Origin of the sequence: Robbsia andropogonis (assembly GCF_034047095.1) — a bacterium.
Classification (GTDB): Bacteria; Pseudomonadota; Gammaproteobacteria; order Burkholderiales; family Burkholderiaceae; genus Robbsia; species Robbsia andropogonis.
In genome coordinates, this window is the sequence record NZ_CP139170.1 from 1383213 (window position 1) to 1498555 (window position 115343).

Here is a 115343-nt window from a genome sequence, read left to right on the forward strand (position 1 = left end):
GAAACCACGGACATGGAAATCGGCTTTGCCTTCGACGGTGACGGCGATCGGCTGGGCGTGGTGACCAAGGATGGCCAGATTATCTATCCGGATCGTCAGATGATGCTGTTTGCCGAGGAGATCCTGTCGCGCGTGCCGGGTGGCCAGATCATTTATGACGTCAAGTGCACGCGCAACCTGGCGAAGTGGGTACGCAAGAATGGCGGGGACCCGCTGATGTGGAAGACGGGCCATTCGCTGGTCAAGGCGAAGCTGAAGGAAACCGGTGCGCCGTTGGCAGGCGAAATGAGTGGTCACGTGTTCTTCAAGGACCGGTGGTATGGCTTCGACGATGGCCTTTACACCGGCGCGCGCATGCTGGAAATCCTGTCTCGCGTCAGTGATCCGAGCAAGCTGCTGAACGATTTGCCGAATTCGTTGAGCACACCGGAACTTCAGATCAAGCTGGAAGAAGGCGAGAATGTGGCGCTCATCGACAAGCTGCGGCAGAACGCCAAGTTCACCGGTGCGGACGACGTCATCACGATCGATGGCCTGCGTGTGGAATATCCCGACGGTTTTGGCTTGGCCCGGTCCTCGAACACGACGCCGGTCGTCGTGCTGCGTTTCGAAGCGGACAGCGAAGAAGCGCTGAAGCGGATTCAGGAGGATTTCCGCCGGGTGATCACGGCCGAACGCGCCGACATCAATCTGCCGTTCTGATGCCGCCGCGCCTGCGGTGCCGCGTCATCGGCGGGCTGCACGAAAAAATCCCGCTCCGGCGATGCCGCAGGCAGTAGAATCTACGTTTTCTCGGAAGTCCGCGCGCGTCTCGTAAAAACGAGGCGCTGCCTGGCTTCCCGCCGTCTTTTTTGTGTGTTCCGCTCGCATGACCAATCCGCATCGCCCTCGACCGAAGATTGCCATCGTCAGGGTGTCATCCCTGGGTGATGTCGTGCATAACATGCCGGTCGTCGCTGATATCCTGCGTTATCGTCCCGATGCCGACATCGATTGGATCGTCGAAGAATCGTTCACTGATCTGGTCCAGCTCGTTACCGGCGTGCGGCGCGTGATTCCCGTGGCCTTGCGCCGTTGGCGGCATGCACCGCTATCTTCCGTGACGCGACAGCAATACGGGATGTTCAAACGCGCCTTCCGCGAAGAACGTTACGACGTCATCATCGATTGCCAAGGTCTGATAAAGACCGCGTGGATCGCATCGCGCGGCAGAGGGCCGGTCGTGGGGTTAGGCAATCGGACGGATGGCGCCGGCTATGAATGGCCGGCGCGCTACTTCTACAAGCGATCGATAGCGATCGAACGTCGCACGCATGTGGTCGAGCGCTCGCGCCAGTTGGTGGCCGCGGCGCTGGACATGCCCGCCCCGACGGATGATGCCTCGGACGTCGATTTCGGCCTGGACCAGCACAAGGGTGCCTTGGCGCTGGCGCGGCTCGGATTGAATCTGCCCGTGCCCTATGTCGTTTTTGTTCATGCGAGCTCACGCAAAGACAAGCAGTGGCCGGAAACCGAATGGATCGCGCTGGGTGAAGCATTGGCCCGTCGAGGCGCGTCGCTGGTACTCCCGTGGGGCAACGAAGAAGAAAAGGCCTGCAGCGAGCGGATCGCCAGTCACTTCGGCGATGCCGCACTGGTACCCCCGAAACTGGCGCTGGACGCCGTGGTGGGCTTGCTCGACGGAGCGGCGGCGGTCGTCGGCGTGGACACTGGGCTTATTCATATCGCCGCGGCACTGCGTCGACCGACCGTTGAACTGTATAACTTCTCTACTGCCTGGCGCACGGGAGGGTATTGGTCGACCAACGTGGTCGAAATCGGTGCCGCCAATCGTCCGCCGCATCTCAGCGATGTGAAGCAGGCGCTCAGCCGATTTGGATTGCTGTAAGCACTCCCTCGGCTCCAGCGCGGGTAGGGCGAGTTCGTGGCCCGCGTTATCGTATTCCGCATCCGGGACAGTCATAAAATCTGGCACGAAGCCGGTGCATTGGTCGAGCGGTGCGTAATCGGCTATCCTGCTGCCTGATATCGGTACGGTTTATTCGACATTCCAGGCAGCAGCATGAGCGTTTCACAAATCATCACCCTTGAAGGCGATTGGCACGCCAACGGTCTCTCCGCACCACGCGCCGATGTGGTGGCCGCGTTGGAACGGGGGCGTGTCTTGTATTTTCCGCATTTGGCATTTGACCTGGATGCGGAAGAGCGGCGCTTGCTTGATCCGACGATTGCCGATCCCAAACGCAAAAATATCAGTCTGTCGCCCGATGGCGGGAAACTGGCGGGTGTCCTCGGTGACGAAGAGAGGCAGGCGCGGGTACGGGGGATGATCGCCCGGTATCAGCAATTGGCGCGTGGCTTGATCAGCGGTTTGTTGCCTGAATATGATGGCCAGCTGCGCGCGGCGCCGACGAGCTTGCGGCTGCATCGTGTCGAGACGCGGCAGACGTCATGGCGTGCCGATGACAGCCGCCTGCATGTGGATGCGTTTCCATCGCGGCCGAATCATGGCGAGCGCATCCTGCGCGTATTTGCCAATATCAACCCTGCTGGCGAGCCGCGCGTCTGGCGCGTGGGGGAGTCCTTCGACGATGTGGCGAAGGCCTTTGTCCCGCGTATTCCACGTCAAACGCCGGGGAGTGCCTGGCTTTTGCAGACGTTGGGTATTACGAAATCCCGTCGTACGCCGTACGATCATCTGATGCTCGGTTTGCATGACGCGATGAAGGCGGATCAGCAATATCAGCAGCATTGTCCGCAGGAAGAAATGCGTTTCCCGCCGGGCTGTATCTGGATTTGTTTTTCCGATCAAACGTCCCACGCGGTGATGTCGGGACAGTTCATGATGGAACAAACGTTTTTCTTGCCGGCCGCCTCGATGGTCGAACCGGCATGTGCCCCGCTGGGCGTGCTTGAACGTTTGACCGGCAAGGTCCTCGTATGACGGTTGACGCATCCGCGCAACCGTCCCGATCCATCCGCCTTCCGTCGAGGAGAAATGCCTGATGCCAACACCATCTGTTCGTTTGCTGAGAGAAATGTACCGCCTGCTTTGGTGGATCGCGGCGCCGGTTGCCGTTTGCCGCTTGGTGTGGCGTTCCCGGCGCGAGCCCGGATACATCCGGCATATCGGTGAGCGATTCGGGTTTGTGCCTCGACGGCAAAGCGCGGCACCGTTGATCTGGGTGCATGCGGTCTCGGTAGGTGAAACGCGTGCGAGTCAGCCCCTGGTCGACGCATTGCGTCAGGCACATCCGGATGCGGAATTGCTGGTGACGTGCATGACGCCCGCCGGTCGCGCGACCAGCGTGACGGTGTTTGGCGATCGTGTGGCGCGATGCTACCTGCCATACGACATGCGTGGCGCGGTGCGGCGTTTTCTGGCGCGTCAACGTCCGGCCTTGGGCGTCGTGATGGAGACCGAGGTGTGGCCGACGTTGATCGACGAGTGCGCGCACGCCGGTGTGCCGTTGGTAATGGTCAATGGCCGAATGTCGGAGAAGTCGTTCCGGCGCGCGCAGCGTTTTGGCGCGGCGGCGCGCAGCGTGTTCGCCGGCTTGAGTGCCGTGCTCGCGCAGACCGAAGCGGATGCGCATCGACTCGAGGAACTGGGCGCGCGGCGTACCGCGGTGTTAGGCAATCTCAAATTCGACGTACCATGCGATACCGCATTGATCGATGCGGGGGCGCGCTGGCGCCTTGCGATTGGCGACCGGCCGGTGTGGGTGGCCGCGAGCACGCGCGAAGGCGAGGAGGCCCTTGTGCTCGATGCCTTCGCGCGCCAGCGTGAAGCGGCGCGGGCGTGGCGCGAGGCGAGTGGCGTCGTGGGGGAGGCTTCCGCGCAATCGCAATCGGTACGAAGGGGGTTGCCGAAACAGTCGGTGCAGGCGGCCCGCCTTGCCACGCCCCCCCAAACGGCGCGTGTGGAGGACGTGATCGAGGCGGGTGTCGAACCGGTTGGTGTCACGTCGGCGGCGCCGGTAGCGGTGGCGCAGGCGGCCGTATTGGAAGGCGGGAATGCACAGGCCAGCGAGGAGGACATTCCCGCGGTGACCGCGAAGCCGTTCAAGGCTGTCGATGCGGGAGCGTTCGATGAGCGGACCGATGCGGAGCGAGCATTATTGATTCTGGTGCCGCGCCATCCGCAGCGCTTCAACGAGGTGTCTGCGCTCGTGGCCAGCCGCTATAAGACGGTGCGCCGCTCCGAGTGGGCCGAGGCGGCACCCTCGCGGGCGCCGCGCGACGTCTTGCCGGAGGATGTCGACGTGCTGATTGGCGACTCGATGGGAGAACTGCCAGCGTATTACGGGGCGTCGGATCTGGCGTTCATTGGCGGTAGTCTGGTGCCAACGGGTGGTCAGAACCTGATCGAGGCGGCGGCGGCTGGCACGCCTGTGCTGCTCGGGCCGCATACGTATAACTTTACGCAAGCCAGCGCGAATGCGATTGGCGTGGGTGCGGCCATGCGCGTGGCAACGCCCGATGCGCTTGGAGACGCCGTGGCATCATTGCTGCGCGATCACAGCCGTCGCCAGGCGATGGGACTTGCCGCAAAACAGTTCGCTGAAAAAGATCGCGGCGCGACGGCGCGAACGGTGGCGTTCCTGGCCGAATTCTTACGACCGGCTTAGGAGCCGGGCGCTTCAGCGCCATAAGCAAAGGCCCGGAAGGCGCTAGACAGAATAGGTACTGTCTAGCGCCTTCCGGGCCTTTTTCTTCATCTGGAGCGGGCGATGGGAATCGAACCCACGGCTCTAGCTTGGGAAGCTAGGGTATTACCATTATACGACGCCCGCGAAGCCTGACATCATAAACGCGACTGGCCGCGTAGGCAAGTCACAAAACCGTGCCCGTCTGTAGTCGCTGATGACGCGGCGTCCGGCGGCACACCACCCGCCAAGGGGACAGGGCCTCGCACTCCCATCACGCGGGAGAAACCTTATCCCTTTGACGGCTTCGACAGATAAAACCGTACCGTCGGCGCGCCTGCCAGTAGTGGCGGCGAGGCTTCGGCAAACACCTTGTAATGCGGCTGGGTTTTGTGTGTCTCAAACGCCGCGCGGTCGCGATACACCTCATGGAACGTCACGCGGTTTTGGTCGTCCTCGGATACAAGAACATCGAAAGCGAAACAGCCTTCCTCATTCGACACCGAACCTTCCGCGTCGCCGGCGCCAACTTTCAGAAATGCCTCGCGCGCACCCGGCTTGACCGTGAATTCGGCAATCACGACGAATACCGATGCGGCGTCGGCGGAGGAGGGATGGGACGGGGATGCAGTCATGCAGGCTCCTGATTAGGTGGGGCGCGCTGTTGCCGCGTGAGACAACCACATTGCCGTGGCGCACGTCTGATATCGTCAGCAACGCAACGATACGGTCAGTCTAGCGCTTTTAGCCTACGCGAGCGGCCTTCGCTGCCTTCAGCACCGTCCATTCGACCAGCACCGATGTATCGCTATCCATGCTGCTGACCCACAACTGGTCGTCCTGACGGTTCAACGCCAGGCGCATGCCGCGTGCGGCAAGGCCCGCCAATGCTGCCGGGACGTCATCGTGCAGTTTCCAGACTTCAAGCTTGTCCAATCGGGAGACCTTGTTTTCATTCTGCTGCCACCATACATCCGCTGCCCGCCCACCATGCGCGACCACCAGCGCCAAGTCCGCCCGTGCCGCGGCACGGCTCATCCGCCGCTCGTCCGGTTGACCGATATCCACCCATTTCTCGATATGTCCGGTCAAGTCCTTTTGCCACAGATCTGGTTCATCTGCATCGCTTAATCCTTTCGTGAAGCTCAACGATTCAGACGCCAGCAGGCCGAAGACGATCAATCGCACCATCATGCGTTCGTCATTCTCGGAAGGGTGTTTTGCAATCGTCAGCGCATGGTCGCCATAGTACGGGCGGTCCATGTCGGCGATCACCAGTTCCGCTTTATGGATGGTGGCTTTCAATGCCATGGCGGGAAGGACCGGGTGGGCCGCAAAAAGTCGTGGAGGCCGCATCATAGCGCACTAAGCGCCACGGCCCGATGGAACCCATGCCCGAAAGCGAACCAAGCACGCTTGCATCGCGCTTCCGGCGGAAATCAGGGCTTACCGATCGACGATCGGGAGATACACCGGGTTCAGTACGTCGGCAGGCTCGGATCGACGGTCCGGGCATACGCGTCCATGCCGCCTTGGAGGTTGTGCAAGCGTGTGAAACCGCGTGAGCCGAGGAACATGGCAACTTGCGCGCTCCGGCCCCCGTGGTGACAGATACAGACGATCTCCGCTTCCGGATCAAGTTCATCGATCCGTACCGGAATCTGGTTCATGGGTATGGCGACGATGTTCGGTAGCGCCACCGTCTGGATTTCCCACGGTTCGCGCACGTCGAGCAGAACCGGCGCGGGACGGGATGCGTCGGCCAGACGTTCGGCCAGGGCGGCCGGGGCGAGTTGTTCCATCGATTTTATCCGTATGGGCCAGCATGTATGCCAGCCGCGTGCATTCCAATGTGCTGCCGTCGAAAAAAGCATGCTATTTGAGCGCGAACGGCAGCAGGCGAGTCAGGCAAGGTCAGAACTTGAAGCGCGGCGGTTGCTGCGCGTTTTCCAACGGTGCGACGTAGGTCTCGAAGAGTTCGACGATGCGGAACTCGGTTTCACTGAGTCGCGTCACGATCTGTGCCTTCATCACCGGCGCTTCGCCGACAAAAGCCGACAAGCGACCGCCTACCTTCACCTGTTCGAGCAAACCTTGCGGCAAAATCGGCAAGCCGCCGGAGACCACAATCACGTCGTACGGTGCGGCGGCCGGCCAGCCGCGCGCCGCGTCGCCCACCACCACTTCGACATTCGACACGGCATTTGACACGAGATTCTGCTGCGCGAACGCCGCAATGTCCTCGTATAGCTCGACGGTAATGACCCGCTGCGCCCGCGCCGCCAACAATGCGGCCATGTAACCGGAACCGGCACCAATTTCAAGGACCTGCTCGTGCTTTCGCACCGCCAGTTCCTGCAGGATACGCGCTTCGATCTTGGGTGACAGCATATGCTGGCCGTGCGGCAGCGGCACTTCCAGATCGGCGAACGCCTGATTGCGATACATTTCAGGTACGAAATTCTCGCGTTTGATCACGGAAAGCAGGTCGAGTACGTCCAGATTCAGCACCTCCCACGGCCGGATCTGCTGCTCGATCATGTTGAAACGCGCTTTTTCGAAGTTCATCTCGTCGCCCACCCAAGTTGCCTACCATCTGGTGCCCCGATTGTAGCAAACCATGCATGTTGCGACGCAACGTCGCGGGTCCAAGTGATGGATAATGCGAATACTGACGAAATCCTTACGGTCATGGCCCGCGCACCTGACGCCAGCGGTGTGTCGGGCATCTGTTTTTTTAGGGGGAGAAACTGTGGATGTGATTTTGGTGTTGAAGGCGATCGTGATGGGCGTGGTGGAAGGCTTGACCGAATTCCTGCCGATTTCCAGCACCGGCCACCTGATCCTGGTCGGCAACCTGCTGAACTTCGACGATGCGCGCGCGAAATTATTCGATGTCGTGATTCAGTTCGGTGCGATTCTGGCCGTGTGCTGGGAGTTCCGGAAAAAGATCGGCACGACTGTCGGCGGCCTGACGCGTCGCGACGATGTCCATTCCCGTCGTTTTGCCTGGAATGTCGTCATCGCCTGTTTGCCGGCGGTCGTTCTCGGCCTGTTGTTTGGCGGGCTGATCAAGGAATACCTGTTTTCACCGGTGCCGGTGGCGCTGGCGGCGGTCATCGGTGGGTTTGTGATTTTGTGGGTCGAGCGACGTGCGCGCCGCAACGGCCCCCTGGCGATGACCGCGGAGAACGGCATCCGAGTTGACCACATCGTGGCCACGCCCGGTGGATCGGCGCATGAAGCGGCGCATCATGGCAGCGCCCGGGTGCATTCCCTGGAAGCGCTGCGGTGGACCGATGCGCTGAAAGTCGGTTTCGCGCAATGCCTCGCGTTGATTCCCGGTACGTCCCGTTCCGGTGCGACCATCATCGGCGGCATGCTATTCGGCCTCGAACGAAAAGTCGCGACCGAATTCTCGTTTTTCCTCGCGATTCCGATCATCTTCGGCGCGTCAGCGCATGATCTATACAAGGCGCGCCACTCGTTGCAAGCCGATGACCTTGGGTTGCTGTTGATTGGTCTGATTGCTGCGTTGGTATCGGCGCTGGTTTGCGTGCGCTGGCTATTGCGCTTTATCTCGAACCACGATTTCACGGTCTTCGCTTACTACCGGATCGTCTTCGGTCTCGTGATCCTTGTCGCCGCCTATGGCTTCGGCGAATGGCAAATCGCGTAACGGCGCGCGGTTACTTGCGCAGGAAAACAAGATCCCAGACGCCGTGGCCGAGATTCAGGCCGCGTTGCTCGAACTTGGTTGTCGGCCGATAGTCCGGGCGCGGCGCGTAGTCCGCGACGGTATTGCGAAGGTCGGCGTTGCCACGCAGCACATCGAGCATCTGCTCCGCGTACGGTGCCCAGTCGGTGGCCAGATGCAGATAACCGCCGGAACGGAGCTTACGTGCCAGCAATGCGACGAAGGGCGGTTGCACCAGGCGCCGCTTGTTATGACGGGCTTTATGCCAGGGATCGGGGAAGTAGATATGTACGCCGTCGAGCGTGCCGTCATCGATCTGCTGTTCGAGGACTTCCACGGCGTCATGCTGAATGATCCGCACGTTCGGTAAGGCACGTTCCTCAATCAGCTTCAGCAAGGCGCCGACACCGGGCTCATGCACTTCCACGCCGATGAAGTCGTCGCCTGGACGGCGTGCGGCAATCTCCGCGGTGGTTGCGCCCATGCCGAAACCGATCTCGAATATGCGGGGTGCGGTGCGACCGAAAACGGCCGGCCAGTCGATGAGACGTGCGTCGCGCGGTAAGACGAAGCGGGCACCTAATTCGTCGATGGCGCGTCGCTGGCCGGTGGAGAGCCGTCCGGCGCGTGTGACGAAGCTACGAATGCGCCGGCGATGAGGCGCGCCATCAACCGTGTCGGGGGCGAGGTCTTCGGAAGCGTCGGCGGGCTGAGTGCCGTCGGCGTTCTGGTCGGCGTCGAGAGGGGAGTGCGGGGTGGCGGTCATGCTGTCGTTCTGGCGCGCTTACCGTGCCGCCAATGCGCGGCGATGAGGGTAAGCCATCGAAAACCCAAGACTTTACCCGGTATCGGGGACGACGGGAAGCGTGCCGACGTCGACCGCTCGCGGTAAGATCGCGCGATGAGCCGTTCCGCGTCCGGGGCGGTAACGTACCGTTCGCAGGTAGGGGTCATATCGGATCGCGTGGACCCGCGGCGGTGCAGCAAGGGAGACATGCAGCGTGAGACTTTCGAATCGAGGTGAGTGGGAAATGACCGAGTCCAGCGCGCTGGACATCGTTGCTGAAAACGGCCAGGCGGAAGCAGTGCAACGATCAAGTGCCTGTTCGGACAGGGGGCGTGCCCGACGGCGCATGCTGCAGATCGGCGTGTTCGGTGCGTTATCAAGTGTGCTGCCGTTGGGAGCGTGCGCGACGTTTTCGTTCATCCCATCGCATTACACCTTTACACTGGCGCAGATTCAGCAAGCCGTGGCCCGGCGCTTTCCGATTCGGCGGCAAGTTTCAGGTTTGCTCGACCTCCTGGTGGACCAGCCGCTCGTGGGTACGCGCCCTGATCAGAACCGGATGGCGGTTGCCGCCCATGCGCACATCCAAAGCCCGTTGCTCCAGGCGCCCGCCGACGGCCGTTTCTCGGTGACCGCCGCCATTGCGTACGATGCGCAACGCATGGCGGTCGTGCTGCGTCAGCCGTCGATCGAGAGTCTCGATTTTCCGGATCTGAATCCGGGCTATCGTGGGGAGGTTCGGGCGGCCTTGGACCTCGCCGTCGCGCAGTTGCTGGAAGGCTATCCCATCCACACGTTCAAGCCGGAAGAGCTGTCGTTTGCCGGCGTCCGCTACGCGCCTGCGGATATTACCGTCGAACCCCTGGGCGTGCGCGTGAAGATCGCCGAACAGACCTGACGTCGCGGGCGCATGGCGTGCGCGAATCGGCGTCCCAAGGCCTGACCTGAGCGCTCAAAGACAGTCACAAAGGCAACGGCGCGGGTGTGATGGGCGCCTAGCGCTGCGGCGTGGCCCGCTCCAGCGCGTCGGGGAGCGTGCGTTCCATGGTGAACTGGAAGCGCTCGAAGATCGTGGCAACCGTTGTGAAATTGCTGGCGCCAACGGCAAGCGACACCGCCTGGCTGACGTGCGTTCGCACTGCTTGCGTAACAGGGTCGACCAGGCGCGACGGCGACAGGGTGGCCGGCAACGAAGCGACGGCACTGACGGTGTGTGCAAGCCACACGGGTGGCCTGGAAATAGCCGCCTTGCGCAGCGATGATACGGTGGCGGCGATCGGTGTGGCCGACGCGGCATCTGGCTTCGCTGCCGGGACCGCGCGCGGGAAACCGACCAATTGCGCCAGCGTCCCGGCGAGCAATAACGTCGTCGTGTCGTCCGAAACGGTCTCGACGACAACCATGTCCTCATTGCCCATCGCCGCGGCGCGTGTCGTCTGGTCTTGCCAGGCATGAAAGCCGATGACGGCCCCGATGGCGGCAATCGCCAGCGCACCGACGGTCAAGCGCAGCCCTCGGCGCATCATGCTGTGGGCACCGCGCAGGCCGTGATCGACGATCGATTCGCTACGCGTGTACATCGCCTTGTCGTAGGCGGAGTCGATTTCGGGATCAGTCGAGCGTCGGGCTTCCGTGACGATGTGAAAGTGCGGCCGCCGATTGGGCGCGGCGTTAAACGCTTGCTCGCTCTGACCGAGTGTGCTGCCGCAAGGCGGGGGCGAAAGTTGACGCGTCATTCGTGAACGATTCAGCATGGCACGCGGGTGTCGACAGGACGCATCGATACTACGAGCCGGTCAGGTAACAAGGTCATGCCGGATGTCCTGGAACATGAAGCATCAAGGACATGATGGCGGACTGCCTATCGGTCGCGAGCGCATGCTCGACGCACCGTCTTTCGCGATGTCCTTCTTCGCGGTACCCGGCGAGCCGCCGGATGACGCAACTTTGAGCAGTCATGCAATGGTCTGCCCGTATCGCCTGCCAAGTGTAGCGGCCTGTTAGATAAATCTGAAGAAATTTGTGATAAAACAGCAACTTGCCGTGGCAGTGCGACGCAAAAATGCGACGCCTCGACGTTGTCATTGCCTTGTCGTACCGGCGGTATCACCTGTGCTCCCTGGCTGCCGGGACCGCATTTTCCTGGGTCTTTCCCGCCGCGGTATCAATGTCCATCGCGGGCCATGTCTGGCGTGACGTTTTCACTGGCGTCGGGGTCCGGCGTCGTAACGGGGCGGGCATCATCGGCACCGTCGGAGGTCGATGCCGGCGTGTGATCACGCCTCTGGATATCGTCCTGTGCTGCCAAGGGCAATGGCCCGAGCCCTTGCGCATGAAAGCCCAGGCGGAAGATCTTGCCGCCAGCCTGGCCTTGCAGGGCCGGGTCCTCGGGGAAGGACGACAGTAACGGCATGATCGCCGATTGACCGACGATCGCGCGGCGACTTCGGTCCGCAGGCGCGAGCCCCCACATATCCTCGTACACCAGCGCGACCTGTTTGCCATCGACGATGCCGTTACCCAAATAAAGCATCACATGGCCTGTAATATGGATGATCGTGAAGAACGGCCTGCCGTGCTTCATCAGGAAGCGTAGCCGGGCATCCTCGGAGCGATTCGACAGGTCCACCATTCCCGGTCCTTCCACTTGAAACGAAGAGTGCCGGGGTAGTAACAGCCCGAACGGCATCATCATGTCGAGCAGTTCGAGCGAGCAATCGTTATAGAACCCGCTTCCGCCCCAACCATAGGGGCGTCCCTGCAGTGCCTTCATCAGCCTCGCCATGTTTTGCGGCGTTGGAGACAGGGGCATCGGCTGCCATTGCAGCTCCGGTGCGCGGGCCGTGACGATGACCGCGTGCCGATTGATATCCACGGCCGGTGCGAGTACGGTCCCCGGCGTTGGCCCTGCCGGTAGCACGGTGCCCACCGGGGCGTGGAAGCGGAAGACGCCATTGCCATCACGCAGCGTCACATCGCGTGCGGTAACGGCGAGAAGCCGTGCGTAAGCGGCTTGACGCCAACGGCTTACAAAACGATCGTCGACCATGCCGATGGCCGTGGTGTGGACCCACCCGCCGAGACCGGGCGACATGACATAGGCCCAGGCGCGGTCGCGCGTGAGCGCAACGACGTATAACGGTGTGCCGGGCGCGATCGCCGAGTCCTGCAGGTTGTCGAATGGATAGCCTTCACCGGGCAGGCGCGGGTCATAGAAGTACGGATCATCGGTGGGCAGCAAGCGTATCGCGGCCTGTACGACGGAGATCGCACGGCGAGCGGGGCGGTAGCCGCCGCTGGCGCGATCATCGCTGTCCGACGCGATACGGTCACCAGGGCGCTCGTCGCGATGCGCCTGACCGTTCCGTATCGTGATGCCGTCACCATCGGATGCTGCCGTCGCGTCGCCGTCCTTTCCGAGCAAAATCGACGGCAGGTCGATATTCGCGCGTATGGCACCGATCCAGCTAGCGGGATGCGGTCGCAGATTCGCGCCAAAGCCTTCGCGTGGGCCATCCGGTGAGAACGTCCGCAACCTTGCCTCGATCCGGGCGGCCAGTGCTATCCGACCCAGTGGGTTCACGGTATCAGCAACGAAGGCGGCGTCCCATGGCGATCGGGTCGATGTGGTAGCGCGCGCGTCTCCGGACGTTGAAACGGGACCATCCTGTGCCCCGAAATAGGTTGCAAGCAACGATTGCATGGCACGCTGCTGCTGATCAGCAGGTAGCAGCGCAACACGATAATCCGCCCGGGAGGGGGCGATCCAGCGATCGACATCCTGATCGTAACGGTCCATCGGGAAGACGGATGCTGTGGCGCTCAGTACCGTTTCCCGTGGCACCGTGCCGTCGATTGCCGCAGGCGGCGGAACGTAAGCAGATGACGGTGCGGAGACCGTCGCCTCGTCCGCGCGGGATGCCTTGCCCGGCTGCGATGTCGGACTGGCGCAGGCGGCCAGTAGCGCCATACCGAGCATGCAGCAGGTACGGCGTATGGTAAATGTGACAGTCCATTCTGGCTTGGCGCCGCGTGGAAGCGCTTCTGGCGATGCAGCAAATGTGGGCAAGAGGGGCGGAAGTCCCGCAGGCGCGGAAGCCGGTGAGGGCGAAGACGATATCGACTGGTCACGGTCTTTCCTTGCTCGTGTCACCCTTTTTTCAATTTGCAACATTTCCTTGCGCATCCTTTCTCGGCTTTTCGATACAGTAGCCCTGTGTTCAGTGCGTGCCGCGTTCCGAAGAGTAGGGAAGCTCGGGCGTGATCGGGCGGCTGGACATCGGGAGATATATCGTGATCAAGCGTTCCATCGTATCAGCCGCTGCCGTGTTGCTCGGCAGTGCGGCACTTTTTGCAGCAGCGCCGGCGCAGGCGCACGTTTCGGTCGGCATTGGCATTGGTTTGCCGGGTTACTATGCACCGCCGCCGGTGTATTACGCGCCACCACCGCCGGTCTACTATGCGCCACCGCCGCCGGTGTATTACGGTCCGCCGCCCCCGCCGGTCTATTATGGCGGGCCATACTGGCATCATCGGCCCGACTGGCGCCGTGGTCCGCCGCCGCCGGGCTGGTACCGCTGATAACGAGGAAAAACCACTGGCGGGGCAATCGATGCCCGCCAGTACAATGGATTTAAAAGCCCAGATTCTTACAGAGACTGTCCACACGCGCCTTCACCGTCTCGTCCATCACGATCGGCAATCCCCATTCGCGCTCTGTCTCACCAGGCCATTTATTGGTCGCGTCGATCCCCATCTTCGAGCCCAGGCCGGCGACCGGCGAGGCAAAGTCCAGATAGTCGATTGGCGTGTTGTCAACGAGCAGCGTGTCCCGTGACGGATCGACGCGGGTCGTAATGGCCCAGATGACTTCCTTCCAGTCCCGGATTTTCACGTCCTCGTCCACGACGATAATGAACTTCGTGTACATGAACTGCCTGAGAAAGCTCCATACACCGAACATGACCCGCTTTGCATGGCCGGGATAGCTCTTCTTCATCTGCACGACGGCCATCCGATAGCTGCATCCTTCCGGCGGCAGGTAGAAGTCCGTGATTTCCGGAAATTGCTTTTGCAGTAGCGGCACGAAAATCTCGTTGAACGCTACCCCCAGGACTGCCGGCTCGTCGGGTGGTTTTCCCGTGTGCGTCGAGTGATAGATCGGATCGCGTCGGGTTGTCATGCGTTCGACGGTGAACACGGGGAACCACTCCTGTTCGTTGTAGTACCCGGTATGGTCGCCGAATGGTCCTTCCAATGCATGTTCGTAGGCAGCGGTGGGTCCCTGTGACGGCCGCGGCGGTGCGCCGGGTGCGTCCGGCGTCGTCGCGGCGGTGCGCGCATCGTGCGCTTGAGGATAAATGAAGCCTTCCAGAATGATTTCGGCGCGTGCGGGCACCTGCAGCCCTTCGAGGCCGGGCGTCAGGCAACGCGCCAGCTCGGTGCGTGCCCCGCGCAGGAGGCCAGCGAACTGGTACTCGGACAACGTGTCGGGAACCGGGGTCACCGCACCGAGGATGGTGGCCGGATCAGCCCCCAACGCGACTGCAACGGGGTAGGGCTTGCCAGGGTTCGCCGCGGCAAATTCACGGAAGTCCAGGGCGCCGCCCCGGTGCGCGAGCCAACGCATGATCAACTTGTTGCGACCGATCTTCTGCTGCCGATAGATGCCCAAATTCTGCCGTGGCTTGTTCGGACCGCGTGTGATCGTCAAGCCCCAGCTCAACAGCGGCGCCACATCGCCGGGCCAGCAGTGTTGGATCGGCAGCGCGTCCAGGTCGACATCGGCACCTTCCATCACGACTTCCTGGCATGGCGGGCCCTTGACGATCTTCGGCGCCATGTCCCACACGGCCTTGGCCAATCCCGCAAGGCGTCCGATGTCTTTCAACGCCCGTGGCGGTTCCGGCTCCTTCAGCGCAGACAGCAAGCGACCAACGTCGCGTAGTGCTTCGAGCGTTGCCGTATCGCTGCCGATATTGACGCCTGCCGACAGCGCGCCCACGCCACCATGGGTCGCGTCCTGGCGCACGGGCGCATCGATTCCCATCCCCAGGGCGACCCGGCGCGTGGTGCCGAAAAGATTGCCGAGTACCGGCATTGTCGACTTGCCCGTGCTGGTGCTCGTCCCGACACTACTCGCGCCATGTACCTGTTCGAATAACAGCGCCGGGCCGCCGGCTTGCAATGCCCGTTCACACACCTGCGTGATTTCCAAGTGCGTCGACACGCCTGCTTGCACGCGTCGCAATTCGCCAAGGCGCTCGAGCTGCCCCGCGAAATCCCGCAGATCCTGGTATTTCATATCGCTCCGCAGACGTCCCCCCGAAGTTCCGGGGCAAAAGACCCTCATTTTACCTGTGTAACGAACAATGACACTGTCGTCGCGGGCAAGTCCGCGTTGCCACCGACGGATGCCCGGACGGCAAGGCGATTCCGGGGTTTTTCCGGATTTTGGGTTTGGTAGAAGTGTAACCTTTATTACTAAAAGTCATCAAAATGACACTTGTTAGTGTTGACCGTGCGGGATCGCCTGTTAGAATCCGCTGTCGACTACACGGGCGTTATCCACGCCAAGGTTATTCCCGGGGTTCCCGCGCCGCACTGAGTCAACGTGCACGTGGGCCAGGAATGCGGTCTTTCGCCCCCCGCCACCCCAATGCTGTGCGGGCGAACACACCGGCGCCAGACGAAAATTCCGCAACTGTTTTAAAGTGGTATGCGGTCTTATCGTTCTACAAAGGCGCCGGATTCCGATCCGCGGCTTTATTCGATGTGCCATATGGCACGCGTGGCCCGGGCATGCAATGCCCGGTTACGGAAGAAAGCGGCAGGCAGCCGCACCGTCCTTGGACGTTGCTGCCTGATCTGGAGGGTTGTCCGGCGGTGCCAACTGGGTTTGTATCGGCGCGGATCTCGTATCCGCACCGCGCACCCCGGACATCTTCCAAGCCGTGATTCGGCATGCGTGACAGGTCTTTCCACCTGGAGAGACGGGGCTTTTGTTGCCTGATTGTCGGCGTGTCCGGATCCCGGCGCCTTGAGAGGGAGACTCGATATATGGACATAGCAGTTTCTGGCCAGCCGGCCAGGCGTGTCCCCGATGCCGTGCGTGCGCTCGTGCGTCGGGGAACGCGGGTAGGACACCAGTGCGCCAGCGTCATCGGCCTGGTGGCGATCGTCAGTGCCATGGCATTGTGGATGCAACCGGCTTGGCGCACGGCGTTGGCCGCGAAGTTCCTGCATTCGGCCAATGCTGCTTCGCGTGACGATGCAAGCAATATCGCTGCTTTAAGTTTCTTGTCGGCGGCCAATGCCAGCGCCCGCCCGTCCGCCGATGCCGCTGCGTTGCATGCGGCGGCTTTACTTCCCACGGGCTCGAATGCGGCCGATGCCACGCAGACACCGTCGCTTGGTGTGTTTGGCGCGCCGCTCGATCCGAGCAATCTGCCGTCGGTAGTGCGATCGACGCGGACGATGCAAGTGGTTGCCGATGCGCGATATGACCGTTTCGGGGCAACATCGGGTCGTGATCAACAGCGCATCGCCGTGGCCATCGCCCAGCGATATCATGTCGCCCAGGAGCCGATCAATGTGCTGGTGCACGCCGCGTTCCAGACGGGGCGTGACGTCGGTCTCGATCCGCTGCTGTTGCTGGCGGTGATGGCGGTGGAATCCGGCTTCAATCCCTACGCCGAAAGCGGTGTGGGCGCGCGCGGTCTGATGCAGGTGATGCCGGTCGTGCATGCGGACAAGTTCGACTATTACGGCGGCCCGCAGGCGGCGCTCGAGCCGGTACCGAATCTCCGCGTCGGTGCATTGATCCTGAAGGATTACATAATCCAGACGGGTACGATCGCCGGTGGCTTGCGTCGTTATGTCGGTTCGACCGCCACGGGTGATAACGGCTATGGCACGCGCGTATTATCGGAGCGTGACAAGTTGCGCGACATCTTGCGCAGTGGTGGAACGGTGACAGTGAAGCGTGCCGCGCCGATACTGACCGCCTCCGCAAAACCGAAAGCCGCGCCGATGACCAATTCGCCGCATGACGGAACAGCGGCGAATGTGACCGGTGCCTTGCATGGCAACGATGCGATCAAGCCGGTGGCTGACAAACAGACACTAGCCGCGCCGGTGGCTTCCAGTAATACCTGAGCCCGCACCCTTGCTCGGCCGTTCGCGCCACCACAGGTCCCGACGCGCATGCTATTCGGATTGCCTGAATAGCGCGCCCATCCGGGCAATCGCTTCCTCGATGCGTGGGAGCGCCGTCGCATAGGAAAAGCGCAGGTAGCGGCGGGGTGCATCGGCGCCGAAATCCAATCCGGGCACGGCAGCCACGCCGGCTGCCTCGAGCAACGCGTGTGACAGCGCATCGGCATCATGGGCGTCGGGGTGACGCACCTTGCTGCAATCCGCGTAAACGTAGAACGCACCGTCGGGCACGACCGGCACGTCAAAACCGATTCCCTGTAACGCCGGCACCAGATAGTCCCGGCGCGCTTTCAAGGCGAGGCGCCGCGTTTCACAGATTTGCCGCGCCGCGGGCGTAAAGCAGGCCAGCGCGGCGTGCTGTGCCACGGTGGACGCGCAGATGAACAAATTCTGCGCGAGCTTTTCGAACGCCGGTACCCAGGCGGTAGGCGCGACGATCCAGCCGAGCCGCCATCCCGTCATCGCGAAATACTTCGAAAAACTGTTCACGGTAATGATGTCCTCGCCCAGTGCGAGTGCCGTCCGTGCCGGACCATCGTACGTCAATCCCTGATAAATCTCGTCGATGATGGTGACGCCTCGGTGCGCGCGCACGATGTCGACGATGCGGGCGAGCTCCGTGGCCTCGATTGTCGTGCCGGTAGGGTTTGACGGCGATGCCAGAAGGACGCCCCGCGTCCGTGCGCCCCATCGATCAGCTAGGTCGCCCGCGGACAGTTGGAAGCGCTGTGCCGGCCCGCTTGGCACCATCGTGGGTACGCCACCAAATGCCGCGACAAAATGCCGGTTGCACGGATAACAAGGGTCGGGCATCAGGATTTCATCGCCTGCGTCGACCAGCGCCGCGCAGGCGAGCAATAGCGCGCCCGATGCGCCTGCCGTGACAATGATCCGCTCGCTCGCCACGTGAACGCCGAACGCATCGAGGTAATACGATGCGATTGCCTCCCGTAGTGCCGGCAGACCTAGCGCGGGGGTGTATTGCGTAACGCCACGACGCAGTGCATCCGAGGCCGCCACGATGACGGGTTCCGGCGCCGTGAAATCCGGTTCGCCAATACTCATGTGGATGATGTCACGCCCGGCCTGCTCCAGCGCGGTAGCGCGCTTGACCAGTTCCATGACGTGGAACGGGGCGATCTCGTCGACCCGTCCGGCCAGGTGCGCCAGCGTGGCGGCGGATGATCCGACGCGGGCGTCGGACGGCAATGCAAAATCGGTCAACACGGCGCTCCAGGCACGCTACGAGGGTAAAACGGAATTCTCGCGATTTAGCCGCGGCGATTCGCCTGCGTTTCGTCCGGGCGTAATTGCGCCGCGACCTTGTCAAGTACGCCATTGACGTACTTATAGCCGTCGGTGCCGCCGAATGTCTTGGCCAGCTCCACGCCCTCGTTGATCACTACGCGATACGGGATGTCGATATGATGGCGCAACTCGTAAGCACCGACCAGCAGCACGGCGCGCTCGACTGGCGACAACTCTGATACCGGGCGGTCGAGGCAGGGTGTGATGGTCGCTTCCAGTTGGGCCTGTTCTTTCGCCACGCCGTAAAGCAGTGCGTCGAAATGTTCGCGGTCAGCCTTATCGAAGCTCTGCATGCCGCGGATATGCGCATCGATGTCCGAGACGGGGCTGCCCGCCACGAGCCATTGATACAGCGCTTGCGTCGCGAGTTCGCGCGCGCGGCGTCGGGCGTTCCTCATGCATTCGCTCCGCTTTCGTCGCCTTCGTCACCATATTCGGACAAGCCGGATAGGGCGTTCACCAGATTGGCCATTTCAACCGCGCAGCGAGCGGCATCACGACCTTTCTCATCGGCGCGGGCTTCGGCTTGCGCGTCGGTCTCGGTCGTCAGTACGGCATTGGCAATCGGCAGGTCGAAATCTAGGCCGATGCGTGTGATGCCTGCGCCAGATTCGTTCGACACCAGTTCGAAGTGGTAGGTTTCGCCGCGGATGACCGCGCCCAGGGCGATAAGGGCGTCGAATTGGTTGCTCTGCGCGAGCTTCGACAGCGCCAGCGGGATCTCCAGCGCGCCGGGTACGGTGACCAGCAATACATCCTCGCCTGCCACGCCGAGCTTTTCCAGTTCGTCGATGCAGGCGTCGCGCAATGCGTTGACAACCGGCTCGTTGAAGCGCGATTGCACGAGGCCGATCCGCAGACCGGTGCCGTCGATGTTCAGTTCGTATTTACCGGTTTCCATGAGGGTATCCGTATGCAAGAGGGGAGATAAGCGCGGTATGGTGCGTCTCCTGGCACATGCGACCGCCTTGTAGGCGGCCGCGGCCGGGTGATGGTTCCGCGCAGGCAAAAAAAGCGTTGGCGAGCATGCGATGCGGCACGTGCCGCCTGCCCGCAAGACCGACGATGTCTGCGGGATGCACCTCGCCGAATTACGCGTAGCGGCCGTCGGTCGCGCCCGGGGCCGCATTATCCAACGCGCAGGCCTGCTCGGGCAGCGTCAATGCCGCACCGGGCTTCGCGATGAAACCGGTCACTTCCAGGTGAAAGCCGGACATGCTGCCGAGCTTGCGCGGCTTCGACAGTACCTGCATCCGACCGATGCCAAGGTCACGCAAAATCTGCGCACCCACGCCATAGGTCTTGAAATCCATCGGGCGTCGGGCACGACGCGCGGCGGCTTCGGTGTCCTCCAAAGCGGTGAACGCTTCGAAGAAGCGCTCGCGTGTCCCATCGCAGTTCAGCATGACCACGGTGCCAGCACCACCGGTGGCTTCATGATGCCGTGCGATTTCGCGTAATGCAGCCTCGATCGTCCACGAATGCACCGACGCCTGTGTCTCAAGCAGATCCAGCGCCGATAACGGTTCATGCACGCGCACCAGCGTTTCCGTATCCGTGCTCGGTGTCCCGCGGGTCAGCGCGAGATGCGGCGCGCCGGTGGGCGTGTCACGGTACAGCGTCGCGTCGAAGGTGCCGTATGGCGTATGCATCTCGCGATGGGAGACGCGTTCAATGACGGACTCGTGCCGCAACCGGTGCTGGATCAGGTCGGCGATCGTGCCGATCTTCAGACCGTGGGTTTCGGCGAACAGCATCAGGTCGGGCAGCCGCGCCATCGTGCCATCTTCCTTGATGATCTCGCAGATGACGGAGGCGGGCGTGAGGCCTGCCATCGCGGTGAGATCGCATCCTGCTTCCGTATGACCCGCGCGAACGAGCACGCCGCCGTCTTGCGCCATTACCGGAAAAACGTGGCCGGGCTGCACGATGTCGCTCGCCCGTGCATGCGGGGCGACCGCGGCGCGGATCGTGCGGGCACGGTCCGGCGCCGAGATGCCCGTGGTAACCCCTTCCGCGGCCTCGATGCTCATCGTGAATGCCGTGCCGTACTGGGTGCCGTTCCGGGCGGTCATCAACGGCAATTCCAACTGGCGGCAACGGTGCGCGGTCAATGTCAGGCAGATCAGGCCGCGCGCATGCGTGGCCATGAAATTGATGGCCTCCGGCGTGACGAAGTCGGCGGCGAGGACGATGTCGCCCTCGTTTTCACGGTCTTCCTCGTCCACGAGGATGACCATGCGGCCGGCCGACAATTCGGCAACGATCTCGGAGGTGGTCGCAAGCTTCATGGCAAGGGGGCGGGGCGCGCGGGACGGCCGTCTGGAAAAACAGGTATTTTACGCGAACATCGCGCGGCCGCGGCCGATAATGCGCGTAGGGCGGAATTACTGTTGCGCCGGGGGCGCCGACATCATGCGCTCGACGTAGCGGGCGATCAGGTCGATCTCCAGATTGACCCGCGAACCGGGGCGCAACGCGTTCAACGTCGTGACCTCGATCGTATGCGGGATGAGATTGATGGCGAACAGGCAGGCCTGCCCGTTGCGAACCGTATCGTCCACGCGATTCACCGTCAAGCTGACGCCATTCACGGTAACCGAGCCCTTGTAAGCGAGATACCGCCCGATATCACGCGACGCTATGATTTCCAAAAGGTGCGATTCGCCTACGGGTTCGAAGCGGTGTACTTCGCCGAGCCCGTCGACATGGCCGCTTACCAGGTGACCGCCCAGCCGATCGTTCGCCCGCAAAGCCTTCTCCAGGTTCACCGGGCCTGGGCGATCCAGGCCGGCGGTCAGGCGCAGACTTTCGTGCGAGACATCCACATCGAACCAGTTCTCCAACGTGTCGATGGCGACGGCGGTCATGCAGGCACCCTGAATCGCGATGCTGTCACCCAGCAACACGTCGTCCAATGGCAGGCTACCGGCATCCACGCGTAGCCGTACACCCGCTTCGCCAACATCACCGGACTTGGCAAGGGGGGTGACCTTCCGGATGCTGCCGACTGCCGCGACTATCCCTGTAAACATCGTGTTATCCGTCCTTTTCTGGTGCCGGCGTGCCGGCCTTGATCATGTTGCGTCGCGTGTCTCGGCGTTCGTCTCGTTGCCACCGACGGCCCGCGCCAGGATGCGGATGTCATCGCCAATCCGCTCCACGCTATCGAAGACGAGTTGCCGCCGATCGATCAGACGCCCCGCCGCAGGCATATCGAACAGTCCGAAGCCGCGGCCGAGCAAGCTAGGGGCAAGGTAGATCAGCCATTCGTCGACGCAGCCCTCGCGGATCAGCGAACCGCTCAGCTTGGTGCCCGCCTCGACGTGCAGTTCATTGATGCCGCGATCGCCGAGCAGACGCATCAGCCCCGGCAGATCGACTTTTCCCGCTTCGTTCGGCAAGGCAACCAGCTCCGCGCCGCGCGCCTGCAATGCTTCCGCGCGGGCAAGGAACGCGTCCCGCGACGGGTCGATGGTTGCAAGGTGATGCGGATGCGGGTCGTGCACGTCACCGCTCTGCCGGTTGTCCATCAAGACGGCTTTTGCCGCCGCCAGCGCCACTTCGGCCGGGTCGTCCGGGTTTGCCGCGGCGGGAGGCCCCGCATGAACGATCAGCGGCGGGGCACCATCGAGCAAACGCGCCGTGGGCGGCACGGTCAGGCGGCTGTCCACCAATACACGCAACGGTTGACGCGGCGTTTCCACGCCGCGCACGGTCAACTGCGGATCGTCCTGGCGCGCGGTACCGGCACCGGTGAGGATCGCGCACGCGCGGGCGCGCCAGCGATGCCCATCCTGACGGGCCGCTTCGCCGGTGATCCATTGGCTTTCGCCCGAAGGCAAGGCCGTGAAACCGTCCAGCGATGCCGCCGCTTTCAGCCGCACCCAGGGACGGCGCCGCGTCATCCGCGAGATGAAACCGATGTTCATTTCCGCTGCTGCCTTTTCCAGCAGTCCGCAGCGCACGTCGATGCCTGCTTGACGCAGAATGGCCAGCCCCCGTCCCGAGACCGCCGGGTTCGGATCCTCCATCGCCGCGATGACCCGCGCGACGCCGGCCTCTACCAAGGTGCGCGCGCACGGCGGGGTACGGCCGAAATGGCTGCATGGTTCCAGCGTGACATAAGCCGTCGCGCCCTCCGGCGAGATGCCACGGCTGCGCGCATCCTTCAGTGCCTGCACTTCCGCGTGATCCTGTCCCGCAGGCTGGGTGAATCCCTCGCCGATGATGTTGCCGTCCTTGATCAGCACACAACCCACGCGCGGATTCGGCGTGGTCGTGTACATGCCGCGCTCCGCCAGGGCCAGCGCACGCTGCATATAGGCGAAATCGGCATTCGAGAACATCAGGCACCCAGGTCGAGTTGTGCAACATGCGCAAAGGCGTCGCGCGCGGCAACGACGGTGGCGTCCAGCACCGCATCGTCGTGCGTGCTGGATACGAATCCGGCCTCGAACGCCGAAGGCGCAAAGTAGACCCCGGCGTCGAGCATCTTGTGGAAGAACGCATTAAAGCGAGGAATGCTGCCACGCTGCACATCACTGAAGCGCTCGGGGGCCTTGTCGGCAAAGTACAGGCCGAACATGCCACCCACCGTCGCCGCGCTGAAGGTCACGCCGGCCGCCGTCGCCGCCTGCGTCAGGCCTTGTGCCAGGCGTGCCGTTCGCGCGCCCAGTGCATCAAAAAAGCCTGGAGCGGAGATCAGCTTCAGCGTTGCCAGGCCGGCGGCCACCGCCACGGGGTTGCCGGAAAGCGTGCCTGCTTGATAGACCGGGCCGAGCGGCGAGATCTTGGCCATGATGTCCCGGCGACCGCCGAATGCCGCTGCCGGCATGCCGCCGCCGATGACCTTGCCGAGACAGGTCAGGTCCGGCGTGGTGCCATACAACGCCTGTGCACCGCCCAACGCCACGCGGAATCCCGACATCACTTCATCGAAAATCAGGACGCTGCCGTGCCGCGTGCACAGTGTCCGAAGCGCATTCAGGAAGGCGGCGCTGCCAGGCACCAGGTTCATGTTGCCCGCCACCGGTTCGACGATGACCGCGGCGATGTCGTCGCCGAACGCGCGGAAGGCTTCCTCGATCTGCTCGACATTGTTGTATTCGAGAACCATCGTATGTCGGGCGGTGTCGGCGGGCACGCCGGCCGACGTCGGATTACCGAACGTCAGCAGGCCCGAGCCGGCCTTGACCAGCAGACTATCGGCATGGCCGTGATAGCAGCCCTCGAACTTGACAATCCGTTCCCGCCCGGTGAAACCACGGGCGAGGCGCAGCGCGCTCATGGTTGCCTCGGTGCCGGAGGACACCATCCGAACCTGTTCGATCGACGGCACCAACGCCCGGATCATCTCCGCGATGTCGATCTCGGCCTCGGTCGGCGCGCCGAAGCTGAACCCATCCCCCAGCACGCGCTGAACCGCGGCGAGTACGTCCGGATGCGTATGCCCGACGATCATCGGCCCCCATGAACCGATGTAATCGATATAACGCTTGTCGTCGGCATCCCAGATATAGGGGCCTTGCGCGCGCTTGACGAAGCGCGGTGTGCCGCCGACGGAGCCGAACGCGCGAACCGGTGAATTGACGCCGCCCGGAATGCTGTCGAGGGCGCGATTGAAGAGAACCTGGTTCTGGGACATGGTGAACGCGAAAAGAAAAGCGGAGGAGCAATGCCGTACGCACAAGGCGGACGGGGCTGCCGACCTAGTTCGTCGGCCCTGGGGGCCGGCGCGTAGGGTATGCCAGTGTATCCGCGGAATTGTACCGCACGCCCCGCGCCGCCGCCGCTTGCCCCTGCGCCTTTCGCGGTCCGCCATCAAAGGACGGCGCGGTGCGGCAATCCGTAGCGCGACGTGGTGTCACAGTTGCGCGCGTGCCATGACGTTTCCGGGCACACCGGCTTATATCGCCGGAAGGGCTGCTTTATAATCAGACGCTTCGCGCCTCATGCTGGCGCTGCGTGTCCATCCGCATCGATTCCACGTTGCCTTGTACTGGTTCCGTCTGCCGGCGTCGTGAGTCGACGGCGGCAGCGTACCTTGCCTGCACGCTGGCGCCGCCGAGCGATTTGACCGGCAGCACCGCGGCCAGACTCCTTCCCGACACCATGTCCACGTTTGTTTCCCCGGCGGCACGCAGTGCGCGCCGCTTGCTTTTACTGCTAGGCGCGCTTGCCGCCGTTGGCCCGCTCGGGGTGGACATGTATCTGCCCGGCCTGCCTGACATGGCCCGCAGTTTCGATGTCGCGCGCGCCTATGTGCAATTGACGCTGACAACCTTTCTTGCCGGTTTCTCGGTCGGCATGCTGCTGTACGGCCCGCTGTCCGACGCTTATGGTCGACGTCTAATTCTGATGATCGGCATCTTGCTGTATACGGTTGCCACACTGGCCTGCCTGCTCGCGCCCACGGTGACGTCCCTCGCGACGTTCCGATTCTTCGAGGCGCTGGGTGCCGGTGCGGCGGCGGTGCTCGCGCGCGCGATCACGCGTGATTCCCACGCTCCTTCGGAAGCGGCGAAAGTGTTGTCGTTCCTGCAGATTGTCACCTCCGTCGGCCCATTGACGGCCCCGTTGGTCGGTGGGCAATTACTGCACGCGGGTGGCTGGCGGGCGGTGTTCGCGGCGCTGCTTCTCTACGGGATTATCTGCAGCGTTCTGGTCTGGACCCGCGTGCCGGAGACCTGGCCTGCGGAAAAGCGTGCGAAGTCGGCATTACGGCAGTCGTTTCGCGCCTATGGCCATTTGTTGACCGACAAGACCGCGCTGGCGCATCTGTTGTGTGGCGGCATGTCATACGCGGCGATGTTCTGCTATATCGCGGGCACCCCTTTTGTCTACATCTCGTATTACCACGTCGCCCCGGAGCATTATGGATTTTTCTTCGCCGCGAACATCGTGGGCCTGGTAGGCGGCAATGTCCTGAACGCCAAACTTGTATCGAAATTGGGCACGATGCGGATGATATCGTGGGCTTCGGGCGTATCGATCGCGGCGGCGCTCATCACCGGCTTTGTTTGTGTGACAGGTATCGGTGGCTTGCCGCTGCTGGCTGCGGCGTTGTTTTTCGTTGTATCCACCACCGGCGTGCTGGGCGCCAACTGCGTGACGGATTTGATGCAGCGCTACCCGAACAATGCCGGTGCCGCCGCCGCATTGTTCGGTGCGGTCCAATTCGGCTTGGGTGCCGGCGCGGGCGGATTGCTTGGTGTGCTGTCCACCGGTACGCCGCTCGCCCTGGGCGTCTTGATTGTCGTGTGCGGCGTCTGCGCGTTCATCGGCCGTACCGTGTTGTTGCGATTGCACCGCGCGTCCGTGCGGCGAGCCGTGACGCAGGCGCCAGCCTCGGTCGTATTGCATGATCAGGCGTCACGTCCGTCGCGCGTACGGGACTGAGCCACTCGCCGCCGGGCAGGGTAGTCAGCCAATATCGCCTTTTATGGGTAAACTGCTGTCAGAGCGATCCGACGCATCATCCCAACCTAGAAGGGCGACGTAGTTATGCAGAGCGACACGACGACAGAACGCAAGACATTTGGCGCGCATGTTTCGGCAACGCCCAATGCACAGGCTGCGGCAAGTGACGAGAACGGGTTTACGTTCGTCCTGTTTGGCGGCACCGGCGACTTGGCGCACCGAAAGATCCTGCCGGCGCTGTATCAAGCGCATCGCGACAAATTGGTCGATCCCGCCGGCAAGATCGTCGCCGTGGCACGCAAGTCCCCGGATCGTGACGGTTATCTAAAGTGGGTCGAGGAAAATGTCAAACCGCGTCTCGTCAAGAGTAAGGAATACGACGACGCGGTATGGAAGGGTTTTCTCGAGCGCATCGAATACGTCAAGCTGGACGCGGCAAAGGATGATTTTGCCAAGCTCACCGAGGCACTATCCGGTTTTGGTGGCACTCGTGTCTTTTACCTCGCGACGGTGCCGTCGCTATTCGTGCCGATCTGCCAGGCGCTGGCGGGGCAGCAATTGAATGAAGGCGCGCGCATCGTGCTGGAAAAGCCACTTGGCTATGACCTCGAGTCGTCCAAGGCGATCAACGATGCGGTGGGCGAAATATTCCAGGAAGAACAGATTTATCGAATCGACCATTACCTCGGCAAGGAGCCAGTGCAGAACCTGTTGGCGCTGCGCTTCGGCAATATTCTGTTCGAGCCGCTGTGGCGTCGTGAGTTCATCCAGAGTATCCAGATCACCATCGCTGAGGAATTAGGCGTTGAAACCCGCGGCGACTTCTACGATGGCGTGGGCGCGTTGCGCGACATGGTGCAGAACCACTTGCTGCAATTGCTCGCCATCGTGGCGATGGAACCGCCGCATGCGTTGGATACCGACAGCGTGCGCGACGAGAAATTGCGTGTCCTGCGCGCGTTGAAGCAGTTGTCGCCCACCGACGTGTCCAAGGTGGCCGTGCGGGGTCAGTACCTGAAGGGCGTTACCCGCGGCGAGAGCGTTCCCGGTTATCTGGAAGAAGAGGGTGTCAACGAAGAGAGCCTGACCGAGACCTTTGTTGCACTGAAGGTCGAAATCGAGAACTGGCGCTGGGCCGGTGTACCCTTCTATCTGCGGACCGGCAAGCGGCTTGCCGATCGAACGGCCGAGATCGTTGTCAACTTCCGGCAGGTGCCCCATTCGGCGCTGCCGGGTTCGAGCGTATCGAATGCGCCGCCGAATCGTCTGGTGATCCGCCTGCAACCGCACGAGACGATCCGTCTCTACTGCCAATCGAAGCAGCCGGGCGATGGTATGCAGTTACAGAGTGTCTACATGGACCTGGACTTCAATGATTTCTTCCGGGGCCAGCAAATGGAGGCATATGAACGCCTGCTGCTCGACGTGATTCACGGACGTCTTGCGCTGTTCGTCCGTCGTGACGAGCAGGAGGCCGCATGGAAGTACGTGATGCCGATCCTCGATGAATGGTCGAAGCCGGGCCGCAAACCGAAGGGCTATGCCGCTGGCTCGTGGGGTCCGCCGGCCGCCAGTGCGATGCTCGCCCACGACGGTACCTATTGGCTTGAAGAAGAAAATTGAGCGTCCGACGACGTATGTAAAGACGGCATTGAAAAGGAGATTACGTCGATGCTCTATTTGAATACCTTTGCCGACGGCGATGCCCAGGCCGAGGCGCTATCGGCCGCTGTGGCCGAGGCATTGCGTCATGTCCTGGCGCAGCGCGGGGCCAAGGGCCGCGCGACGCTGGCGGTGTCTGGCGGCAAAAGCCCTGCGCGATTTTTTGCGCATCTCGCAAAGACGCCGCTGGCATGGGCGCAAATCGATATCACGCTGGTGGACGATCGTTGGGTGCCCCCGCATGACGAGGCCAGCAATGCCGGACTGTTGCGTGACACGCTGTTGCGCGATGCGGCTGCGGCGGCACGGTTCTGGCCGATCGTCGACACGGCGCGGACGCCCCAGGCGGTGCTTGAATTACTGAACGGGCCGGGTGGTGTCGCCGGGCCGGATGTCGTGATTCTCGGAATGGGCGAGGATGGTCATACCGCATCGCTGTTTGCCGACGCGCCGCAATGGGCTTATGCGACGACCACGCTCGATCGCTACGTCTACACTGAGCCGGCGACCGCGCCACATGCCCGTATCGGCTTGTCGCTGAATGCGCTGCGCCGCGCGCCGGTAACGTTTCTACAGATAAGTGGTGAAAAAAAGCGCGCGGTGCTGGAAGCCGCCGCCGCAATGCCGCAACGCACCGCGATTTCGCGGCTCGCCAACGATGGGGGAGTGAAGCTCGATGCCTATTGGTACGCCTGAAAACAAACAGGCCAGTGCGCCCACCGCTCAAGCAGGCGCTGTAATCGATATCACATCCGGTGCTTTGCACGCGGATGGTCTTCGTCTGCTCGCCGATATCGGCGGCACGAATGCACGTTTTGCGCTCGAGTGCGGACCGGGCCGGATCGGCAAGATCCACACTTACCCGTGTGCGAACTATCCGGGTATCGCCGACGCGGTCAACGCTTTTTTTGATGATGCGGCGGATGATCTGAAGCAATACGGACCGGCGCGTCACGCCGCCATCGCGATCGCCAATCCGATCGATGGTGACGAAGTGACCATGACGAATCACGACTGGCGGTTTTCGATCGAGGCCACACGCAAGGTCCTGGGCCTGGAAACATTGAAGGTCGTCAATGATTTCGCCGCGCTGGCGCAAGCGGTTCCGGCGCTACGCAAGGATCAGGTGCGCCAGGTCGGCACCGGCACCGTGCACCCGACGTCGGTCGGCGCGGTGGGAGAAGTGCGTGGCGTACTGGGCGCCGGCACCGGCCTGGGGGTCGCGGGGTTGGTCTATGTGGATGGCCGCTGGACGCCGATCGCCAGCGAAGGGGGACACGCGAGTTTCGCGCCGCTCGATGCGCGCGAGGACCATATTCTCGCGTTTGCGCGGGAGAAGTGGGGACACGTGTCGTTCGAACGGGTGGCGTCGGGACCGGGTATCGAATTGATTTATAGCGCGCTGGCAGCGAGGGCCGGCCAGACTGTCGACGCCGTGGACAGCGCCACGATCGTCGAACGGGCGAAGCAGGGAGATCCGTTGGCGAATGAAACGGTCGATGTATTCTGTGGCGTGCTAGGCAGTTTCGCGGGTAATGTCGCCATTACATTTGGTGCGCAGGGGGGGATCTACCTCGGCGGTGGCGTGGTGCCGAAGCTGGGCGAGCGATTCTACACGTCACCGTTTCGGGAACGCTTTGAGCAGAAGGGGCGATTTGTACGATACCTCTCGATTATTCCGACGTATGTGATCACCGCCGAGAATCCGGCTTTTATCGGCGCATCGGAAATCTTGACGGCGACCCTTGCGCAGTAAGCGATACGCGTCATAAGACTTATTGAGAATCGGGTATTGAACCAGATCTCGGCATTCGGGCACATATCCGAATGTCGAGGCTTTTCCCATGCTTGGTCGTCTTCCGGCGCTTGCCGGCAGCTTATTTTGCGTTGCCTGACAGGAATTGCTTGAGTCGCTCACTGCGGGGCTGTGTGAAGACTTCGTGGGGTACGCCTGCTTCCTCGATTTTTCCCTGGTGCAGGAATACGACCTGATTCGCGACATTCCGGGCGAAGCTCATCTCGTGGGTCACGACGATCATGGTCCGGCCTTCCTCGGCCAGCGTCTGCATGACCTTCAACACTTCGCCCACCAACTCCGGGTCCAGCGCCGACGTGGGTTCGTCGAACAGCATGATTTCCGGGTCCATGGCCAGCGCGCGGGCGATAGCCACCCGTTGCTGTTGACCGCCGGACATATGCGCCGGGTATTTCTTTTCCACCTGCGGTCCCAGGCCAACTTTTTCCAGATAGGTGCGCGCCCGTTCGACGGCGTCTTTTTTTGACATCCCGAGTACGTGCATCGGCGCTTCAATGATGTTTTCGAGCACGGTCATATGGGACCACAGATTGAAGTGCTGGAACACCATGGCGAGCCGGCTGCGGACGCGTTGCAACTGGCGCGGATCGACCACGCGCAATGCGCCGTCTCTCGCCGGCGCCGTCCGCACTTCCTCGCCGTCGAGCAGGATGCGGCCACTGCTTGGTCGCTCGAGAAAGTTGATGCAGCGCAGGAAGGTGCTTTTGCCTGAGCCACTCGATCCGATGATGCTGGTGACGTCGCCGGCACGCAGGCGCAGGGATACGCCCTTGAGCACTTCGTGTTCGCCATAGCTTTTATGGATATCGTCAGCAATCAGTTTGAACATGGCGGCGGGTTCGGATGCGGCGGTAAGAGTCACGATTGAGGCAGGTCAGTGGGACGGCGTGGCGAGGTAAGCAAGCCAGCGGCGTTCCGCGCGGCGGAACAGATAAACGAGTGCGAAAGAAATCGCCATGTAAAGCAGTGCGGCGATCGTGAACGATTGCAGTGTCAGGTAAGTAGCGGCGTTGGCATCTCGCGCGACTTTCAAGATATCTGGAACAGTCGCGGTGAAGGCCACGGTGGTCGCGTGCAGCATCAGGATCACTTCGTTGCTGTAGTAAGGCAACGCACGTCGTAATGCCGATGGCAGGATCACGCGGCGGTACAGCGTGAACGAAGACATGCCATATGCACGCGCGGCCTCGATTTCACCATACGGAGTGGCCTTGATCGCACCGGCGAAGATTTCGGTCGTGTAGGCGCATGTGTTCAACGTAAATGCCAGTAACGTGCAGTGCATGCCGTTACGGAAAAACGCGTTCAACATTTCATGGTCACGCACGACCTGGAGTCCGTACAAGCCCGTGTAGATGATCAGGAGTTGCACATACAATGGCGTGCCGCGAAATACATAGGTGTAGCACCAGACCGGCAGGCGCAGCCACCATCGCGGCGACACACGCGCGATGGCCAATGGCAGCGACAGACAGAAGCCCACGGCAATCGAAAATACCAGAAGCCAAAGCGTGATCACCAGCCCGCTGTAGTGGTAGCCGTCGGTGAACAGAAACTGCCGCCAGTAGTCGTGAATCAGATCGATCATAGCTCCGCCTTCCGCACGCCGACGTTGTAGCGGCGTTCCAGCGCGTGCAGGACCACATTCGATGCCGTGGTGATGAGCAGGTAGAGTATCGCCGCCACGATCGTGAACAGGAAATAGCGCATGCTGCCTTTGCCGGCGTCCTGCGTGGCCTTGACGATATCGGACAAACCGATGATCGACACCAGCGCGGTCGCCTTGACGACCACTTGCCAGTTGTTGCCGATGCCAGGCAACGCATGCCGCATCATCTGCGGGAACAATATTCGGCGGAATGCCTGGAACGGTCGCATGCCGTAGGCCGATGCCGCTTCGAGTTGTCCGTGCGGGACGGCCAGAAAGGCGCCGCGAAACGTCTCGGTGAAATAGGCACCGTAGATGAAGCCGATGGTCAGCACGCCAGCGACGAATGGATCGATGTCGACCTGATTGAGGTCGAGTGCATCGGTCAGCATGTTCATCCAGATCTGGATGCCATAGAAGATCAACAGCATCAGTACCAGATCTGGCACGCTGCGGATCAAGGTCGTATAAACGGTCGCGCACCAGCGCGGTACCGGGTGCCGGGCGAGCTTGCACCATGCGCCGATGAGGCCGATCAGCACCGAAACGACGACCGATAACACCGCGAGCTGCACTGTTTGCCAGGCGCCCTCGAGAATTACCGGCCCATAGCCGTAGAGAAACATAAAGTGGGGGTCCATCGGTCGATCACCCTGTCCCGGATGACCGACACCGCCCTCCCGCGACGAATCGCAAGGCGGCCGTGTGTCTGTATGACGCGGGTCGATTGCGCGGGCCGACAGAGACGGACCCGGTTGTCCGCGCCGATTGGCCGGTTGACTGTCGTCTCGGACGACAGGGCACCGGCTTGGGTTTTATTTCTTATAGATCGAGAAGTCGAAGTACTTCTTTTGCAGCGTATCGAATTCACCGTCCTTGTGGATCGCGGCAATCGCCGTATTGAACTTGGCGATCAGGTCCTTGTCTTCCTTGCGCAGGCCCACGCCGGTACCGGCACCGATCGTTTCCGCGTCCTCCACTTCCGGACCCGCGAAGGCGAAGCCCTGACCGTTCGGCGTCTTCAGGAATCCAACATCCGCCTGCACTTCATCCTGCAACGCGGCGTCCAGGCGGCCCGATTTCAAATCGGCATAGACCTGATCCTGGTTCTGATATGACGTCACCGTCACGCCCTTCGGTTGCCAGAACTTCTTGGCATAGGCTTCCTGCGTCGTGCCTTGCTCCACGCCCACGGTCTTGCCTTTCAGCGATTCGGGCGTCGGTTTCAGCGACGAACCAGCCTTGGCCACCATGCGCGCTGGCGCATCGAACAGTTTTGCCGAGAAAGCGATGGCTTTCTCGCGCTCCGCGGTGATCGACAGTGATGAAATGATCGCATCGATCTTGCGTGCGCGCAGTGCCGGGATCAGGCCGTCAAAGTCCGTCGGAACCCATTCGCATTTGGTTTGCATCTTTGCGCAAAGCGCATTGCCCAGATCCACATCGAAACCGACGATCTTGCCGTCCGGGGCCTTTGACTCAAAAGGCGCGTAGGTCGGGTCAACCCCGATACGCACCGTCTTCCATTCCTTCGCGCTTGCGCCGGTGGCAATCAATGCCAGTGCAAAACACAATGCCAATTTCTTCATGAAATTCCTCAAAAACGTATGACGTGTCGCCTTGCAGGCCAAGCGTATTTTAGGCAAACAAAAATGACCTGCGCGTTTGAACCGCGATAGCGGGCGCATTTTACCGCGAGTCGTCGTCGTGCTATCGAAGTGATTGCTGGTTTTTAGGCAAACACTTAGACCTCGTCCTCTAATTAACGGCATATCCAATTAAGCATTCAGCGTGCTTTATTGCAATATCAAGGGGAAACGGGTAATGGAAATGACGAAATGGGGAAAAACGATTCATCGTCAGAGGGACATGGTGGAAGGTAAGTGAAGAACACTGACCCTGTGCACCATGAAAAACACCCCAACGCTGGACAGACGTCCAACGTTGGGGTGCGATTTTGAAAAAGATATCAGTTTTCCGATAGGCCAAGCGCCCCACCGGCCGCCTGGCGCGCAGGCTTGATGTCTTACCCGCGCATGGCGCGGAGCCTGCGCTGCGCGGAGACGGTTATCAGCTGGCCGGTGCTTCTGTGGTGTGCGCATCCGGCGGTGCGTCACGTGGCGGCGGCGCATCGCCCTTCCGATCGCCCATGGGCGGTGGACGGCGCCCGTGCTCCATCATGCGTTTCCATGATTGCTTGATGCTGTCGCTGACGAGCTTTTTCTGTTGATCGTCCAACGTGTTATAGAAATCGACGAACGCCTTCTCCGTGCCATTGCGCAGCTCGAGGTCGTTTGATTCCAATTGCTGTCGCTGTGCCTGCAGCGCGCCGAGGTCGAGGATTGGTTGCTGCGACGCCTCGCGCAACTGTTTCTGCACGATTTCATGCTGCGTGCGGACCGCGTCGAAGTTCTGGCGGCTCGTGGTCTGCGCATTTTGCCACGCGGCTTCCTGCGTCGCATTCAGGTGCAGACTGGCGTGCAGCCGGTCCATCATATGTGCGAAAGCGGGGCCCCCGGGACCACCAGGACCACCAGGACCTCGGGGCGGCCCGTGACGGTCGCCGCGTGGGCCGTGCGGGCCGTTATGCATGCCTGGTGGGTTCGAGGCAGGCGCGCCTGCGGCCGGCGTGGTGGCCGTCGGGGCGGAGTCCGCATCCTGGGCATGTGCCGCTTGCGCGCCCACGCCGAGTGTCAGCATGGCGGCGGCCACGGTGAAAGCCGTCCGGGTCTTCTTCAACATAGTCATTCTCCCTGTGTCTGCGGTGTGCCGTGGGGGCAATTCAAGGCGTTGGCGCCCCTCGTACTGGCAACAACCTGATGAAAGCGTAAGCGAAACGCCGCACCGAAGGTGTTACCGGGCTCCGAACAATTGGTGCAGAACGTTACTTCCGATTACGCGTCCGGGAGCTGCGTAATATGATGTAACCCATTTGTTGGTGCAGCAGTCCTGAATGAGTCGCCCTTGTGTGAAAGCCCCGATAAAATTCTGCCATGACTACGCAAATCCTGATCGTCGACGACGACCCCGAACTTCGCGACTTGCTGCGCGATTATCTCCAACGCCAGGGCATCGAGGTATCGGTGCTACACGATGGCGGTGGCCTTGAACGTCGGCTCGAACGCGAGCGGCCCGATTTGATCGTTCTCGATCTGATGATGCCGGGCGTGGACGGCTTGGCCGCGTTGCGGCAATTGAGAGGGTCGGGCGACGACATTCCCGTCATCATGCTGACAGCGCGAGCCGACGATGTCGATCGCATCGTGGGCCTCGAACTGGGCGCCGATGATTACATCGGGAAGCCCTTCAACCCGCGCGAGCTGCTCGCCCGCATCCAGGCAGTGCTCCGCCGCCGGCGCAACGTCCCCAGCGCCGCGCCAGAGCAACGCGCGCCCTATAATTTCGGTCGTTTCACGCTGGACTTCCAGGCGCGGACCTTGAGCCGCGACGGTCAGGTATTGCCATTGTCCGGTGGCGAATTTGCATTGCTCAAGGTGTTTGTCTCGCAACCGATGCGAACGCTCGCACGTGAACGCCTGCTTGAATTGCTGCATGGCCCCGAGTACGATGGCACCGATCGCGGGATCGATGTACAAGTCTGGCGTCTGCGGCGTATCCTGGAGCAAGATCCGTCTTTGCCGCGCTTTATCCAGACCGTGCGCGGCCGGGGCTACGTGTTCGTACCCGAAGGGGACCCGGATTCCGCGTCGCTTGCCCCGGAAGCCGCGCGTTGATGACAGATCGAGGCTAATCCGCTGTCATGAACAGCTCGTCTGATGGTTCCACATGCCGGGTGGCCCCCGCCGAAGGGAAAGGTCGGTCGTTTTTGCGCTTGAGGCGCCAGCCGCGAAGCCGCGCTACGGAGGAGGACGATCCTATCGCCACCGGCGCTACCGCTACGTCGGGAGCGCCTCTGGTGCGCCGGCGGGGTTCGAGACGAGCGCGCATGCGCCGAACTTTCGATTCCTTGTTCGTACGGCTGGCGGTGCTGGTGATCCTTGCCTTATTGTGCCCGCACCTGGCCTGGTATGCAGTGACGCGCGCCGAGCGAAGCGCATTACGTAGCAGTTATGCCGTGGAGGAAGCACGGTTTCTGATCGAGGCGGTCGAGCAGCACGAAGCACGCGGTTCGACTGAACCGCTGCCGTGGCGCTTACGCACGATACCGTTGAATTCGCCGCTGGTACCGCCAGAGGGGGACGACGATGACAATACACCCGTAGACCATTTTCGAGACCAGTTGCTGGCGCGCTTGCCGTCCGGCACGCAGGTACGCATCAGCGCCCCGACACTTGGAAAGGACGCGAAGCTATGGGTGTTATCGCCGGGGCAGCCGAGTTGGGTCGTCATGTCCGTGCGGCCGCCTCCGCCGCCACGCCCGAACGGTGACCGCCTTTTCATCTGGCTGGCGTCGAGCTTTTCCGCGGCCGTCCTGCTGGCGTTGTTTGCCGCATGGCGCCTGCAGGACCCCATTCGCAAGCTTGCCATCGCGGCGTCGCGTTTCGGTCAAGGTCGTGATGTTGCACCATTGAAGGAAGAGGGTCCCGCCGAGTTTCGCGTGCTGACGCGGCGCTTCAACCGCATGATCGCCGATATATCGCAGAACGAAACCGATCGCGGGATCATGCTGGCCGGTGTAGCGCATGATTTGAAAGCGCCGCTTGCACGCTTGCGGCTACGCGCCGAGATGGTCGACAACGATAAGCAGCGTGACGGGTTTGTGCGCGATGTCGATTCGCTCGCGCATATCGTCGACCAGTTTCTGGTGTTTGCCCATGACGGTGCTGACCAAAGTGCGCAACATCAAGTCGACGAATATTGCGAGCGCTTTGCCCGCAACTACCAATCCGCCTGGCCGCAACGCCCACCGCTCAAGCTGGTGCTGCAGGCCGGTGAAGGCTTTCAACTGAGTGTCGCCACGCTCGATCGTTTGCTGACCAATCTCGTTGATAATGCGTACAACTACGGCAAGCCGCCGGTGTGTATTACTACCGGCCGTTGCGGTACGGTGCCGACGCATCGATATGGTGATGCGGAACGTGACACGCAATGGTTTATTCGCGTGTGCGACGAAGGTGAGGGCATTCCCGATGCAGCGCTTGGTACCGCAAGTAGGCCGTTCGTGCGTCTCGATCCGGCGCGTGGCGGTACTGCCCATTGCGGGTTGGGGCTGGCGATTGTCGAGCGGCTTGCCAGCCGGGCGGGGGGGATCTGCCTGCTGTCGAATGGATTAGGCGCGACAGATGGCAATGCAGCGGACCCAGCCGGTACGGACACCAACGGCGGTGACGACGGCAAGGGGCTGCACGTCGAGCTGCGCTTCCCGATGCAACCGAATACGGACGTTCCTCGCAGCGCTGCCTAAACCGCACGCCATGCAAGCGACGGTGCTATTCAACCAATCAGGCGTCGTTCAGTGTGGAAACTGGGCACGTAGCGCGGTGCCAGCATCGCTGTCCACCGTATTGTAGGCGACGCCGGATGTCTCGAACACGTAGACAGTGGCATGCTTACCCAGGCGAGCGAGGATCGACTCGCGTAATTCCTCGGCATCGTCGATGGAATCCAGCATCCAGGTTGTGGAAGACAGTCGCGTTTGGTATGTGCCGTATTCGGCCATGATTGGATCGCACGCTTCCGCATTTTCATCGCGAAACACCACCACGTAGTTGCCTTTCATCTCAGATCTCCAGCTTGGACGAGTGACGATGATACATTGAGAACCTGCGTGGCCATCTCGTTCCCCCCTCTGCCGAACGGATATACCGGTTGGACGGATTGGTATTGCTCCGATCAGTTGCGGTGTTTGTTCGCTCTAGTGAGCGTGACGCCGGTAGACGTGGAGCAAAAACGGGTGAGTACGGATAGGACAAGTGCGCCGGGCCATCGCGGGCAACCTGTCGCTACAGCATCGCATCGATTTGCGTTAATCGCAATGATTTTCCATGGGGTAAGCCGTATCGGACAGGGAGAACCTTTTGGTCAGGGGTATCTCGTCCGCGTCAAGCGCGACCCCGCGCAGGCGGTTCGGCAATCTTTGTGGACCCGGGGTAAAACGTGACCCTCAGTTTTTATCAATCGCCGCGTCCCATGCCGGGCGATTCGGCCAACGTCTACGTGACCTTCCATTCACGCCATGGCAATAATTCGATGAAAGCGACGTGTCGCTCGCGATGCCGGAGCGGTCATAAAAAAGTAGGGCCGAGCGGTCGATGTATCGTCGCCGTCAAAGGCGCCACCGTAGGCGATCACACGTTCGCATGGCCTGCCGTCAAGCCATGCGTGGCTGAGCGTGCGTATTTACGAAGCCGGTTCGTCATTGTCAAGACCATCAGCCGTTTCTTCGTAGGTACCAAGGCGGTTGTACAGCGTCTTGAGGCTGACGCCAAGCGCCTTTGCCGCCTTGCGTTTGTCCCCGCCGCAGTGCCGCAGCGTCGCTAGGATAATCTGCCGTTGTGCGTCGGCCAGCGGTGTCCCTACCCAGATACTCATGCTGTCGCCCTGCGTAACGGCCTTGCGGTTACGGGTGTTCAGGTGAGGATGCGGCAGCTCGACAGTATTCTCCGCCAGGATGTACGCCCGGTAGATCGCATTCTTCAGTTCACGTACATTCCCGGGCCAGGAATAGCCACGCAGCGTTTCCAGTGCGGTTTTCGACAGCACCTTCTCAGTGCCATGCTGCGCGTTCAATTGCGCAAGAAAATGTTCGGCCAGCAACTCTCGGTCGCTGTCGCGCTCCCGCAATGGTGGCGCACGCAGTGGAAATACGGCCAGGCGATACATCAAGTCCTCGCGCAGTCCATTCTCCTTTACCGCCGTAGCAGGGTCGCGATTGGTCGCGGCGAGAATTCGGACATCGCTCGATACTTCCTCGCTGCCGCCCACGCGGAAGAATGTCCCGGTCTCTAATGCACGCAACAGTTTTACCTGCCGTACCGGCGCCATCTCGGTGACTTCATCAAGGAAAATAGTGCCCCCGCGGGCATGCTCGAAATAGCCGACCCGCGCCTGTGCCGCCCCGGTGAAACTGCCGCGCTCATGCCCGAACAGTTCCGCTTCGATCAGGTTATCCGGGATCGCACCGCAGTTGACCGCAATAAAGGGTGCATCGCGTCGAGCGCTAAAGTCGTGAATCGTCCGCGCGATCAATTCCTTGCCCGTACCGCTCTCACCGATGATCAACGCGGTGGCATCGGTCGCCGCGACACGGTCGATCTGTTCATACAACGACCGCATGGCGTCCGAGCCGCCGAACAAAGATCCGTATGACTTGATCGTCTGCTTGGTGCTGGTTCGCTTGCGAGCTGTTTCCGATTTGCGCGGCAGCGCCCCTGCGCCCTCCGCAGTTGCTGCAGAGGAGGCGATTGGGTTGGAAGCGGCGGCTTGCGCCGAATCTGATGACGCCATAAATGTCGATTTCCGTCAGCGATACAAAAACAGGCAAGGATCCGCACGTCGGGCGTTGCCATGCAACATTGCTGCGGCCGCGCGCAGTGGCGACCTATCTCGCGATCCTACCCGGCTTTCGCGCTTCATGCCGGATAGACAATGGCGCGGCGCTGCTGCCCATGCATCGGAGAGGCTGCCGCGGCGCGATGTTGATGGACCTCATCTTTCTTAAAGAGCGTATAAACGATTCTCACACCGTTACATTCCGCCGGTAAATATTACGATTTCTTGGTGTGCGTGATCGGTGCTGACGCAGGCCGCTATCGGTCTGCGAAATGTGCGTACTTGACATCGTAAGGTACGATGTAAACAACGAATGTTGATCATGGCGGTAAGACAGGCGCGTGCAGTCGGCGCCATGCGTCCGCATGTTTCGCCGCCGTGATGGACGTTGATTTCAGCATACCGGTAAGTGTACTGCTTTTTTACAAGAATAACCTGCGTGGCATGAAAAATGCTTTTTGTCTTTCCCATGTCCTCTCACGTCGATATGCGCGGTACGCGCAGCGTTCTAAAAGAGGGCAGGACTTATAAGGAGGGCGTATGGCGGATACATCGGTAAAGCTGGCATTGGGACGCGCGAAGGTCAACGAGGACCTTCGCGTTCTTGCCGCCGACACGCAGGAGCTGCTGCGACTTACCGCATCGGCGAGTGGTGAGCAGATTGATGCGTTGCGCGCGCGTCTGACGGAGCAGCTTCGCTACCTGCGTGAGCGTGCGCGTGAGCAGCAAGAGGTGAGCGTTGCCAAGTGCGCGGGCGCGGCAGCAAGCGCGGACGAATTCGTGCGCAGTAGTCCATGGCAAGCGCTTGGTATGGCGGTGGCCGGTGGCATCGTACTCGGTGCGCTTTTGACGCGTTGAGTGGCAGGTCCGGCAGGGCGATTTATTTATCCCGCAAGGCGGAGGAGCGCGTGTATGGCACAGGCAAGCCTGGTGCAGTCACTCAGTCATTTGATCTCTGGGGTGATTGCGACAACCAGTAGCCGATTGCGGCTTTTGGCGTTGGAGATCACGGAAGAGCGTGATCGTGTTCTGGCACTGCTGGTCGCGGCGCTCGTGGCATGCTTTTTCGTTTTTCTGGCGGTTATCTTTGCCGCTGTGCTTGTCATCGCGATTTATTGGGATACGCCTTACAGGTTGGCTTCTATCGGTTGGCTCGCGGGCGGCGCGTTAGTGGTTGCTTTTCTCGCGGTCGTTTTCTTTATTTATCGGGTGAAGAAACCGACAACGTTGTTCAACCACAGCTTGAGTGAATTTGAAAAAGATCGCCGTGCCGTGGAGACGTTGGAATGAATGGCCGCCTCGATCAGCCCGGTGCCAGGCAGTCGGCCGCGCATAAGCTAGCCAAACCCCCAGTGTCAGTGCGCCGGCAGCAGTTGCTCGATGATATTGCATTGCAACGCAGCGGGCTGCAGGAGTCCGCACGTACCTTGATTGGTCCGCTGCGCACCATCGACCGTTTTCGGCAAGGTGCGAGGCAGCGCCGGCAGTGGCTCTATCCCGCGGCGCCGATTCTGGCGCTGCTCACGTGGCGTCTGCGACCGCGTCTGGCTTCCTTGCCCGGTCTGGCGGCACGGGCGTTCGCGGTGTGGCGGATCGTTAAACACTTTCGCTGACATGGCGTGCAGCTTGCCGATCGAAAGTCGCAAACCCATATTCAGGAGACAAATTATGAACCGGAAATCGGGCGTGATGGCCGCCGCCGCATTGTTGAGTGGCGCGGCGGTCTGGATCTTGCGGCGTAGCGCGGCAGCATCGGCGGAGGCGGCGGCACAAGCCGCGCGGCCGTTGTCGCGCTGGGAAGGCGAAGGCGGTGCCCCTGCCGAGGTGGCGGCGGCTGGCACGCCACGTCGGAGCCGGCGCCGGCCTTCGGTGGCCTCCAATCGCGATGATGTCGGATCAACGCCGCATGCATGGGTATTCCCGCGCGCGTGATGTAAATCGTCAGCGCTCGGGTAGGGTGCCGTGGCGCACCGCGAACGTGTCGTCGTTATCTCCCGCAATGCATTGGCTCGGCATAGCTAGGTATTTTCCGTTCGCCAGGGGGGCGCTCTGCGGGTACCGGTGCGATTGCGCCAAGCGCAGGATCAGGGCGACCTGTCGTCTATCTCTATAATCCGTATAATCGATCGGTCTCATTTGCTGCGGGAAACAACCCTTGCGGTAACGTATGCAGTGGCGCGCGTGGTAGCTGGTCGAAAGGGCCGGATGCCGCGTCAGTCGATGATGACGCCGCCACATGGGAAGCGTATGGCGAATGCACGTTTCCTATCTGGGGCTTTCGTGGCGGAACAGTCTATTACAACAGTCAAACATGCCACATATTCTCGTAGTCGACGATGACACCAACACCCGCGAGGCGCTGGTGGACGTGATTGCAAGTGATGGACTCACGATTGCCACGGCGGGGGATCTGCGCGAGGCGCGCATCCAGATCGTGCGGCAGATGCCGGACGTGGTGTTCACCGATCTGAAGCTGCCTGACGGCAACGGTGTGGAGTTATTCGAGGACCTCGATCCTCGCACCGGCGTCGAGATTATTGTCTTTACCGGTCACGCAACCGTGGAATCGGCAGTAAATGCATTGAAGATGGGCGCCACCGATTATCTGGTGAAGCCGGTCAATTTCCAGCGTGTAAAAGCGATCATCAACCGTATTCCGCGCGCGGGCGATCTGAAAGCGGAAATCGGTAGTCTGCGCGGAGAGCTGCGACGTTTCGGCCGCTTTGGTCTGATGTTGGGTAACTCCACGGCCATGCAGGCGGTTTATGACCAGATCAATCGTGTCGCACCGACAGCCGCTTCTGTGCTGCTCATCGGTGAGAGCGGAACCGGCAAGGAATTGGCGGCGCAGACGGTGCATGAGCTAAGTCTGCGCCGCAAGCACGAGTTTTTGGCGGTAAATTGCGGCGCGATCTCGCCCAACCTGATTGAATCGGAAATGTTCGGCCACGAACGCGGCAGCTTCACCGGCGCGGATCGTCAGCACAAGGGGTATTTCGAGCGGGCGAATGGCGGGACGCTGTTCCTCGACGAAATCACCGAAATGCCGATCGAGCTGCAGGTCAAGTTGCTCCGGGTGCTTGAGACCGGTACCTTCATGCGCGTGGGGACCGCCAAGGAAATCGAGACAGACGTGCGCCTCATCGCGGCAACAAATCGAGACCCGGAACAGGCCGTGCTGGAAGGCAAGCTACGCCTTGACCTGTACCATCGTTTGAACGTATTCCCGATTCAGTTGCCGCCGCTTCGCGAGCGCGAGAACGATGTCCAGCTACTGGCGGATAGTTTTCTCGGTGGGCTCAACGAGCGCTACAGTACAAAGAAACGGTTTCCGGTGTCCGGTATCGAAGCGATGCTGGCGTATAACTGGCCGGGTAATGTGCGTGAGCTGAAGAACTATGTGCAGCGCGCTTACATCATGTCGGCGTCCGACGACGTGAATACCGCCGCCGTGCCGCTGCAGATTTCACTGTCGAAGCCATCGGCGGGTACGTCCGTCACCATACCTTTCGGTACATCGCTTGCGGAAGCCGACCGTCAATTGATCCTGGCGACACTGGACCAATGCGGCGGCGTAAAAACGCGTGCGGCCGAAATTCTGGGCATCAGCTTGAAGACGCTTTACAATCGGCTGGTGGAATACGGTGACGATGCGCGCAATGCGACCGGCGACACCGACTCGTCGACGGAACTCGCATAGTCGGCATCGTTATCGCGCCGTATGCGTGAGATGACGGCACCATGGACGGGGCGCTGGATGAGCGCCCCGTTTGCATTTCTATGATCCGCATCACGATCGTCGAAGCGCGCATGCGGGCAAGAGGAAGTCAATTGCGGTGGCGCACGACCTCGTGTGCTGAATGGCATGCAGGGCTCACGTATAGCACCCCTGCGCGACTTTAACACCAACGTGCGTCCGGCATTCTGTCTTCTTGCATCGACATCCGTTCGCGTACGCGCATCCGCTTGGCGTTTTGCTGACGTTGGGCTTTGCGCTCTTTGCCGTGCTCCCGGAAAGGCCGATCCTCGTTGAGTCGGGGACGACGGACGGTGTGCGACATGATCATCTCTCTCGAAGTGCGTTGGAAGAAAGCGCCGCGGGACATGGCCTGCGGCGCAATTGTATTGGGACGCCGGGTCCCAATGCCGCGCGGATGCGCCGCGATCATTTAGCAAATGGCATGCCATCAGGTTTCGTGCGCGGCGCCATAGACATGGCGATCTGCGCGGGCGGCCGATTCCGCCATATACAGCTGTCCGACGTATTGAATGATGTGGCCCGCATGACTGGCCGGGTAACCGCGGCGTGTTCAAGGAGGGGGCACGCGCATAATCTACGTCGTAATCGCAGTTTCTACTCAGCGCTTGCAGATACTGCTTTGACTGCGTCCGGGACGTTGAAAAAAGCTTTTCGCATGGCGTTTTTGCAGGAGGTGCAATTTACGGCATAAACCTTGCGCATGCTTTTATGCGTTCGTCGGTGAACGTAACCAGCCACCTTGAGGTGAGATAAGGGGAAAACATGATGTCTTTTGTTCCAGGTTCCATGCATCGTCGCGTTGCCGACGTAAGGCGGCCTCCTGAATGGCGCGCGCATGCCATGCCGCTTTTGCACGGCATTGGCGGACATATCTGGCTGCAAACCCCCGAGCCACCTAGCCCCACCGAGATACCGCCTATTCCACCCACGCCACCCATCGAACCGCCTGAACCTCAGTCACCCCCGATGGAACCACCGATGCCTGACATGCCGCCGATTGGTGATCCCCCTCGCGGCCCGGAACAGCCGTCCGCGGCGTCATGAACTGCAGGTCAACGGCCCTACCGTGCAACTTTCCCGCATGGCAACGGTTAATTTTACTGATGTCATAGTGTCAACACGGAGCAAAGTGGTAAAGTAGACAGTGTCGTCCTAGCCCGGCGCATTCTTCCAACCCGCTGAACCTGGCGCGCCTCCGGCTGGCTTGTCCCATAAACCGGGATGCCGGCGGCACGAATCTCTTCGTTTCGTCGCGCATGCTTCCGTTTCTCCTTCGCCGTCCGCGTGCCACTGTTTCAAGGCCCTGTAAAAGGTCTTGGCGGGCTATGCCATCCGCGTTGCCTAAAGCGTGCGCCATCAGCAGCATCAATGGCGGCCGGGTGCGGCAAGCAGTCCCCTTGATGGCGACGGTGATAGCGCTGAGTGCTAGTGTGCCTGCCTTCGGCGCGGACATTACACCGCGCGAGTGGTCGACCCTTCTTGCGCTTTCTTCCGACTGGACCGGTCTCGCGATATCGATCGGATTACTGCTGCTGGCTTGCGCGATCATTTGCGGTGCCTTTGCCGGTCGCCGCCTGCAGGCGCGTCGCCTACGCGGTATTCGCACGCAGGCGGCTGATCGCTATGCCGACTCCGGGGAGGCGGTGGTGGTCGCATCGTTGTCCGGGGTAGTCCTGTACATGAATGCGGCTGCGGAATCCCTTCTTGGCGTTTCGTCGCGTGACGCGCAGGGCGCCTCTATTCGCGCCTTGTTGCCGCTCTGGACAGAGAGCGGCAAGCCGGTCGATCCAATGGATCCGTCGTCCGCGCTTGATTCACAAGGTGCGTTCGCCGATGTCGACGGTTTCGGTACGGAGGGGGCTGCCGTCGATGCAATGCCTGTCTTGCGCCGTGTAGCAACATGGACGAAATCCACGGTCGAACGAGTCAATGCCGAAGGTAATCGCGCCGCACCGGACATGATGGGGACGGCACGAGGTAAAGACGCCACCATCGCGGTGGCCGACTTGCCACTGATGATCGCGCCCTTGGTGCTGAGGAATCCATCCGGTGTCATCGATGCCGTTGGGGTGATGCTGCGCGACGGACGTGCGGTGCGCGCGAGGCTTGCTCGCGACAGCCATGCCCGACACATTAACGGGGCCTCGGTAGATGCGATCATCGGCGTTTCGGCCAACGAAGTGATTGGTAGCTGGAATCCCGGCGCGCGCTCGATGTTTGCGTATGAGGTGGAAGATGTCCTGGGCGAGTCCATTGGCATGCTCGTCAGCGCGGATCGGCATGCGGTTTTGTCGCAGACGGTACGAATGGCGATCGCTGGCGAACGGGTCGTTGATCGTGATTTGACGATGCGATCCCGCGATGGGCGGGAATTCGACGTGTCGCTCGCCGCCTTCCGGGTGACATTGCCGGAGGCGCTGCGTGCGGCCGATATCGCGGGCGCCACGCGCGTCGTGCTTGTATTGCGGGATATTGGCGAGCGGCGGCTCAGTGAGCGTCGCGTGCGGCATCTTGGTGCGCAACTGGTGCGCCGTGCGCAGGAGTTGCAGGCTATTTTCGATATCGCGCCCGTTGGTATGGTGATTGCGGACTCACCTGACTGCCGCCACGTTCGCCCGAACATGGCGCTGACGACGATGCTCGGTCTCGAACGCGCGGCCGAGTTTTCGTTCGATGGTGGCGCGCAGACCGGCTATGAAATCTGGCAGGGCGACGCATTGCTGCAGGAAGCCGACTCGCCGCTGCATCGCGCGGTACGCGGACGGTGTGAAATCGTACCTACGGAATTGACGCTACGTTCCGCGCAGCGTGAGTGGACGATCATGGCGTATGCGGCGCCTGTTATCGACCAGGATCATAGCGTGGTAGGTGCCATTGCGGTCTTCGTCGATATTTCCGAGATGAAAATCGTCGATGCCGAACGCCAGCAATTGCTGTCGGAAGCGATTGATGCCCGACGCGCCGCGGAGGAGGCGAGCCGCTTGAAGGAAGAGTTCCTCGCCACCGTGTCGCACGAACTGCGCACCCCACTGAATGCGATGCATGGCTGGCTCGAGATCATGCAACGCAAGCCCGATGCCGAAACGCAGGCACGCGGGATGGACGTGATCCGCCGCAACGTGCGGGCGCAGACGCGGGTCATCGAAGACATCCTCGACGTCTCTTCCTTTGTAAAGGGCAAGACCCGTCTGGTGGTACGACCCGTCGACTTGCTGGAAATCGCGCGGGCGACGGCGGAATCGCTGCGGCCAACGGCGGACGCCAAGTCGATCTCGCTCCTTGTTGAAAACGATATGCCCGCAACGTCCGAATGCGACGCGGCATCGAATGTGGTTACGGTCGCTCCGGTGAACGGAGACCCTGAGCGCATTCAGCAGATTGCATGGAACCTGTTGTCCAATGCGCTGAAATTCACCCCGGAAGGTGGTACGGTAGTGGTATCAGTCTATTCCGCGCAGGCCGGGCAAGGCACGCATCGCGGAACGGTCGTATCGGATCCCGTCGGGAACACCGAGGTGTCTGGCGTCTTGTCGCTCGATGAGGCGGCCGAGCTCGCGGAGGCGGGCGCAGCGTCGCGTGGGGCGATGTTCGTGTTGTCGGTGCGTGACACCGGCGAAGGCATCGCGCCGGCTTTCCTGCCTTTCGTATTCGATCGTTTTCGCCAGGCGGATTCGTCGATTGAGCGCCGGCATTCGGGGCTGGGGCTGGGGCTCGCGATCGTGCGGCACTTGGCCGAGCTTCACGGCGGATACGCCGCTGTCGAGAGCGACGGCCTAGGGCTAGGTGCCACGTTCCGGGTCGGCTTCCCCGCACGACCGGTATTGCGATATACGCCGTTGTCGGAGGATGGTGCCGATGATCGAGACATGGCGGCCCCGTCGTCCGGGAATGCAGGTTGGTATGTGGTCACCGCGGCAGACAGTGCCGCGGCACTCGCCGGCACAGCGGGCGGCGTGAAGAACGAGGAAGTGTATCAAGGCCGTCTTTATGGCATTGGTGTGCTGGTCGTCGAGGACGATCAGGCCGCGGCCGAAATCATCGCGGAAGCATTAAGCGATGAAGGGGCGGATGTGCGTCTTGCCGACAACGCCGAAACGGCGTTGCAAGTACTGGCGGAATGGCAGCCTCAGGTCATCCTGTCCGACATCGGCCTGCCCGGGCGTGACGGTTGCGCGCTCATTCAGGCCGTGCGTGCCATGGACGGATCGATCGCAGCCATCTTCGCCGTCGCTGTCACTGCCTATGCCGGTGTGGAGGATCGCGCGCGCGCCTTGCGCGCGGGTTTCGATGCATATTTGGTCAAGCCTGTGGCGCCATCACAGTTGATCGATATGCTCGCCCTCAGCGGACGTCCTGCCGTCACCGAGTAAGATGGGCGCGCGCGTACGCGAGGTCTGGTGGGAATGGCATTAGCGAGTGACTTGTACCGCATCATGTCAGACCACGTTGCGATATCTCATCCAGGCACGATTTTTGCATTAATTGTAGAATCGTCATGTCAAAGTGGATAGATGGATGAGTCGACTGGTAGTGGTATCGAATCGGGTCGCACCCAGCACGGAAGGCAAACCGGCGGCGGGCGGTTTGGCGATTGGTGTGCTCGATGCGTTGAAGGAGACGGGCGGCCTCTGGTTTGGCTGGAGCGGCGAAATTGTCCCCGAGGTGCTGGCGCCAACGGCCGAAACCCGGGGTAACGTCACATTCGCGACGGTCGGATTGACCAAGCGTGATTATGATCAATATTACCGGGGCTTCTCCAACAATACCCTCTGGCCGGCATTTCACTACCGCAACGATCTGCTGCGATACGATCGCCAGGAGTACGCCGGCTATTTGCGCGTGAACGAAGCATTGGCGCAGCAGTTATCGGTGTTGCTGCAGCCTGACGACGTTGTCTGGGTGCATGACTACCATCTGATTCCTTTCGCCGCGGCGCTACGCAAGTTGGGCGCCAAACAGCCTATCGGCTATTTCTTGCATATCCCTTTTCCGGCACCCGAGGTGCTTTATACGGTGCCGCCGCACCGTGCGCTGATCGAAGCGTTGATGCAATACGACGTCATCGGTTTTCAAACCGTGCAGGACGCGCGGTCATTCAAGGACTACGTCGTGCGGGATGCAGGCGGTGAGGCGTTCGAGGATGGCCGGGTCCAGGCGTTCGGCCGTACGGCGCGCGTAGGCGCCTATCCGATCGGTGTATATCCGGATGCCATCGCAGCATCGGCGCGCGACTATTCGAATCGCCGGCTGGTTGCCAGCGTCCGTGAAAGCATGCGCGGCCGGGCATTGATCATGAGCGTCGACCGCCTTGATTACTCGAAAGGGCTTGGCGAACGTTTCGCTGCGTTTGAGCGGTTGATGCTATCCTCGCCGGGCCTTCAGGGGCGGGTGTCCTTGGTGCAGATCGCGCCGCCGACACGTTCGGATGTTACAACGTACCAACGGATCAGGCAGCGCCTCGAAGGGGAGGCGGGCCGGATCAACGGCCGCTTTGCGCAGCTCGACTGGACCCCTATCCAATATCTCAATCGAAAGTACGAGCGCAACGTGTTGATGGCGTTGTTCCGTGCGTCGCAAGTGGGTTTCGTTACGCCGTTGCGGGATGGCATGAACCTCGTCGCGAAGGAATACGTGGCGGCGCAAGACCCTGACGATCCTGGCGTATTAGTATTGTCGCAGTTCGCCGGCGCAATCGACGAGATGCAGGGAGCCCTTGTCGTGAATCCTTTCGACGTTGCTCAGATGAGCGAGGCGCTTGAACGGGCACTGACAATGGCGTTGCCGGAGCGGCAATCGCGCTACCGCGACATGATGACGCGATTGCAGGAAAACAATCTTTCAGTCTGGCGAGATACGTTCATGCGTGATCTTCGGGCCGTGAAGCGTCCGCGAGGTAAACGCCAGGCCGCATGATGTGGTAAAGGTTGCGTCGTTTTGCCGGATTTGCCCGGTGTACTCTTACCCATCTTCATCGATCATTCATCTTCGTGTCATGGTGCTGACGTTTTTACCTGCTGGTACGTCTTTTGCATCTCTATACGCAAACGAGCGGTCTCCCGTGTGCCATGTTTTGTGCGTGGGTAGGTGAGACCGTCTTACACGAATGCAGGAGGAAGCGTTATGTCAGGAAGCACTTTGCATCCCCCCGAAGACGGCAGACAGGTCTTAGGTCGCGGTCATGACACCGGTGCACTCGGACCGAGTGATTCAAGTGATTCGGGCAGTGATGTGCAAGGGGCGGTCCGGCACCCTCGTGGCGTGGAAAGCGAACTCGACACGCATGCGCTGGAGCAGGGCGATCTCGAGTTGAACAGCGACACGGACCGCGCCGGTACTGGCGAGCGTGCCGCGGCCGACGGCGCCGGCACGACAGTCCTCGATGCCGACCTGGTGCCCGATGCCATGGATTCGCTGGCGGACATCGCCGATGGTAGCAGGAGCGCCTCCGTCGACGATAACGATGGCGCGGTTGAACAGGCGGCATTCGATATCGAAAAGAGAAGGCGTGCATGATGGCAATGGGGAATGCGAGCAAGAACGTGTCGCCGACGTGGTATCGACGGGCTCCGGTGGCGTTTGAGGAAGCCGAGCCACGTGCGCGGGCCGCGCGTAAATTGCGTGTCCTGGTCGTGGATGACAACACGGACGCTGCGGCAGCGCTGTCGTTGCTGGTGGAGTGCTGGGGCCATGATGTGCGTCTTGCCTACGATGGCGATCAGGCCATGCGTATGGCGTCAGGCTATAGCCCGGACGCCGTGCTGCTTGACATCGGATTGCCTGGCATGAGCGGATATGACGTGGCGGCTTCTTTGCGAGCCAGTGAGACGCAAGTGCAATCGTCATGCGATGCGTTGCGGGCCGTGCAAACGCAACGCACTGTGCAAGAGATGAGCGATCAGGTAAACGCCGCGGCATCGTCTCAGGCGCGTGCGCGTGCGCGTGCGCGTGCGCGTGCGCGTGCGCGTCACGGCAGGCAGGCTGCTCAGCTCACCAACGATGCGGAGCAAGCGCCGCCGCGTGCCTTGTTGGTGGCTGTCACCGGCTATGGTTTGCCCGAGGATATTGCAAAGGCACGCGCGGCAGGCTTTGACTTCCATGTAACCAAGCCAAGTAATACCGCACTGCTCGAATCCTTATTGGCGCGTTATGCCGGTCGTTTCGATGGGCTGTCGCAGCTTGCCGAAGGCCGTGGTGATTGCCAGGAGGAGGGCAGGGTGACCGGGCCGATGATGCCGACGGAGGCATTGGCCGCTCTATCTTCTGTTTGAACCGGGCCGCGCCATTATCGCCTGGAGAGCGGCCAACGCAGCGCGTGCATAAAGCCGCTTTTCGATCGACGCGCTGGTCTGGATTTTTCCGCGCCCATGTCATTGCCAAAATCTCCCTTGTCGATGTCTGACCCGGATGCTCCGGGAGACGCAAGCGGCCCGCTTTTGCCTTGCTCAGGTAAAGCAGAAGCCGACCCGGACACTTCTGGCTACTCTGCCGGACCGTTTCCCCATATCACTGGCCGAATAGCTATCGTGACTGAGCCGCTACGGTGGTGGTTCGAACATCGCTGCGCGTCTTTATCCGCATCCATCGCTTTTTACTCCGCATTTTCGCTCGCGCCAACGCTGGTGCTGATCATTGCAATCATCAGCTTTTTCTATGGTGCGGAAGCGGCGCAGGGGAGATTGGTCGCCGAGATTAAGGATTATGTTGGCGATCAGGCCGCCACCAGCATCCAGGCGATGATCAGTAGTGCGTGGAACGCGCGGGTGGTCGCCGGAACCACGGTCATATCGGTGATAGTGGTTGCCGTGGGCGCATCAGCGACATTCGCATCGTTGACTACCGCACTAAACGATATTTGCCCGCCTCTTGTCACGGCCGGCCGCGGCGCACGCGCCACGATTACCAAACTGATTCGAACAAGATTGATTTCATTCGCCCTGGTGATTGGCGCGGGATTCCTGATCGTCTTCATGCTCGTGCTTGACACCGTTGTCAAGGTTGCGGAGGCGTGGGTCATCGGTGATGCATCACATGCAGTGATGCTAGCGGATGTGGTGCAGAGAGTGCTTAGTTTCTTGATCCTGTTTGGCGCATTTACCGCGGTGCTCAAACTCGTACCGGATGCATTGCTGGAATGGCGATGCGCGACGTATGGCGGATTTACAAGTGCTTTCCTATTTTCAGCCGGGAAAAATGTCTTCAGCTTTTATCTTGCTCATGCAGGTACGGCGAATTCATTCGGTGCCGCAGGCTCCTTCGCTGTTGTCTTGATGTGGCTGTTTTACTCGGCGGCTGTTTTCCTGTTGGGTGCCGAGGTCATGGCGTCGGCAGCACGCCGGCGTGGTCTGCTCGCGCCATTAATGGCGCCATCGGCTTTGAAAAAGGTTTGATGCACATCCCCCGTCGGTGCCTGCATCTATTGCAGGACTGCTGCCACGCAGGTTCAACTTGCAAGCATATCGTTTCAAAGGAAGCGCCGGGCCGGGCGTGGCGTGGGTGCTTCCTTTTGCTCATGCACCGGCCCGACGCAGTTCGGCCGGGGGTACCTTCATCAGCCGCCGATACTTGGCCACGGTGCGACGGGCGACGATCACCCCCTGTTGTGCCAGCAGTTTCGCCAGACTGACATCAGACAGTGGCGCGTCATTGTTTTCCGCCGAGATCATTTCCTTCAACAGCGCGCGGACCGCCGCGGCACTACAGGTTCCGCCGCTTTCGGTTCCCAACTCGCGAGGGAAGAAGTGCTTGAATTCGAATATGCCGCGCGGTGTCGCCATGTACTTGTTGCCCGTCGCTCGCGATACCGTCGACTCATGTAGATTGAGTTGGTCCGCCACGTCTCTCAACACCAGCGGCTTCAATGCGATCTCGCCATAGTCGAAAAACGCGCGCTGGTGTGAAACGATCACTTCGGCTACCCGTTGAATCGTGGAAAACCGTTGCTGCACATTGCGCAACAGCCACCGCGCCTCTTGAAGTTGCTGCGCCAGCGGGGAGCGGCTGCTGCCCTCGCTTTGCGCGAACATGTCCGCGTACATCCGATGTACCCGCGCGCGTGGCATGACTGCGGGGTTGATGGCGACCGTCCATTTGCCCTTGACTTGTCGGACAATGACGTCTGGAATCAAATATTGATGTTCGTCCACTGCCGTGCTTTCGCCCGGCTTTGGGTCGAGCCTGCGAATCAGTGCGGTTACCGTTCGCAGCGTGTCGGCGTCGCATCCCAGGCGTTTTTGTAACTCCGCGTGTTCCCGTTTTGCCAGTCGCCCCAAATGCGCGCCGGCCAGTTCGATGGCGAGATCACGGTGACGGGAGGCGGGCAGCGCTTGTAATTGCAGTTGCAGGCATTCCCCCAGATTGCGTGCTGCAATGCCGGGCTTATCCAGCGTCTGTACAAGCGTGACTGCATTGTCGAGTTCTTCATGCGTCAACGCCGGATCGCAATCACTGATGTCCGCCAGTTCGTCGAATGACATCCTAAGATAGCCATCACTTTCTAGCGATTCTATGACGATCAACGCCGCCAGGCGATCGCGTGAGTCGAGGGGCGTCAAGCGCAGTGATTGATGTAGTTTTTCGCGTAAAGACGGCGCCGCGTGCATCCACTCGCCGGGGTCGAAGCCGTCGCCGCCATATTGACGGCTGCTGTAAGGGTCCGCGCCGTCGCCGCCGCCCTCATTGCTGCCGTCGTTTGACCCTAATTCCTGCATCTCGCCAATACCGCTGACGCCTTCCGCGCTCGTCAGCCCGTCAGGACCACTTTCCACGGTATTAGATAGATTGCCGTCACGCATTGCATCATTGGCGTTGCTAATGGCAGCGCTTGCGGCATCGCCGCTAAATGCGGCGCCGTCGAAATGATCAATACTGTCGGTAGCACTGCTGTAGGCTGCTGCCGTGGTGTAGTCGAGGACTTCACCGCTGTCGGAGGCCTCCTTTGCCACGGCGTTTGCACGCTCGCCCGTATCGGCTTCATTGCCTGATCCCGGCTCGTCGCTTTCAAGGAATGGATTGCTCGCTAATGCGTCGTTTACTTCCTGCGTGAATTCCAACGCAGACAACTGCAGCAACCGGACGGACTGTTGCATGCGCGGCGTCAAGGTCAGACTTTGTTTGGCGCGAAGTTCAATCGATGGGTGGTTCACTGGCTACCTCGGCAATCGTCTGTGTCATTTTGCAAAAGAACGGGAGTATCGCGAGCGCACCGCCCGTGTCGATGACATCCTGCAGCCCCGGATCAGTACCGGCTCGCGTTGTGACGTCAACGAACTAAATGGCTTGTTGGCGCGGTCATGGGGCCGCTTAACCGCCGCCAGGCGCAAAAGGTGCAGCAGGTGCGATAGCGGGTATGTCGGTGTCAGCTCGGGCGGGTCGTGGAAGAAAATCGCGTGACCCTATGGGGAGTAACCGGAATCGGTTCTTGCTGCGCACCGGAACATATCAAGTCTGCCGTTGCGATGATCTCTTAGAGCAACGAGTGTGCCAGCTCTCCAAATTGTGTTCTTTTACCTGCATGCAACCGCCTGGCCGAGGTTTGGCTGGCGGTAAAAGTGCGAAAGATTTACGTGAGCGGACGCTGGAATTGCCGTTGACGTCGTGTGTACGCTTGTGTCCGCTGGTGAGCGCAGGGCCTGGTATCGCTTCGCAGGAAATGGGCCGGTATTCCCCTACGTATGTCGCGTGCACACCGACGGGTGGGATGCGAATGATCTATATAACGCACGTTGCCGCTTACTTTCCTTAGCGACTTGGTCACCCCCGGCATGGCGTTTGCTTACTGTCACGCTTACTAATGATGCGGATGGATTGCCAGTGATTTGGCTGACACATCTCGACACACCTCGAAGCACATGCGACAAGATAGTAACGGCAGTATCGGTTATCAGCGATGTGCAGACCTGATGGAGGTAGCAATGTGGCATCAGACGATTCTTGGCAGTCGCTTTGCAACACTGCGGAATGCTGATGACGGCCCTGTTGGCGGTGGCGTGGGAGTCAAAGGCGATGCTGCGTGGAATGCCAATCGTCGTGGAACGGACGACGAATTAGCAACAGTAATTGCAACGCGTCTTGCTTCAGCGGATGACGCGGATACAGATCGCGTGCATGTGGCCGTGCAGCGTGCTTGGGTGACGCTGCAGGGCGAGGTGCCTAACCGGCGCAGCCTGGGTTCGATCGAGGCGCTTGTCGCCAGTTGCGACGGCGTAGTGAGGATAGTTAATCGAATGCGAGTAGGCTATTCGCATTGATCAGGCAGGGCAGTAAGCAGGCAGGGAACGATGGTTACGTCACGGACAAGCATCCGATACGATGCTGCCGGTACGCGGCGGAACTATCTTAATAACATCTACAAGGGAGAATGACCATGAAGACAACCCATTTCATCAAGGCCGCTGGCGGCGCTGCGATTTTGGCATTGGCAATGTCGGCCAATGCGCAAGTGACAGTGACCGGTGGTGATACCGCTTCCTCGGCACCGCATGAAACTGCCAGCGAGAAGATCAGCGATGGTGCCTTGACGACGAAGGTCAAGGCGTCCTTGGCTGCGCAGAGCAACCTGAAGTCACTGCACATCCACGTTAAGTCGACGAACGGCGTTGTGCGTTTGACAGGGTCTGTGCCTGACGCAACGCAACGTTCGTTGGCCGGTGAAACTGCGGCGAATGTCAGCGGCGTCAAGTCCATTCGTAACAACCTGAAGGTTGTTGCAACGAAGTAAGCCCGTCTCGGCGAGCGAGAGGGTGCGCATCGCAACTCCGGCGCCGAGGTACGCATCTTGCGGCGTTAGTTCCTGGAAGCTGTGCGAAGTAGATAAGTGGTCGGCGAAGCTACTTACTTCGGCACTGCTCCAAGTGAAAGTGGAAGTTTTGCGCTACTTTCCACTTACCGCGATGCAAAATTTTTGAGATAGACAGGAGGACAAAAATGCGTAAATTTATTTCGCCGAAGCTGGTGTCGTATGGTGTAGCTGCGTTGATCGCCGCGGGTGCTGCAGTTCCCGTGTTTGCGCAGTCGAATACGGATGGCACAACCAATTCCGACGTAACGGCCAAAAGTACGACGGGTAGCTCGCTGACGGGTAGCTCGTCCCCGGGTAAGGGACATCACACGAAGCACACGAAAAAGAGTGCCGCAATGAGCGACTCGTCGAATACCGGCACGGGCATGAGTCAACCGGCGACGGGGAGCAATATGGGCGATATGCACAACATGAAGACGAATTCGTCAAACGGCGGTTAACCGATATCGTTGCCGGATGCAGCATGGCGGAAACGCCGTGCAATATCCGGATAAACACATGAGTAATATCAAAAGACGGGCTTAGGCCCGTTTTTTACGAACGTGATGATGAGGGGGGGCTGGTTGGAGATGGATCAAGAGAGAAACGGGCTTGTGGATGGCCCGCTCTCTCTTGCACTTACCCCTTCACACTAGCCCGTTATCCTTTCTGTGCAGCGCAGCGTTTCGTGCCACTGTCACTGGTGTGGGCTGGCACGCCATTGATTACGTAGGTCCCGGATTTGATCATGGTGCTGTACTACGCCTTGATACTGGCGTTCGACCAGCGCACGAACATCCGCCGGTAAATCACGGTCAAGTGCTTTGCGATAATGCGTTTTTGCGCTGTCCTCACCCCGTTCGACTTCTTCCAATATTGCCGTATCGTCATTTGATCCTGCGGCAGCCTTGATCTGCATCCATCCGCGATGCAATGCGCCTGCAACGGAGCCGCTGGATTCAGGTTTGCCGCCGTGCAGCGTTACCACACCTTGTAATTCTGTCGCAGCGCGCGCGCAGTCCGCCGCACATTCGGAAAACAGCGCCTTCAATTGGCTGTCATGTGCGCCCGAGGCGGCCTGCCTGAATCCTTGTTCGCCGTCCTTGGACACTTCAATCAGGTCGTTCAGTATCGTATTAACGGTTTTATCGATATCCGTGGCATTTTGCATGGTTGTGCTCCTGACATTGTCGGCAAGCGGACCTTGCCGATAGGGTACGAATCAAGATGCATCCCGCGTGCCAGGACGTGTTCCGGTGAACAAGGGTTTTCCCGCGTGGGCGGGTAAGTTTTGCACGGTGGATTGTCGCGCTTGCTACTGCAATCTTTGTGAAGTCTCCCAATTTCGTCGATGACGCACGTGACACCTTGGTTCTTCACGATCGACTTGCCCTGGCACACCAGTTGCTTATAGGACATCACCAGACGCCGATGCACACGCTGCACGGCGAGCCGGGCAGGGAAATTGCGAAAGCGCGGGCCCGCCGGCGCGGCGTACTGGATCGGGGTCGATGAGACGCCCACCCAACCGAACGGAAAGGAGAAATCGCATGTACTACGACACGTCGAACGAAACGATCTACCGCGTGCTGCGGGGTAAGGATGGACGTTGGGAGGTGACGCAGGAAACGGCGAAGCGGCCATTGGCACGGTTTGATCGTATGGACGACGCGATGCAGTACGCGCGTGATGTGCAGGCGGAGAATCGCCGTTATGCCTGGTTGACGACGCGTCAGGCGTAAATTCCGTTCCGGGTGTTCCCATAAAGCCGCAGCGGTGGCGCACGTAAAGTGCGTTACCAATGCGGCTTTTTCATGGTACGCGGTGCTGTCTAGCGACGTCCTGCCGTTGCCATCATCGCCAGGCTTCCGTCCGACTCCCCTTCCCGATCTGTATTCGCCCCAAAACGGCGGCCCATCGCTGCCTCGACGAACCGGAACATACCGCTGCGCAAGATGACGGGATTGCCCTGGCTCCGTTGCAGCGCGACGTTGCAGACTGCCAGAATGCGCGACCGGCCACGGCGGAACGCGTCCAGCAGGTCGTTTTCGAATGGACCACGCGCATCGAAATGATCTTGCAGCGCTTCCGCCGAAACGGCGCAGATGACGGGCTCGCCATCCACGCGCACGACAAAACGGACTTCAGGAGGCGACCCGTGGAACTCGGGATCGATGTTCGGGAAGAAGCAGTCCATGAAAGACCTCACGTTCGCGAGATAGCCGCGCGGCTGTATTGCCGGCATGGCCCTGACAAGATAAGCGTGATGCGATGTTGCAGCGCGCCAATCAGGGTAAAGTCGGGTGGCTAAGCGATCGACTGGTTTGCAGTGAGGTATTACGCCGCCACGTTGTATTACACCCTGATTTCGAAAGGCGCAAGCAAACAACGTGCCGATGCTTGCGAAAAAGCCGGAGCGTGGTCGCACTCGGGCACCGTGCCGCGTGATCTTCACGGCACGTGGCCGTCCAGCTCCGGGTGCATCACGTGATGGCGTAATAGCCTGTGAGCGTTGCCGATGCCACCTGGTTCAGATGAATCATGAAACGGGCCACGGCATTTGTGGCATCGGGTGGCAGCGGTAGGGACGGAACCTTCAACGCATGGATCTGGAAGATATAACGGTGCGGTTTATCGCCTTTTGGCGGCGCCCAGCCACCAAAGCCGCGGAAGCCATAATCGTTGAGCATCTGCGTTGCGCCTTGCGGCATGAGGTCGCCGGAGGCCCGACCCGCGTCGGTTGGCAAGGATCGTGTATCCACCGGGAGGTTGATCACGACCCAATGCCAGAAACCACTGCCTGTTGGCGCGTCCGGATCATAGACTGTCAGCGCCAGGCTTTGCGCATCGCTGGGCACCCCTTCCCAGCGTAGTGATGGTGAAAGGTTCTTGCCGTTAGTCCCGAAATCAGGATTGTTCAGTTCCTGTTCCTTGCCGAAATGGCTGTCGGCGGCAAAGTCATCGGAGAAAAGGCGGAAATCTGTCATCGTGGCGGCTCCTTGGCAACGTAGTGAATACCATACAGTGTAGCGTCCACCAGCGAGCGCCACCAATTGAAAGGACCGGCAACGCTTGCCATGAGCAGACAAGCCATGGCGCAGGGAGGCCATGCATGGTCTTGACGTAACTACCGGCGGCATGGCGTCAAGCACTGTCGTGACTTGGTCGGCGGATGTGGGGGCGCGCGTCGGCGAGATTCCGTGGTTGCTGGTATAAAGGATGTAAGCGGCATGAAATATCCCGCACGCGTGCTCGGCGCCAGGAGGCGCGTTTGGTCAGGAGGCAGCGTATGCCGGAGCTTAGGTTTAAAAAAGGCGATATGGTCGCCAATGCATTTGTCAATGCGCTTGAAGACGGGCGCTATCGCGGTCTCGTGCTGCTGTCGCGAGACGGCGGCACGGCGGATGATGCACAGGTTTATCGGGCGGAACCCACATTGGATTCCGAAAGCGAGGCGCTCGAACAAGCGGGTGCTCTCGCGCAACACCTTCTCAAGCGCTACGAGAATTAGCCGTCATTACGTGTCGCGTGCTCCCGCTCGGCACACGTCACGCTGTTCGTCATGATCCCCGTCTGATTTGATGTGATGCCTGCCTACCGCCCCGGTGCGCCCATTGCGGTGCGCTGTCACGGCGTCGACAGGGCAAACTTTTCCTACATAGGGTATTTTTGAGTTTTTATGGCATGCCGCGTCATCGCTGTGTTGCGCGGTGCCGATAACCTTCTCTGATCTAGGAATAAGAATATGAGCAACAATCCACGCCGTCCTACCCATCCGATCGATTCCATTTTTACGGAACGCTGGTCGCCGCGTGCTTTTTCAAATGAGGAGATTTCAGAGGATGCGTTGTTGACGTTGATCGAGGCGGCGCGCTGGGCACCGTCGGCCTACAACTCGCAACCCTGGCGTTTCGTCTACGCTCGCCGTGGCACGCCGCAGTTCGCGTCGCTGCTGGCCTGCCTGGTTGAATTCAATCAAAGTTGGGCCAAGCATGCATCGGCGCTGGTTTTCGTGGTCTCGAATTCGGTCATGCGGCCGCCGGGCGGTGACAAGGACGTTCCATCACGCAGCCATTCGTTCGATGCCGGTGCGGCCTGGGCATTTCTGGCGCTGCAAGCAGCGAAGCTGGGCTGGTACACCCACGGCATGACGGGCGTGGATTTCGACAAGGCTTTTGTTGACCTGGGCGTGCCTGCCGGGTTCCACGTTGAAGCAGCCTTGGCCATTGGCCGTCTGGGCGACAAGAGCCAGTTGCCTGAAGGCCTGCAAGCCCGAGAGGTACCGAGTGATCGCCAGCCGCTATCGAACATCGCCTTCGAAGGGCGCTTTCCGCAATAAGCGGCAACGTGCCGGCACCGCCACGACGATTATCACGGCGGTACCGGGGCGAGGGTCGTTATGATCGAATTCGATCTCAAGAGGGTTTCACCGAGGTCGTGCTTGCCCCGGTGTTAGCGGACCTCTTGCCCGCGACGGTTTCACCCGATTTTGCCCTTGCCGTGCTCAATGCCGCGAGCCGGGCCGGCAGGAACGGATAAATCAAGGTTTGAAACGCTGCCGCGCCCAAGACGCCGCCAATCAGAGGGCCGACGATCGGCACCCACCAGTAGTTGTCCGGAGACGGCAACGCAGACGTATTCCACCCTGCAACATACGCGAGCAGACGAGGGCCAAAGTCCCGTGCCGGGTTCAACGCCCACGCTTCCAGGTATCCCATCGAACCGCCGATCAGCGCCACGAGCAAGCCGATCATCAACGCACTGGTATTCCCTTGCGGTGCCACCTCGTTGAATTTCTCGGTGATCGCGAAAATACCGAATACCAACAATGCGGTCAAAATGATTTCATCGACAAATGCATGCATCGGGCTGATTGCCAATCCGGGATGTGTGAAGAACACACCGGCCGCACCGCCATCGGCGCGTGTCAAGTGGTGCGTTGCGTTGAAGTGATCAATCACCGGGCCGAATAACAGCAGTACGACCGCCGCGCCGATAAAGCCGCCCACGACCTGGGCGAGCCAGTAAGGCAGCAGTTTCCTGGCGGGAAACCCGCGGAAGAGCACCAAGGCCAATGTAACTGCTGGGTTCGCATGGGTGCCGGAAATGGACCCGGTGACGTAGATCGCGATCATCACGGCTAGTCCCCAGCACATGGCGACGCCCCAGTAGGCGTTCAGATAAGGGCTCGGATCATATAGCACGTACATGGCCGCTACTGAGTCGCCGAAAGCAATGATAATGAAAACCGCGACGGCTTCCGAAATCAATTCGCCGACAAAGCGACGGCGCGCGAAGGTCGTTTCCACGAAGGTCTCCTAAATGCTGATCAATTATTGTTGCCACAAGACGGTAGGAGTCCTGTCTGATAGGGCGGGCGATACTTGCATGGATAACCTATGCAAATATCGCGCATTGCATCACTCGACAGCGGCGTCACGGTGTCTTGAAGTGCCGTCTTCGAGCTGCATGCATTGTTACGCGGCGGAGGGCTGGTCCTCGGCCCACGCGATTGTCGCCTTCAAAGCACGGTTCCATTGGTTAACATAGTGGTCGCGCGTTGCGGCATCCATGCGGGGTTCAAAGCCACGGTCTTCCTTCCACTGCTGCTGGATGGCTTCTATATTGGGCCAATAGCCGGTCGCGAGGCCAGCCAGATACGCGGCGCCCAGGGCGGTCGTTTCTATGACGGTCGGGCGTATCGTCTTCGCGCCGAGCATATCAGCTTGAAACTGCATCAGCAGATTGTTCGCGGCGGCACCGCCATCCACGCGGAGCTCGGGAATGGGAATGCCAGAATCCGATTCCATCGCTCGTAGCACATCAAGCGACTGATAGACAATGCTTTCCAGTCCCGCGCGGGCAACATGGCCGTCTCGGGTATTGCGAGTCAGACCGAACGTCGTGCCGCGAGCACTGGCCTCCCAGTGTGGTGCGCCTAAGCCGGTGAAGGCTGGTACCAGATAGACACCGCCATTGTCTTCGACCGAAGCAGCAAGCCGTTCGACGTCGCTGGAGCGCTGGATGATCTTCAGGCCATCTCGCAGCCATTGCACCACGGCGCCACCAATGAAGATGCTGCCTTCAAGCGCGTAGTCGACCCGATCACCAATTTTCCATGCGATGGTCGTGACAAGATTATTTTTTGATTCCATCGGCTTGGGCCCGGTATTCATCACCAGGAAGCATCCCGTGCCATAGGTATTCTTTACCATGCCGGGCTCGGTGCACATCTGGCCGAAAAGCGCGGCGTGTTGATCTCCCGCAATGCCGGCAAGTGGAATCCTCGTCGCAAAGACGTCATTGGTCGTACCGTACACCTCGGACGAACTTCGTACCTCGGGCAACATCGATTCAGGCACATTGAACAACTTCAACAGTTCAGGGTCCCATTGCTGCGTATGAATGTTGAACAGCATCGTCCGTGATGCATTCGTGATATCGGTTACATGTTGCTCGCCTTTCGTGAATTTCCACATCAGCCAACTGTCGACGGTGCCGAATGCCAGCTCGCCGCGTTCGGCTTTTGCTCGCAGCGATTTGTCGTTGTCGAGAATCCAGCGAATCTTCGTTGCCGAGAAGTACGAATCGATCGGCAGGCCGGTTTTTGCTCGAACCATCTCGGCGTGCTGTGCCGCTTTCAGTTCATCGCAGAATGCCGCGGTTCGCCGATCCTGCCAGACGATCGCGTTGTAGACAGGCTTGCCGGTCGCACGCTCCCAGACGATCGTTGTTTCACGCTGGTTCGTGATGCCTATCGCGTGCACGTCGGCGCTGGTCAAGTTGATGCGTGTCAAGGCTTCGGTGGCGACGCCTGCCTGTGTCGACCAGATCTCGTCTGGGCAATGCTCCACCCAGCCATCCTTGGGATAGTGCTGCGTGAACTCGCGCTGCGCGGTAGAGACGATTTGCCCACCATGATCGAACACGATCGCACGGGAACTCGTCGTGCCTTGGTCAAGCGCGAGAATGTATGCTTTTGTCTCCATCGTCCGTCTCCTTTATCGTTCGTTATTGATCTGATTGATGCGTTCTGTCGCGGTGTTCAAGCCATTTAAATGCGTGCTTCGGAACGGTGTCCATCATGGGGATCCGCATCGCTCGAATCGTCGGCTGCCACACTTGCAGCACCAGTTGTCGAGAGCGCTGTCGGTGCCGGTGCCATGGGTGACGCGACGGCGCCGGTTGCATTGTTGGCGACTGCCGGGCTCGACGCCGCGCGTTCGGCAAACCACTGGGACAGCCTGTCAGCGTCTTCTGCCGAGCACATTAACCCCAGTTTCGTACGGCGCCACAATATGTCTTGCGCAGTACGCGCCCATTCGTGCGTCCACAGATACACAAGTTCGGCTTCGTATATGCCTGGCGCCCACTCCGATCCCAGTCCGGCCAGCGTTGTTGCCTTTGCAATCAACGTGTTGATGCATGTGCCATAGGCACGCGCGTAGCGATGCGCCAACTCGGCCGGCAGCCAGGGATAGCGTCGCCGAACGTCGCCGAGGAAGGCCGCAAAATCCGAATGCGGCATATCGCCACCAGGTAGTGTCTCGTGCTCGGTGACCGATGGGCGCGTTACGCCAAGCGGCCCCGCCAAGTGATCGACGGCTTCCTCTGCCAGCTTACGGAACGTCGTGATCTTGCCGCCGAAGACCGACAGCAATGGCGCCTGGGCATCGGGCGCATCGAGGTCGAGCCGATAGTCGCGCGTGACCGCTGACGGATTATCGCCGGCTTCTTCGAGCAAAGGACGCACGCCCGCATAGCTCCAGACCACGTCCGACGGGGTGATGCCTTGCTTGAAATAGCGATTCACCGACTCGCACAAGTACCGTACTTCATCGTCACTGATTTGCACGCCGTTGACCGCATCGGGATTACCATCCATTTGCACGTCGGTCGTGCCGATCAGCGTGAACGCCCCTTGGTAGGGGATGGCAAAGATGATGCGCTTATCCGGGTTCTGAAAGATGTACGCGTGATCATGCTCGAACAGCTTGCGCGTGACGATATGGCTGCCCTTGACCAGCCGCACGCCGTGATCCGCCGGACTGCCTTGCACGACATCGCGCAGCAATTGATCAACCCAGGGACCGGCGGCATTCGCGATGCCGCGCGCGCGGAGCGTGGTGGTCCGCGCGCTACCATCGGCCGACAGTCTGTCGATACGCGCTTCCCATCGTGGACCGGCGTCGGTGTGGATACGGCGCGCGCTGACGAGCTTTGCGCGCGTCATGATGTGCGCGCCCATATCGGCAGCGGCCTTCGCATTCAACACGACGAGACGGGCGTCGTCGACCCAGGCGTCCGAATAAATAAAGCCGCGCGTAATCGTATCGATCAACGGTGCGCCGACGGCCGAATTGCGCATTGAGATGCTTGTCGATCCAGGAAGGACGGCCCGTTTTGCAAGATGGTCGTATAGAAACAGGCCTGCCCGGATCATCCATGCCGGCCGGAGGTCAGGCTGATGCGGCATGACGAAGCGCAGCGGCCAGATAATGTGCGGCGCACTACGAAGCAGTACTTCCCGTTCCTGCAGTGCCTTGCGCACCAGAGAAAACTCATAGTATTCGAGATAGCGCAGACCGCCATGGATCAGCTTCGTACTGGACGAGGAGGTGTGCGACGCCAGGTCATCCTTCTCGCATAGCGCCACGCGCAAACCCCGACCCGCGGCATCCCGTGCGATTCCAACACCATTTATGCCACCACCGATGACGAGCAGGTCGACGTCTTGTTCCGCAAGACTCGGCGTCCCGGCCGACAGCCCGTGGCTTGCCTGTTGCTGATGCGTTGCTGATTGCATTGTCATTTCACCATGTCCGCTGGATCCGGGATCGTGTTCGTATGCCTATGGGCGTTATATCGTGCCTGGTGCAATGCGACTGCCCGACTCGGTGCCTGAGATCGGTTATCACCGTTTTGCAGCGCAACGTGCGCGGTTTGACGACATGGCTGCCTGAGGGCGCATCGCGCACTGAGCTTGGCGGAAAATTCGCATTAGGACATCTCTTGCGAAGAATACGCATGAAATGTTCGTTTACGAAAATATAAAGTCCGAAAGCGAAAATAGAAAATAAAGAAAAGCAATTTATGCTATCAATATAATAGCAATTATCTATCGTTCGACGGTTATGAAGCCTGCAGCCTGGCGAGGAGGCTTACCCACGGCGGAACGGGACGCGACGTATCAGATCAAGGTGCAATGAAGACCTGCGTCCCTGCATTTTCGAAAATCTCACGCATGCCGGGGGGGGGCGGCTCGTCGGTAAAAAAGGCATGGATGCGTGACATATCGGCTAGCCGAACGAGCGCGGAGCGGCCGAATTTCGATCGATCCGCGACCAGGAACACCTGACGAGCGTTCTCGATGATCGTGGCGGTGACGCGGACCTCGCGCGTATCGAAATCGCGCAGCGTACCGTCGGATTCGATACCCGAGACGCCGATGATGGCGAAGTCAACCTTGAATTGCTTAAAGAACTCGACCGTCATGTCGCCTACGATGCCGCGATCCCACGGCCGCACCGTGCCGCCGGCGATCATGACCTCGCAGTTTTTGTAGTCGCACATGGCACTGGCCACATGAGGGTTGTTCGTAATCACATGCAGTCCCTCGTGCCGGTGCAGGGCATGCGCGACTTCTTCGGTGGTGGTTCCCAGATTGACGAACAGCGAAGCCTGATGCGGAATGTGGCCCGCCACCAGTTGCGCGATGCGTCGCTTCTCCTCTCGAAACATCTGCTGGCGCGCCGTGTAGGCCAAGTTTTCCGCGCTCGTTGGTAGGCTGGCACCGCCATGATGGCGGCGCAGCAAGTTCTGAGCGGCGAGTTGGTTGACGTCGCGTCGAATGGTTTGATGGGTAACGGTGAGTACGCGGGCCAATTCATCCACCGTGACGAAGCCGTCGCGCTTCAATATGTCCAACAACGCCTGTTGACGCGGATGAAGCGCGACCGGTTTTCGAGTCCCTCCTCCCATGGCGGGGTCCGCGGCCGGCGAGTAGCGAGAAGCCGATCCGGTCGTTTGATCGATGCCGGAGGACGTTGGCGGGTTTGGCATGTGCGGCCGTGCTTCGTCTGAATTCACATCGTTCCCTAAGGCTTTTCGCATTCGTCTCATTGTGGATTCGGCGCCGGTAAGGCCGGTTGCAGCCGCAAGCGGGCGGAGGGCCTTCGCTATTGTAAAAGACCGCATGCGATTTCTTTTTTATCGGGCGCCAAGACACGACGGAACGTTTCAGGAGCGCGCGGAGACGGCGCATGAATCGATCGTTTGTCAGTGAATTATCAGCGTAAGCGCCATATGCGTTGTGCACGTGACGAGTGGGCCGCGGTCCCGGAGATAAATCAGCGATTACCCGCGTTAGGACATTTCGCTTGAGAGCCATTCGGAAATCCGCTAGTCAAACGTGTAAAATCACGGCTGGCGACGCGGACCAGAGGCCAGTCGCGGCAAAGCGCCGCGTGGTGCCCGAAAAAGTGCGGCGATTTGACGCACGTCGACGTCGTTAATAATCAATTTCCACAATTTTCAGTGTAAAAATGTCGCAGGTGGAGGTATTCTCTGCGCACTTCCATTCATGGGGCTCGGGCCGCGATGTGCGTCCCTGGGTATCGGAGAGGCCGGTGAAATATTTGAAAGAAAGGGGCGCGCCAAAGTTGGCGGGACTCCTATCCAGTAGCTTGATCTTGGGTCTGACAGGATGTAGCAGTGGCATCCTCGACCCGAAGGGCAGCATCGGGGTCCAGGAAAAGCATCTGATTGCTATTTCCACATGGGCAATGCTGATCGTCGTTATTCCGGTGATTTTCCTGTCGCTTTATTTCGCCTGGAAATACCGCGCGACGAACAAGTCCGCGGAATACCGTCCGAGCTGGGCGCACTCTACGGCCATCGAGGTGGTTGTCTGGACGATTCCGACGTTGATCATTGCGTATCTCGCATGGTTGACCTGGGTCACGACGCACGCGCTCGATCCTTACAAACCCCTTGAGTCCAAGGTGCAGCCGCTGGAAGTGCAGGTTGTGGCATTGGACTGGAAGTGGTTGTTCATATACCCGAATCAGGGCGTGGCATCGGTGAACCAGCTGGCGTTCCCCATCAACACCCCGGTTAATTTCGAAATCACGTCGGATTCAGTGATGAACGCGTTTTTCATCCCGCAACTTGGCGGCATGATTTACGCGATGGCGGGTATGCACACCAAGTTGCATTTGGATGCGCACGAGGTGGGTGACTACGCTGGGCTGTCGGCGAATTACAGCGGCCGTGGCTTCTCGGACATGAAGTTCCGCGCGTTGGCGATGTCGCAGTCGGATTTCGACGCATGGGTGAAGAAAGTGAAATCTTCGAACAATGGCGCGTTGAACTTCGCTTCCTTCAAGGAACTCGCCAAGCCCAGCGAGGCAAATCCGGTTCAGTACTATCCTGCGGTGCAAGGCGATGTGTTCGGCCAGATCTTGGCGCAATACAACGTCGGCGGGAATCACATGGGCATGAAGATGGGTGAGCCGAAAGCAGAAGGCGGCGCGATGGAGGGCATGACCATGCCGCACGCGCCCATTGCTGCGTCGGCTCCCAGGGGATAAAGCATGTTTGGAAAACTTACACTAGCGGATATTCCGTATAACGTGCCCATCGTGGCCGGTGTCGGTATCGTCATTATTCTGGGCGGTCTCGCGCTACTCGCCCTGATCACGTATTACAAGAAGTGGACCTACCTCTGGAAAGAGTGGATCACGACGGTTGATCACAAGAAGCTCGGGGTGATGTACATCATCGTCGCGCTGGTGATGCTGATCCGCGGTTTTTCGGATGCGATCATGATGCGCTCGCAGTTGGCGCTGGCCTATGATGCCCCCGGATACCTGCCGCCTCACCACTACGACCAGATCTTCTCCGCGCATGGCGTCATCATGATTTTCTTCATGGCGATGACGTTCATGATCGGCCTGATGAATATTGTCGTGCCGTTGCAGATTGGTGCACGCGACGTGGCGTTTCCCTTCCTGAACTCGATGAGTTTCTGGATGACGGCATCAGCCGTGATCCTGATCAACCTGTCGCTGCTGGTTGGCGAGTTCGCGCAGACTGGCTGGCTGGCGTATCCGCCGTTATCGGAGATGCAGTTCAGTCCGGGTGTCGGGGTGGATTACTACATCTGGGCGTTGCAGATATCCGGGGTGGGTACGTTGCTCACGGGTGTGAACTTCTTCGTCACCATCGTGAAGATGCGCGCACCTGGCATGACGTATTGGAAGCTCCCCGTTTTCACGTGGACGGCGTTGTGTACCAACGTGCTGATCATGGCGGCGTTCCCGATCCTGACCGTCACGCTGGCGTTGCTGGGCTTGGATCGATATCTGGGCATGCACTTCTTCACCAATGATGGTGGCGGCAACCAGATGATGTATCTGAACCTGATCTGGGCGTGGGGCCACCCCGAGGTGTACATCCTGATCTTGCCAGCGTTCGGTATCTTCTCTGAAGTTGTCTCGACGTTCGCGCGCAAGCCGTTGTTCGGCTACAAGACGATGGTCTATGCCACGTGCTCGATCATGGTCCTGTCGTTCGTCGTATGGCTGCACCACTTCTTCACGATGGGGTCCGGCGCCGATGTCAACGCGTTTTTCGGCATCACTACGATGATCATCGCGATCCCGACGGGGGTGAAGATCTTCAATTGGCTATTTACGATCTACAAGGGTCGCGTGCAATACCATCCGTCGATTCTGTGGACGATCGGCTTCATGGTCACGTTCACGATCGGCGGCATGACCGGTGTGATGCTGGCGATTCCGGGCGCGGACTTCGTGCTGCATAACTCGCTGTTCCTGATCGCCCACTTCCACAACGTCATCATCGGCGGCGTGGTGTTCGGTTACCTGGCGGGTTTTGCCTACTGGTTCCCGAAAGCGTTCGGCTTCAAGTTGAATGAAAAGTGGGGCAAGGCATCATTCTGGTTCTGGCTGGTCGGATTCTATGTTGCCTTCATGCCGCTGTACGTGCTGGGCTTCATGGGTGCAACGCGTCGTATGAATCACTACGACAATCCGGAATGGCATCCGTGGATGATCATCGCATTCGTCGGCGCGGTGCTGGTCCTGTGCGGCATCATTTGCCAACTGGTGCAGATCTACGTGTCGATCCGCGATCGTGACTTGCCGGGCAACCGTGATTTCACGGGCGATCCGTGGAATGGCCGTACGCTGGAATGGGCGGTTGCATCGCCGCCGCCGTCGTATAACTTTGCAATCATCCCGCACGTGGAAGAGCTGGATCACTTCCACCATGCGAAGCAGCACGTCAAGGAAACCACGCCGCCGGTGTACACGGACATCCATATGCCGCGTAATACATCGACCGGCTTCTTGATCGGCATGTTCGCAACGGCGATGGGTTTCGGGGCGGTCTGGTATATGTGGTGGTTGGCGATTGCCGGCTTCCTGGGCATCGTGATCACTGCGATCGTGCGCTGCTCGGATAACGACATTGATTTCTACATTCCGGCGTCTGAAGTGAAGGCGACCGAAGAAGCGATTGCACGACGCGTCGCCATGGCGGAGGCAAACTGATGTCGAATGCACATCAAAGCACCGGACCGGCCGCGACCGCGGCAGGTTTGACTGCGGAACATGAACACGAGCATCACGATCACAGCGGCACAACGACGTTCGGTTTCTGGCTGTACCTGATGACCGACTGTATTTTGTTCGGTACGCTGTTCGCGGTGTTCGCCGTGATGCACAACGAGTACGCCGGCGGACCCGGACCGAAGGAACTGTTCGAACTAAAGGGCGTGGCGTTTGAAACGGCGGCCCTGTTGTTAAGCTCGATCACGTACGGCTTCGCGATGCTGTGCGGCTACAAGGGCAATCGAAGCGGCGTGATGGGCTGGTTGCTCGTGACGTTGCTGCTGGGGATTACCTTCGTGACGCTGGAAGTGCATGAATTCGCGCTGTTGATCGCGGACGGTCATGGTCCGCAACAAAGCGGGTTCCTCTCCGCCTTCTTTACGCTGGTGGCCACGCACGGTATCCACGTGACGCTGGGCATGGTGTGGATGGTCGTGATGATGTTCCAGGTCATGGGTAAGAACGGTTTGAACCAGCGTGTCATGACGCGCTTGTCTTGCCTCAGCTTGTTCTGGCACTTCCTGGACGTGATCTGGATTTGCGTTTTCACCTTCGTTTATCTCGTGAGCATGGTCTGATGGCGAATACGAATACTCATTCCCACGACGGGCACGGCGCCGGCGGCGAAGGCCACGGCAGCTACAAGTCGTACATTATCGGTTTCATTTTTTCAGTGATTCTGACTGCGCTGTCGTTCGGCGTGGTCATGGGCGAGATGTTTCCGCCCGGGACCGAAGTGCCGGTGCTTGCCATCCTTGCGCTGGTTCAAGTATTGGTCCATCTGACGTATTTCCTGCATATGAACGGTACGTCGGCACAGCGTTGGAACGTTGTTGCATTTACGTTCACCGTGCTGACCGCGGCCATCGTCATCGGTGGTTCGATCTGGATCATGCACAATGTTGCAACCAATATGATGTTGCGCTGATCCCTCTGTGAGACGCGGCGCTTGTCTCTGATGACGTCGAGGACAACATTGAAAAACCTCGTGGACCTAGTCCGCGAGGTTTTTTTTCATCTGAATCTCTACGCTTTGTCGTGGTTACCTGTCTCTGTACTCCCGCTAGTTGGCCTTCGTGGATGGGCTGTCGGGCGTAGGCAAGAAGGCGGCAGGCTGGGTTCCATATGATTGCTCCCCGCGTGGCGTCGATGTGGACCGTGCCGAGCGCTTGCGAATGTGTCCAGCCCTGGACGGGGCCGGTCAAGGCCGTATCAGGGGCCCTTCCGCCACGGCACGATGGCGCGTATAGGGCTCCGGAAGTCATGCGGATGCTGCCGATCAGGCTGATGCATTATATGAGGGGTTAATGCAAGAGGCCGTATCGGCGAGGGTGGTAGTCGTTCGGGTGGGGCGTTCAATCGTTCGACACCGCACCGTAGGCAACGGATGGGCGCGACCTGAAGAGGGGAATAAAAAAATCCCGGTGCAGGACCGGGATTTTGGAATGGATCGCAGAGTGCTTTCCGTGGCGTGCGCTACCGCCCAAGGGGACAAATGCGCGTCGGAAGACGCGGAAGCCGCTTGCCCCTTGAGCGCGTGGACGAGGTAGATGCCGATTAGAAGCGGTGACGCATACCCAGGGTCACGGCCACTTGATTGCCCGTTGAGGAAGGCGACAGCGAGCCGATCGCGGCGAAGTTGGACACGCCGTTACCCAGGGAGCCGGTAGCACGCTGGTACACGCCTTCCAGGTAGACGTCGGTGCGCTTGCTCAACGAATAATCGCTCTGGAGCGTCACTTGTTGCCACTTCGGGTGGCCGGTGCCGTTGGCGCCGCTGGCCTTGCCGTCCGTGAACGTATAGGCCGCTGACAGGTTTAACGCCGGGGTCAGTGCGTAGCGGCCGTTCACTTCATAATTGCTCAAGTGCAGATTCGAGCCGTTCAGGCCGCCGTAGGTGTTGCCACCCAGTTCGATGCCGCCGATGCCGTCCAGATGGGTATTCGTATAGACGAAGCCCAGGGTTGCCGGGCCGAACGAGTAGTTCAGGCCAGCGCCGAAGGTACGTTGCAAGTCGGCCGCGACCGTCGCCGAACCGTTACCCAGCGTGGTGGCGCCACCGGACGTCTTGCCGCCGTTGTTTTGTTGCAGGTAAGACGCTGAGGCGGAGATCGGACCGTTGTTGTACGACACACCTGCGCTGTAAGCACGGTTGTTGGAGAACCCGGACGCGTTACTGAAGCCGTACATTCCGCCGAATTCGAGGCCGTTGTAGTTGGCGCTACGATACTTGACCGCGTTCTTGATCGACGAGATAGCGTTCAAGTCATCGTTGTTAAACGGGTGGGCGGCCAGGTTGTTGCCATAGCCTTGGCCCGAAGCCGACAGCGGACCCAGGAAATCGACTGCCGAGCTGTATTGGCGGCCGAGGGTAAATGTACCGTATTGATCGCTCTTCAAGCCGACATAGGCTTGGCGATTGAATTCCGTCCCACTTTCCGTGCTCGTTCCGCTATTCAGGTTGAAGCCGTTTTCCAAGGTGAACAGGGCATGGAGGCCACCGCCCAGATCTTCGCTGCCACGCAATCCCCAGTACGAATTGGAAAGGTTACTGCTGCCTTCCGCCCATTTTGCGCCGTTGCTTGCGTTGTTCGTATACACCAGACCGGCGTCCAGCGCGCCGTACAGCGTCACACTGCTTTGCGCGTGTGCGTTGATCGCAAAAGCCGAGGCGCCAGCCAGTGCCGCAGCCATCAGAGTCTTCTTCATAGTCTCTCCAGATTCTAGGTAAACGAAGGCATTGAAAGGAATCGTGAGATTTGATGACGAGCGGCCGAAACGGGGGTATCGACTTACACGTATCAAAATTTTCTGACTACCTTTCGATACATCGGGACTGAGTGTAGAAGACGCTGTGCTGTGTGACACGCCAATTAATGCAACAAACTATTGTTGGTGTTTTTCCACAACGACCTTAAAAGCAGTCAATTTGGCGTCTTTTGTAGTCATTTCTGTTCATTGTGTAACGCCGTATTACGATTTTCCGCGTGGTGAGCCATGTAGTTATATTGCAACAATTTGTCCGGTCATTTCGTAAGTTTATGTATAGGCGAAGAAATTTGACCGAATGAAAACGGGACAATGTGGCTTGTCATTGTGATTCAGGATAAATCGACGGAGCGGTGTGAAGCGGTCGTTACAGGAGATCACGATGCATGACGGGCGATCGTGTAGAAATAATGCGAAAGTTTTGGTTGTTTTGTTACGAAATGCGCTTGCGCGACCAGGGAGTGTGGTCTACGACCCCAGTTTCCAGCGATCGAGAGATGGCATTGCTGTCGTCCTTCCTTTGATTCCACGATCGCGATCGTGGTGTCGCGTTACAGCTGTTTGAGAAAGAAGGGGCGGGCATCTGCGTGCATCCGACCGCAGCCCCAATGCTTCACTGAAGCCATGCTTTCACGACGATAATTAACAGCAAACAAGTTGGCCGTACCATGGGCAGGCGAGCGTGCAGATCGTTGGGCTGGGCATCCAGGCGGGTACTGTTCGACGCCACCATGATCGTGCAGCACGAGTGTTATCGGAGATGCCCTGAAGCGCTTGAATGTCTACGTTTGGGCGGATCGAACCGGGCGCCGCTATCTCATCCCGGGTGGGCATAGCACGGGATCGGCGTCATCAATCGCGCACGTGCTGCAACCGGACCACGAATGTTCATTTCCATCATGGTGCCGCTCTCCTGAACAGAATTTCCTTTTCCGTAGATTACGGATGAAGCAGCTAAACGGAAATTCGGCTGTTTGTAGCAAGGAAGTCTCTGAGACAACCGGGCACAGCCATGTTGTCCACGTGCCTCGATGTCTTGTCGGGCGTAGTGGTATTCGCGTCAGGAGGGAGTGTGACTACACATAAATGACGAATGACCTGATTCGTGCGGAATCACATGTTTGTTCGCAGGACAAGGCGTGCCATCAGCGGATGGCACGCTGTGGCCGCTGCGACAATGTGGGAGGTGATGGGTGATTTGTCGGAAAAAGAAAAAGGGTCTAAGCCGAAGCTAGACCCTTTCTTTATCTTGGTAGGCCCTGCGAGACTCGAACTCGCGACCAACGGATTAAAAGTCCGCTGCTCTACCAACTGAGCTAAGGACCCAAGAGAGTCGCAGATTATAGGCGACTTACCGTGGTCCGTCAAGAAATTCCGCCAGAAGTGCGAAAACGGCGTTAGCTATCAGCCTCGCATCGTCGAGCTCGGGCCTTGGCGTACCGCCTTCGAACCGTTGTCACTTCATTTTGGACAAGCGGTCTTGTGCGGTGGTGGCCGACTGTGAGCCGGCGTACTGTGCAACCACCTGCTGCAGCGTCTTGCGTGCTGCTGCACGTTCGCCTTGTTCCGACTGATTCGTCGCGATTTGCAACAACGCGTCTGGCGCACGTGGGTGCGTAGGATAGCTGTCGACAACCTGTTTCAGCGTGGCAGTCGATTTCTTATAGTCGCGTAATGCGTAGTACGCATTGCCGAGCCAGAACAGGGCAGTAGGGCGGTATGGACTTTGTGGGTAGGCGTCGACGAAGTCGCTGAACGACGCACTCGCACCCTTGAAGTCACCGCTACGGAACTGTTGCAATGCCGCGTTGAACTTGGCTGACTCACCTGGCTGGACCGTACCTTGCACGCCGTCCACGGTCTGCTGTTGCGGCTCAAGCTTCTTCAGGCGACCGTCTAGATCCGTGTAGTAATCCTTTTCCGTCTGCTGCACCGTGGCGAGCTGGTTCGTCAGGTCTTCGTTTTGTCCCCGAACCTGTGCGACCTGTTGATTCAACTGGTCGTTACGATTCTGAAGGTCGATCACCGCCCGCTGAGCAGCGGACAGCTGAGCATTTGTGTTATCCAGGCGTTGGCGGAGTTCCAGAATCGCCTTGCGTGCTTCGTCGTCGCTGAAAGCGTGGGCGGGCGCTGTGAACAGCGCGCCCCACGCGAGCAGCGCAACGAAAGCCGTCCGGGCAATGCCCCTCGTGGATGGGGGCGTGAACGAGTTTCGTTGCATCGGTTTTTTTATTGATAGATCAGATCAGCACGGCGGTCTTGTGCATACGCGTCTTCACCGTCACCTGATGCCTTGGTCTTGCCCAGGCTGACCGATTCGATTTGCGATTGCGACACACCCAGCGTTTCCAGGACACGTGCCACTGCTGCCGCACGCTTCTGGCCCAGTGCCAGATTGTACTCTTCCGTGCCGCGCGGGTCCGTATTGCCTTGGATCAGCACATGGCGTTCCGGATGCGACTTCAAGTAATCGGCATGAGCCTGCAGCACTTGCTGGTACTGATCGCTGACCGTGTAGCTGTCGAAGTCGAAGTACACGCTACGCTTTGCCAGCGGGCTGTTCGGATCGTTCAACGGATCCACATTCACTTGCTGGACCGCATTCGGATTCGGCTGCGTGCCGTAGCCCGAACCCGAAGCGTTTGCGTCCTTGTCCATCTTGACGCCCGAATGACAGGCGGCCAGCAGGCCAACCAAGCCGACGATCGCGGCACCACGAAGCTGACGAACCATTTTTACTTCTCCTTTTTGTGTTATTGCATGAATGGACCCCAGGACGGCGCACTCACCGCGCCGCCCCGAACCGACAGAACCTGCCTAATTCGACCGTCTGTCGACACGGCCGCCAGCACACCACGTCCCCCAACCTCAGTGGCGTACAGAATGTACTGCCCATTGGCCGCGAAACTAGGCGAGTCATCATGGTTGGTGTCCGTGACAGGTGTCACTTCACCGGTGCTGAGATCTTGAACGTACAACTTGTAGCCACCACCACTGCGTCCGATATAGGCCAACAGCTTGCCATCCGGGCTGACCCGGGGACTGGTGTTATAGCTACCCTTGAACGTGACGCGCTGCGCATTGCCCCCGTTGGCAGGCATCTTGTAGATCTGAGGTTCGCCGCCGCGGTCGCTGGTGAAATAAATCCACTGACCGTCCGGCGAGTAGGTCGGTTCGGTATCGATCGTCGGTCCATTCGACAAACGGCGCAACCCCGAGCCGTCGACATTGACCTGATAGATTTGCGTGTGGCCCGGCAGCGAGAGCGCCACCGCAAGGTGTTGTCCATCCGGTGCCCACGCCGGCGCACTATTGTCGCCTTTTTGATTTGCCACGATCGTCCGGTGTCCGGTCGGCAAGTCATGCACGAACACCACCGGCTTTTTCCGTTCGAATGAAACGTAAGCCACCTTGGTGCCGTTCGGCGACCAAGTGGGGGAGATGATCGGTTCCGGACTGGACAGCGCGATATTCGCGTCCTGGCCGTCGGAATCCGAGATCTGCAACTGGTACCGGCCGTTGGCTTTGATCACATACGACAGGCGCGTTGCAAACACACCGCGGGTGCCCAGCAGTTTCTCATAAATATAGTCAGCAATTTTATGCGCGCTCATACGCAGCCCGGCCGCCGGGCTGACAAGCGACAGGCCTCCCAGGCTTTGCTGGCTTTGCGTGTCATACAAGCGGAAGCGGACATCAAATTGCCCGTTCGACAGCGCGGTGACGCTGCCGGAGACGTAGGCGTTCGCGCCGCGTGCTTTCCAACTGCCCAAGTCGACCGAATCGGTTTCCGATACCGGCGTCGGGCCGGCATCGATATTCGAGAAACGGCCGCTGCGGGCCAGGTCGGCGCGGACGATCGCGGCAATCTGTTGGGGCGATGTCGTCTCGCCCTTGAAGTTTGCAACCGCGATCGGATACAAATTCGAACCGACACCGGCAATATCGATCGTCAGTTGCGCGTTAGCAGCAGTGGCTCCGGCCAGGAAAAATCCCGCCACGATCGTTTTGAGACCGAATTTATCAACTAATTTCATAGAGTTGGAAACGTGTACCTGGTCTGGTTGCTATCTGCGTGAAATAGGACGCTGCTTACCCTAGCACGAGTCGTACCACCGACCCCCTATTATCGTATCCGCGGGTCATGCCGCACCCGTCGTCGCTCGTTGCCCTGCCATCATCACTTTGCATCGTTCGGTCGCATCCGCACGTTGAACGTGCGCGGCGCCTTGCCATCGTCGTCGCGTGGCATGGGGTCCGACGCGTCGATTGCCTTAAGCACCGCGTCATCCCATGCCGGGTTGCCGCTCGATTGCGTCAGGTGCCGGCTCAGGATTCTACCGTCCGGCGCGCACACTACATTGATCACCGCCACCGGGTTGCCGGACGTGCTGCCAGCATAAATGATGTTCGGAATCACGCGACGGCGTACCTTGTCCGCATACCCCGGCGAGGCGTTGCCTGACCCCGACCCGTTGCCGCTGTTCGCTGCACCGCCACCACTTTCGCCACCCGCTGCCGCCATGCCCTGCAAGGCGGCCAGACGTGCCTTGCGTGCCTGATCCGCCTGGCGCTGCGCATCAGCGGCCGCCTTTTCCTTGGCTGCCTTCGCGGCAGCGGTTTTCTGTGCTTCCGCCTTGTCCGCGGCCGCCTTATCCGCTGCGGCCTTCTGCTGTGCGGCTTTCTCTTGCGCCGCTTTTTCCTGGGCGGCCTTTTCCTGCGCTGCCTTATCCGCGGCCGCTTTCTCTGCCGCGGCTTTGGCCTGCTGCGCCTTCACTTGCGCCTCATGCTTGGCCTGCGCTTCCGCTTCGGCCTTCTGTTGCGCCAATTGTTGTTGCTTCAGTTCCGCTTTCCGCTGCGCTTCGGCCTGCGCTTGCTTTGCTGCAGCCGCCGCTGCTGCGGCAGCGGCAGCGGCTTGTTGCGCAGCCTGCTTGCGTTGTTGCTCGGCCGCCAACGCGGCTTGCTTCGCCGCTTCCTGTTGCTTGCGCTTCTTTTCCAGTGCGATCTCGGCGTCTTCGTCGTTGGCCGTCTTGGCCGGCGCCGCCTGTGGTGGCGGGGGCGGCGTCACCACTTGGGGGGTAACGGGGGGCTGTGGTTCCGGCGTGCGACGTGGTGCCGGTGCGTTCAAATCCGGCACCTCGGTCCAGATCTCGGCTTGAACGCCGGACGAATCCGATACGGGCCATTGAATCCCGAAATACAAGAAAGCAATCAGCAGCAGGTGTATCAGCACCGCGAGCGCAAACGCACGCCAGGTTCCTTTCTCCCTGCGTGGTTCGAAGCGCGCCGATTCCAGCTCGGCCGACGGTATGGCGTTTCTGCTCATTGATTCTTCACGAGCAACCCGACGCGTTTGACGCCTTGGGTCTTCAGTTCGGACATGACGGCCATGACCTTGTCGTATTGCACGGACTTGTCGCCTGCGATCACGACTGGCTCGTCAGGATGCGTCGGCGTGCGGTCCTGAAGGAATGCAGTCAGATCTTGCATCGTCATCGGCATTTCCTGCGCGGCGCCGCCGTCGCTCTTATAGCGCACCGACATCGTCCCGTCCGCGCGTACGTTGACGATGACAGGCGGGGTCTGCTGCTGCTGCGATGCGCCGCCAACCGTGGGGAGGTTCACCACTGCCGGCGTCACCAACGGCGCGGTCACCATGAAGATGACCAGCAGCACCAGCATCACGTCAATGTACGGCACGACGTTGATATCGGACTTCGCCCGGCGGCCACGGCCGCCGCGCATTCCCGATCGCATTGAATCTGCCATCGAATCAGGCTCCTTGTCCTATCTGTCCGGCGTTCCGGTGGGTAACGTTCAAGCGGCCTGACGCTGCAGGATGTTCGAAAACTCTTCGATGAACGTCTCGAAGCGAATCGCTAGGCGATCGACATCGGTGGCAAAGCGGTTGTAAGCCACCACGGCCGGGATTGCCGCGAACAAGCCGATCGCGGTAGCGACCAGCGCCTCGGCAATGCCCGGCGCCACGTTGGCCAGCGTAGCCTGCTGCACGTTGGCGAGGCCCCGGAACGAGTTCATGATCCCCCACACGGTACCGAACAGACCGATATACGGACTGACCGAACCAACCGACGCCAGATAGGGAAGATTGATTTCCAGCACATCCAGCTCACGCTGAAACGCCGCGCGCATCGCGCGGCGCGAACCGTCGACGATCGTGGTCGCGTCGCCATGACGCTCCTTGCCTTTCAGGAATTCACGCATGCCGGCTTCGAAGATGCGTTCCAAAGCGCCAATCGAATGGCGGTTGTGCGTGGCGCTCTGGTACAACGCGTTCAGGTCGCCACCAGACCAGAAGTCGCGCTCGAAACGCTCGGTCTGGCTACGTGCACGGCGTACGGTGGCCCATTTGCGGAAGATGAACGTCCAGGAAATCAACGACAGGACGAGCAGGAGCGCCATGACCGCCTGGGCGAGTACGCTGGCGTGCAAGACTAGGGAGATGATCGACAGGTCTTCGGTATTGTTCATAGAGCTGGTTCGAGAGGCGGGCATGCCGGTTCGGCGAGTCGCATTCACGCGCCGAACCGGTTGTATCGATCATGTCGATCCGGGTTGGCGTTGCCTGGCGATCCGCCGTGTGACGGCGCAACGGTATTAGTCCCTGGAAAACGCGCGAGTGTTCATTATTCGTGTTGAAGCGCTGCAATCACCGCAGGCGGCAGACCGGTGGGCCGCAACGTGGTCGCACTGACACAAGCCACCAGGATCGTGCCGCTGCACAGCCGTTCGCCCGCGCGGAATGCGTGTTGTTCGAATTCAACCGACGCCCGGCCCATTCGCGCCACATGGCTTTCAATCCGTAACATGTCATCGAGTCGTGCCGGCGCGAAATAATCGATCGACGTCCGGCGCACCACGAACAGCGTCCCCGTGTCCATGCTGAGTCGGCTTTGATCGATACCACCGGCACGCAACCACTCCGTGCGGGCACGCTCAAAAAATTTTAAATAATTCGCGTAAAACACGATGCCGCCCGCATCGGTGTCTTCATAATAAATCCGGGTTTGCCAGGCAAATGTCTTGCGTGGCGAAACAGGCGGCGTATGCGACGACGGTACGGAATTCATGCGCGAATTCTACCCGAAGGGATTCAAGGTAAAAGTGACTTGGAAAATCTTGTTACAAGTTTTCGCGCGGCTGTGTGCGGCGGCAACGAAGGACGTGGCAGTCGTTGCGATGACATTGCCACTGCGTGGCGAATGCACTACACTGTTTGGTCCCAGCTTAGCGTAACTGGCGATACGACGTCGTCTGTCGCGACGGTTAAGCGATACCCGGTCCTTCGGGCATCGCGTGCCGGGGCGGGGTCGGCATGGTTTGCGCGATCGGTGCGATCGTTTGCAAATGCCATTGCCGGACCTCGTTTCGGCGCTCCGTGGCAGTCGGCGTCGAGGTGGAACTGCCCACCGTGAAGCGCTAAGCGTCGTTTGCGCCGTTCGCCTGGGCAGAGCCGTGAGTCGATGGTCGACCATCCTTCGCCACGTCCGCTTTCCACGTCGTGCATCCCAATGCGCGACGCGGCCGCCCGCCGGTCGCGTCTGAACGTGTACCAGGACGGGCAGGGGGTGCGCCGTTGGGTCGGGCTTACCGTCAACCTAAAGCGTCAACCTCGGAAATTGCCCTATGTTCGCGAAAGACAAATACCAGCTCGAAACCCTGGATCCTGAAGTGTTTGCCGCCATCGGCAAGGAAAACCAGCGTCAAGAGGATCACATCGAGCTGATCGCTTCTGAAAACTACACCAGCCCGGCCGTCATGGCGGCGCAGGGTTCCCAGCTGACGAACAAATACGCCGAAGGCTATCCGGGCAAGCGCTATTACGGCGGGTGCGAGTACGTCGATGTTGTCGAGCAGTTGGCGATCGACCGCGTCAAGGCATTATTCGGTGCCGAGGCCGCAAATGTGCAGCCGAATTCGGGTTCGCAAGCCAACCAGGGCGTGTTCTTCGCGATGCTGCAGCCCGGCGACACGATCATGGGCATGAGCCTGGCGGAAGGCGGGCATTTGACGCACGGCTCGCCGGTCAACATGTCGGGTAAGTGGTTCAAGGTCGTCAGCTATGGCCTGAACGCCGAGGGTGATATCGACTATGACAAGGCGGAAGCGGCAGCGAAGGAACACAAGCCGAAGCTGATCGTTGCGGGCGCATCGGCGTTCGCGCTGAAGATCGATTTCGAGCGCCTGTCGAAGATCGCCAAGGAAGTAGGTGCGTATTTCATGGTTGACATGGCGCACTACGCCGGCTTGATCGCCGCCGGTGTCTACCCGAACCCGGTGCCGCATGCCGACTTCGTGACGACAACTACTCATAAGAGCTTGCGCGGCCCGCGCGGTGGCGTGATCTTGATGAAGGCCGAGTTCGAGAAGAAGATCAATTCGGCAATCTTCCCGGGTATCCAGGGCGGTCCGTTGATGCACGTGATCGCGGGCAAGGCGGTCGCGTTCAAGGAAGCCGCTGGCGACGATTTCAAGGCGTATCAGAAGCAGGTCGTGGAAAACGCCCGCGTCATGGCAGAAACGTTGATTTCGCGTGGTTTGCAAATCGTCTCCGGGCGCACGGAAAGTCACGTGATGCTGGTGGATCTGCGCGCGAAGAAGTTGACGGGCAAGGTTGCCGAGGCCGCGTTGGGCAAGGCCCACATTACTGTCAACAAGAATGCCATCCCGAACGATCCGGAATCACCGTTCGTGACCAGCGGCGTGCGCGTCGGATCGCCGGCGATGACAACGCGCGGTTTTGGCGCGGAAGAAGCGAAACTGGTCGCCAACCTCGTCGCTGACGTGCTGGATGCGCCGGAAGACGAGGCCAATCTGGCCAAGGTCCGCGCGCAGGTTGCGGCGCTGACGAAGCGCTTCCCGGTTTACGGCTGATCTTCTCAAGACAATAGCGAGCCCTCCGATGCGCTGCCCCTACTGTCGGCACGACGATACCCAGGTCATCGACTCCCGGGTGTCGGAAGACGGCGCGGCCATCCGCCGCCGTCGGCGCTGTCCGGCATGCGACAAGCGCTTTACCACTTACGAACGGTCTGAATTGGCGTTGCCGGCCGTGGTGAAGCGGGACGGCAGTCGCGCGGAATTCGATCGGAAAAAGATTGAAGGAAGCATGCGGCTTGCGTTGCGCAAGCGGCCGGTCAGCGCGGACGCGCTGGCCGACGCGCTGGCGCAGATCGAGTTTCAACTCGTGGCGCGCGGCGAACGCGAAATTCGCAGCGACGCGATCGGCGAATTGGTCATGGTCGCATTGGCACGACTGGATAAGATCGCCTATATCCGTTTTGCATCGGTCTATCGGCAATTCGACAATATGGACGACTTTCAACGCGTGATCGATGAATTCAATCGCACGCAGGAATCCCCTCCGATGAAAAAGTAGGCCGCACAGAGCGACGTTGCTTGCCGGAAGTTCAAAAGCCCGCACCGTGTGAATCGCACCCCAAAGGTCGGAAGCCCGTCCAGCCTTTGGGGTGTTTCTCACGGTGGCGGGCTTTCGGCTTTCCGGACCCCTCCCCGGTGATGGTGCTGGCCATCTGGGCGACTATGCCGTCCCGATGCCGAAGACTACAGTAAGGCCATTGCATGGTGTAACGGAGCGGCGATGCGGCAATGGCAATCGGGGCCACTATCCTGCCGCGGCGGCATGCGCGGCTTTGGGCTCATCGAGTGGTTGATGACGCTGGCATTGACCATTGGCATCGTCGCGTTTGCAGTGGGGCCATGGCGAAGATGGTGGCTGGGCGTTGCGTTGGCACGCACCGAGCATGCATTGCTCGCGTCGTTGTCCATCGCGCGTCATGAGGCGGTGCGGCGTAATCAGCCGGTGGGGCTGTGTCGCGCCGATGCGATGGGTGCCTGCGCGGATACCACGATGCGTGATGCCGCGGGCAAGCACATTCCGCTTCACGATTGGCGGTACGGCTGGCTCGTCGTGACGGATCGGCAGGGTATGCGAAATCAAGGGATGAGCGCGAAGTTTGATGGCCGGCGAGGCGCTGACACCCCACTGATTCTGCATCGCGTCGCGGCGATAAGTGGCGTAAGCATCACAGCGAACAATGGCACGCAGCGTCTTGTTTTTCGGCCACCGCTTGGACAGTCCGTTGGTCGATGGGGGCGCTTTACCATCGCGCCCGAAAGGGCGATGTCGCGTCCCCGCGATCGCATTGTGGGGCCGTTGACGCCGCGATGCATTTGGATCAGTGGTGGCGGCCGGGCGCGCCGCTCGCGGGGGCATTGTGGTTGACGTGCGTGGCGTGTCAGGACGGCGACGTGTCCGTATCGGTTCCAGGCATGTTATTCGAGGCCACGCGTTGCTGGAGCTGGTGATGGCCATGTCGCTGTTTGGCATGGCGCTACAGGTGACGATGCGAACGCATTTGTTGCAGCTCACATTGATGCGCGAGATCGACCAGCATCGGGTGGCGCTTCGGGCACTGGAAGCGCGCGTTGGGGCTGAAAGCGTCAAAGGAGACATGTTTCACGACGCCGGTCGGCGTGCTGGTATGTCGGATTATCGGCGCGCGCATGCGGACGGCTTGGAAGACGGGCGTGAAGCCGATATCGTGGTGCCGAACGGTGTGGCGGCACAGTTGGCGTCACGGTTGCCTGCCGCGCAATGGATTCGCCAGACAGGGGAAACACATGGTGCCACGTGGACATTATGCTGGCGAGTCGGTGACAGGCCAAAGCATGCCATTGGACTTGATAAGGATAACGATGTATTCATTCCCAATGGCGCCGTTCCCGACAAAAATCGCCGGTGCGAGTCGCTTCCGGGGCCGTGACCATTGTACGTGCCTTGGCCGTTGCATCTCGGATGCGCGTGGTGCCGTCTTGTTGGAGTGGGCGCTTGCCGCTGCGCTGGGCATGATGTTTTCCGTCGCGATAGTCGCTGCGTTGATCGGATTCCGAAAGCAGGCTAGCGAGATCGCGGAAACGGCTCGGCTACAGTCCGATGCCGGTATTGCATTGCGGTTTCTGCGTCATTACATCGAGCGCTCCGACGATCCGATCGCACCCGGACGGCATGCCTCCGGGCGCCTGCGGTGTGGCAATCCGCAACCTGGCAACGGTGCGCGTCAGACCTCTGCCCGTGCCGCCGACGCGTCATCGATTTCGTCGATGCCAGGCTGGCGTTGCGACCTCCGGTCCCACCGAGGGGTGCTGGCGATGGATTACCCAACCGATGGCGACGCATCATGGCGCGATGCGAACGGCTATCCGGCGGACTGCAAGGGTGTACGGATACCCGAGGATAGGAGACCGAAATCGCAGTGGCAGGACACGCAGATGATGCATGCGGCTCTATCGATCAGTGTCACTGCGGGGGATGCTACGCCAAGCTTGTTTTGCTCGGGTAGCCGGGATGTCATACAACGCGGACAGCCGGCACCGGGCAGCGCGATGGTGGACGGGATCGAACGGTTGGTGGTGTGGCGGACCGCTTCAATGGACGAAGTGTGTATCGTGATGCGTGGTCGGACGCGGCGGTCTTTCGCGTCGCCATTTGCGTCGCGAGCAGATGGTCCGCACCATGACGCACGGGCGCAAATGGACGCGTCGTACAGGAAGGGGCGTGATCCACGCGGCTTGAACGATCGATGCGATGGCTTCTTGACGGAGACGGGCGCATTGCAGCTGCGCGCGGATTATGGCGGCGCGGATGGTTATCGGCGGCACGTCGTTCGCGCCGCGTGGCCCAGAACGTACTCTCCCTGGACTAGCCTGGCAATGCACGAGCAGCGCCGATGACGTTCCGACCGAAATACGCACGGGGTGCCGTCTTGCCATGGACGATCCTGGCGACGGCCGGAATGCTTCTGATGACCGGGATGACGTCGGACGCCATGGTTTTGCAGTTGGCGCATTGGCGCGCCGAGCGTAGCCACATGCTTGTCTCGCATGGCGCGCATGTGTCGTTGCGGCAGTGCGAGGCCGATCTTCTGACGTTACGTGCGTTCAGCGGCGCGCAAGCAGGGAATGTTGTCGATGTCATGCATGTCCCTGATGAGATGGTCGAACGCAATTGCATGGCGTCGTTGCATTGGCGGGCTGTACATCAGGCAATGCGATCAAGGCAGGCGCCGCGCCGCTGGCGTGCCCCTGGCGCGCTGTCCGCCGACGCGAAGGGTACCGTACGGCGTACCGTGTCAATCGGCTCACCGATGAGAGCGCGAGCGTTGCCCGGTGGGCTAGAGCCCGTAATCGTTGAAACCGTATGCTTGGCGGAAACGTGGATCGATAGCGAAACAACGGGGTTGGTAGCAGTGTTGACGGTGCGTGCGATGGCGCAACGCTCGGTTGGCATCGCTGATATCGACACGCCAGACGAGCGCAATCGCGCCGAGGAGGGGATATGGGTGCAATCGATCATTGCGCGGCAACCGATGCCGTGCAGCCGCACGGCGCGCCGCGTACGCGAAATCGTCGAACCGTGGCGCCGTGCCGAAGGTACGCGCTGAGCCACACCGGCCACGCCTATTCCGTGCGCATCCCGACGATATCGGTAAGTAAGGCACAGGTGCCAAAGCCTGACGAGCGGACGCTTGATATCTCTGCCGCGCGTGCATTCACATTGATCGAAGCACTGATTGCGGTGGCGCTGCTTTCCGCAATGACGTTGCTCGGTATGCCGATGTATCGCGATGTCACGGCGCGCGGGCACCGCGTGTTGGTCATCAACGCCTTACATGAACATCTATCGGTGATGGCGTGGCAGGCGGATGGGGTCGTGTGGGGCAATGCCGCCGTGCCACACGCCACGCGATCGGGCACCCCTGCTGGCAATGAAGTGGCCAAGGCGCGCATGTCAGACGCGATGGCATCAAGCGGACCGCTGCACGGGTTATATCGCTTCAACAGAACGCGTAATCGGGACGGCACGACATATATTCGCGCAACGCCGATCTATGGCGGGGCAATGCAGGATGACGCGTGCGGCGCCTATGAGCTCGGGAGCAATGGCGTGCAGAGAAACGTAGGTACGGGCGGCACATATTTGCCCTATCCGCGTCAGCAAGCGTGTTGGCGCGGACATCGGTGACCCGGCGCATTTCGGCGCGGGGGCTGTTTGCCTCCAACGCGCCGACGCCATCCTGTAAGCAGTTGTTCCATCATCACTGCGCCATGCATGACATTGCACCGACAACTGGACGCGTTGAACGCAATGCCTCACACTTCGCGGCGTCGCGCCGCCTTGCGTGCTTGACGTTGCGTACGCCAGGATTGCGCACGTCGCGCCCAACCGAGGGTTTTCAACGCCACGACAGCCAATCCCGCCCACTTTGCCGATTTCCCCGCTTTTTGCAACGCACCGCCTTGACTCGCACCTACTAGCAGGGAAACGACGCCAGCGAACAGCGGATGGCGGGATAGCAAAGGCAAGACCGCACGGATTGCCGGTTGCATAAAGGCAGGTACCGCGCTGAGCAGGGTGCCAAGACCTGTTTCCGCACTTCTGGACCTGCCAAATAGTCGGCCGATGAGCCCGAACACGCCGAGCCCGGACAAATCCCCGCGAAGATCGGTACTGGCTTCCGCGATGGACAGACGTTCGAGTGCCGCGCGAGCGATCAACAACTCCTTTTGGACGGCGCGAGCCTGTCGCGGGCTGAGCCCCGCATAGCGCGCCTGCATCGCCCGACGCGCTGCAGGCGTTGGCGTGGTGGCATCAATCGGCATCGCGACCCCGCAAGTGATGTGCGATCAACGCACGGTCGTTGTCAAACTCCGCACGCGTTGCCTCGAACGGCGGCGAGGCATGCCGTGCCGCACGTCGTAGACGCACTAAGCACACTAGCGACAAGATACCGTAGCACAGCGTGAGCGCCAGCAAAGGTTGCCAATGATAGCGATCCCACAACACGATCACGATCAAGGCATTCAGGCTGATCAAGGTAACCAGACCGAGCATGCACGCGAGCGCGGCGATTGCCAATGCGCCAACAATGCGTTCTTTTTCCTCTGCCAGCTCTATACCAATCAGTGCAAGGCGTGTTTGCGCCAATCCCAGCAGTGCGGCACCGATACGTCCCACGGGAGACGGGGTGGTGTCAGGCGTCTCGTTCGACGCCATCTTATTTGCGATTGATCAGCAGACCAAGCACGAAGCCGACAGCGGCAGCCACGCCAAGCGATTGCCAAGGATTCTGATGCACGTAATCGTCGGTCCTACGTGCCGCAGCCTTGCCTTTTTCCACGACGACAACCTGTACATCGGCGGCTTTTTCCTTCGCCTGCTTCAATTGGGCGATAGCCTTGTCGCGTAGATCGCTTGCCTGTTCACCGGTCGCGCTGGCAGCTTGCTTCAACAATTCTTCGGCGTCGTTCAATACCGTCTTGATATCGGTCATCAGTTTCTCCTTGTTGGTCTCCGACATGATCGCAGTCCTTTCAAAAGGGGCGTTCGAGGCAGGCTCGAAGCACGTTGAATAAGTCTTCCTGGCATCCCGACAGGCACGAGTCAGGGTTCCTCAGGCGCGGGGATGCCTATTATCGTAACGGAAAACACGCATCCCTGGCAGCGGAATGCGGTGACGCCTTGTTTCTGTTTGTATCCCCCCTGCAGGGAGAAAGCCGGTAATCTGGCGCCATGACCCCATTTTGCATCGCTTGAACAAACGCATAGGAGCGGAAAATGACGACCGACAGCAGCACACCGACGGGTATCGGCAATCACCCGGGCAGTGCGTCGAATAATGCAGTTGCTTCCGAGGAAGCCGTGCTCGGAGGGGGATGTTTCTGGTGTACGGAGGCTGTGTTTCTGCAGGTGGACGGCGTATTGACGGTGGAATCCGGCTATGCCGGGGGACATGTGTCGAATCCGACCTACGAGGCAATCTGCACCGGTACCACCGGCCATGCGGAGGTGGTGCGTGTCCGATACGATCCAGCAAAATTGCGCTATCGAGACGTATTGGAGATCTTCTTCGCGACGCACGACCCAACAACACTGAATCGTCAAGGAAACGACGTGGGGACGCAATACCGTTCGGTGGTCTTCACGCTCAATAATGCGCAAGCGGAGCAAGCCAGGCAGGTAATCGCGGCGTTAAACGCGGAGAATGTCTTCGGCCAACCCATCGTGACGGAGGTAACCGCGCTCGATGGTAATTATTTTCCCGCGGAGGCATACCACCAGGATTACTTCGCACACCATCCAAACCAAGGCTATTGCGCCTACGTAATCGCCCCGAAGGTCGTGAAGATGCGTATGGCATTTGCCCATCGGCTGAAAGATCGCCGCTAGGATCAATCAGGCCAATGGTTCTCCGCCAGACACTGGTCCAGGTCCGCGCGCGAAGCCCAGCCCTCCTGCTGCAGCATCGGTTGCGGATAAAAGGCAGCTACCGGGCCCAGGCATAGGATCGCCAGGGGCTTCGATCCGCCCGGCATTCGTAACAGGGCGCGGACCGGCTCTACCGCGAAGAGGGACACCCAGCCCATCCCCAGCCCCTCCGCGCGCGCAGCCAACCATAAATTCTGAATCGCGCACGACAGTGAGGCGACGTCCATTTCCGGCAAGGTGCGCCGACCAAATATATGTTCTTCGCGCCGGTCCATCAGCCCCGCAACCAGTACTTCCGCGCAATCGAGGATGCCTTGCACCTTCAGCGCCATGAAATCGTCGCTGCGCTCGCCTAGCGCCTTGGCCGTTTCAAGCCGTTCCGCCTCGACGATCGCATGCAACTGTTGCCTTAACAACGTATCCGTTATGCGCACAAACCGCCAGGGCTGCATGAAACCGACGCTAGGCGCGTGGTGCGCAGCCGACAGCAAGCGTCGCAGTTGTGCCTCGGGGACTTGACCGCCACAGAAATGCCGCATGTCGCGCCGTTCATGAATGGCGCGATAGACGGCGGCTTTTTCCTCGGGACCGAATGCTTGGCTCACGCACTGCACATTGGTGTTCAGGGGCACGGGACCCGGCGGGAGGCCGGGCGCGGACGGGGCGAGGTCGGGTTGACCGTTCATCAAAGCAGGCATCACGGATTCCTTCGGCAATTACCTGAAAGATGGTGCGTGTTGCGCCCGTGTCTGTCAATGCGACGTGATGGCCAGTGTCGTCGAGACGGTGTAAACCATCATTCCGCCTTTTGGGTTGCTGCATCGCGATATAACACCGCAAGCGCGCTGGCCAGCCAGGCGCAACTCAGAGGGGAAGAGCCCTCGGCCTTGTTATTGATGACGATAAAACTGGATTGTCCCGCGCGCAGGTAGCGCAGTATCAGGGCGGCAACCGCTTGCCGCGTCGTTACGTCCGGATCTATGATCGCATCGAAAGGTTCATATCGGGTCTTGGCTCCTTCGTAGCGCATGCCGGCGTGAAGATTCCATCGGACAACGAGTGGTAGCGCCGCGCCGCGCGGATCCTGTCCATCGAGCATCGCCAATGCCGCTGACTGTCGCGAGACGTCGGGCATCCGGGCATGCACGCCGACGCAATACCGTACCTGTCGTGCGTGCAACATCTTGATCAGTCGCGGCGTCAGCATGCCGGCATCGCGAAGCTCCAGCGCATAACATGCGCCGTTGCGGCGTGCCGCGTCATCGAGGGCGGGGAGCGCGGCAAAGAACCGTCCGAGCCGATCGATCAAGGCGGCCGGATCGGCAAGCTGCGCATCCGTTAATGGGGATAATTGAAAAACCATCGGGCCGACGCGGGAACCGAGCCCGGTCAGGCAGGGGTGTACAAACGTTTCAATGGCTTGTTCTACGTCTAGAAATGCCGGGTTGGCGCGGGAGGGCATGCCGCGCGGGCCGCGAATCGCGGCGTCGCAGACCGCGGCCGGCGCCTTGACGAGAAAACGGAAATCCGACGGTACCTGGGAGGCATAGTCCTGATACGCCTCAATGGACAATGGCGCGTAAAACGATCGGTCGATGCCGACTGTGCGAAGTAACGGGTGCGCGGCATAGGCGGCAAGTCCACCATGAGCCAGCGCTTCGGTACTGTAGGGACGGTCGTATAACAAGCCTTCCCATCCTGGAAAAGACCAGGACGAGGTGCCAAGGTGTACCCGCTCGGGCAATGCCGCCGCCGCGGCCGCCAGAAAAGGGTGAGGCGGGGTGGCGGTGCCGATCGCCGGCAACGGCTTTGCCGGGCGGGTGCGCGGGGCCGCGCCATTGCTCGTCGCGCGGGCGCCACCGGCATCGATGGGCGTATCTGGCGTCAGGTCGACGGACGGCAGGTCGAATAGCGATGCCTGCGCGTCCACGTCCGGAGGATCAGGCGCGGCTGTCATCACACGCTTCGCTGCATCGGCATGGGACGGCGAATCAGCGCGGCGCGCTGTCGTACATATAACGGCGAGACCATGGCAGCGTTGTCCCCTTTCGTCCCGCCTTGCGGCCGACAATCTGATAGATCGCGACGTCGTCGTTGTCGAATGCATAGGCGCAGCCTGCCAGGTAGACGCGCCAGATCCGGAACTTCTCTTCGTCGACCATCTGGCGCAACGTCGGGGTTGCCCGTTCGAAATTTTCAGCCCAGATGTCCAGCGTGCGGGCGTAATGCCGCCGCAGATTTTCGACGTCGAATGCTTCGAGTCCCCCTTCCTGCATGGCCCTCAGCGCGAGGCTGATGTGCGGTAGTTCGCCATTCGGGAACACATATTTGTCGATGAACTCACCGCCGCCGTGCGACGTCTCGCCACTGTCTGCGTCCGTCGACGTGATGCCGTGATTCATCACCACGCCATCGTCCTTCAACAGTGATTGGACCTTGCCGAAATACTCGGTCAGGTTCGCGCGGCCGACGTGCTCGAACATGCCGACGCTCGTGATGCGGTCGAACTGGCCGCCGACGTCACGATAGTCCTGCAAGCGAATCTCGATGCGGTCGGACAAGCCGGCTGCTTTCACACGTTCCGTCGCCAGATCGAACTGGTTCTGCGACAACGTCACGCCTATGCAATGCGCGCCAAACTTCTGTGCCGCGCGAATGACCAGCGCGCCCCAGCCGCAGCCGATATCGAGCAGCGTATGCCCCGGCTGTACACCGATCTTCGTCAAGATATGATCGATTTTTTTCAACTGCGCCGTGGCAAGATCTTCGTCGCCAGTTTCGAAATATGCGCAGGAGTAGACCATGTTCGGGTCGAGCCACTGCTGATAAAACGCGTTCGACACGTCGTAGTGATACTGAATCGACTTCTTGTCGGAGTCTTTCGTGTGCGTAAAGTAACGCACGGCCCGTTGGAGCTTGCTGGGCGCGGAGACCGAAACCGTTGCCAATGCGTAACCAATCTTGATGACGTCGGCCAGGCGACCTTCCAGATCGATCTTCTGCTTGACGTAAGCCTCCCCGAGGTTATCCAGGCTCGGGTCGAGTAGCAAAGGCATGGCCGCCGCCGAATGCACGCGCAAGGTAACCTGTGGATTGTCAAACGTACCAAAGTCGAACGTCTGCCCGTTCCAGAGGGCGAGCCGTGCCGGTATATTCGCACGCGATTTCACGTCGTTGATCCACTCTCCCAGCTTCTTCTCCCAAAACATGTCGATATTCTCCGTGCTGTGTCGATATGAAGTGCGCTGCAAATCCGGTCCGGGATGTCTTTCACGAACGGTTTTATGCGGGTGTCAGACTGTCGGTTGTTTTGCTTTTTCCGTGCCGCTCAAATACCATCGGTAAGGTTTAATGCGTTATCTATGCGAAATCTTTCCAGCGTATCGAATAAAGGACGGCATTGATTAAATATAACGCCCATTTTATCGAGCGTGCGCGCTACGACTTCTACTGATCCGTCAAGGTCGTGATCCGTCTATCTGTCAGGGCGACAGGCGTTCGATCGACCAAGGGCTCGGCATGGCAGCGGTATCCGCTGGCAGGGCGCGACGGAAGCGAATGCGATCGTGAAGCCGCGACGGTCGTCCTTGCCAAAATTCGATCGTGTCAGGGATCAGGCGATAGCCCCCCCAGTGGGGCGGGCGCGGTGGATTGTCGCCGTACTCCGCCTTGAAAGCGTTCTCGCGCGCAACGATGACGTCGCGGCTGGCGATAACGCTGCTTTGTTCCGATGCCCAGGCGCCGATGCGTGAGCTGGATGGACGAGAATGAAAATAGACATCACTTTCCGCGTCACTGACCTGTTCGACGCGCCCCTCGATGCGAACTTGCCGCTCGAGTTCAACCCAGTGGAACAATAAACTGGCAAAAGGCTGACCTGCCAGTTCCTGCCCCTTGCGGCTCTGATAGTTGGTAAAGAACGTGAAACCCCGCTCGTCCACGCCCTTGACCAGCACGATTCGTGCGGATGGGCGACCGTCGGAACTGACCGTCGCGAGCGTCATCGCATTGGGTTCGGGAAGCTTGGCATCCAGCGCTTGGTCGAACCAGATCGAAAACTGCCGAATGGGATCATGATCCACATCGGATTCCGACAGGGAGCCGTAAGCATAATTTTTTCTGATGTCGGCGAGAGCGTTCACGAGCTGGTTGTCTAGGTACTACAATGCGTCAAGTATAGCTCCAGGCTTTTTTTCGTGCGCGTCCCGAGGCGTGTCGAATGGATTTTGTAATAAAAATACCTGTTACTGTAATATAAAAGTAAGTTATTGCTGAATAATGACGCGATTCTCTCGTTGATAATCGTAGTGACGCATGCGTCGACCGTGGTCGATTAATGTGTGCATCTGAGTGAGGACTTCCGCGTGATGGAAAACCATGCCGCGCCGCCGAGCGGTGCGCCCGACCCATTCCGTCCTGCCGATCAGGTCGACCCGCCTGATGCGCCAGACCGTGCACGCCGCTTCGGCGGTATCGCGCGACTGTATGGCGACGCGGGGGCTCGGCGTTTTGCGCAGGCGCACGTTGCCGTGATCGGCATTGGCGGCGTCGGGTCATGGGCCGCCGAAGCGTTGGCCCGCACCGCGGTGGGCCGGTTGACGCTCGTCGACCTGGACAATGTGGCGGAAAGCAATACGAATCGGCAGATTCACGCGCTCGATGGCAATTACGGCAAGGCGAAGGTCGATGCAATGGCCGAGCGTATCGCGCTGATCGACCCGGCGTGTACCGTGCGGACCATTGAAGATTTTGCCGAACCCGATAATTTCGACGCGGTGCTTGGGGCAGGTTTCGATTACATCATCGACGCGATTGACAGCACGCGGACGAAAACGGCACTCATCGCCTGGTGCGCGGCGCGCGGTCAAAAAATCGTCACCGTCGGCAGCGCGGGTGGACAGACCGATCCAACGCGCATTCGGGTGGATGATCTGTCGCGCACGATCCAGGACCCGTTGCTTGCCAAGGTGCGGGCAACGCTGCGCAAGATGCATCGCTTCCCGCGTGACCCGAAGACGCGCTTTGGCGTACCCGCCGTATATTCAGACGAACCGTTACGCTATCCGCAGTCCCGGGTCTGTGAGGTCGATGACACCGATGCCGCAGGGGCAACGGACGCTGAAGCCGGATTTGGCCGGAATGGGGGCGCGACCGGTCTGAACTGCGCCGGATTCGGGTCCAGCGTGGTCGTGACGGCCAGCTTCGGACTGGCCGCGGCCGCACATGTGCTGAACACATTGGCCGCCACCGCGCGGTGACGGCCATGGGGCTCACTTGCCCCAGCTGTCCTTCAATGAAACAATCCGATTGAATACCGGACGTCCTGGTGCCGAATCAACCCGGTCGGCGACGAAATAGCCGTGGCGTTCGAACTGCAGCCTGTCGTCCGGTGCGGTATTGCGTGCGCCCGGTTCGACAAAGGCCTGGACTACCCGTTTGGCTTGCGGATTAATTGCTTCGAGGAAGTCTGCGCCGCCCGCGCCCGGGTTGGCGTCCTTGAACAAGCGATCATAGAGCCGCACTTCCGCCGCGTACGCGTGCCCGGCGCTGACCCAATGGATGTTGCCCTTGACCTTGTACGTGTTCGCGCCTTCGGTGCCCGACTTGCTATCCGGAAAATAGGAGCAATGGACGGCGATGACATTGCCGTCCGCATCCTTGTCCGCGCCGGTGCATTCCACGACGAAGCCGTAGCGCAGCCGTACCTTGTTGCCTGGAAACAGCCGGAAGTATCCCTTAGGCGGCGCTTCGTTGAAGTCTTCGCGCTCGATCCATAATTCACGCGACAACGGGAATGCGCGACTGCCGCGCTCCGGATGATGCGGGTGCACCGGCGCGTGACAGGTCTCGGACTGACCTTCCGGATAGTTGTCGATGATCAGCTTCAGTGGATCCAGCACGGCGATGGCGCGTGGGGCGATGGCATCCTGCTCGTCGCGCAGAGACTGTTCCAGCGTACCCATGTCGATCCAGGAGTCCGCTTTCGTCAGGCCGATCCGATCGCAGAACAGCTTGATCGCGCCGGGCGTGAAACCACGACGGCGCAGGCCGACCAACGTCGGCATGCGGGGATCGTCCCATCCATCCACATGTTTCTCGTTGACTAGCTGCAACAATTTGCGCTTGCTCGTGATCGCGTAGGTCAGGTTCAAGCGCGCGAATTCGATCTGTTGCGGCAATGGGCGGGAGAATTCGCCGGCGTCGGCCAGCGTGTTCAGAACCCAGTCATACAACGGACGGTGATCCTCGAATTCCAGTGTGCATAGCGAGTGCGTAATGTTCTCGATCGCGTCCGAGATACAGTGCGTGTAGTCATACATCGGATACACACACCACGCGTCGCCGGTGCGGTGATGATGCGCATGGCGAATCCGGTAGATGACGGGGTCGCGCATGTTGATGTTCGGCGATGCCATGTCGATCTTCGCGCGCAGCACGTGGGCACCATCGGGAAATTCGCCGGCGCGCATCCGCGAAAAGAGATCGAGGTTCTCTTCGACGCCGCGCTCTCGATAGGGCGACGGTTTTCCCGGCTCGGTCAACGACCCCCGGGCCGCCCGCATCTCCTCGGCATTCTGACTGTCCACGTACGCCTTGCCCATCTGGATCAGCTTGACTGCCAGCGCGTACAAACGCTCAAAATAATCGCTCGCATAGTACAAGTGCGCCGGCGCCACGGGATCGTCGGCACGTTGCCACGCGAAACCGAGCCAGCGTACCGAGTCGATGATCGAATCGACGTACTCGGTGTCTTCTTTTTCCGGGTTCGTGTCGTCGAACCGCAAGTGACAAACACCGTTGTAGTCCCGGGCAATGCCGAAATTCACATGGATGCTCTTTGCGTGACCGATATGAAGATAGCCGTTGGGTTCAGGGGGGAATCGCGTTTCGACACGGCCACCCCATTTTCCAGTGCGGCCGTCCTCGTCAATGATGTTGCGGATGAAGTTGGAGACGACCGGAAGGTCGTTCGAATGGTTCGAAGGAGTACTCATGCAGGGCCGCGTGCCGAATCAGTAAATACAGCAATAACAATCGTATCGGGAGCGGTACCGCCCGAGCGTGGCTGGCCTCGGGACGGTGACCGCTTCCGGTCCATCGGGGCATTTTACCGTACCGGCCCGCCAAGCTGGCGCGGTCATGTGACCAGGGCAGCGGCCCCTACTGTTTTCGCTGGATCGCTTCTTGCATTTTTGACGCCGCGTAACAGCCGTAACCGCGCGTAAGTCCCATTGCCGACGTGGTTGGGCGGACCTACGATGCAGACCATAGGGGCACAAAAGGAGAACAACATGATGCTCATCAAACGGATGGCGATGTGGAGCGTGATTGGTGCAATGGTGGCCAGTATCGCGGCGTGTGCGCCGCTCACGCGCAGCCAGAAGGGCGCTGCGATTGGCGGCGCTGCTGGCGGCGCATTGGGTTACGTCCTGACGGGCGGGCCTATCGGGACGATCGCCGGTGCGGCGGCGGGTGGCTTGATCGGTGCCGGGGCCGGCCGCTGATGACGCGCCGCACTGACCTACTATCGTTGTCTTCCGACCACCGACCGCCATTCCGGCGGGATATCCGTGGTGTCCTGTCGCGGCGGCGGGGCGGCGTGCGGTGGATGGCTGTCGTCGGGATCGCGACGGCAGGTTTGCTGACATTGGCCAGTTCTGGCCAGGCTTGGGCCAAGCGTGCGCCACCGCCGACGTTGTTCGATAGCGCCGCGGTGGCCGTGCCTAACGCATACGCCGCCTCGGCCGCCGAGCAGATGCTCAGGCAAGGAGGCAATGCTGTCGACGCGGCAGTGGCCGTTGGTTTTGTGCTTGCCGTGACGTCGCCTGCAACGGCGGGATTGGGCGGCGGCGGCTTCATGACGCTTTACGTCGATAATCAACCCTATTTTCTGGACTTCCGTGAGCGCGCCCCGCAAGGGGCCATCGCTGGCATGTATCTGGATGCGAAGGGAAAACCGGTGCCACATGCCAGCACGGTGGGAGGTCGAGCGGTGGCGGTGCCCGGCAGCGTCGCGGGGCTATGGGAAGCACAGAAGCGATTCGGCAAGCTGAAGTGGGCGCAGGTACTTGCGCCGGCGATCCAACTTGCCCGCGACGGATTTGATGTCGATAAGTCGCTCTCGCAGCTTGCAGCCAAGGCCGCGCCGCGATTTAATGGCAAGACCAATTTTTCCGTTTATTTTGCTGGCCTGCATGACGGTGCGCGTTTGCGGCAGCCGGAACTGGCGGTCACGCTACAGCGCATCGCCGACGACGGGGCAGACGCGTTTTATTCCGGTCGCACCGGTGGCTTGCTGGCGGATGCAATGCGGGGGCACGGCTTGATCTCCTCCTCCGACCTTGCCGACTACCGTGCCAAATGGCGTGCGCCGTTGGTTGCGCCATGGCACGGGTATCAGGTCATCACTGCGTCGCCGCCGAGCATTGGCGGTATTGCGCTGGTGCAGATGCTACGCCTGCGTGATGGGTTGGACCACGCCTTCACTGGCGTTTCCGCCGATTCGCCGCAGTATGCGAGGCTGACGGCCGCGATCGCAAAGCGTGCGGAAAATGATCTGAAGGGCTATCCAGGTGATCCGGACAGCCCTGGCGGGCTGAATGGCGGTGGCAACCCGGACGTCGCGCAGTGGATCGGCGCCGACGCGGTGCAGCGTCGCGCCACGGAAATCGCCTCCGCAGCCGATACCGATTCCGGCAATGGCACATCCACGTCCGGTGCCGTTTCCGATGCCGCGAACGCGTCGGCCAACGTATCGCCTGCATCAAGCGCTTCAAGTGCATCAAGCGCTTCAAGTGCCGCGTCTGCATCAAGTGCGTCGGGCGCATTGCCTGCTTCAAGCGCCTCGGCGACAAGCCTTGCCGCATCGACTCCCACGACGCTGTCGGAGCGCGCACTCTCCACGCAGTACGTGGTTGTCGACAAAGGGGGGAACGCCGTGGCAGTCTCCATGACGATGGATGCGCCGTTTGGCTCCGGCGTTGTCGTTCCGGGCGCGGGCTTTCTTATGAATGACGCGATGGACACCTTCGACTCGGCCCCCCCGGGTGCGCCATCGTCCAATGGGAGTAGCGGTGCATCCGGTAGCACGTCGTCCGGGAAGACGATCGCGGGCGGCCGACGTCCGGTCTCGCCGATGGCGCCGACGATCTTGACCGAGGGCGGCAAGGTTATTCTGGTGCTGGGGGCTGGTGGTTCGGGCCAGCCGGACAGTCTGGCTGGCCCGCTCGCGCAGTACCACGTCATTACTTCGATCGTGCATGAAGGCCGTCCGTTGGCCCAGGCGATGTCGGCGCCGGCTTCCGGCGTTGCTGTTCAAGCGGTCCAGGTGCGAGGCAATACACCGGTGCCGCAGGCGGATCTCCATGGTCAGGGGGTCGCCGCTGTCGTCAAATAACGAGGAGGTGGCACGCGTTTTCGGGAGGCGCCCGCACGCGGCTGGCATGCGGGTGTCACAGTGCAGGGGGCAAACGGTATAATCAGCCGTTTGGGGCGTCTGTTGCCGCCGCCTGCTACTTACCTGATACGTCATGAAAGCCGCCGATATTCGTAGCAAGTTCCTGGGTTTCTTCGAATCGAAGGGGCATACTGTCGTCCGTTCGTCCAGTCTGGTGCCTGCCAATGACCCCACGCTGCTGTTCACGAACTCCGGAATGGTGCAGTTCAAGGACGTCTTCCTGGGCAATGACCCGCGCCCCTATACCCGTGCCACCACGGCGCAGCGCAGCGTGCGTGCGGGAGGCAAGCACAACGACCTCGAAAACGTGGGCTATACGGCCCGTCACCATACGTTTTTCGAAATGCTCGGCAATTTCTCTTTCGGTGACTATTTCAAGCGCGATGCGATCCATTTCGCCTGGGAACTGTTGACGGATGTCTTCAAGCTGCCGAAGGACAAGCTGACGGTCACCGTCTATTTCGAGGATGACGAGGCATTCGGCATTTGGGAAAAGGAAATCGGCGTGCCGGCCGAGCGGATTATCCGAATCGGTGACAACAAGGGGGCGCGCTACGCGTCGGACAACTTCTGGCAGATGGCCGATACCGGTCCGTGCGGCCCGTGCTCGGAAATCTTCTACGATCATGGTCCGGAAATCTGGGGTGGGCCGCCCGGGTCGCCGGAAGAGGATGGCGACCGCTTCATCGAAATCTGGAACCTGGTGTTCATGCAGTTCAACCGGGATGCGCAGGGCAATATGACGCCGCTGCCCAAGCCGTGCGTTGACACGGGCATGGGCTTGGAGCGGGTGGCGGCGGTGCTGCAGCACGTTCATAGCAACTACGAAATAGACCTCTTCCAGGCGCTGATCACCGCGGCCGGCCGGGAAACCGGTGTGGCAGACCTGGGCAATAACTCGCTGAAAGTCATCGCCGATCATATCCGTGCCTGCGCGTTCCTGATCGTCGACGGCGTGATTCCCGGCAACGAGGGGCGAGGCTATGTGCTGCGTCGTATCGTCCGCCGCGCGATTCGTCACGGCTACAAGCTGGGTCGCCGCGACGCATTTTTCCACAAGCTGGTGCCTGATCTGGTACTGCAGATGGGCGAGGCCTATCCCGAACTGGCCCAGGCGCGGGAACGCGTGATCGATATCTTGCGTCAGGAAGAAGCGCGCTTCTTCGAGACGATCGAAAACGGTATGACGATCCTGGAGGGCGCGATCGGTGCCCTGGAAGCGGCCCGCAAGTCGCCCGATGATGTGTTGACGTTGTCGGGCGAGTTGGCGTTCAAGCTGCATGATACCTATGGCTTTCCGTTGGACTTGACCGCGGATGTCTGTCGCGAACGGCGGATCACGGTGGACGAGCCCGCCTTCGATCAGGCGATGGAACGCCAGCGTAACCAGGCCCGTGCGGCGGGCAAGTTCAAGATGGCCGCCGGTCTCGAATACGCGGGCGAGAAGACCGCCTTCCTCGGTTACGACGCGATCGTCTCCGACGATGCCCGCGTGATTGCGTTGTATGTCGATGGCGCTCAGGTGGATCGGGTACAGGCCGGTCAGGATGCCGTGGTGGTACTTGACCATACGCCGTTTTACGCGGAGTCCGGTGGTCAGGTGGGGGACCAGGGTCTGTTGACGACCGATGCCGTTCGCTTCGCCGTGCATGACACGCAAAAGGTGCAGGCCGACGTATCGGGTCATCACGGCACGCTGGAGCAAGGCACGTTGAAAGTGGGCGACGTGGTCGCGGCGCAGGTGGATGGCGTGCGTCGTGCGCGTACCGGCCGGAATCACTCCGCCACCCACCTGATGCACAAGGCATTGCGTGAGGTGTTGGGCGAGCACGTGCAGCAGAAGGGCTCATTGGTCGATCCGGACAAGACGCGTTTCGATTTCGCGCACCATTCGCCGATGTCGTCGGACGAACTGCGTCGCGTGGAAGAGCGTGTCAATGCGGAAGTCCTGTCGAACGCGGCGGCGGTGGTGCGCACGATGGCGTATGACGATGCGGTCAAGGAAGGCGCGATGGCGTTGTTCGGCGAAAAGTACGGAGACGAAGTCCGCGTGTTGAAGCTCGGCAGTTCGATGGAATTGTGTGGCGGCACTCATGTGACGCGGACCGGGGACATCGGCCTGTTCAAGATTACGTCTGAAAGCGGGGTGGCGGCCGGCATCCGCCGTGTGGAAGCCATCACCGGCGACAATGCGCTGCGATTCGTCCAACATCTCGATGAGCGTTTGAATGCGGCGGCGCAGGCGCTCAAAGTGCAGCCGGCGGAGTTGACACAACGCATTGCTCAACAGCAGGAGCAGGTTCGGGCGTTGGAAAAGGAACTGGGCGCGCTTAAGTCGAAGCTGGCCTCGAGCCAGGGCGATGAATTGCTCGCACAGGCGGTGGACGTGCGAGGCGTGCAGGTGTTGGCCGCGGTGCTGGATGGCGCCGACGCGAAGGTGCTGCGCGAGTCCGTGGATCGCTTGAAGGACAAACTGAAGCACGCAGCCATCGTGCTGGCGGCGGTGGTCGATGGCCGCGTCAGCCTGGTTGCCGGCGTGACGCCGGATGCCTCGAAGCAGGTGAAGGCTGGTGAACTGGTCAATATGGTCGCGCAGCAGATTGGCGGCAAGGGTGGTGGGCGTCCCGACCTGGCGCAGGCGGGTGGCACCGATGCGGCGGCATTGCCTGCCGCGCTAGCTAGCGTGACAGCCTGGGTAGCGTCCAAGTTGCCGGCGTAATCATGGGCGGCGCGAAATGCACGCTTTTACAGTGACGCGTTGCGGGCATCGGTGGCGTGCGGATGGCGTGCCGGAATGCCAGCAATGACATGGCGCGCCGTGGCACCGTGCGCATGGAAAGGACCAAACAATGAGCATGCAAGATTTTGCGTCGGACAATTACGCCGGCGTATGCCCGGAAGCAATGCGTTACATGGTGAACGCAAATGACACCGGACACGAGGTGGCTTACGGCAACGATAGCTGGACGAAACAGGTGTGCGATCGTATCCGGACTCTTTTTGAGACGGACTGCGAAGTGTTTTTCGTATTCAACGGCACCGCGGCGAATTCGTTGGCACTGGCGTCGCTGTGTCAGTCGTATCAGTCGGTGATCTGCCATGAATTGTCTCATGTTGAGACCGATGAATGTGGTGGTCCGGAGTTTTTCTCGAACGGATCGAAGTTGATCACGTCGCGCGGACCGCTTGGCAAACTCGACCCGGTGGCGGTCGAGGCAGTGATCACCCGCCGCAACGACATTCACTGGCCTCGGCCGAAAGCAATGACGTTGACCCAATCCACCGAGGTGGGAACGGTCTACAGTATTGCCGAGATTCGCGCGTTGACGGATATTGCTCATCGACATGGCTTGGCGGTGCATATGGATGGCGCGCGTTTCGCGAATGCCGTGGCATCGCTGCAGGTCACTCCCGCGGAAATGACCTGGAAGGCGGGCGTCGATGTGCTGTGTTTTGGTGGTACGAAGAACGGGCTGCCCGTGGGCGAGGCCGTCGTCTTCTTCGACAAGGCGCGCGCCGAGGATTTTGCTTATCGCGTGAAGCAAGCCGGGCAATTGGCATCCAAGATGCGCTTTATTTCGGCACCGTGGCTCGGCTTGCTCGATAACGACGTCTGGTTGCGCAACGCTCGTCATGCGAACGAGATGGCACGGCGCCTTGCGCAGGAAGTAGCGTCAGCCGGTGTCAAGGTGGCGCATCCGGTGCAGGCCAATGCGGTCTTTGCCGATATGACGCCGGCAACGAGCGCGGCCATGCGTGCGAAGGGCTGGGTCTTCCACGATTTCATCGCGGCCGGAGGATGCCGGTTGATGTGCGCATGGGATACACCGGAAGCGCTGGTCGAGCGCTTTGGCACGGACCTGCGTGCGGCGACGGCCACGGCGTGAGCGTGTGAGTGGCGGCACGGAAAAAGACGGGTGGCCACGGCGGAGTTTGCCGAAGTGCCCGTAACGCAAGCGATATCACGGAGGCGCTGGAAACCCCATCCGGCCTGGACACATGACGGTAGCAGCAGATAAGGAAGTGGATGCAACGGGCCTGAACTGTCCGTTGCCGATCTTGCGGGCAAAAAAGGCTTTGTCCGATATGACCACCGGGCAGATCCTCAAGGTGACGGCCACGGACCCCGGCTCACAACGTGACTTCGCCGCATTCGCGAAGCAGACCGGCAACACGATTGTCGAGAGCACCGTGCATGAGAAGGTTTTCACCTTCCTGCTACGGCGCCGTTGACGTGGACTTTTTCCCGGCACCATGAAACCCGTTCTTTATCTCAATATTCCGATCGCTGGTGAGTACATGCCGTTGCTTACCGACGCATTCGATGTCGTCATGGCCACGAACAAGGAAGAACGGTTGCAGGCGGATGCGCGGCTTGCCGACGTGGACATCGTCTTGACGAACGGTTCACTTGGATTCTCGCCGGCGCAGATCGACGCCGCGCCGAGGCTGAAGCTGATCAGTGCCTTTGGGGTGGGCATCGAAAATCTCCCGGTGGATCACGCGAGGGCGAAAGGTATCTTGTTGAGCAGCGGTGCAGGCTCGAATGCGACCACGGTGGCGGACCATGCGTTGGCATTGATGCTTGCTGCCATGCGACGGGTGCCAGTGTTCGATCGCGCCGTGCATAAGGGCGAATGGCGCGACGCATATGCCTTGCCACCCATTCTGAGCGGCAAGCGAGTGGGCATTGTCGGCATGGGCCGTATCGGGGAAGGCGTTGCCAGGCGTGTGCTGGGATTCGATTGCGCTGTGGGCTATCACACCCGTAACAAGCGTGATGCATTACCGTACACGTATTTCGATAATGTGATGTCGCTGGCGACATGGTGCGACATTCTCGTGTTGGCGATGCCGGGTGGCGCGCAGACCCGACATATGGTGAACGCCGACGTGCTGGCGGCGTTGGGTGCGCACGGCTTTCTTGTCAATGTGGCGCGCGGTAGCGCGGTGGATACGTTGGCTTTGGCCGAAGCCCTGAAGAACAGGACGATTGCGGGCGCCGGGCTGGATGTGTACGAATCGGAGCCCGCCAAGCCAGAACCTTTGCTGGGCTTTGATACGTTGGTCATGTCGCCGCACGTGGCGGGATATTCCCATGAGGCGGTCCACGGTGCGGTCGTCTTGTTTCTTGATAACGCGCAACGCGTGTTGCGTGGTGAGCCCGTGACCTCGCCAGTCTGAGGACTTGCCCCAGGCGGGAAGGCAAAGTAATAGGGTGGCATAAAGCGGATGACCGTATAAAAAAAGGAATCCATGCGATTCCTTTTTTTATGCACCGTAACGATTTAGGCATAGTCACCCCAAAAGGGGCAATGGGGGCTGCCATTTTTCGTGAGATCGATCCGATTTTCGGGTATCCCTTCAATTCATATCAATCGTCATCGTTTTGTCCACTGAACCATGTAATAATTCGCGCCATTTGAGCAGTAACACGATGAATGGGTCTGGAGTTGGTGCGCGTGATGTCATCTCGCTTGTGATCCCTTTTCACAACGAAGCAGCGGTCGTAGCAGCATTGTTCCACGCGCTGGTGCCGGTGCTCCGGAATCTTTCGCATGCCGATTATGAGATCGTCTGCGTCAATGACGGCAGCACCGATGCCACCTTGCGCGAGTTACAGGCCATATGTGCAAGCGATGCACGCGTCAAGATTGTCGACCTGTCTCGGAATTTCGGCAAGGAAGCCGCGCTGACCGCAGGCATCGATGCCGCTTCGGGCAATGCGGTGATTCCGTTCGATGCTGATCTACAGGACCCACCTGAAGCGATTCCACTGTTATTGGCAAAGTGGCGTGAAGGCTTTGATGTCGTGCTGGCGAGACGCGCGGAAAGACCGACGGACTCTTTTGCCAAACGTATTACGGCAGCGCTCTTTTATCGCGTACATAACGCGATCTCCGATATCTCGATTCCTGAAAACGCTGGTGACTTTCGGCTGATGTCGCGGCAAGTGGTGGATGCGTTGAAGGCGTTGCCTGAAAATCGTCGCTTCATGAAAGGGCTGTTCGCATGGGTTGGTTTTCGAACGGCGGAGATCACCTACGCCCGTCGCCCACGCGCCGCCGGCAAGTCGACGTTCTCCGGCTGGCGGCTATGGAATTTCGCGCTGGACGGTATGACGAGCTTCGGCACGTTGCCGCTGCGCGTCTGGAGTTATCTTGGTGGCATGACTGCCGTTTTTGCCATCCTGTATGCGGTGTATCTGCTGTTTCGAACCGCCAGGCATGGCATCGACGTGCCCGGCTATGCATCCATCATCACTGCGATACTCTTCCTGGGTGGTGCACAGCTCATCGGAATCGGCGTGATTGGCGAGTATGTAGGCCGTATGTATATGGAGGCCAAACGCCGCCCCGTCTATATTGTCCGACAGGTATATCAGCATGATGGCTCGACGATTCGCGACCTGCCGTTGTCTGCGACACGGCCTGTGTTGCGAAGCGTGTCGGACCGGTCGCATCTGATCTGGCTGTTGCCCGTGCATGCCCTGGTCTGGACGATTGCCGCATGGTTGTCACGCGGTAATCTCGACATGCCAGGTGATATGGTCGAGAACTATGTATGGGGTATCGAATGGCAGGCGGGCTATCTTAAGCATCCGCCGCTGTTTGCGTGGATCGCCGCTGCGTGGTTTCGCGTGTTTCCGCATGTCGACATTGCGTATTTCGCGCTTTCCGCGGTCAATGCGATGGTGGGCCTGCTTGGGATTGTCGCGCTTGCCGGACGGTTCCTGCCGCGTCCGCTTGCGGTGGTCGCGGGCCTGGCGATGGCGGTGTCACCGCTATATTCGAACCTCGCGATCAAGTTCAATGCGAATGCGGTGCTTCTCTCCGTGTGGCCGTGGACCGCGTTTTTCTTCGTGCGTTTCATGCAGACCGGGACATGGCGACAGGCACTGGCGCTTGGCGTGCTGGCAGGGGCGTCACTGCTCGGGAAGTACTTTTCAGTCGTGCTGCTGCTCTCGTTGTCGCTGGCGGCACTCGTTCGTCCGGCATGGCGTGCACGGTTGTTTAGCACGAAGACGCTTGGTGCGGTGCTCGCATGCGGCGTTGTCCTGCTGCCGCATCTTCACTGGTTAGTGGTCAACGATTTCCCGACTTTTGGTTACGCCGAGGATCGTACGGGCGGAACGCTGTTGCCTGCTGTCGTGCGACTCGGAAAGTACACCGCCGCCCAGCTCGCCTACCTGTTGCCAAGTGCCGTTTTCGTCGTGCTATTGCTTAGGGGAGAGAGACTGCAAGCGCTACGGTTGATCGCGTGCAGTTATCTTCGACCATCGACATCCACGGACCTCTGGTGGTTGGCAATGGGGCCGTTGATCGTTGTCGGCACGATTGCCTTCATCATGAAGACGCAGATGGCATCGGTATGGGGCATGGCGCAGTGGTTTGCCATCGTGCCGCTATGGCTGACCGTGATAGGTCGTGCTGGTGGGGTCGTGAGACCAGAGCGTGCGGTGCGCGTAATGGGTGGTTATTGGCTGATCGTGCTGGCGGCCACTGCCGCCGTCGGCTATATGGGGGTCGTGCGCAAGACCGACGATGCCACGGCGCCGCGCGCCGAACTGGCGGCAGCGGCGGATGCCCTTTGGCAGCAGCGTACCGGGAGCAGTATCCCGATTGTCGTCGGACCGATGGCGGATGCAGGATCGATCGCGTTTTATGGCAACCCCAACACACGGTATTGGAACGTGTTGACGCAGGCGGAAACGCCCTGGTTCAACGTTTCGTCGGTCCGCCGAGAAGGGGCGTTGTTCGTTTGCCAGAGTGATGAACCGGCATGCATCGACGATGCCGCGTCGTTTTCCGGCGTGGCGCCGGTGTCAATCTCCGTGTCCAAACAAGCATGGGGAATGACGTTGCCAGCACGGCGGTATGTGCTCTTTCCGATGTTGCCGCACGCGCGTGTCAGTCCGTAAAGAATGTGGCGACAGGCAACGAAAAGCAGGGCAAGAGCATTCCCTTTTCGTGATACTTGCGACGGTACGAGAGCGGGGCCCCGCCGTCCAAGGCAACTGGCAATACCGCGGGGGGCATCGTGACCGGTATTAGAAGTCGGTTGTCAGCGAGAGCCAGAACGTACGCGGATTGCCAAGGGTCAAATAGCCGCCATAGGTCGACGCCCAATAGGCACGATTGGCGACGTTCTGAACGGTTGCGCGTACCGTCACGTCCTTACCGAAGACTTGGGTCGCATAGCGCGCGCCGACGTCAAAGCGGCTCCAGGCACCAATCGACAGCGAATTCGCTTGATCGAGATACTGCCGACTCGTATAAACCCATTGTCCGGTCAACGTCAGGCCTCTCACGCGTGGAATGTCGTATTCAACACCGATGTTCGCCAACCAGCTTGGAACACCGACGGCCGTATTGCCGTCGTTCGCGGTGTCGCTGGCTTTGACCAGCTTGGCATTCGTGTAAGACGCACCGGCGATCAAGCGAACACCCTTGATCGGTTCGCCGTGTAGCCCCAGTTCGACGCCGCGATTACGTTGTTTGCCTGACTGACTGTAGATATTCGTCGTTGGGTCCGTATAGGCGCTCGGCTGCTCGATCTGGAACAGCGCGAAATCAGCCCCAAAGGCACCCAGGTCGTACTTGGTGCCGGCTTCCCATTGCTTTGAGCGATACGGCGCGAAGACCTGGCCAAAGTTCGCCGATGTCGAGCCAGCGGTGCCGCCTTGAACCAGTGCCTCGGTACGGTTGGCGTATATTGACCAGTTATTCGTCGGCTTCAACACGATGCCTAAAACAGGTGTCGTGATTGCCTGATCGTACGTGCTCGAGCGCACGCCATCATAGCCGTACGCATCCTGACGCAGCTCCTGGCGGCGCGCGCCTATGGTGAGCAATATGCGATCGTTCAGGAAGCCAACGGTGTCCGATATCGATACGCTGCGATTAACGACTTGCGAGGTCGTGCCTGGATTGCTCATGTCCCCACCGGACGACGTGGTCGCCGGATAAGGGACCGCGGCCGAATTCGACAACGTGGTCGTGTAGGCCCCATAGCCGAACGTGTAGGCTGCTGATTGATCGACACTGACGATCGAGCCGCCAACGTTGACTTGATGCGAGACTGGGCCCGTGTCGAACTTGCCCCGAATACCACCCATTGCCGAAGTTGAATCCTCCTTCAGTACGGTGTTCAAGCGATAGGCCGAAGACAATCCGGTGAGACCATCATAGGCCGGACTTGAAAAACTGCCCCATTCGTTGCCGTGATGCGCGCCACCCTTCACATAGGCGGTCCAGCCGGGCGCAAAATCATACTCCACGCCCACGATGCCGACGGTATCCTCGAGATTGGAATACGTCCATGGCTGGGCGAAGGTCGAGGTTGCCGATGGCGCGCTGGGTATGGCACCTGTTGCAGTGTATGTCGTACGGCCGGAATCGGTCTTCGCGCGTTGGTAGAGAAAGTCCGCGGTCAGGCGCAGCTTGTCGCCTCGCCAGTCGATGCCAACCGCTGCCGTTTTCCCATAACGCTTTTCCTTGTCGATCGCTGTTGGGCCATCGTCCACCGACTGGTTAAAGCGGATGCCGAATTGATCGTTGTCACCGAAACGCCGCCCGATATCCACTTGCGCGCCGACCTGGCCGGACCCCGAGACCTTCGTTGTCAGCTCGGTCAGCGGCTTGTCGTCAGCGTGCTTCAGCTCGACATTGACGCCGCCGCCCACGCCGGTTCCTGATGCGGGCGCGCCATTGATGAATGCATTCGCTCCCTTGAACAAATCGATCCGGCTGATGTCCACCGTCGACACCATCTGCCGCGGCGTTACACCGAAAAGACCGTTCATGGACACATCATCCGAATATAACTGGAAGCCTCGGATCGTATAGTTCTCAGCGAACTGGCCCGAGTTGAACGAAACACGTACATTCGGGTCGGTTGCCTGCAAGAATTCGCCAACTGTCTGCGACTGCTTGTCCTTGATGGCTTTCTCGGTATAGCTGCTGACGCTGAACGGAACGTCGATCAATTGCTGGGTCCCAAGCACACCCAGGGATGTCGCCTTGGCTACTTGTCCACCACCAAACGTTTGCTTTTCCGGTGCGACTGGCGCGCTCTTGGCGGACACCGAGACGGCGGGCAATGCAGTTTGTGCCCTTGTGTTTGTGGCCGTGGCGGAATCAATACTTTCCTGTGCGTTTGCGACGCCTGCCGCACCGAATGCCATCGGCATCGACAACAAAAATAATGCGTGCCGTATGGCGGAAGCGGATTTGGTCAGGACCGGTCTGACGTGCCGGTTCGAATCAATAGCAGCCATGAGATTTCGTGTGATAGTGCGTTCAGAAGGAGGGAAGATCGCGCCGCAGGATCCATGGCGGCTGAAAAAGAAGACTTCTTTTCCTCGCCAGGGAGACGGCAAGCAAATTGCTAAATGAGAATCGTTGTGATTATAGTTCGTGTTCTTTTAGAACAATAATTATTTGTGCTTGATTACGTGATCTTGAAACCGACTGTGGTACGTCGTTCACGTTGCATTGAGGGGGCTTGACGCAGCGCGTCGTCGCTACGGGACGCGGGATCAGTGGGGGAAATTCAGACGTTGCCGCGGGAAAGAGGGGGGATATCAGGAGGGCAACGATATGCCGGGGGGCGATACCGGGTTCGCTTCGTGTCGGTTTGGCGGGGTGACAACGGCGAATAAACGCGCGTCACCCCGCGTCATGCGGGAGACATCAACTTGCGGCAATCAGCTTTCCAGAACCGGCGAACGGGTCTTGAGGTATTCCGCGAACTGCTCGCGCACTTCCGGGTGTTGCAACGCGAATTCCACGGTTGCCTTCAGGTAACCCAGCTTGCTGCCGCAATCGAAGCGCGTGCCGTGGTAGCGGTAGGCCAGCACCTGCTCTTCGCGCATCAGTGATTCGATAGCGTCCGTCAGTTGATATTCACCGCCGGCGCCGGGCTTCAACGCATGGAGGTGCTTGAAGATGGCCGGTTTCAACACATAACGTCCGACCACGCCTAACGTCGAAGGCGCGACTTCCGGCTTCGGCTTCTCGACGATACCCGACAGGGAGACGACATCGTCACCCAGTTGCTGGTCCGGTGTCACGATCCCGTACGACGCCGTTTCCGACGGCGGCACGTCTTCCACGCCGATGATGGAGTTATGGAAGCGGTTGAATTTCTCGACCATCTGGGTCAGGACCGGGGGCTTGCCGTACAGCAAGTCATCCGCCAGGATCACGGCGAACGGGTGGTCGCCCACCAGTTTTTCCGCGCACATGACGGCGTGGCCTAGACCTAGCGCTTCTGGCTGGCGTACATAAAAGCAGTCGACGTTCGACGGCTTGATGCTGCGCACCAGCGCCAGCAGCTTGTCCTTGCCGCGCGCTTCCAGCTCGGCTTCCACTTCGTACGATTTGTCGAAATGATCCTCGATCGCACGCTTGCTGCGGCCGGTCACGAAAATCATCTCCGTGATGCCGGCAGCAACCGCTTCCTCGACCGCGTATTGGATCAATGGCTTGTCGACGATCGGCAGCATTTCCTTCGGGCTGGCTTTCGTCGCGGGCAGGAAGCGGGTTCCAAGGCCGGCGACGGGAAAAACAGCTTTTGTGACTTTTAGCATTCGTGAAACCCCCGCAGCTAATTTAAAAAGAACGATAAATACAATATCGCAAAACAAATGCGGCGGTGTTCGCGCTCACCTCGGGCGTCCGACCTTCCTAGGGTGTTCGAGGGCACTGCGGTGCGGCCCAATACGACACGGCGCGCGCCAGCGTCCATATCGACGTTGCGCGCGCGCCGAGGTGTCTCAGGTGATTCAGGAGGCGGTCAGACGACCCAACTGTGTCGCAAGCTTCGCCAACGTCGTTTCATATTCTGCCAGTCTTTTGCGCTCTTGTTCGACCACGGCTTCGGGCGCACGTGCAACAAAGCTATCGTTTTGTAACTTGGCGCGTGCTTTTTGTACTTCGTTTTCCAGCCGTGCCACTTCCTTGCCCAGCCGTTCCTTCTCGGCTGCCACGTCGATCTCGACCTCCAGCGCCAACTTGGTCGTGCCGCTCACGGTGACGGGCGCACCGTCGGCACGCGCGTCCAGGCCGGCGTCGCTGTCGAGCACGTGTACGTCCGACAGGCGGGCCAGCGCTTGCGCATACGGTGCAAAGCCGTGCAGTCGCTCGGCATTGCCGCTGGCTAACAGCGGCACGCGCTTGGACGGCGCAATCGTCATCTCGCCCCGCAAGTTACGGCACGCGTCGATCAGTCCCTTCAATTCGGCAACCCAGGCCACGGCGTCCGCATCGATCTTCTCCAACTGCGCCACTGGGTAGGCCTGCGTCATGATGGAGGCCTGCTCGGGCAGCGCACCTTCCGGATAGCGGCCGGCGAGCGGCGCGACCTTTTGCCATAACGCTTCGGTGATGAAAGGGATCACCGGATGTGCCAGCCGCAGAATCGTCTCCAATACGCGCAGTAGCGTACGACGCGTGCCGCGTTGCTGCGCCGGCGTGCCGGATTGCAGTTGGACCTTGGCAAACTCGACGTACCAGTCACAGTACTCGTCCCAGACGAAACGGTATATCGCGCTAGCGATGTTATCGAGCCGGAAATCGGCAAATCCTTTTTCAACGTCCGCTTCGGTCTGCTGCAGGGCCGAAACGATCCAGCGATCCGTCTGCGAAACATCCAGATATCCGTCTGGCCCGCAGTCCGATTGGCAGCTATCCACGCCGCAGTCGTGTCCTTCACAATTCATCAGGACAAAGCGCGTGGCGTTCCACAATTTGTTACAAAAATTTCGATAACCTTCGCAGCGTGCCAGGTCGAAATTGATGTTTCGGCCGAGCGTCGCCATCGATGCAAACGTGAAACGCAAGGCGTCGGTGCCGGTGGCGGCAATGCCCTCCGGGAATTCCTTGCGCGTCTTCTTCTCGATCTGTTGCGCCTGCTTCGGGTTCATCAGGCCGGTAGTACGTTTCGCCACCAGCGCGTCGAGCCCGATGCCGTCGACGATATCAATGGGATCGAGGGTATTGCCCTTCGACTTCGACATCTTCTGACCTTCGGCATCGCGTACCAGGCCGTGCATGTAGACGGTTTCGAATGGCACCTTGCCGGTGAAGTGTGTGGTCATCATGACCATGCGCGCGACCCAGAAGAAAATGATGTCGAAGCCGCTCACGAGCACCGACGATGGCAGGAAATGCGTCAATTCCGGCGTTTTTTCCGGCCAGCCGAGCGAAGAGAAGGGCACCAGTGCCGAGGAGAACCAAGTGTCCAGCACGTCCTCGTCACGCCGCAACGGACCAGTCGCGCCAGCGGCGCGCGCCTGCGCCAAGGCTTCTTCCTCGGACGCGGCGACAAAGACACCACCTTGGTCGTCATACCAGGCTGGAATCTGGTGGCCCCACCAGAGTTGTCGCGAGATACACCAGTCCTGGATGTTTTCGAGCCATTGGTAGTAGGTGGTTGTCCAGTTTTCCGGAATGAACTTGATCTGACCGTTACGGACGGCGTCCAGTGCGACTTCCGTGATCGATTTGCCCGGATGCAGCGTGTCGGCCGGTGCCGGCTTGGTCATGGCGACAAACCATTGGTCGGTCAGCATCGGCTCGATGACGGAATTCGTCCGGTCGCCACGCGGCACCATCAGGCGGTGCGGCTTGACGGATTCAAGGAAGCCGCTCGCGTCGAGATCGGCGACGATGCGCTTTCGCGCTTCGAAGCGTTCCAGGCCTCGATAGACCTCCGGCGCGTTATCGTTGACATGCGCATCCAGCGTCAGAATCTCGATCTGCGGCAACCGGTGACGCAGGCCCACCTGATAATCGTTGAAGTCGTGTGCCGGCGTGACCTTCACCACGCCCGTACCGAATTCGCGATCGACGTAATCGTCCGCGATGATTGGAATCTCGCGGCCGACCAGCGGCAACGTCACCGTCCGGCCGATCAGCGCCGCATAGCGCTCGTCTTCGGGATGGACCATCAACGCGACGTCGCCCAGCATCGTCTCGGGACGCGTCGTGGCAACGGTCAGCGTGCCACTGCCGTCGGTCAATGGATAGCGGATCTGCCACAGTGAGCCTTCCTCCTCCTCGGATACCACTTCGAGATCCGACACCGCCGTCAGCAGCTTCGGGTCCCAATTGACGAGGCGCTTGCCGCGATAGATCAAGCCTTGTCGATACAGTGTGACGAACACATCACGCACCGCGCGCGACATTTTCTCGTCCATCGTGAAGTATTCGCGCGACCAGTCGATCGAGGCGCCAAGGCGCCGGATCTGGCGCGTGATCGTCGAGCCCGACTGTTCCTTCCATTCATGTACGCGTTCGACGAACTTCTCGCGCCCGAGCGTATGGCGGCTCGCGCCTTGCGCATCCAGTTGCCGTTCGACGACGATCTGCGTGGCGATCCCGGCGTGGTCCGTGCCCGGTACCCACAGCGTGTTATGCCCGAGCATCCGGTGGTAGCGCGTCAGCGCGTCCATGATGGTCTGGTTGAACGCGTGGCCCATGTGCAGCGTGCCGGTCACGTTCGGCGGCGGCAACTGGATCGAGAAGTTCGGACGATCGGCGGCGAGCGTCGGGCGCGCGTAACCACGGCGTTCCCATTCCGGACCCCACGTGGATTCGATTCGTGCGGGATCGAAGCTCTTAGCCAACGCTTCCGGCGCTTCCGCCGGGCTTGCCGAGGGTGCCTGTACGGCCGCGTCGTCCGCGCGCGCGGCGCTCGGGGAGTCTGCTTGCGGTGGGCTGGCCGGCTGGCCGCTCTGCTGACCAAGGGTGTGGTCATTCGGGCGTTGATCGCTGTCGCTCATGGTGTGCCTGGAATCGGTTTACTGGTGCGGTAATGCAAAGGTAAACCGCCGATTATACGGCGTGAACAAGGTGTATAGCCGCTTCGGTGCAGCTTCGGCCCGAAAGCGGCGTCGCGCTTATAATGAAGGCCGTTTTTTCGCCGCCGTCCATCCGGCCGGTCCGCGTCCTTTTTCCGTTTCCCATCCCGCTCCGCCATGTCCGATCTGCTTGCCAACCTGAATCCCGAACAGCTCGCCGCGGTCACGCTGCCGAACGAGGCGGCCCTGATCCTGGCCGGCGCGGGGAGTGGCAAGACCCGCGTCCTGATTACCCGCATTGCGTGGTTGATCGGTCAACGTCATGCAAGCCCATCCGGCATCCTCGCGGTGACGTTCACGAACAAGGCTGCGCGCGAGATGACGTCGCGGCTGTCGACGATGCTGCCGATCAATACGCGAGGCATGTGGATCGGTACGTTCCATGGCCTTTGCAATCGGTTGCTGCGCACCCATCACCGCGAAGCGGGGCTGCCGCCGGCGTTCCAGATTCTGGATACGGCCGACCAGTTGTCGGCCATCAAGCGGCTGCTGAAAGGTCTGAATGTGGATGAGGAAAAGTATCCGCCGAAGAACCTCCAATACTTCATCAATGGGGCGAAGGAAGAAGCGCTGCGGCCATCTAAAGTAGAGGCGAACGATGCATTCAACCGCCGGTTCGTCGAGCTGTACGAGGCCTATGAAACGCAATGCCAGCGCGAAGGTGTGGTTGATTTCGCCGAGCTGTTGTTGCGCAGTTATGAACTGCTGCAGCGCGATCACACGTTGCGCAAGCATTACCAGAGCCGCTTCTCGCACATTCTGGTGGACGAGTTCCAGGATACGAACCGGCTGCAATATGCCTGGCTCAAGTTGCTGGCGGGAGAGCATAACGCGATCTTCGCCGTGGGCGACGACGATCAGAGCATCTACGCGTTTCGCGGTGCGAACGTCGGCAACATGCGCGACTTCGAGCGCGAATTCAATGTGCGGCATCTGATCAAGCTGGAACAGAACTATCGTTCACATGGTCATATCCTGGATTCGGCCAACATCCTGATCTCGAACAATTCGCAGCGGCTGGGCAAGGACTTGCGCACGGATGCAGGGCATGGCGAGCCCGTGCGCGTCTATGAAGCGGCGACGGACACACAGGAAGCAAACTGGATCGTCGAGGAAATACGGGCACTGATCAACCAGGGCCAGGCGCGCCAGGAAATCGCGGTGCTGTATCGGAGCAATGCGCAGTCTCGCGTGGTCGAGCATGCGCTGATGGCGGCCGGCGTGGCGTACCGGGTCTATGGTGGCTTGCGGTTTTTTGAACGCCAGGAAATCAAGCATGCGCTGGCTTACCTGCGCCTGATCGATAACCCGGGCGACGATACCGCTTTCCTGCGCGTGGTGAATTTTCCGGCACGCGGCATTGGTGCGCGATCGATCGAACAACTCAGCGACATGGCGCGGTTGTATAACTGTCCGCTGGCGGCCGCCGTGCCATATGTGACCGGCAAGGCCGGTACGGCACTGGGCAATTTCCTGCGAATGATCGCGCAGGTCCGTGCTGAGACGCAGCAGATGAATCTGCCGGATCTGGTTCGTCATCTGGTCAAGGCCAGCGGCCTGGAAACGCATTACCAGGCGGAGCGCGAGGGGCAGGAGCGGCTGGAGAACCTGGAGGAACTCGTCAATGCGGCGAGTGCCTTCATGGCGGAGGAAGGACTGCGCCGTGATGCGCCGGCGCGGATGGTGCCGTTGGCACCCGGCGCGAGCACCGCCGTGCCGCTTGCTGGTGTGCAAGAAGACGCTAGCGAGGTGTTGGATGCGCCCGTACCCGGTGCGCCGGAGCCGGTGGCAATGACCCCGCTTGCCGGTTTCCTCTCGCATGCGTCGCTCGAAGCGGGCGACAACCAGGCACAGGCGGGACAGGACGCGGTGCAGCTAATGACCGTGCATGCGGCGAAAGGGTTGGAATTCACTGCCGTCTTCATCACCGGGCTCGAAGAAGGTCTGTTCCCGCATGAGAACAGTGCGATGGAGCGGGAAGGGCTGGAGGAAGAGCGGCGACTGATGTACGTGGCCATCACCCGTGCGAAGGAACGTCTTTATCTCTCGTTCGCGCAGAGCCGGATGCTGCATGGCCAGACGCGATACAACTTGCGCTCCCGTTTCTTCGATGAACTGCCCGAGGGCGCGCTCAAGTGGCTGACGGCAAAAGTCGAGCCTGCGGCCCGATGGGGTGGACGTGCCGATAACGCGGGTTGGGGGCGGGATTGGTTTGGCCGCGGAGGCGGTGAAAAGCGTGGGGATGGGACCGAACGCATCCGTGATGACGACTATCGTGCCGACTCGGCACCGCTACCGTCGTACGCGACCAAGAACAAGGAGGCCGAGACGGGTTTTCGCGTGGGCGAGCCGGTATTTCACACGAAGTTCGGCGAAGGCAAGGTGATCGCGCTCGAAGGCACTGGCACCGATGCGCGGGCCCAGGTCGACTTCAAGCGGCATGGCGCGAAATGGCTGGCATTGTCGGTCGCGAAATTGCAGCGAATCGACGACTGAGCGCGCGTTGTTACGGGGCCGGCTTCGCGGGGCGTCCGACCGGTGGCAAGGGCGGACCTTCGATGTCGAAACAACCGCGATACGTCGCGTACAGCGAGCAGTAGAACATCGTGATGAAGATGGCCACGATCAACATCATCAGCATGGTCATCGCGACCAGTCCGGCGCCCGACAGCGCGGACAGGATCATCGCGCCGATCCAGAGCAGAATCAGCGTTGCGAACCACAGCATACCGTAGACGACAAAGGCCAGCTTGTTGCGCCAGATGGTATAGATGCTGAAAAACAGGGCTTTGTGTGGCGGCACGTCATGCCACGCCACCAGCACCGGCGCGAACCAGAACACGACGGCGACCAGCACATAACCCAGCATGACGATGGGCATCGCCTGCTGCGTGATCATCAATACGCCGCTGCGGATTTCCTGTTCGGACGGTGCATTGCCGAACAGCATCATCTGCGCCAACATGCCGTCGTCACCAATGGCCGAGGCCGCGAAAACGGCGCAAATGCAGGCAAAGTAGACAATTCCCAGGATCAGCAGTCGACGTACGACAACAGCCCCGCCCGCGAAGGCGCGCAGCAAAATCGTGGGGAACGCGGGTTTGCCGGACAGTACTTCGCGGCTCGCGGCAAAAAAACCGACCGTGACACCGGGGAGCATCAACAGCATGACAACCGTGCCGATGACCGGAGGCAGCGACACGATCCGCATCAACAGCAGATAGGCAAAGGACAGTGCGAGGAACAGCAGGGGACTGCGTCGGAACGTTCCCAAGCCCTGGCGGAACCAGAGTACGCCGTCCCTGGCGGTGACGTGTTTCAGTTGCATGACGTCGGGAATCAGCAAAAACAGGCGGTAATCGAGCGAAACCGGCGCGTATCGCATTCCCCTTTCAGCACAGGGGACAGGCCATCATCGCTCGGGCGGAAGACCGCACGTGAGACCTGGCATGGCGATCCGGGATGACACGGGGGATCACATGCCTTGGACAACGCTTCGGACGATCCGCAGGATAACAGGAACCGGCGCGTGATGGTCGCTTATCACGTGTACCGGCGGCAGATATGGATGCGCGCGGTCAAGCCAGTGGATCGTTGATCGTGGCATCTTGCGCGGCAATCCGGGCGCGCAACGTGCGCTCGAAGCGTTCCGGATCATGCGGTTCCAGCAGCGCCGCACTGCGCGGCAGGTGAAAATCGTACAGGCGCGAGACCCAGAAACGCAGCGCGCCGGCCCGCAACATGTCGCGCCAGTGGCGCAACTCGACCGGCGTCAACGGGCGTACCTGTTGATAGGCCCGTAGCAGGGCCGTCACGCGCGGCATATCGAGTTCACCGCTTTCCAGGTTGACGCACCAATCGTTGACCGTTACCGCGAGATCGAACAGCCACTTATCGTTGCCGGCAAAGTAAAAGTCGAAAAATCCCCCCAGCCGAGGCGTGGATGCGACAGGATCGTTGATAAACAGGACATTGTCCCGGAACAGGTCGCAGTGACAAGGACCGCCGGGTAGCGCGCGATAATCGTTCGACGCGAAGAATGCGCCTTGATGCGCAATCTCGTTCGCCAACAACTGCGCCTGGGATACGTTCAGGAATGGATGCAGCAGCGGCGTGACCTCGCGCCACCAAGGCAAGCTGCGCAGGTTCGACTGCTGGACGCCGAAGTCTTGTCCGGCCAAATGGCTGCGTGCGAGCATCGTCCCGACCTCGGCACAATGCGCCGGCGTTGGCGACAGTACGGCGCTGCCCGGCAAGCGTGTCACGATGGCGGCGGGCTTGCCGTGCAGCAAGCCGAACAATGTGCCATCCGCGCGCCGTACCGGATCGGGCACGCTGATGTCGTGGGCAGCCAAGTGACGCATCAAATTCAGATAATACGGCAGCTCGGCCGGACTCAGCTTTTCAAAAATAGTCAGCACGAACTCGCCCGCTGTCGTACTGAGGAAGAAGTTGCTGTTCTCAATACCCGACGTGATGCCGCGCAAACCCAATGACGCGCCTACCGGATAATCGGTGAGCCACGCGGCAAGATCGTGATCGGAAACAGACGTGAAGACGGCCATGCGTGTCAGAAAACCGGTGGCAGATAGAGAGGGGAGAATGCGTGTTTCGGAAACGACGTACAGCGTACCCTGTGGATCGCCCGCAAGCAATCATTGATCGGTACAGATCTCCATCGATTAGCGGTTCAGATCAATTTGGTGTGTGGAAATAAATCGGGAATCAGGCAAAACGGGATAGCGCTTCACCGTTGACACGGGAGCGTGCTAGCGCCAGAAACCCGGAATGTCAGGCTCGTTTTTAAATCAAACGATTGATCTTTCGTCGACCTATCGATGTGTATGCGAATCTCAGCGATATGTCGTGCGCCAGGCATGGCATATCGGCCGGGCAGGGCGCCCCGCCGGGATGAACACGGCACTGCCTTGGAAGCAGCGCGCGTCCATCCGCATGCTTAATACGATAAATGGATCGACGGTACGCGTCCGTTCGGCGCGCCGTTGTTTGGCACCCGCGGTGAGTTGTCGACAGGGTTCGACATCGAATAACGCGTGCCGAAATTCGAGCGGACATCGATTTCAGTGGGTTTGCCCTTGTCACGGTACTC

At 60.2% G+C, this 115343-nt stretch carries 104 protein-coding genes, 2 tRNA genes and 2 pseudogenes (2 of these 108 cut by a window edge); 54 read left to right on the plus strand and 54 right to left on the minus strand.

Annotation, left to right across the window (positions count from 1 at the left end; all coding sequences use genetic code 11):
- From SJQ66_RS19605 to SJQ66_RS19620, 4 genes are all read left to right on the plus strand, one after another.
- Nucleotides 1-702, plus strand: partial view of a phosphomannomutase/phosphoglucomutase gene (locus tag SJQ66_RS19605; RefSeq protein WP_320535208.1) — the 3' portion only. Its footprint begins 693 nt before the window's first position; the window shows 702 of its 1395 coding nt (coding positions 694-1395); its start codon lies off the left edge, out of view; its stop codon occupies nt 700-702.
- A 166-nt stretch (nt 703-868) separates the two neighbouring features.
- Nucleotides 869-1888, plus strand: coding sequence for a lipopolysaccharide heptosyltransferase I (waaC, locus tag SJQ66_RS19610; protein ID WP_024902028.1), 1020 nt, complete (start codon nt 869-871; stop codon nt 1886-1888).
- Nucleotides 1889-2062: 174 nt separating this feature from the next.
- The gene (locus tag SJQ66_RS19615; protein WP_024902029.1) at nt 2063-2944 is read left to right on the plus strand and encodes a Kdo hydroxylase KdoO; all 882 of its coding nucleotides are present in this window, start codon (nt 2063-2065) and stop codon (nt 2942-2944) included.
- An 82-nt stretch (nt 2945-3026) separates the two neighbouring features.
- Nucleotides 3027-4631, plus strand: a complete 1605-nt coding sequence (locus SJQ66_RS19620; protein ID WP_320535353.1) for a 3-deoxy-D-manno-octulosonic acid transferase — start codon at nt 3027-3029, stop codon at nt 4629-4631.
- A 91-nt stretch (nt 4632-4722) separates the two neighbouring features.
- On the opposite strand, the gene SJQ66_RS19625 is transcribed toward SJQ66_RS19620, so the two are convergent.
- From SJQ66_RS19625 to SJQ66_RS19645, 5 genes are all read right to left on the minus strand, one after another.
- Nucleotides 4723-4796, minus strand: a tRNA-Gly gene (locus tag SJQ66_RS19625).
- Between the two features lie 143 nt (nt 4797-4939).
- On the minus strand, nt 4940-5284 hold the full coding sequence (locus SJQ66_RS19630; protein ID WP_320535209.1) for a putative quinol monooxygenase: 345 nt from the start codon (nt 5282-5284) through the stop codon (nt 4940-4942).
- A gap of 109 nt (nt 5285-5393) precedes the next feature.
- A complete protein-coding gene (locus SJQ66_RS19635; protein ID WP_024902031.1) occupies nt 5394-5960 on the minus strand; it encodes a YaeQ family protein in 567 nt (188 codons plus the stop codon).
- 167 nt (nt 5961-6127) lie between these two features.
- Nucleotides 6128-6451, minus strand: coding sequence for a rhodanese-like domain-containing protein (locus tag SJQ66_RS19640; RefSeq protein ID WP_024902032.1), 324 nt, complete (start codon nt 6449-6451; stop codon nt 6128-6130).
- Nucleotides 6452-6563: 112 nt separating this feature from the next.
- On the minus strand, nt 6564-7217 hold the full coding sequence (locus tag SJQ66_RS19645; protein ID WP_024902033.1) for a protein-L-isoaspartate O-methyltransferase family protein: 654 nt from the start codon (nt 7215-7217) through the stop codon (nt 6564-6566).
- A gap of 184 nt (nt 7218-7401) precedes the next feature.
- Between SJQ66_RS19645 and SJQ66_RS19650 the strand changes: the two genes are divergently transcribed.
- Nucleotides 7402-8328, plus strand: a complete 927-nt coding sequence (locus SJQ66_RS19650; RefSeq protein WP_024902034.1) for an undecaprenyl-diphosphate phosphatase — start codon at nt 7402-7404, stop codon at nt 8326-8328.
- 10 nt (nt 8329-8338) lie between these two features.
- On the opposite strand, the gene trmB is transcribed toward SJQ66_RS19650, so the two are convergent.
- Nucleotides 8339-9112 carry a tRNA (guanosine(46)-N7)-methyltransferase TrmB gene (trmB, locus tag SJQ66_RS19655; protein WP_320535210.1) on the minus strand — a complete coding sequence of 258 codons (774 nt, stop codon included), beginning with the start codon at nt 9110-9112 and terminating at the stop codon, nt 8339-8341.
- Between the two features lie 265 nt (nt 9113-9377).
- Between trmB and SJQ66_RS19660 the strand changes: the two genes are divergently transcribed.
- Nucleotides 9378-10031, plus strand: coding sequence for a DUF1439 domain-containing protein (locus tag SJQ66_RS19660; protein ID WP_320535211.1), 654 nt, complete (start codon nt 9378-9380; stop codon nt 10029-10031).
- A 97-nt stretch (nt 10032-10128) separates the two neighbouring features.
- On the opposite strand, the gene SJQ66_RS19665 is transcribed toward SJQ66_RS19660, so the two are convergent.
- The gene (locus tag SJQ66_RS19665) at nt 10129-10869 is read right to left on the minus strand and encodes a hypothetical protein (protein WP_320535212.1); all 741 of its coding nucleotides are present in this window, start codon (nt 10867-10869) and stop codon (nt 10129-10131) included.
- A gap of 94 nt (nt 10870-10963) precedes the next feature.
- Here SJQ66_RS19665 and SJQ66_RS19670 point away from each other — a divergent pair, with 94 nt between their 5' ends.
- Complete coding sequence (locus tag SJQ66_RS19670) at nt 10964-11137, plus strand: hypothetical protein (RefSeq protein WP_157684916.1); 174 nt, start codon at nt 10964-10966, stop codon at nt 11135-11137.
- Nucleotides 11138-11297: 160 nt separating this feature from the next.
- Here SJQ66_RS19670 and SJQ66_RS19675 read toward each other — a convergent pair whose 3' ends face one another.
- On the minus strand, nt 11298-13103 hold the full coding sequence (locus SJQ66_RS19675; RefSeq protein ID WP_320535213.1) for an SH3 domain-containing C40 family peptidase: 1806 nt from the start codon (nt 13101-13103) through the stop codon (nt 11298-11300).
- Between the two features lie 326 nt (nt 13104-13429).
- Between SJQ66_RS19675 and SJQ66_RS19680 the strand changes: the two genes are divergently transcribed.
- Nucleotides 13430-13714 (plus strand): hypothetical protein, encoded by a 285-nt coding sequence (locus SJQ66_RS19680; protein WP_046152769.1) that lies wholly within the window; start codon nt 13430-13432, stop codon nt 13712-13714.
- Between the two features lie 52 nt (nt 13715-13766).
- Here the strand turns inward: SJQ66_RS19680 and SJQ66_RS19685 are convergent, their stop codons facing one another.
- Nucleotides 13767-15437 (minus strand): UbiD family decarboxylase, encoded by a 1671-nt coding sequence (locus SJQ66_RS19685; RefSeq protein WP_253462833.1) that lies wholly within the window; start codon nt 15435-15437, stop codon nt 13767-13769.
- A gap of 755 nt (nt 15438-16192) precedes the next feature.
- On the opposite strand from SJQ66_RS19685, the gene SJQ66_RS19690 reads away from it, so the two are divergent.
- On the plus strand, nt 16193-17290 hold the full coding sequence (locus SJQ66_RS19690; protein ID WP_046152731.1) for a transglycosylase SLT domain-containing protein: 1098 nt from the start codon (nt 16193-16195) through the stop codon (nt 17288-17290).
- 51 nt (nt 17291-17341) lie between these two features.
- On the opposite strand, the gene SJQ66_RS19695 is transcribed toward SJQ66_RS19690, so the two are convergent.
- The 7 genes from SJQ66_RS19695 to hemL form a co-directional block, all read right to left on the minus strand.
- Entirely contained in the window at nt 17342-18577 is a 1236-nt protein-coding gene (locus tag SJQ66_RS19695) for a pyridoxal phosphate-dependent aminotransferase (protein WP_407691551.1), read from the minus strand.
- 44 nt (nt 18578-18621) lie between these two features.
- Nucleotides 18622-19056, minus strand: coding sequence for a transcription antitermination factor NusB (nusB, locus tag SJQ66_RS19700; RefSeq protein WP_046152732.1), 435 nt, complete (start codon nt 19054-19056; stop codon nt 18622-18624).
- Nucleotides 19053-19559 (minus strand): 6,7-dimethyl-8-ribityllumazine synthase, encoded by a 507-nt coding sequence (gene ribH / locus SJQ66_RS19705; protein WP_024902045.1) that lies wholly within the window; start codon nt 19557-19559, stop codon nt 19053-19055. Before ribH ends, nusB begins: the two co-directional genes overlap by 4 nt.
- Nucleotides 19560-19749: 190 nt before the next feature.
- Nucleotides 19750-20949 carry a bifunctional 3,4-dihydroxy-2-butanone-4-phosphate synthase/GTP cyclohydrolase II gene (gene ribBA / locus SJQ66_RS19710; RefSeq protein ID WP_046152733.1) on the minus strand — a complete coding sequence of 400 codons (1200 nt, stop codon included), beginning with the start codon at nt 20947-20949 and terminating at the stop codon, nt 19750-19752.
- A 96-nt stretch (nt 20950-21045) separates the two neighbouring features.
- Nucleotides 21046-21693: a riboflavin synthase gene (locus SJQ66_RS19715; RefSeq protein ID WP_024902047.1), complete on the minus strand. Its 648-nt coding sequence runs from the start codon at nt 21691-21693 to the stop codon at nt 21046-21048.
- Nucleotides 21694-21735: 42 nt separating this feature from the next.
- Nucleotides 21736-23007, minus strand: a complete 1272-nt coding sequence (gene ribD, locus SJQ66_RS19720) for a bifunctional diaminohydroxyphosphoribosylaminopyrimidine deaminase/5-amino-6-(5-phosphoribosylamino)uracil reductase RibD (RefSeq protein ID WP_024902048.1) — start codon at nt 23005-23007, stop codon at nt 21736-21738.
- On the minus strand, nt 23007-24305 hold the full coding sequence (gene hemL, locus SJQ66_RS19725) for a glutamate-1-semialdehyde 2,1-aminomutase (RefSeq protein WP_320535214.1): 1299 nt from the start codon (nt 24303-24305) through the stop codon (nt 23007-23009). The genes ribD and hemL overlap by 1 nt, the downstream gene beginning before the upstream one ends.
- 467 nt (nt 24306-24772) lie before the next feature.
- On the opposite strand from hemL, the gene SJQ66_RS19730 reads away from it, so the two are divergent.
- The 4 genes and pseudogenes from SJQ66_RS19730 to glk all read left to right on the plus strand — a co-directional run.
- The gene (locus SJQ66_RS19730; protein ID WP_407691563.1) at nt 24773-26059 is read left to right on the plus strand and encodes a Bcr/CflA family multidrug efflux MFS transporter; all 1287 of its coding nucleotides are present in this window, start codon (nt 24773-24775) and stop codon (nt 26057-26059) included.
- Nucleotides 26060-26164: 105 nt separating this feature from the next.
- The gene (zwf, locus tag SJQ66_RS19735) at nt 26165-27703 is read left to right on the plus strand and encodes a glucose-6-phosphate dehydrogenase (RefSeq protein WP_320535216.1); all 1539 of its coding nucleotides are present in this window, start codon (nt 26165-26167) and stop codon (nt 27701-27703) included.
- 48 nt (nt 27704-27751) lie between these two features.
- Nucleotides 27752-28438 (plus strand): 6-phosphogluconolactonase, encoded by a 687-nt coding sequence (gene pgl / locus SJQ66_RS19740; protein ID WP_024902052.1) that lies wholly within the window; start codon nt 27752-27754, stop codon nt 28436-28438.
- Nucleotides 28419-29492: pseudogene (gene glk, locus SJQ66_RS19745) on the plus strand (glucokinase); the annotation flags it as partial. The gene pgl and the pseudogene glk, both read left to right, overlap by 20 nt.
- 127 nt (nt 29493-29619) lie before the next feature.
- On the opposite strand, the gene SJQ66_RS19750 reads toward glk, so the two are convergent.
- From SJQ66_RS19750 to SJQ66_RS19770, 5 genes are all read right to left on the minus strand, one after another.
- Nucleotides 29620-30387 (minus strand): ABC transporter ATP-binding protein, encoded by a 768-nt coding sequence (locus SJQ66_RS19750; protein ID WP_024902054.1) that lies wholly within the window; start codon nt 30385-30387, stop codon nt 29620-29622.
- A 45-nt stretch (nt 30388-30432) separates the two neighbouring features.
- Nucleotides 30433-31146, minus strand: coding sequence for an ABC transporter permease (locus SJQ66_RS19755; protein WP_024902055.1), 714 nt, complete (start codon nt 31144-31146; stop codon nt 30433-30435).
- A complete protein-coding gene (locus SJQ66_RS19760) occupies nt 31143-31832 on the minus strand; it encodes an ABC transporter permease (RefSeq protein ID WP_024902056.1) in 690 nt (229 codons plus the stop codon). Before SJQ66_RS19760 ends, SJQ66_RS19755 begins: the two co-directional genes overlap by 4 nt.
- A gap of 189 nt (nt 31833-32021) precedes the next feature.
- On the minus strand, nt 32022-32795 hold the full coding sequence (locus SJQ66_RS19765) for an ABC transporter substrate-binding protein (protein ID WP_024902057.1): 774 nt from the start codon (nt 32793-32795) through the stop codon (nt 32022-32024).
- A 481-nt stretch (nt 32796-33276) separates the two neighbouring features.
- Entirely contained in the window at nt 33277-33948 is a 672-nt protein-coding gene (locus SJQ66_RS19770; RefSeq protein WP_320535217.1) for a Spy/CpxP family protein refolding chaperone, read from the minus strand.
- A 251-nt stretch (nt 33949-34199) separates the two neighbouring features.
- On the opposite strand from SJQ66_RS19770, the gene SJQ66_RS19775 reads away from it, so the two are divergent.
- Nucleotides 34200-34940 carry a response regulator gene (locus tag SJQ66_RS19775; RefSeq protein ID WP_024902059.1) on the plus strand — a complete coding sequence of 247 codons (741 nt, stop codon included), beginning with the start codon at nt 34200-34202 and terminating at the stop codon, nt 34938-34940.
- Nucleotides 34941-35152: 212 nt separating this feature from the next.
- Nucleotides 35153-36571, plus strand: coding sequence for an ATP-binding protein (locus SJQ66_RS19780; protein ID WP_024902060.1), 1419 nt, complete (start codon nt 35153-35155; stop codon nt 36569-36571).
- A gap of 48 nt (nt 36572-36619) precedes the next feature.
- Here the strand turns inward: SJQ66_RS19780 and SJQ66_RS19785 are convergent, their stop codons facing one another.
- Both SJQ66_RS19785 and SJQ66_RS19790 read right to left on the minus strand, forming a co-directional pair.
- Nucleotides 36620-36886, minus strand: coding sequence for a hypothetical protein (locus SJQ66_RS19785; RefSeq protein WP_024902061.1), 267 nt, complete (start codon nt 36884-36886; stop codon nt 36620-36622).
- A 620-nt stretch (nt 36887-37506) separates the two neighbouring features.
- Nucleotides 37507-38613: a sigma-54 interaction domain-containing protein gene (locus SJQ66_RS19790; RefSeq protein WP_051504205.1), complete on the minus strand. Its 1107-nt coding sequence runs from the start codon at nt 38611-38613 to the stop codon at nt 37507-37509.
- A gap of 2 nt (nt 38614-38615) precedes the next feature.
- Between SJQ66_RS19790 and SJQ66_RS19795 the strand changes: the two genes are divergently transcribed.
- The 12 genes from SJQ66_RS19795 (at nt 38616) to SJQ66_RS19850 (ending at nt 50805) form a co-directional block, all read left to right on the plus strand.
- Nucleotides 38616-38870, plus strand: coding sequence for a hypothetical protein (locus tag SJQ66_RS19795; protein ID WP_046152735.1), 255 nt, complete (start codon nt 38616-38618; stop codon nt 38868-38870).
- Between the two features lie 328 nt (nt 38871-39198).
- Nucleotides 39199-39516 carry an ElaB/YgaM/YqjD family protein gene (locus SJQ66_RS19800; protein WP_024902064.1) on the plus strand — a complete coding sequence of 106 codons (318 nt, stop codon included), beginning with the start codon at nt 39199-39201 and terminating at the stop codon, nt 39514-39516.
- 54 nt (nt 39517-39570) lie between these two features.
- The gene (locus tag SJQ66_RS19805; protein ID WP_024902065.1) at nt 39571-39948 is read left to right on the plus strand and encodes a phage holin family protein; all 378 of its coding nucleotides are present in this window, start codon (nt 39571-39573) and stop codon (nt 39946-39948) included.
- Nucleotides 39945-40271: a hypothetical protein gene (locus tag SJQ66_RS19810; RefSeq protein WP_046152736.1), complete on the plus strand. Its 327-nt coding sequence runs from the start codon at nt 39945-39947 to the stop codon at nt 40269-40271. The genes SJQ66_RS19805 and SJQ66_RS19810 overlap by 4 nt, the downstream gene beginning before the upstream one ends.
- A 55-nt stretch (nt 40272-40326) precedes the next feature.
- A complete protein-coding gene (locus SJQ66_RS19815; RefSeq protein ID WP_253462835.1) occupies nt 40327-40590 on the plus strand; it encodes a hypothetical protein in 264 nt (87 codons plus the stop codon).
- Nucleotides 40591-40969: 379 nt separating this feature from the next.
- On the plus strand, nt 40970-42358 hold the full coding sequence (locus SJQ66_RS19820; protein ID WP_024902069.1) for a sigma-54-dependent transcriptional regulator: 1389 nt from the start codon (nt 40970-40972) through the stop codon (nt 42356-42358).
- 382 nt (nt 42359-42740) lie between these two features.
- Nucleotides 42741-43109: a hypothetical protein gene (locus SJQ66_RS19825; protein ID WP_157685760.1), complete on the plus strand. Its 369-nt coding sequence runs from the start codon at nt 42741-42743 to the stop codon at nt 43107-43109.
- A gap of 709 nt (nt 43110-43818) precedes the next feature.
- Nucleotides 43819-46788, plus strand: a complete 2970-nt coding sequence (locus tag SJQ66_RS19830; RefSeq protein WP_024902071.1) for a response regulator — start codon at nt 43819-43821, stop codon at nt 46786-46788.
- A gap of 145 nt (nt 46789-46933) precedes the next feature.
- A complete protein-coding gene (gene otsA, locus SJQ66_RS19835) occupies nt 46934-48331 on the plus strand; it encodes an alpha,alpha-trehalose-phosphate synthase (UDP-forming) (protein WP_253462837.1) in 1398 nt (465 codons plus the stop codon).
- A gap of 207 nt (nt 48332-48538) precedes the next feature.
- On the plus strand, nt 48539-48931 hold the full coding sequence (locus tag SJQ66_RS19840; protein ID WP_253462838.1) for a chemotaxis protein: 393 nt from the start codon (nt 48539-48541) through the stop codon (nt 48929-48931).
- A complete protein-coding gene (locus tag SJQ66_RS19845; RefSeq protein ID WP_320535218.1) occupies nt 48928-49686 on the plus strand; it encodes a response regulator in 759 nt (252 codons plus the stop codon). The genes SJQ66_RS19840 and SJQ66_RS19845 overlap by 4 nt, the downstream gene beginning before the upstream one ends.
- A gap of 255 nt (nt 49687-49941) precedes the next feature.
- Nucleotides 49942-50805, plus strand: coding sequence for a YihY/virulence factor BrkB family protein (locus SJQ66_RS19850; protein WP_024902075.1), 864 nt, complete (start codon nt 49942-49944; stop codon nt 50803-50805).
- A gap of 120 nt (nt 50806-50925) precedes the next feature.
- Here the strand turns inward: SJQ66_RS19850 and rpoN are convergent, their stop codons facing one another.
- A complete protein-coding gene (rpoN, locus tag SJQ66_RS19855; RefSeq protein WP_046152776.1) occupies nt 50926-52503 on the minus strand; it encodes an RNA polymerase factor sigma-54 in 1578 nt (525 codons plus the stop codon).
- 762 nt (nt 52504-53265) lie between these two features.
- On the opposite strand from rpoN, the gene SJQ66_RS19860 reads away from it, so the two are divergent.
- From SJQ66_RS19860 to SJQ66_RS19870, 3 genes are all read left to right on the plus strand, one after another.
- On the plus strand, nt 53266-53664 hold the full coding sequence (locus SJQ66_RS19860) for a BON domain-containing protein (RefSeq protein WP_320535219.1): 399 nt from the start codon (nt 53266-53268) through the stop codon (nt 53662-53664).
- A gap of 116 nt (nt 53665-53780) precedes the next feature.
- Nucleotides 53781-54134: a BON domain-containing protein gene (locus SJQ66_RS19865; RefSeq protein WP_024902078.1), complete on the plus strand. Its 354-nt coding sequence runs from the start codon at nt 53781-53783 to the stop codon at nt 54132-54134.
- Between the two features lie 206 nt (nt 54135-54340).
- Complete coding sequence (locus SJQ66_RS19870) at nt 54341-54655, plus strand: hypothetical protein (protein ID WP_024902079.1); 315 nt, start codon at nt 54341-54343, stop codon at nt 54653-54655.
- Between the two features lie 236 nt (nt 54656-54891).
- Here the strand turns inward: SJQ66_RS19870 and SJQ66_RS19875 are convergent, their stop codons facing one another.
- Nucleotides 54892-55365: a PA2169 family four-helix-bundle protein gene (locus SJQ66_RS19875; RefSeq protein WP_407691552.1), complete on the minus strand. Its 474-nt coding sequence runs from the start codon at nt 55363-55365 to the stop codon at nt 54892-54894.
- Between the two features lie 379 nt (nt 55366-55744).
- On the opposite strand from SJQ66_RS19875, the gene SJQ66_RS19880 reads away from it, so the two are divergent.
- A complete protein-coding gene (locus tag SJQ66_RS19880; protein WP_024902081.1) occupies nt 55745-55936 on the plus strand; it encodes a DUF2188 domain-containing protein in 192 nt (63 codons plus the stop codon).
- Between the two features lie 89 nt (nt 55937-56025).
- Here SJQ66_RS19880 and SJQ66_RS19885 read toward each other — a convergent pair whose 3' ends face one another.
- Together SJQ66_RS19885 and SJQ66_RS19890 are read right to left on the minus strand one after the other, a co-directional pair.
- Nucleotides 56026-56439: a DUF1488 family protein gene (locus SJQ66_RS19885; protein WP_024902082.1), complete on the minus strand. Its 414-nt coding sequence runs from the start codon at nt 56437-56439 to the stop codon at nt 56026-56028.
- A 238-nt stretch (nt 56440-56677) separates the two neighbouring features.
- Entirely contained in the window at nt 56678-57181 is a 504-nt protein-coding gene (locus tag SJQ66_RS19890; RefSeq protein ID WP_024902083.1) for a YbhB/YbcL family Raf kinase inhibitor-like protein, read from the minus strand.
- 302 nt (nt 57182-57483) lie between these two features.
- On the opposite strand from SJQ66_RS19890, the gene SJQ66_RS19895 reads away from it, so the two are divergent.
- A complete protein-coding gene (locus SJQ66_RS19895; RefSeq protein ID WP_024902084.1) occupies nt 57484-57705 on the plus strand; it encodes a hypothetical protein in 222 nt (73 codons plus the stop codon).
- Nucleotides 57706-57939: 234 nt separating this feature from the next.
- Nucleotides 57940-58533, plus strand: a complete 594-nt coding sequence (locus tag SJQ66_RS19900; RefSeq protein ID WP_024902085.1) for a nitroreductase family protein — start codon at nt 57940-57942, stop codon at nt 58531-58533.
- A gap of 76 nt (nt 58534-58609) precedes the next feature.
- On the opposite strand, the gene SJQ66_RS19905 is transcribed toward SJQ66_RS19900, so the two are convergent.
- From SJQ66_RS19905 to SJQ66_RS19920, 4 genes and pseudogenes are all read right to left on the minus strand, one after another.
- Nucleotides 58610-59503, minus strand: a complete 894-nt coding sequence (locus tag SJQ66_RS19905) for an MIP/aquaporin family protein (protein ID WP_024902086.1) — start codon at nt 59501-59503, stop codon at nt 58610-58612.
- A 168-nt stretch (nt 59504-59671) separates the two neighbouring features.
- Nucleotides 59672-61183, minus strand: a complete 1512-nt coding sequence (gene glpK, locus SJQ66_RS19910; RefSeq protein WP_024902087.1) for a glycerol kinase GlpK — start codon at nt 61181-61183, stop codon at nt 59672-59674.
- Between the two features lie 212 nt (nt 61184-61395).
- Nucleotides 61396-63006 (minus strand): annotated as a pseudogene (gene glpD, locus SJQ66_RS19915) (glycerol-3-phosphate dehydrogenase); the annotation flags it as partial.
- A 383-nt stretch (nt 63007-63389) separates the two neighbouring features.
- Complete coding sequence (locus tag SJQ66_RS19920) at nt 63390-64175, minus strand: DeoR/GlpR family DNA-binding transcription regulator (RefSeq protein WP_036007701.1); 786 nt, start codon at nt 64173-64175, stop codon at nt 63390-63392.
- Nucleotides 64176-64831: 656 nt separating this feature from the next.
- On the opposite strand from SJQ66_RS19920, the gene cyoA reads away from it, so the two are divergent.
- From cyoA to cyoD, 4 genes are read left to right on the plus strand one after another with little or no spacing between them, the layout of a single operon-like run.
- Entirely contained in the window at nt 64832-65785 is a 954-nt protein-coding gene (cyoA, locus tag SJQ66_RS19925) for a ubiquinol oxidase subunit II (protein ID WP_024902090.1), read from the plus strand.
- 3 nt (nt 65786-65788) lie between these two features.
- The gene (cyoB, locus tag SJQ66_RS19930) at nt 65789-67771 is read left to right on the plus strand and encodes a cytochrome o ubiquinol oxidase subunit I (RefSeq protein ID WP_024902091.1); all 1983 of its coding nucleotides are present in this window, start codon (nt 65789-65791) and stop codon (nt 67769-67771) included.
- Nucleotides 67771-68409 (plus strand): cytochrome o ubiquinol oxidase subunit III, encoded by a 639-nt coding sequence (cyoC, locus tag SJQ66_RS19935; protein WP_024902092.1) that lies wholly within the window; start codon nt 67771-67773, stop codon nt 68407-68409. Before cyoB ends, cyoC begins: the two co-directional genes overlap by 1 nt.
- Complete coding sequence (gene cyoD / locus SJQ66_RS19940) at nt 68409-68759, plus strand: cytochrome o ubiquinol oxidase subunit IV (protein ID WP_024902093.1); 351 nt, start codon at nt 68409-68411, stop codon at nt 68757-68759. The genes cyoC and cyoD overlap by 1 nt, the downstream gene beginning before the upstream one ends.
- A 629-nt stretch (nt 68760-69388) precedes the next feature.
- Here the strand turns inward: cyoD and SJQ66_RS19945 are convergent.
- The 9 genes from SJQ66_RS19945 to ybgC all read right to left on the minus strand — a co-directional run bounded on the left by SJQ66_RS19945 (nt 69389) and on the right by ybgC (nt 77691).
- Nucleotides 69389-70540, minus strand: a complete 1152-nt coding sequence (locus SJQ66_RS19945; RefSeq protein ID WP_024902094.1) for a porin — start codon at nt 70538-70540, stop codon at nt 69389-69391.
- Nucleotides 70541-71850: 1310 nt separating this feature from the next.
- Nucleotides 71851-71926: transfer RNA gene (locus SJQ66_RS19950), tRNA-Lys, on the minus strand.
- A gap of 130 nt (nt 71927-72056) precedes the next feature.
- A complete protein-coding gene (ybgF, locus tag SJQ66_RS19955) occupies nt 72057-72821 on the minus strand; it encodes a tol-pal system protein YbgF (protein WP_024902095.1) in 765 nt (254 codons plus the stop codon).
- A gap of 8 nt (nt 72822-72829) precedes the next feature.
- Nucleotides 72830-73333, minus strand: coding sequence for an OmpA family protein (locus tag SJQ66_RS19960; protein ID WP_024902096.1), 504 nt, complete (start codon nt 73331-73333; stop codon nt 72830-72832).
- Between the two features lie 20 nt (nt 73334-73353).
- Nucleotides 73354-74637 carry a Tol-Pal system beta propeller repeat protein TolB gene (tolB, locus tag SJQ66_RS19965; protein ID WP_024902097.1) on the minus strand — a complete coding sequence of 428 codons (1284 nt, stop codon included), beginning with the start codon at nt 74635-74637 and terminating at the stop codon, nt 73354-73356.
- A gap of 143 nt (nt 74638-74780) precedes the next feature.
- The gene (gene tolA, locus SJQ66_RS19970; protein WP_320535220.1) at nt 74781-75926 is read right to left on the minus strand and encodes a cell envelope integrity protein TolA; all 1146 of its coding nucleotides are present in this window, start codon (nt 75924-75926) and stop codon (nt 74781-74783) included.
- A complete protein-coding gene (tolR, locus tag SJQ66_RS19975; RefSeq protein ID WP_024902100.1) occupies nt 75923-76369 on the minus strand; it encodes a protein TolR in 447 nt (148 codons plus the stop codon). Before tolR ends, tolA begins: the two co-directional genes overlap by 4 nt.
- 48 nt (nt 76370-76417) lie before the next feature.
- The gene (gene tolQ / locus SJQ66_RS19980; protein ID WP_024902101.1) at nt 76418-77092 is read right to left on the minus strand and encodes a protein TolQ; all 675 of its coding nucleotides are present in this window, start codon (nt 77090-77092) and stop codon (nt 76418-76420) included.
- Between the two features lie 155 nt (nt 77093-77247).
- Entirely contained in the window at nt 77248-77691 is a 444-nt protein-coding gene (ybgC, locus tag SJQ66_RS19985) for a tol-pal system-associated acyl-CoA thioesterase (protein ID WP_024902102.1), read from the minus strand.
- Nucleotides 77692-78247: 556 nt separating this feature from the next.
- Between ybgC and glyA the strand changes: the two genes are divergently transcribed.
- From glyA to SJQ66_RS20020, 7 genes are all read left to right on the plus strand, one after another.
- Nucleotides 78248-79495: a serine hydroxymethyltransferase gene (gene glyA, locus SJQ66_RS19990; RefSeq protein WP_024902103.1), complete on the plus strand. Its 1248-nt coding sequence runs from the start codon at nt 78248-78250 to the stop codon at nt 79493-79495.
- Between the two features lie 28 nt (nt 79496-79523).
- On the plus strand, nt 79524-80000 hold the full coding sequence (nrdR, locus tag SJQ66_RS19995; protein WP_024902104.1) for a transcriptional regulator NrdR: 477 nt from the start codon (nt 79524-79526) through the stop codon (nt 79998-80000).
- A gap of 222 nt (nt 80001-80222) precedes the next feature.
- Entirely contained in the window at nt 80223-80867 is a 645-nt protein-coding gene (locus SJQ66_RS20000; protein ID WP_320535221.1) for a GspH/FimT family pseudopilin, read from the plus strand.
- An 82-nt stretch (nt 80868-80949) separates the two neighbouring features.
- Nucleotides 80950-81408: a hypothetical protein gene (locus SJQ66_RS20005; protein ID WP_157684921.1), complete on the plus strand. Its 459-nt coding sequence runs from the start codon at nt 80950-80952 to the stop codon at nt 81406-81408.
- The gene (locus SJQ66_RS20010) at nt 81341-82375 is read left to right on the plus strand and encodes a hypothetical protein (protein ID WP_157684922.1); all 1035 of its coding nucleotides are present in this window, start codon (nt 81341-81343) and stop codon (nt 82373-82375) included. Before SJQ66_RS20005 ends, SJQ66_RS20010 begins: the two co-directional genes overlap by 68 nt.
- A complete protein-coding gene (locus SJQ66_RS20015) occupies nt 82372-83085 on the plus strand; it encodes a hypothetical protein (RefSeq protein ID WP_320535222.1) in 714 nt (237 codons plus the stop codon). Before SJQ66_RS20010 ends, SJQ66_RS20015 begins: the two co-directional genes overlap by 4 nt.
- Nucleotides 83086-83144: 59 nt before the next feature.
- On the plus strand, nt 83145-83666 hold the full coding sequence (locus SJQ66_RS20020; RefSeq protein ID WP_253462846.1) for a hypothetical protein: 522 nt from the start codon (nt 83145-83147) through the stop codon (nt 83664-83666).
- Between the two features lie 128 nt (nt 83667-83794).
- Here the strand turns inward: SJQ66_RS20020 and SJQ66_RS20025 are convergent, their stop codons facing one another.
- Genes SJQ66_RS20025 through SJQ66_RS20035 form a run of 3 tightly spaced genes read right to left on the minus strand, consistent with a single transcriptional unit; the run spans nt 83795 to nt 85002 of the window.
- Nucleotides 83795-84304 carry a hypothetical protein gene (locus SJQ66_RS20025; protein ID WP_024902110.1) on the minus strand — a complete coding sequence of 170 codons (510 nt, stop codon included), beginning with the start codon at nt 84302-84304 and terminating at the stop codon, nt 83795-83797.
- Entirely contained in the window at nt 84294-84698 is a 405-nt protein-coding gene (locus SJQ66_RS20030) for a phage holin family protein (protein WP_024902111.1), read from the minus strand. The genes SJQ66_RS20025 and SJQ66_RS20030 overlap by 11 nt, the downstream gene beginning before the upstream one ends.
- A 1-nt stretch (nt 84699) precedes the next feature.
- Nucleotides 84700-85002, minus strand: a complete 303-nt coding sequence (locus tag SJQ66_RS20035) for an ElaB/YgaM/YqjD family protein (RefSeq protein WP_024902112.1) — start codon at nt 85000-85002, stop codon at nt 84700-84702.
- A gap of 257 nt (nt 85003-85259) precedes the next feature.
- On the opposite strand from SJQ66_RS20035, the gene msrA reads away from it, so the two are divergent.
- On the plus strand, nt 85260-85871 hold the full coding sequence (gene msrA / locus SJQ66_RS20040; RefSeq protein WP_320535223.1) for a peptide-methionine (S)-S-oxide reductase MsrA: 612 nt from the start codon (nt 85260-85262) through the stop codon (nt 85869-85871).
- Between the two features lie 2 nt (nt 85872-85873).
- Here the strand turns inward: msrA and bluB are convergent, their stop codons facing one another.
- The 4 genes from bluB to pdxH all read right to left on the minus strand — a co-directional run bounded on the left by bluB (nt 85874) and on the right by pdxH (nt 90052).
- Nucleotides 85874-86449, minus strand: a complete 576-nt coding sequence (gene bluB, locus SJQ66_RS20045) for a 5,6-dimethylbenzimidazole synthase (protein ID WP_407691564.1) — start codon at nt 86447-86449, stop codon at nt 85874-85876.
- A gap of 257 nt (nt 86450-86706) precedes the next feature.
- The gene (locus tag SJQ66_RS20050) at nt 86707-87867 is read right to left on the minus strand and encodes a DUF72 domain-containing protein (RefSeq protein WP_024902115.1); all 1161 of its coding nucleotides are present in this window, start codon (nt 87865-87867) and stop codon (nt 86707-86709) included.
- A gap of 34 nt (nt 87868-87901) precedes the next feature.
- Nucleotides 87902-89119 carry a class I SAM-dependent methyltransferase gene (locus tag SJQ66_RS20055; protein ID WP_024902116.1) on the minus strand — a complete coding sequence of 406 codons (1218 nt, stop codon included), beginning with the start codon at nt 89117-89119 and terminating at the stop codon, nt 87902-87904.
- 273 nt (nt 89120-89392) lie between these two features.
- On the minus strand, nt 89393-90052 hold the full coding sequence (gene pdxH / locus SJQ66_RS20060) for a pyridoxamine 5'-phosphate oxidase (protein ID WP_024902117.1): 660 nt from the start codon (nt 90050-90052) through the stop codon (nt 89393-89395).
- A 225-nt stretch (nt 90053-90277) separates the two neighbouring features.
- Between pdxH and SJQ66_RS20065 the strand changes: the two genes are divergently transcribed.
- Entirely contained in the window at nt 90278-91168 is an 891-nt protein-coding gene (locus SJQ66_RS20065; RefSeq protein ID WP_046152740.1) for a tRNA threonylcarbamoyladenosine dehydratase, read from the plus strand.
- A gap of 12 nt (nt 91169-91180) precedes the next feature.
- Here SJQ66_RS20065 and SJQ66_RS20070 read toward each other — a convergent pair whose 3' ends face one another.
- Nucleotides 91181-92905 carry a glutamine--tRNA ligase/YqeY domain fusion protein gene (locus SJQ66_RS20070; protein WP_320535224.1) on the minus strand — a complete coding sequence of 575 codons (1725 nt, stop codon included), beginning with the start codon at nt 92903-92905 and terminating at the stop codon, nt 91181-91183.
- A gap of 300 nt (nt 92906-93205) precedes the next feature.
- Here SJQ66_RS20070 and SJQ66_RS20075 point away from each other — a divergent pair, with 300 nt between their 5' ends.
- The 7 genes from SJQ66_RS20075 to SJQ66_RS20105 all read left to right on the plus strand — a co-directional run bounded on the left by SJQ66_RS20075 (nt 93206) and on the right by SJQ66_RS20105 (nt 103288).
- Nucleotides 93206-93415 (plus strand): hypothetical protein, encoded by a 210-nt coding sequence (locus SJQ66_RS20075; protein WP_024902120.1) that lies wholly within the window; start codon nt 93206-93208, stop codon nt 93413-93415.
- The gene (locus SJQ66_RS20080; RefSeq protein ID WP_320535225.1) at nt 93415-95307 is read left to right on the plus strand and encodes a gamma-glutamyltransferase family protein; all 1893 of its coding nucleotides are present in this window, start codon (nt 93415-93417) and stop codon (nt 95305-95307) included. Before SJQ66_RS20075 ends, SJQ66_RS20080 begins: the two co-directional genes overlap by 1 nt.
- 133 nt (nt 95308-95440) lie before the next feature.
- On the plus strand, nt 95441-98086 hold the full coding sequence (gene alaS, locus SJQ66_RS20085; RefSeq protein WP_024902122.1) for an alanine--tRNA ligase: 2646 nt from the start codon (nt 95441-95443) through the stop codon (nt 98084-98086).
- A 136-nt stretch (nt 98087-98222) separates the two neighbouring features.
- Nucleotides 98223-99254 carry a threonine aldolase family protein gene (locus SJQ66_RS20090; RefSeq protein ID WP_046153997.1) on the plus strand — a complete coding sequence of 344 codons (1032 nt, stop codon included), beginning with the start codon at nt 98223-98225 and terminating at the stop codon, nt 99252-99254.
- 112 nt (nt 99255-99366) lie between these two features.
- Nucleotides 99367-99600 carry a sulfurtransferase TusA family protein gene (locus SJQ66_RS20095; protein WP_024902125.1) on the plus strand — a complete coding sequence of 78 codons (234 nt, stop codon included), beginning with the start codon at nt 99367-99369 and terminating at the stop codon, nt 99598-99600.
- A 21-nt stretch (nt 99601-99621) separates the two neighbouring features.
- On the plus strand, nt 99622-100551 hold the full coding sequence (locus tag SJQ66_RS20100; RefSeq protein WP_024902126.1) for an NAD(P)-dependent oxidoreductase: 930 nt from the start codon (nt 99622-99624) through the stop codon (nt 100549-100551).
- Nucleotides 100552-100804: 253 nt separating this feature from the next.
- A complete protein-coding gene (locus tag SJQ66_RS20105; RefSeq protein ID WP_320535226.1) occupies nt 100805-103288 on the plus strand; it encodes a glycosyltransferase in 2484 nt (827 codons plus the stop codon).
- A gap of 129 nt (nt 103289-103417) precedes the next feature.
- On the opposite strand, the gene SJQ66_RS20110 is transcribed toward SJQ66_RS20105, so the two are convergent.
- The 3 genes from SJQ66_RS20110 to SJQ66_RS20120 form a co-directional block, all read right to left on the minus strand.
- Nucleotides 103418-105646, minus strand: coding sequence for a TonB-dependent receptor (locus tag SJQ66_RS20110; protein WP_320535227.1), 2229 nt, complete (start codon nt 105644-105646; stop codon nt 103418-103420).
- Nucleotides 105647-106075: 429 nt separating this feature from the next.
- Nucleotides 106076-106960, minus strand: coding sequence for a UTP--glucose-1-phosphate uridylyltransferase GalU (gene galU / locus SJQ66_RS20115; RefSeq protein ID WP_024902128.1), 885 nt, complete (start codon nt 106958-106960; stop codon nt 106076-106078).
- Nucleotides 106961-107155: 195 nt separating this feature from the next.
- Nucleotides 107156-110155 (minus strand): valine--tRNA ligase, encoded by a 3000-nt coding sequence (locus SJQ66_RS20120; protein WP_320535228.1) that lies wholly within the window; start codon nt 110153-110155, stop codon nt 107156-107158.
- A gap of 195 nt (nt 110156-110350) precedes the next feature.
- Here SJQ66_RS20120 and SJQ66_RS20125 point away from each other — a divergent pair, with 195 nt between their 5' ends.
- Entirely contained in the window at nt 110351-112729 is a 2379-nt protein-coding gene (locus tag SJQ66_RS20125; protein WP_320535229.1) for a UvrD-helicase domain-containing protein, read from the plus strand.
- A 10-nt stretch (nt 112730-112739) separates the two neighbouring features.
- On the opposite strand, the gene SJQ66_RS20130 is transcribed toward SJQ66_RS20125, so the two are convergent.
- The 3 genes from SJQ66_RS20130 to SJQ66_RS20140 form a co-directional block, all read right to left on the minus strand.
- Nucleotides 112740-113618, minus strand: a complete 879-nt coding sequence (locus SJQ66_RS20130; RefSeq protein WP_051504212.1) for a BPSS1780 family membrane protein — start codon at nt 113616-113618, stop codon at nt 112740-112742.
- A gap of 193 nt (nt 113619-113811) precedes the next feature.
- Nucleotides 113812-114798: a homoserine kinase gene (locus SJQ66_RS20135; protein WP_024902132.1), complete on the minus strand. Its 987-nt coding sequence runs from the start codon at nt 114796-114798 to the stop codon at nt 113812-113814.
- 392 nt (nt 114799-115190) lie between these two features.
- Nucleotides 115191-115343 carry the 3' portion of a hypothetical protein gene (locus SJQ66_RS20140; RefSeq protein WP_407691565.1) on the minus strand. 312 nt of this gene lie beyond the right edge of the window, so the window shows 153 of its 465 coding nt (coding positions 313-465); its start codon lies beyond the right edge, outside the window; its stop codon occupies nt 115191-115193.

Excerpts from the sequence above, each read along its gene's own strand:
- waaC (WP_024902028.1), top strand. The coding sequence starts at position 869 with ATGACCAATCCGCATCGCCCTCGACCGAAGATTGCCATCGTCAGGGTG.
- SJQ66_RS19615 (WP_024902029.1), top strand. The coding sequence starts at position 2,063 with ATGAGCGTTTCACAAATCATCACCCTTGAAGGCGATTGGCACGCCAAC.
- SJQ66_RS19630 (WP_320535209.1), bottom strand. The coding sequence starts at position 5,284 with ATGACTGCATCCCCGTCCCATCCCTCCTCCGCCGACGCCGCATCGGTA.
- SJQ66_RS19635 (WP_024902031.1), bottom strand. The coding sequence starts at position 5,960 with ATGGCATTGAAAGCCACCATCCATAAAGCGGAACTGGTGATCGCCGAC.
- SJQ66_RS19640 (WP_024902032.1), bottom strand. The coding sequence starts at position 6,451 with ATGGAACAACTCGCCCCGGCCGCCCTGGCCGAACGTCTGGCCGACGCA.
- SJQ66_RS19645 (WP_024902033.1), bottom strand. The coding sequence starts at position 7,217 with ATGAACTTCGAAAAAGCGCGTTTCAACATGATCGAGCAGCAGATCCGG.
- trmB (WP_320535210.1), bottom strand. The coding sequence starts at position 9,112 with ATGACCGCCACCCCGCACTCCCCTCTCGACGCCGACCAGAACGCCGAC.
- SJQ66_RS19660 (WP_320535211.1), top strand. The coding sequence starts at position 9,378 with ATGACCGAGTCCAGCGCGCTGGACATCGTTGCTGAAAACGGCCAGGCG.
- SJQ66_RS19665 (WP_320535212.1), bottom strand. The coding sequence starts at position 10,869 with ATGACGCGTCAACTTTCGCCCCCGCCTTGCGGCAGCACACTCGGTCAG.
- SJQ66_RS19670 (WP_157684916.1), top strand. The coding sequence starts at position 10,964 with ATGAAGCATCAAGGACATGATGGCGGACTGCCTATCGGTCGCGAGCGC.
- SJQ66_RS19675 (WP_320535213.1), bottom strand. The coding sequence starts at position 13,103 with ATGGCGCTACTGGCCGCCTGCGCCAGTCCGACATCGCAGCCGGGCAAG.
- SJQ66_RS19685 (WP_253462833.1), bottom strand. The coding sequence starts at position 15,437 with ATGAAATACCAGGATCTGCGGGATTTCGCGGGGCAGCTCGAGCGCCTT.
- SJQ66_RS19690 (WP_046152731.1), top strand. The coding sequence starts at position 16,193 with ATGGACATAGCAGTTTCTGGCCAGCCGGCCAGGCGTGTCCCCGATGCC.
- nusB (WP_046152732.1), bottom strand. The coding sequence starts at position 19,056 with ATGAGGAACGCCCGACGCCGCGCGCGCGAACTCGCGACGCAAGCGCTG.
- ribH (WP_024902045.1), bottom strand. The coding sequence starts at position 19,559 with ATGGAAACCGGTAAATACGAACTGAACATCGACGGCACCGGTCTGCGG.
- ribBA (WP_046152733.1), bottom strand. The coding sequence starts at position 20,949 with ATGAAGCTTGCGACCACCTCCGAGATCGTTGCCGAATTGTCGGCCGGC.
- SJQ66_RS19715 (WP_024902047.1), bottom strand. The coding sequence starts at position 21,693 with ATGTTTACAGGGATAGTCGCGGCAGTCGGCAGCATCCGGAAGGTCACC.
- ribD (WP_024902048.1), bottom strand. The coding sequence starts at position 23,007 with ATGTTCTCGAATGCCGATTTCGCCTATATGCAGCGTGCGCTGGCCCTG.
- hemL (WP_320535214.1), bottom strand. The coding sequence starts at position 24,305 with ATGTCCCAGAACCAGGTTCTCTTCAATCGCGCCCTCGACAGCATTCCG.
- SJQ66_RS19730 (WP_407691563.1), top strand. The coding sequence starts at position 24,773 with ATGTCCACGTTTGTTTCCCCGGCGGCACGCAGTGCGCGCCGCTTGCTT.
- zwf (WP_320535216.1), top strand. The coding sequence starts at position 26,165 with ATGCAGAGCGACACGACGACAGAACGCAAGACATTTGGCGCGCATGTT.
- pgl (WP_024902052.1), top strand. The coding sequence starts at position 27,752 with ATGCTCTATTTGAATACCTTTGCCGACGGCGATGCCCAGGCCGAGGCG.
- SJQ66_RS19750 (WP_024902054.1), bottom strand. The coding sequence starts at position 30,387 with ATGTTCAAACTGATTGCTGACGATATCCATAAAAGCTATGGCGAACAC.
- SJQ66_RS19755 (WP_024902055.1), bottom strand. The coding sequence starts at position 31,146 with ATGATCGATCTGATTCACGACTACTGGCGGCAGTTTCTGTTCACCGAC.
- SJQ66_RS19760 (WP_024902056.1), bottom strand. The coding sequence starts at position 31,832 with ATGTTTCTCTACGGCTATGGGCCGGTAATTCTCGAGGGCGCCTGGCAA.
- SJQ66_RS19765 (WP_024902057.1), bottom strand. The coding sequence starts at position 32,795 with ATGAAGAAATTGGCATTGTGTTTTGCACTGGCATTGATTGCCACCGGC.
- SJQ66_RS19770 (WP_320535217.1), bottom strand. The coding sequence starts at position 33,948 with ATGTTGAAGAAGACCCGGACGGCTTTCACCGTGGCCGCCGCCATGCTG.
- SJQ66_RS19775 (WP_024902059.1), top strand. The coding sequence starts at position 34,200 with ATGACTACGCAAATCCTGATCGTCGACGACGACCCCGAACTTCGCGAC.
- SJQ66_RS19780 (WP_024902060.1), top strand. The coding sequence starts at position 35,153 with ATGCGCCGAACTTTCGATTCCTTGTTCGTACGGCTGGCGGTGCTGGTG.
- SJQ66_RS19785 (WP_024902061.1), bottom strand. The coding sequence starts at position 36,886 with ATGAAAGGCAACTACGTGGTGGTGTTTCGCGATGAAAATGCGGAAGCG.
- SJQ66_RS19790 (WP_051504205.1), bottom strand. The coding sequence starts at position 38,613 with ATGGCGTCATCAGATTCGGCGCAAGCCGCCGCTTCCAACCCAATCGCC.
- SJQ66_RS19795 (WP_046152735.1), top strand. The coding sequence starts at position 38,616 with ATGTCGATTTCCGTCAGCGATACAAAAACAGGCAAGGATCCGCACGTC.
- SJQ66_RS19800 (WP_024902064.1), top strand. The coding sequence starts at position 39,199 with ATGGCGGATACATCGGTAAAGCTGGCATTGGGACGCGCGAAGGTCAAC.
- SJQ66_RS19805 (WP_024902065.1), top strand. The coding sequence starts at position 39,571 with ATGGCACAGGCAAGCCTGGTGCAGTCACTCAGTCATTTGATCTCTGGG.
- SJQ66_RS19810 (WP_046152736.1), top strand. The coding sequence starts at position 39,945 with ATGAATGGCCGCCTCGATCAGCCCGGTGCCAGGCAGTCGGCCGCGCAT.
- SJQ66_RS19815 (WP_253462835.1), top strand. The coding sequence starts at position 40,327 with ATGAACCGGAAATCGGGCGTGATGGCCGCCGCCGCATTGTTGAGTGGC.
- SJQ66_RS19820 (WP_024902069.1), top strand. The coding sequence starts at position 40,970 with ATGCCACATATTCTCGTAGTCGACGATGACACCAACACCCGCGAGGCG.
- SJQ66_RS19830 (WP_024902071.1), top strand. The coding sequence starts at position 43,819 with ATGGCGACGGTGATAGCGCTGAGTGCTAGTGTGCCTGCCTTCGGCGCG.
- otsA (WP_253462837.1), top strand. The coding sequence starts at position 46,934 with ATGAGTCGACTGGTAGTGGTATCGAATCGGGTCGCACCCAGCACGGAA.
- SJQ66_RS19840 (WP_253462838.1), top strand. The coding sequence starts at position 48,539 with ATGTCAGGAAGCACTTTGCATCCCCCCGAAGACGGCAGACAGGTCTTA.
- SJQ66_RS19845 (WP_320535218.1), top strand. The coding sequence starts at position 48,928 with ATGATGGCAATGGGGAATGCGAGCAAGAACGTGTCGCCGACGTGGTAT.
- rpoN (WP_046152776.1), bottom strand. The coding sequence starts at position 52,503 with ATGCAACAGTCCGTCCGGTTGCTGCAGTTGTCTGCGTTGGAATTCACG.
- SJQ66_RS19860 (WP_320535219.1), top strand. The coding sequence starts at position 53,266 with ATGCGACAAGATAGTAACGGCAGTATCGGTTATCAGCGATGTGCAGAC.
- SJQ66_RS19865 (WP_024902078.1), top strand. The coding sequence starts at position 53,781 with ATGAAGACAACCCATTTCATCAAGGCCGCTGGCGGCGCTGCGATTTTG.
- SJQ66_RS19870 (WP_024902079.1), top strand. The coding sequence starts at position 54,341 with ATGCGTAAATTTATTTCGCCGAAGCTGGTGTCGTATGGTGTAGCTGCG.
- SJQ66_RS19875 (WP_407691552.1), bottom strand. The coding sequence starts at position 55,365 with ATGCAAAATGCCACGGATATCGATAAAACCGTTAATACGATACTGAAC.
- SJQ66_RS19880 (WP_024902081.1), top strand. The coding sequence starts at position 55,745 with ATGTACTACGACACGTCGAACGAAACGATCTACCGCGTGCTGCGGGGT.
- SJQ66_RS19885 (WP_024902082.1), bottom strand. The coding sequence starts at position 56,439 with ATGCCGGCAATACAGCCGCGCGGCTATCTCGCGAACGTGAGGTCTTTC.
- SJQ66_RS19890 (WP_024902083.1), bottom strand. The coding sequence starts at position 57,181 with ATGACAGATTTCCGCCTTTTCTCCGATGACTTTGCCGCCGACAGCCAT.
- SJQ66_RS19895 (WP_024902084.1), top strand. The coding sequence starts at position 57,484 with ATGCCGGAGCTTAGGTTTAAAAAAGGCGATATGGTCGCCAATGCATTT.
- SJQ66_RS19900 (WP_024902085.1), top strand. The coding sequence starts at position 57,940 with ATGAGCAACAATCCACGCCGTCCTACCCATCCGATCGATTCCATTTTT.
- glpK (WP_024902087.1), bottom strand. The coding sequence starts at position 61,183 with ATGGAGACAAAAGCATACATTCTCGCGCTTGACCAAGGCACGACGAGT.
- SJQ66_RS19920 (WP_036007701.1), bottom strand. The coding sequence starts at position 64,175 with ATGGGAGGAGGGACTCGAAAACCGGTCGCGCTTCATCCGCGTCAACAG.
- cyoB (WP_024902091.1), top strand. The coding sequence starts at position 65,789 with ATGTTTGGAAAACTTACACTAGCGGATATTCCGTATAACGTGCCCATC.
- cyoC (WP_024902092.1), top strand. The coding sequence starts at position 67,771 with ATGTCGAATGCACATCAAAGCACCGGACCGGCCGCGACCGCGGCAGGT.
- cyoD (WP_024902093.1), top strand. The coding sequence starts at position 68,409 with ATGGCGAATACGAATACTCATTCCCACGACGGGCACGGCGCCGGCGGC.
- SJQ66_RS19945 (WP_024902094.1), bottom strand. The coding sequence starts at position 70,540 with ATGAAGAAGACTCTGATGGCTGCGGCACTGGCTGGCGCCTCGGCTTTT.
- ybgF (WP_024902095.1), bottom strand. The coding sequence starts at position 72,821 with ATGCAACGAAACTCGTTCACGCCCCCATCCACGAGGGGCATTGCCCGG.
- SJQ66_RS19960 (WP_024902096.1), bottom strand. The coding sequence starts at position 73,333 with ATGGTTCGTCAGCTTCGTGGTGCCGCGATCGTCGGCTTGGTTGGCCTG.
- tolB (WP_024902097.1), bottom strand. The coding sequence starts at position 74,637 with ATGAAATTAGTTGATAAATTCGGTCTCAAAACGATCGTGGCGGGATTT.
- tolA (WP_320535220.1), bottom strand. The coding sequence starts at position 75,926 with ATGAGCAGAAACGCCATACCGTCGGCCGAGCTGGAATCGGCGCGCTTC.
- tolR (WP_024902100.1), bottom strand. The coding sequence starts at position 76,369 with ATGGCAGATTCAATGCGATCGGGAATGCGCGGCGGCCGTGGCCGCCGG.
- tolQ (WP_024902101.1), bottom strand. The coding sequence starts at position 77,092 with ATGAACAATACCGAAGACCTGTCGATCATCTCCCTAGTCTTGCACGCC.
- ybgC (WP_024902102.1), bottom strand. The coding sequence starts at position 77,691 with ATGAATTCCGTACCGTCGTCGCATACGCCGCCTGTTTCGCCACGCAAG.
- glyA (WP_024902103.1), top strand. The coding sequence starts at position 78,248 with ATGTTCGCGAAAGACAAATACCAGCTCGAAACCCTGGATCCTGAAGTG.
- nrdR (WP_024902104.1), top strand. The coding sequence starts at position 79,524 with ATGCGCTGCCCCTACTGTCGGCACGACGATACCCAGGTCATCGACTCC.
- SJQ66_RS20000 (WP_320535221.1), top strand. The coding sequence starts at position 80,223 with ATGCGGCAATGGCAATCGGGGCCACTATCCTGCCGCGGCGGCATGCGC.
- SJQ66_RS20005 (WP_157684921.1), top strand. The coding sequence starts at position 80,950 with ATGGCCATGTCGCTGTTTGGCATGGCGCTACAGGTGACGATGCGAACG.
- SJQ66_RS20010 (WP_157684922.1), top strand. The coding sequence starts at position 81,341 with ATGTATTCATTCCCAATGGCGCCGTTCCCGACAAAAATCGCCGGTGCG.
- SJQ66_RS20015 (WP_320535222.1), top strand. The coding sequence starts at position 82,372 with ATGACGTTCCGACCGAAATACGCACGGGGTGCCGTCTTGCCATGGACG.
- SJQ66_RS20025 (WP_024902110.1), bottom strand. The coding sequence starts at position 84,304 with ATGCCGATTGATGCCACCACGCCAACGCCTGCAGCGCGTCGGGCGATG.
- SJQ66_RS20030 (WP_024902111.1), bottom strand. The coding sequence starts at position 84,698 with ATGGCGTCGAACGAGACGCCTGACACCACCCCGTCTCCCGTGGGACGT.
- SJQ66_RS20035 (WP_024902112.1), bottom strand. The coding sequence starts at position 85,002 with ATGTCGGAGACCAACAAGGAGAAACTGATGACCGATATCAAGACGGTA.
- msrA (WP_320535223.1), top strand. The coding sequence starts at position 85,260 with ATGACGACCGACAGCAGCACACCGACGGGTATCGGCAATCACCCGGGC.
- bluB (WP_407691564.1), bottom strand. The coding sequence starts at position 86,449 with ATGCGGCATTTCTGTGGCGGTCAAGTCCCCGAGGCACAACTGCGACGC.
- SJQ66_RS20050 (WP_024902115.1), bottom strand. The coding sequence starts at position 87,867 with ATGACAGCCGCGCCTGATCCTCCGGACGTGGACGCGCAGGCATCGCTA.
- SJQ66_RS20055 (WP_024902116.1), bottom strand. The coding sequence starts at position 89,119 with ATGTTTTGGGAGAAGAAGCTGGGAGAGTGGATCAACGACGTGAAATCG.
- SJQ66_RS20065 (WP_046152740.1), top strand. The coding sequence starts at position 90,278 with ATGGAAAACCATGCCGCGCCGCCGAGCGGTGCGCCCGACCCATTCCGT.
- SJQ66_RS20070 (WP_320535224.1), bottom strand. The coding sequence starts at position 92,905 with ATGAGTACTCCTTCGAACCATTCGAACGACCTTCCGGTCGTCTCCAAC.
- SJQ66_RS20075 (WP_024902120.1), top strand. The coding sequence starts at position 93,206 with ATGCTCATCAAACGGATGGCGATGTGGAGCGTGATTGGTGCAATGGTG.
- SJQ66_RS20080 (WP_320535225.1), top strand. The coding sequence starts at position 93,415 with ATGACGCGCCGCACTGACCTACTATCGTTGTCTTCCGACCACCGACCG.
- alaS (WP_024902122.1), top strand. The coding sequence starts at position 95,441 with ATGAAAGCCGCCGATATTCGTAGCAAGTTCCTGGGTTTCTTCGAATCG.
- SJQ66_RS20090 (WP_046153997.1), top strand. The coding sequence starts at position 98,223 with ATGCAAGATTTTGCGTCGGACAATTACGCCGGCGTATGCCCGGAAGCA.
- SJQ66_RS20095 (WP_024902125.1), top strand. The coding sequence starts at position 99,367 with ATGACGGTAGCAGCAGATAAGGAAGTGGATGCAACGGGCCTGAACTGT.
- SJQ66_RS20100 (WP_024902126.1), top strand. The coding sequence starts at position 99,622 with ATGAAACCCGTTCTTTATCTCAATATTCCGATCGCTGGTGAGTACATG.
- SJQ66_RS20105 (WP_320535226.1), top strand. The coding sequence starts at position 100,805 with ATGAATGGGTCTGGAGTTGGTGCGCGTGATGTCATCTCGCTTGTGATC.
- SJQ66_RS20110 (WP_320535227.1), bottom strand. The coding sequence starts at position 105,646 with ATGGCTGCTATTGATTCGAACCGGCACGTCAGACCGGTCCTGACCAAA.
- galU (WP_024902128.1), bottom strand. The coding sequence starts at position 106,960 with ATGCTAAAAGTCACAAAAGCTGTTTTTCCCGTCGCCGGCCTTGGAACC.
- SJQ66_RS20120 (WP_320535228.1), bottom strand. The coding sequence starts at position 110,155 with ATGAGCGACAGCGATCAACGCCCGAATGACCACACCCTTGGTCAGCAG.
- SJQ66_RS20125 (WP_320535229.1), top strand. The coding sequence starts at position 110,351 with ATGTCCGATCTGCTTGCCAACCTGAATCCCGAACAGCTCGCCGCGGTC.
- SJQ66_RS20130 (WP_051504212.1), bottom strand. The coding sequence starts at position 113,618 with ATGCGATACGCGCCGGTTTCGCTCGATTACCGCCTGTTTTTGCTGATT.
- SJQ66_RS20135 (WP_024902132.1), bottom strand. The coding sequence starts at position 114,798 with ATGGCCGTCTTCACGTCTGTTTCCGATCACGATCTTGCCGCGTGGCTC.